Source organism: Marinobacter sp. MMG032, from assembly GCF_040112695.1.
GTDB lineage: Bacteria > Pseudomonadota > Gammaproteobacteria > Pseudomonadales > Oleiphilaceae > Marinobacter > Marinobacter salsuginis.
The window spans coordinates 1,776,580-1,890,965 of the sequence record NZ_CP157802.1 but is presented as its reverse complement, the minus strand read 5'-3'; the positions used below and the strand labels follow the sequence as shown (position 1 = coordinate 1,890,965).

General features: G+C 58.1%; 105 protein-coding genes, 1 tRNA gene and 1 pseudogene (2 of these 107 only partly in view). 54 read left to right on the top strand and 53 right to left on the bottom strand.

Annotated features, from left to right (window positions below; genetic code table 11):
- Positions 1-764, top strand: the 3' portion of a protein-coding gene (locus ABNF92_RS08745) for a hypothetical protein (RefSeq protein ID WP_349343918.1). 541 nt of this gene lie to the left of the window's left edge; the window shows 764 of its 1,305 coding nt (coding positions 542-1,305); its start codon lies off the left edge, out of view; the stop codon is at positions 762-764.
- 436 nt (positions 765-1,200) lie between these two features.
- The gene (locus tag ABNF92_RS08740) at positions 1,201-1,815 is read left to right on the top strand and encodes a tyrosine-type recombinase/integrase (RefSeq protein WP_239036323.1); all 615 of its coding nucleotides are present in this window, start codon (positions 1,201-1,203) and stop codon (positions 1,813-1,815) included.
- 344 nt (positions 1,816-2,159) lie between these two features.
- On the opposite strand, the gene ABNF92_RS08735 is transcribed toward ABNF92_RS08740, so the two are convergent.
- Both ABNF92_RS08735 and ABNF92_RS08730 read right to left on the bottom strand, forming a co-directional pair.
- A complete protein-coding gene (locus ABNF92_RS08735) occupies positions 2,160-3,008 on the bottom strand; it encodes an isocitrate lyase/phosphoenolpyruvate mutase family protein (protein ID WP_239036324.1) in 849 nt (282 codons plus the stop codon).
- 137 nt (positions 3,009-3,145) lie between these two features.
- A pseudogene (locus ABNF92_RS08730) lies at positions 3,146-4,561 on the bottom strand (TRAP transporter fused permease subunit); the annotation flags it as partial.
- 89 nt (positions 4,562-4,650) lie between these two features.
- Here ABNF92_RS08730 and ABNF92_RS08725 point away from each other — a divergent pair.
- A protein-coding gene (locus ABNF92_RS08725) for an IS3-like element ISMaq2 family transposase (protein WP_349342663.1) occupies positions 4,651-5,858 on the top strand; the annotation gives its coding sequence in 2 pieces (ribosomal slippage) (positions 4,651-4,978 and positions 4,978-5,858; 1,209 coding nt in all).
- On the opposite strand, the gene ABNF92_RS08720 is transcribed toward ABNF92_RS08725, so the two are convergent.
- From ABNF92_RS08720 to ttdA, 4 genes are all read right to left on the bottom strand, one after another.
- Complete coding sequence (locus ABNF92_RS08720; RefSeq protein ID WP_349343917.1) at positions 5,847-6,701, bottom strand: hypothetical protein; 855 nt, start codon at positions 6,699-6,701, stop codon at positions 5,847-5,849. The two genes, ABNF92_RS08725 and ABNF92_RS08720, sit on opposite strands and share 12 nt — an antisense overlap.
- 86 nt (positions 6,702-6,787) lie before the next feature.
- Entirely contained in the window at positions 6,788-7,765 is a 978-nt protein-coding gene (locus ABNF92_RS08715) for a TAXI family TRAP transporter solute-binding subunit (RefSeq protein WP_247845607.1), read from the bottom strand.
- A gap of 82 nt (positions 7,766-7,847) precedes the next feature.
- Positions 7,848-8,456, bottom strand: coding sequence for a L(+)-tartrate dehydratase subunit beta (ttdB, locus tag ABNF92_RS08710; protein ID WP_349343916.1), 609 nt, complete (start codon positions 8,454-8,456; stop codon positions 7,848-7,850).
- The gene (gene ttdA, locus ABNF92_RS08705) at positions 8,453-9,352 is read right to left on the bottom strand and encodes a L(+)-tartrate dehydratase subunit alpha (protein WP_036211507.1); all 900 of its coding nucleotides are present in this window, start codon (positions 9,350-9,352) and stop codon (positions 8,453-8,455) included. Before ttdA ends, ttdB begins: the two co-directional genes overlap by 4 nt.
- Positions 9,353-9,485: 133 nt before the next feature.
- Here ttdA and ABNF92_RS08700 point away from each other — a divergent pair, with 133 nt between their 5' ends.
- On the top strand, positions 9,486-10,397 hold the full coding sequence (locus ABNF92_RS08700) for a LysR family transcriptional regulator (protein WP_349343915.1): 912 nt from the start codon (positions 9,486-9,488) through the stop codon (positions 10,395-10,397).
- A 453-nt stretch (positions 10,398-10,850) separates the two neighbouring features.
- Here the strand turns inward: ABNF92_RS08700 and ABNF92_RS08695 are convergent.
- A tRNA-Arg gene (locus ABNF92_RS08695) sits at positions 10,851-10,927 on the bottom strand.
- Positions 10,928-11,121: 194 nt separating this feature from the next.
- A complete protein-coding gene (locus tag ABNF92_RS08690; protein WP_349343914.1) occupies positions 11,122-11,667 on the bottom strand; it encodes a YaeQ family protein in 546 nt (181 codons plus the stop codon).
- A gap of 75 nt (positions 11,668-11,742) precedes the next feature.
- On the opposite strand from ABNF92_RS08690, the gene ABNF92_RS08685 reads away from it, so the two are divergent.
- The 12 genes from ABNF92_RS08685 to ABNF92_RS08630 all read left to right on the top strand — a co-directional run bounded on the left by ABNF92_RS08685 (position 11,743) and on the right by ABNF92_RS08630 (position 23,120).
- Entirely contained in the window at positions 11,743-12,102 is a 360-nt protein-coding gene (locus tag ABNF92_RS08685; protein WP_349343913.1) for a CidA/LrgA family protein, read from the top strand.
- Positions 12,092-12,817, top strand: a complete 726-nt coding sequence (locus ABNF92_RS08680) for an LrgB family protein (RefSeq protein WP_291905821.1) — start codon at positions 12,092-12,094, stop codon at positions 12,815-12,817. The genes ABNF92_RS08685 and ABNF92_RS08680 overlap by 11 nt, the downstream gene beginning before the upstream one ends.
- 156 nt (positions 12,818-12,973) lie before the next feature.
- Entirely contained in the window at positions 12,974-14,536 is a 1,563-nt protein-coding gene (locus ABNF92_RS08675; RefSeq protein ID WP_291905666.1) for an ABC transporter substrate-binding protein, read from the top strand.
- 77 nt (positions 14,537-14,613) lie between these two features.
- Complete coding sequence (locus ABNF92_RS08670; RefSeq protein ID WP_153634830.1) at positions 14,614-15,663, top strand: ABC transporter permease; 1,050 nt, start codon at positions 14,614-14,616, stop codon at positions 15,661-15,663.
- On the top strand, positions 15,660-16,592 hold the full coding sequence (locus tag ABNF92_RS08665; RefSeq protein WP_349343912.1) for an ABC transporter permease: 933 nt from the start codon (positions 15,660-15,662) through the stop codon (positions 16,590-16,592). The genes ABNF92_RS08670 and ABNF92_RS08665 overlap by 4 nt, the downstream gene beginning before the upstream one ends.
- Positions 16,593-16,596: 4 nt before the next feature.
- Entirely contained in the window at positions 16,597-17,595 is a 999-nt protein-coding gene (locus ABNF92_RS08660; RefSeq protein WP_349343911.1) for an ABC transporter ATP-binding protein, read from the top strand.
- Positions 17,592-18,602, top strand: coding sequence for an oligopeptide/dipeptide ABC transporter ATP-binding protein (locus tag ABNF92_RS08655; RefSeq protein WP_209399077.1), 1,011 nt, complete (start codon positions 17,592-17,594; stop codon positions 18,600-18,602). Before ABNF92_RS08660 ends, ABNF92_RS08655 begins: the two co-directional genes overlap by 4 nt.
- 75 nt (positions 18,603-18,677) lie before the next feature.
- Entirely contained in the window at positions 18,678-19,592 is a 915-nt protein-coding gene (locus ABNF92_RS08650; RefSeq protein ID WP_069184701.1) for a LysR family transcriptional regulator, read from the top strand.
- Positions 19,585-20,871, top strand: coding sequence for a Xaa-Pro dipeptidase (pepQ, locus tag ABNF92_RS08645; RefSeq protein WP_349344071.1), 1,287 nt, complete (start codon positions 19,585-19,587; stop codon positions 20,869-20,871). The genes ABNF92_RS08650 and pepQ overlap by 8 nt, the downstream gene beginning before the upstream one ends.
- Positions 20,872-20,979: 108 nt before the next feature.
- Positions 20,980-21,186 (top strand): bacterioferritin-associated ferredoxin, encoded by a 207-nt coding sequence (locus ABNF92_RS08640; RefSeq protein ID WP_012139146.1) that lies wholly within the window; start codon positions 20,980-20,982, stop codon positions 21,184-21,186.
- 89 nt (positions 21,187-21,275) lie between these two features.
- Complete coding sequence (gene bfr, locus ABNF92_RS08635; RefSeq protein WP_136630861.1) at positions 21,276-21,752, top strand: bacterioferritin; 477 nt, start codon at positions 21,276-21,278, stop codon at positions 21,750-21,752.
- Between the two features lie 9 nt (positions 21,753-21,761).
- Positions 21,762-23,120, top strand: coding sequence for a phosphomannomutase (locus ABNF92_RS08630; RefSeq protein ID WP_136630860.1), 1,359 nt, complete (start codon positions 21,762-21,764; stop codon positions 23,118-23,120).
- Between the two features lie 38 nt (positions 23,121-23,158).
- On the opposite strand, the gene ABNF92_RS08625 is transcribed toward ABNF92_RS08630, so the two are convergent.
- Both ABNF92_RS08625 and ABNF92_RS08620 read right to left on the bottom strand, forming a co-directional pair.
- A complete protein-coding gene (locus ABNF92_RS08625; RefSeq protein ID WP_153634834.1) occupies positions 23,159-24,283 on the bottom strand; it encodes a phospholipase A in 1,125 nt (374 codons plus the stop codon).
- Positions 24,284-24,294: 11 nt separating this feature from the next.
- Positions 24,295-24,633, bottom strand: a complete 339-nt coding sequence (locus tag ABNF92_RS08620) for a hypothetical protein (RefSeq protein WP_069184705.1) — start codon at positions 24,631-24,633, stop codon at positions 24,295-24,297.
- Between the two features lie 202 nt (positions 24,634-24,835).
- Here ABNF92_RS08620 and ABNF92_RS08615 point away from each other — a divergent pair, with 202 nt between their 5' ends.
- A complete protein-coding gene (locus tag ABNF92_RS08615) occupies positions 24,836-25,249 on the top strand; it encodes a c-type cytochrome (RefSeq protein WP_069184706.1) in 414 nt (137 codons plus the stop codon).
- Between the two features lie 78 nt (positions 25,250-25,327).
- On the opposite strand, the gene rep is transcribed toward ABNF92_RS08615, so the two are convergent.
- A complete protein-coding gene (gene rep / locus ABNF92_RS08610; protein WP_349343910.1) occupies positions 25,328-27,346 on the bottom strand; it encodes a DNA helicase Rep in 2,019 nt (672 codons plus the stop codon).
- Between the two features lie 143 nt (positions 27,347-27,489).
- On the opposite strand from rep, the gene ABNF92_RS08605 reads away from it, so the two are divergent.
- The 4 genes from ABNF92_RS08605 to ABNF92_RS08590 all read left to right on the top strand — a co-directional run bounded on the left by ABNF92_RS08605 (position 27,490) and on the right by ABNF92_RS08590 (position 33,572).
- Positions 27,490-29,226 carry an EAL domain-containing protein gene (locus tag ABNF92_RS08605; protein ID WP_349343909.1) on the top strand — a complete coding sequence of 579 codons (1,737 nt, stop codon included), beginning with the start codon at positions 27,490-27,492 and terminating at the stop codon, positions 29,224-29,226.
- 49 nt (positions 29,227-29,275) lie between these two features.
- The gene (locus tag ABNF92_RS08600) at positions 29,276-31,615 is read left to right on the top strand and encodes a Tex family protein (protein WP_349343908.1); all 2,340 of its coding nucleotides are present in this window, start codon (positions 29,276-29,278) and stop codon (positions 31,613-31,615) included.
- Between the two features lie 66 nt (positions 31,616-31,681).
- Positions 31,682-33,235 carry a glutamate--cysteine ligase gene (gene gshA / locus ABNF92_RS08595; protein WP_349343907.1) on the top strand — a complete coding sequence of 518 codons (1,554 nt, stop codon included), beginning with the start codon at positions 31,682-31,684 and terminating at the stop codon, positions 33,233-33,235.
- 121 nt (positions 33,236-33,356) lie between these two features.
- On the top strand, positions 33,357-33,572 hold the full coding sequence (locus tag ABNF92_RS08590) for a ribosome modulation factor (protein WP_349343906.1): 216 nt from the start codon (positions 33,357-33,359) through the stop codon (positions 33,570-33,572).
- 20 nt (positions 33,573-33,592) lie between these two features.
- On the opposite strand, the gene ABNF92_RS08585 is transcribed toward ABNF92_RS08590, so the two are convergent.
- Positions 33,593-34,042 carry a flagellar basal body-associated FliL family protein gene (locus tag ABNF92_RS08585; RefSeq protein WP_069184712.1) on the bottom strand — a complete coding sequence of 150 codons (450 nt, stop codon included), beginning with the start codon at positions 34,040-34,042 and terminating at the stop codon, positions 33,593-33,595.
- 93 nt (positions 34,043-34,135) lie between these two features.
- Between ABNF92_RS08585 and ABNF92_RS08580 the strand changes: the two genes are divergently transcribed.
- Positions 34,136-34,642, top strand: a complete 507-nt coding sequence (locus tag ABNF92_RS08580) for a disulfide bond formation protein B (protein WP_194839004.1) — start codon at positions 34,136-34,138, stop codon at positions 34,640-34,642.
- A gap of 100 nt (positions 34,643-34,742) precedes the next feature.
- Positions 34,743-35,222 (top strand): sigma D regulator, encoded by a 480-nt coding sequence (gene rsd / locus ABNF92_RS08575; protein WP_222466024.1) that lies wholly within the window; start codon positions 34,743-34,745, stop codon positions 35,220-35,222.
- A 92-nt stretch (positions 35,223-35,314) separates the two neighbouring features.
- Here rsd and ABNF92_RS08570 read toward each other — a convergent pair whose 3' ends face one another.
- The 3 genes from ABNF92_RS08570 to ABNF92_RS08560 all read right to left on the bottom strand — a co-directional run bounded on the left by ABNF92_RS08570 (position 35,315) and on the right by ABNF92_RS08560 (position 37,096).
- Complete coding sequence (locus ABNF92_RS08570) at positions 35,315-36,031, bottom strand: FKBP-type peptidyl-prolyl cis-trans isomerase (RefSeq protein WP_069184715.1); 717 nt, start codon at positions 36,029-36,031, stop codon at positions 35,315-35,317.
- Between the two features lie 124 nt (positions 36,032-36,155).
- Positions 36,156-36,542 (bottom strand): DUF4124 domain-containing protein, encoded by a 387-nt coding sequence (locus ABNF92_RS08565; protein WP_069184716.1) that lies wholly within the window; start codon positions 36,540-36,542, stop codon positions 36,156-36,158.
- Complete coding sequence (locus ABNF92_RS08560) at positions 36,539-37,096, bottom strand: TIGR02444 family protein (RefSeq protein WP_291905706.1); 558 nt, start codon at positions 37,094-37,096, stop codon at positions 36,539-36,541. Before ABNF92_RS08560 ends, ABNF92_RS08565 begins: the two co-directional genes overlap by 4 nt.
- Before the next feature lie 46 nt (positions 37,097-37,142).
- Here ABNF92_RS08560 and ABNF92_RS08555 point away from each other — a divergent pair, with 46 nt between their 5' ends.
- Positions 37,143-39,095: an ATP-binding cassette domain-containing protein gene (locus ABNF92_RS08555; RefSeq protein WP_349343905.1), complete on the top strand. Its 1,953-nt coding sequence runs from the start codon at positions 37,143-37,145 to the stop codon at positions 39,093-39,095.
- A gap of 6 nt (positions 39,096-39,101) precedes the next feature.
- Here the strand turns inward: ABNF92_RS08555 and ppx are convergent, their stop codons facing one another.
- A complete protein-coding gene (gene ppx / locus ABNF92_RS08550) occupies positions 39,102-40,628 on the bottom strand; it encodes an exopolyphosphatase (RefSeq protein ID WP_305965686.1) in 1,527 nt (508 codons plus the stop codon).
- 291 nt (positions 40,629-40,919) lie between these two features.
- Here ppx and trxA point away from each other — a divergent pair, with 291 nt between their 5' ends.
- Positions 40,920-41,246: a thioredoxin TrxA gene (gene trxA / locus ABNF92_RS08545; protein WP_008169901.1), complete on the top strand. Its 327-nt coding sequence runs from the start codon at positions 40,920-40,922 to the stop codon at positions 41,244-41,246.
- 64 nt (positions 41,247-41,310) lie between these two features.
- On the opposite strand, the gene ABNF92_RS08540 is transcribed toward trxA, so the two are convergent.
- Genes ABNF92_RS08540 through moaB form a run of 4 tightly spaced genes read right to left on the bottom strand, consistent with a single transcriptional unit; the run spans position 41,311 to position 43,843 of the window.
- Complete coding sequence (locus tag ABNF92_RS08540) at positions 41,311-41,757, bottom strand: molybdenum cofactor biosynthesis protein MoaE (protein ID WP_069184720.1); 447 nt, start codon at positions 41,755-41,757, stop codon at positions 41,311-41,313.
- Between the two features lies 1 nt (position 41,758).
- Positions 41,759-42,019 (bottom strand): MoaD/ThiS family protein, encoded by a 261-nt coding sequence (locus tag ABNF92_RS08535; RefSeq protein ID WP_153634846.1) that lies wholly within the window; start codon positions 42,017-42,019, stop codon positions 41,759-41,761.
- A 2-nt stretch (positions 42,020-42,021) separates the two neighbouring features.
- On the bottom strand, positions 42,022-43,236 hold the full coding sequence (glp, locus tag ABNF92_RS08530) for a gephyrin-like molybdotransferase Glp (RefSeq protein ID WP_349343904.1): 1,215 nt from the start codon (positions 43,234-43,236) through the stop codon (positions 42,022-42,024).
- A 34-nt stretch (positions 43,237-43,270) separates the two neighbouring features.
- Positions 43,271-43,843: a molybdenum cofactor biosynthesis protein B gene (gene moaB, locus ABNF92_RS08525; RefSeq protein ID WP_069184723.1), complete on the bottom strand. Its 573-nt coding sequence runs from the start codon at positions 43,841-43,843 to the stop codon at positions 43,271-43,273.
- 363 nt (positions 43,844-44,206) lie between these two features.
- Between moaB and rho the strand changes: the two genes are divergently transcribed.
- The 3 genes from rho (at position 44,207) to ABNF92_RS08510 (ending at position 48,187) form a co-directional block, all read left to right on the top strand.
- The gene (rho, locus tag ABNF92_RS08520) at positions 44,207-45,469 is read left to right on the top strand and encodes a transcription termination factor Rho (RefSeq protein ID WP_069184724.1); all 1,263 of its coding nucleotides are present in this window, start codon (positions 44,207-44,209) and stop codon (positions 45,467-45,469) included.
- 224 nt (positions 45,470-45,693) lie between these two features.
- On the top strand, positions 45,694-47,181 hold the full coding sequence (gene ubiD / locus ABNF92_RS08515) for a 4-hydroxy-3-polyprenylbenzoate decarboxylase (RefSeq protein WP_291905725.1): 1,488 nt from the start codon (positions 45,694-45,696) through the stop codon (positions 47,179-47,181).
- Between the two features lies 1 nt (position 47,182).
- Positions 47,183-48,187 (top strand): 2Fe-2S iron-sulfur cluster-binding protein, encoded by a 1,005-nt coding sequence (locus ABNF92_RS08510; RefSeq protein ID WP_349343903.1) that lies wholly within the window; start codon positions 47,183-47,185, stop codon positions 48,185-48,187.
- Position 48,188: 1 nt separating this feature from the next.
- On the opposite strand, the gene ABNF92_RS08505 is transcribed toward ABNF92_RS08510, so the two are convergent.
- From ABNF92_RS08505 to ABNF92_RS08480, 6 genes are all read right to left on the bottom strand, one after another.
- Positions 48,189-49,430, bottom strand: a complete 1,242-nt coding sequence (locus ABNF92_RS08505) for a heme biosynthesis HemY N-terminal domain-containing protein (protein ID WP_069184727.1) — start codon at positions 49,428-49,430, stop codon at positions 48,189-48,191.
- Positions 49,427-50,551, bottom strand: a complete 1,125-nt coding sequence (locus ABNF92_RS08500) for a uroporphyrinogen-III C-methyltransferase (protein WP_349343902.1) — start codon at positions 50,549-50,551, stop codon at positions 49,427-49,429. Before ABNF92_RS08500 ends, ABNF92_RS08505 begins: the two co-directional genes overlap by 4 nt.
- An 8-nt stretch (positions 50,552-50,559) precedes the next feature.
- Entirely contained in the window at positions 50,560-51,369 is an 810-nt protein-coding gene (locus ABNF92_RS08495) for a uroporphyrinogen-III synthase (RefSeq protein ID WP_349343901.1), read from the bottom strand.
- Positions 51,350-52,291 (bottom strand): hydroxymethylbilane synthase, encoded by a 942-nt coding sequence (gene hemC / locus ABNF92_RS08490; protein WP_153637291.1) that lies wholly within the window; start codon positions 52,289-52,291, stop codon positions 51,350-51,352. Before hemC ends, ABNF92_RS08495 begins: the two co-directional genes overlap by 20 nt.
- 95 nt (positions 52,292-52,386) lie before the next feature.
- Positions 52,387-53,136, bottom strand: coding sequence for a LytTR family DNA-binding domain-containing protein (locus ABNF92_RS08485; RefSeq protein ID WP_069184730.1), 750 nt, complete (start codon positions 53,134-53,136; stop codon positions 52,387-52,389).
- Between the two features lie 29 nt (positions 53,137-53,165).
- The gene (locus ABNF92_RS08480) at positions 53,166-54,206 is read right to left on the bottom strand and encodes a sensor histidine kinase (RefSeq protein WP_349343900.1); all 1,041 of its coding nucleotides are present in this window, start codon (positions 54,204-54,206) and stop codon (positions 53,166-53,168) included.
- Between the two features lie 119 nt (positions 54,207-54,325).
- On the opposite strand from ABNF92_RS08480, the gene argH reads away from it, so the two are divergent.
- On the top strand, positions 54,326-55,735 hold the full coding sequence (argH, locus tag ABNF92_RS08475; RefSeq protein WP_153634857.1) for an argininosuccinate lyase: 1,410 nt from the start codon (positions 54,326-54,328) through the stop codon (positions 55,733-55,735).
- Between the two features lie 23 nt (positions 55,736-55,758).
- Here the strand turns inward: argH and ABNF92_RS08470 are convergent, their stop codons facing one another.
- Entirely contained in the window at positions 55,759-58,203 is a 2,445-nt protein-coding gene (locus ABNF92_RS08470) for an EAL domain-containing protein (RefSeq protein ID WP_349343899.1), read from the bottom strand.
- 109 nt (positions 58,204-58,312) lie between these two features.
- On the opposite strand from ABNF92_RS08470, the gene ABNF92_RS08465 reads away from it, so the two are divergent.
- The 7 genes from ABNF92_RS08465 (at position 58,313) to ABNF92_RS08435 (ending at position 66,900) form a co-directional block, all read left to right on the top strand.
- Positions 58,313-61,171: a class I adenylate cyclase gene (locus tag ABNF92_RS08465; protein ID WP_349343898.1), complete on the top strand. Its 2,859-nt coding sequence runs from the start codon at positions 58,313-58,315 to the stop codon at positions 61,169-61,171.
- Between the two features lie 66 nt (positions 61,172-61,237).
- Positions 61,238-61,399, top strand: coding sequence for a lipoprotein (locus tag ABNF92_RS08460; protein ID WP_228744417.1), 162 nt, complete (start codon positions 61,238-61,240; stop codon positions 61,397-61,399).
- 41 nt (positions 61,400-61,440) lie between these two features.
- Complete coding sequence (lysA, locus tag ABNF92_RS08455; protein ID WP_222466036.1) at positions 61,441-62,691, top strand: diaminopimelate decarboxylase; 1,251 nt, start codon at positions 61,441-61,443, stop codon at positions 62,689-62,691.
- A 14-nt stretch (positions 62,692-62,705) separates the two neighbouring features.
- Positions 62,706-63,620 (top strand): diaminopimelate epimerase, encoded by a 915-nt coding sequence (gene dapF / locus ABNF92_RS08450; RefSeq protein ID WP_209399054.1) that lies wholly within the window; start codon positions 62,706-62,708, stop codon positions 63,618-63,620.
- Between the two features lie 16 nt (positions 63,621-63,636).
- A complete protein-coding gene (locus ABNF92_RS08445; RefSeq protein WP_069184736.1) occupies positions 63,637-64,383 on the top strand; it encodes a DUF484 family protein in 747 nt (248 codons plus the stop codon).
- A gap of 28 nt (positions 64,384-64,411) precedes the next feature.
- Positions 64,412-65,344 (top strand): tyrosine recombinase XerC, encoded by a 933-nt coding sequence (xerC, locus tag ABNF92_RS08440; protein ID WP_069184829.1) that lies wholly within the window; start codon positions 64,412-64,414, stop codon positions 65,342-65,344.
- A gap of 68 nt (positions 65,345-65,412) precedes the next feature.
- Positions 65,413-66,900 (top strand): diguanylate cyclase, encoded by a 1,488-nt coding sequence (locus ABNF92_RS08435; RefSeq protein WP_349343897.1) that lies wholly within the window; start codon positions 65,413-65,415, stop codon positions 66,898-66,900.
- Here ABNF92_RS08435 and ABNF92_RS08430 read toward each other — a convergent pair.
- On the bottom strand, positions 66,894-67,127 hold the full coding sequence (locus ABNF92_RS08430) for a DUF2789 domain-containing protein (RefSeq protein ID WP_069184830.1): 234 nt from the start codon (positions 67,125-67,127) through the stop codon (positions 66,894-66,896). The two genes, ABNF92_RS08435 and ABNF92_RS08430, sit on opposite strands and share 7 nt — an antisense overlap.
- 96 nt (positions 67,128-67,223) lie before the next feature.
- On the opposite strand from ABNF92_RS08430, the gene ABNF92_RS08425 reads away from it, so the two are divergent.
- Positions 67,224-70,025 carry a transporter substrate-binding domain-containing protein gene (locus ABNF92_RS08425; protein WP_349343896.1) on the top strand — a complete coding sequence of 934 codons (2,802 nt, stop codon included), beginning with the start codon at positions 67,224-67,226 and terminating at the stop codon, positions 70,023-70,025.
- Between the two features lie 13 nt (positions 70,026-70,038).
- Here ABNF92_RS08425 and ABNF92_RS08420 read toward each other — a convergent pair whose 3' ends face one another.
- Positions 70,039-70,404: a hypothetical protein gene (locus tag ABNF92_RS08420; protein WP_349343895.1), complete on the bottom strand. Its 366-nt coding sequence runs from the start codon at positions 70,402-70,404 to the stop codon at positions 70,039-70,041.
- 218 nt (positions 70,405-70,622) lie between these two features.
- Here ABNF92_RS08420 and ABNF92_RS08415 point away from each other — a divergent pair, with 218 nt between their 5' ends.
- Complete coding sequence (locus tag ABNF92_RS08415) at positions 70,623-71,228, top strand: hypothetical protein (RefSeq protein ID WP_349343894.1); 606 nt, start codon at positions 70,623-70,625, stop codon at positions 71,226-71,228.
- Positions 71,229-71,235: 7 nt separating this feature from the next.
- A complete protein-coding gene (locus ABNF92_RS08410; protein ID WP_349343893.1) occupies positions 71,236-73,452 on the top strand; it encodes a patatin-like phospholipase family protein in 2,217 nt (738 codons plus the stop codon).
- A gap of 6 nt (positions 73,453-73,458) precedes the next feature.
- On the opposite strand, the gene ABNF92_RS08405 is transcribed toward ABNF92_RS08410, so the two are convergent.
- The 3 genes from ABNF92_RS08405 to ABNF92_RS08395 all read right to left on the bottom strand — a co-directional run bounded on the left by ABNF92_RS08405 (position 73,459) and on the right by ABNF92_RS08395 (position 76,732).
- A complete protein-coding gene (locus ABNF92_RS08405; protein WP_069184741.1) occupies positions 73,459-74,136 on the bottom strand; it encodes a GntR family transcriptional regulator in 678 nt (225 codons plus the stop codon).
- A gap of 83 nt (positions 74,137-74,219) precedes the next feature.
- Entirely contained in the window at positions 74,220-75,650 is a 1,431-nt protein-coding gene (gene cls / locus ABNF92_RS08400; protein ID WP_349343892.1) for a cardiolipin synthase, read from the bottom strand.
- A complete protein-coding gene (locus ABNF92_RS08395) occupies positions 75,650-76,732 on the bottom strand; it encodes an AraC family transcriptional regulator (RefSeq protein ID WP_291905748.1) in 1,083 nt (360 codons plus the stop codon). The genes cls and ABNF92_RS08395 overlap by 1 nt, the downstream gene beginning before the upstream one ends.
- A gap of 398 nt (positions 76,733-77,130) precedes the next feature.
- Between ABNF92_RS08395 and ABNF92_RS08390 the strand changes: the two genes are divergently transcribed.
- The 4 genes from ABNF92_RS08390 to ABNF92_RS08375 all read left to right on the top strand — a co-directional run bounded on the left by ABNF92_RS08390 (position 77,131) and on the right by ABNF92_RS08375 (position 80,637).
- Complete coding sequence (locus tag ABNF92_RS08390) at positions 77,131-77,928, top strand: alpha/beta fold hydrolase (protein ID WP_349343891.1); 798 nt, start codon at positions 77,131-77,133, stop codon at positions 77,926-77,928.
- A gap of 100 nt (positions 77,929-78,028) precedes the next feature.
- Positions 78,029-79,111, top strand: coding sequence for an SMP-30/gluconolactonase/LRE family protein (locus ABNF92_RS08385; protein ID WP_349343890.1), 1,083 nt, complete (start codon positions 78,029-78,031; stop codon positions 79,109-79,111).
- Positions 79,111-79,572: a thioesterase family protein gene (locus ABNF92_RS08380; RefSeq protein ID WP_069184746.1), complete on the top strand. Its 462-nt coding sequence runs from the start codon at positions 79,111-79,113 to the stop codon at positions 79,570-79,572. The genes ABNF92_RS08385 and ABNF92_RS08380 overlap by 1 nt, the downstream gene beginning before the upstream one ends.
- Before the next feature lie 81 nt (positions 79,573-79,653).
- Complete coding sequence (locus tag ABNF92_RS08375; RefSeq protein WP_069184747.1) at positions 79,654-80,637, top strand: NADP-dependent oxidoreductase; 984 nt, start codon at positions 79,654-79,656, stop codon at positions 80,635-80,637.
- Here the strand turns inward: ABNF92_RS08375 and ABNF92_RS08370 are convergent.
- The 3 genes from ABNF92_RS08370 to ABNF92_RS08360 form a co-directional block, all read right to left on the bottom strand.
- Positions 80,623-82,500 (bottom strand): sodium:proton antiporter, encoded by a 1,878-nt coding sequence (locus tag ABNF92_RS08370; RefSeq protein ID WP_069184748.1) that lies wholly within the window; start codon positions 82,498-82,500, stop codon positions 80,623-80,625. The genes ABNF92_RS08375 and ABNF92_RS08370 overlap by 15 nt on opposite strands.
- A 21-nt stretch (positions 82,501-82,521) precedes the next feature.
- The gene (gene tcdA / locus ABNF92_RS08365) at positions 82,522-83,313 is read right to left on the bottom strand and encodes a tRNA cyclic N6-threonylcarbamoyladenosine(37) synthase TcdA (RefSeq protein WP_069184749.1); all 792 of its coding nucleotides are present in this window, start codon (positions 83,311-83,313) and stop codon (positions 82,522-82,524) included.
- Positions 83,314-83,586: 273 nt separating this feature from the next.
- A complete protein-coding gene (locus tag ABNF92_RS08360) occupies positions 83,587-85,362 on the bottom strand; it encodes an acyl-CoA dehydrogenase C-terminal domain-containing protein (protein WP_349343889.1) in 1,776 nt (591 codons plus the stop codon).
- A gap of 167 nt (positions 85,363-85,529) precedes the next feature.
- On the opposite strand from ABNF92_RS08360, the gene ABNF92_RS08355 reads away from it, so the two are divergent.
- Entirely contained in the window at positions 85,530-86,273 is a 744-nt protein-coding gene (locus tag ABNF92_RS08355; protein ID WP_349343888.1) for an SDR family oxidoreductase, read from the top strand.
- Positions 86,274-86,358: 85 nt separating this feature from the next.
- On the opposite strand, the gene ABNF92_RS08350 is transcribed toward ABNF92_RS08355, so the two are convergent.
- Both ABNF92_RS08350 and ABNF92_RS08345 read right to left on the bottom strand, forming a co-directional pair.
- On the bottom strand, positions 86,359-86,997 hold the full coding sequence (locus ABNF92_RS08350; RefSeq protein WP_349343887.1) for a ChrR family anti-sigma-E factor: 639 nt from the start codon (positions 86,995-86,997) through the stop codon (positions 86,359-86,361).
- Positions 86,994-87,593 carry a sigma-70 family RNA polymerase sigma factor gene (locus tag ABNF92_RS08345; RefSeq protein WP_064228420.1) on the bottom strand — a complete coding sequence of 200 codons (600 nt, stop codon included), beginning with the start codon at positions 87,591-87,593 and terminating at the stop codon, positions 86,994-86,996. The genes ABNF92_RS08350 and ABNF92_RS08345 overlap by 4 nt, the downstream gene beginning before the upstream one ends.
- A gap of 235 nt (positions 87,594-87,828) precedes the next feature.
- On the opposite strand from ABNF92_RS08345, the gene ABNF92_RS08340 reads away from it, so the two are divergent.
- Entirely contained in the window at positions 87,829-88,866 is a 1,038-nt protein-coding gene (locus tag ABNF92_RS08340) for an AraC family transcriptional regulator (protein ID WP_349343886.1), read from the top strand.
- Between the two features lie 6 nt (positions 88,867-88,872).
- On the opposite strand, the gene speA is transcribed toward ABNF92_RS08340, so the two are convergent.
- Positions 88,873-90,783: a biosynthetic arginine decarboxylase gene (gene speA / locus ABNF92_RS08335; RefSeq protein ID WP_349343885.1), complete on the bottom strand. Its 1,911-nt coding sequence runs from the start codon at positions 90,781-90,783 to the stop codon at positions 88,873-88,875.
- 178 nt (positions 90,784-90,961) lie between these two features.
- On the opposite strand from speA, the gene speE reads away from it, so the two are divergent.
- Positions 90,962-91,843 (top strand): polyamine aminopropyltransferase, encoded by an 882-nt coding sequence (gene speE / locus ABNF92_RS08330; RefSeq protein ID WP_349343884.1) that lies wholly within the window; start codon positions 90,962-90,964, stop codon positions 91,841-91,843.
- 66 nt (positions 91,844-91,909) lie between these two features.
- Here the strand turns inward: speE and ABNF92_RS08325 are convergent, their stop codons facing one another.
- Together ABNF92_RS08325 and glnK are read right to left on the bottom strand one after the other, a co-directional pair.
- The gene (locus ABNF92_RS08325) at positions 91,910-93,193 is read right to left on the bottom strand and encodes an ammonium transporter (protein ID WP_349343883.1); all 1,284 of its coding nucleotides are present in this window, start codon (positions 93,191-93,193) and stop codon (positions 91,910-91,912) included.
- Positions 93,194-93,267: 74 nt separating this feature from the next.
- Entirely contained in the window at positions 93,268-93,606 is a 339-nt protein-coding gene (gene glnK, locus ABNF92_RS08320; protein ID WP_008173268.1) for a P-II family nitrogen regulator, read from the bottom strand.
- Between the two features lie 381 nt (positions 93,607-93,987).
- On the opposite strand from glnK, the gene ABNF92_RS08315 reads away from it, so the two are divergent.
- The 3 genes from ABNF92_RS08315 to trmB all read left to right on the top strand — a co-directional run bounded on the left by ABNF92_RS08315 (position 93,988) and on the right by trmB (position 96,641).
- The gene (locus tag ABNF92_RS08315) at positions 93,988-94,242 is read left to right on the top strand and encodes an accessory factor UbiK family protein (RefSeq protein ID WP_069184757.1); all 255 of its coding nucleotides are present in this window, start codon (positions 93,988-93,990) and stop codon (positions 94,240-94,242) included.
- Between the two features lie 63 nt (positions 94,243-94,305).
- Positions 94,306-95,838 (top strand): YifB family Mg chelatase-like AAA ATPase, encoded by a 1,533-nt coding sequence (locus ABNF92_RS08310; protein ID WP_349343882.1) that lies wholly within the window; start codon positions 94,306-94,308, stop codon positions 95,836-95,838.
- 71 nt (positions 95,839-95,909) lie between these two features.
- Positions 95,910-96,641, top strand: coding sequence for a tRNA (guanosine(46)-N7)-methyltransferase TrmB (gene trmB / locus ABNF92_RS08305; protein WP_153634878.1), 732 nt, complete (start codon positions 95,910-95,912; stop codon positions 96,639-96,641).
- Positions 96,642-96,658: 17 nt separating this feature from the next.
- Here trmB and ABNF92_RS08300 read toward each other — a convergent pair whose 3' ends face one another.
- The 10 genes from ABNF92_RS08300 to ABNF92_RS08255 form a co-directional block, all read right to left on the bottom strand.
- Positions 96,659-97,192 (bottom strand): hypothetical protein, encoded by a 534-nt coding sequence (locus tag ABNF92_RS08300; protein ID WP_349343881.1) that lies wholly within the window; start codon positions 97,190-97,192, stop codon positions 96,659-96,661.
- The gene (hemW, locus tag ABNF92_RS08295; protein WP_349343880.1) at positions 97,192-98,358 is read right to left on the bottom strand and encodes a radical SAM family heme chaperone HemW; all 1,167 of its coding nucleotides are present in this window, start codon (positions 98,356-98,358) and stop codon (positions 97,192-97,194) included. The genes ABNF92_RS08300 and hemW overlap by 1 nt, the downstream gene beginning before the upstream one ends.
- A gap of 5 nt (positions 98,359-98,363) precedes the next feature.
- Positions 98,364-98,963 carry an RdgB/HAM1 family non-canonical purine NTP pyrophosphatase gene (rdgB, locus tag ABNF92_RS08290; protein ID WP_291910114.1) on the bottom strand — a complete coding sequence of 200 codons (600 nt, stop codon included), beginning with the start codon at positions 98,961-98,963 and terminating at the stop codon, positions 98,364-98,366.
- 6 nt (positions 98,964-98,969) lie between these two features.
- The gene (locus ABNF92_RS08285; RefSeq protein ID WP_349343879.1) at positions 98,970-99,425 is read right to left on the bottom strand and encodes a DUF4426 domain-containing protein; all 456 of its coding nucleotides are present in this window, start codon (positions 99,423-99,425) and stop codon (positions 98,970-98,972) included.
- A gap of 2 nt (positions 99,426-99,427) precedes the next feature.
- Positions 99,428-100,027, bottom strand: coding sequence for a methionine biosynthesis protein MetW (gene metW / locus ABNF92_RS08280; RefSeq protein ID WP_069184764.1), 600 nt, complete (start codon positions 100,025-100,027; stop codon positions 99,428-99,430).
- Positions 100,024-101,172, bottom strand: coding sequence for a homoserine O-acetyltransferase (locus ABNF92_RS08275; protein WP_069184765.1), 1,149 nt, complete (start codon positions 101,170-101,172; stop codon positions 100,024-100,026). The genes metW and ABNF92_RS08275 overlap by 4 nt, the downstream gene beginning before the upstream one ends.
- A 127-nt stretch (positions 101,173-101,299) precedes the next feature.
- Positions 101,300-103,264 (bottom strand): dynamin family protein, encoded by a 1,965-nt coding sequence (locus ABNF92_RS08270; RefSeq protein WP_136630823.1) that lies wholly within the window; start codon positions 103,262-103,264, stop codon positions 101,300-101,302.
- A 243-nt stretch (positions 103,265-103,507) separates the two neighbouring features.
- Positions 103,508-104,092 (bottom strand): YggT family protein, encoded by a 585-nt coding sequence (locus ABNF92_RS08265; protein ID WP_064228405.1) that lies wholly within the window; start codon positions 104,090-104,092, stop codon positions 103,508-103,510.
- Between the two features lie 22 nt (positions 104,093-104,114).
- Positions 104,115-104,948 (bottom strand): pyrroline-5-carboxylate reductase, encoded by an 834-nt coding sequence (gene proC / locus ABNF92_RS08260; RefSeq protein WP_069184767.1) that lies wholly within the window; start codon positions 104,946-104,948, stop codon positions 104,115-104,117.
- Between the two features lie 61 nt (positions 104,949-105,009).
- A complete protein-coding gene (locus ABNF92_RS08255; protein ID WP_153634884.1) occupies positions 105,010-105,714 on the bottom strand; it encodes a YggS family pyridoxal phosphate-dependent enzyme in 705 nt (234 codons plus the stop codon).
- A gap of 140 nt (positions 105,715-105,854) precedes the next feature.
- Here ABNF92_RS08255 and ABNF92_RS08250 point away from each other — a divergent pair, with 140 nt between their 5' ends.
- The 3 genes from ABNF92_RS08250 to ABNF92_RS08240 all read left to right on the top strand — a co-directional run bounded on the left by ABNF92_RS08250 (position 105,855) and on the right by ABNF92_RS08240 (position 109,815).
- Entirely contained in the window at positions 105,855-106,889 is a 1,035-nt protein-coding gene (locus ABNF92_RS08250) for a type IV pilus twitching motility protein PilT (RefSeq protein WP_058091364.1), read from the top strand.
- A gap of 216 nt (positions 106,890-107,105) precedes the next feature.
- Positions 107,106-108,227, top strand: coding sequence for a PilT/PilU family type 4a pilus ATPase (locus ABNF92_RS08245; RefSeq protein ID WP_069184769.1), 1,122 nt, complete (start codon positions 107,106-107,108; stop codon positions 108,225-108,227).
- Between the two features lie 121 nt (positions 108,228-108,348).
- A complete protein-coding gene (locus ABNF92_RS08240) occupies positions 108,349-109,815 on the top strand; it encodes an outer membrane protein transport protein (protein WP_349343878.1) in 1,467 nt (488 codons plus the stop codon).
- A 36-nt stretch (positions 109,816-109,851) separates the two neighbouring features.
- On the opposite strand, the gene ABNF92_RS08235 is transcribed toward ABNF92_RS08240, so the two are convergent.
- Both ABNF92_RS08235 and polA read right to left on the bottom strand, forming a co-directional pair.
- Entirely contained in the window at positions 109,852-110,226 is a 375-nt protein-coding gene (locus ABNF92_RS08235; protein ID WP_069184770.1) for a hypothetical protein, read from the bottom strand.
- A gap of 232 nt (positions 110,227-110,458) precedes the next feature.
- Positions 110,459-113,191 carry a DNA polymerase I gene (gene polA, locus ABNF92_RS08230; RefSeq protein WP_349343877.1) on the bottom strand — a complete coding sequence of 911 codons (2,733 nt, stop codon included), beginning with the start codon at positions 113,189-113,191 and terminating at the stop codon, positions 110,459-110,461.
- 87 nt (positions 113,192-113,278) lie between these two features.
- Here polA and ABNF92_RS08225 point away from each other — a divergent pair, with 87 nt between their 5' ends.
- Positions 113,279-113,617: a DUF2782 domain-containing protein gene (locus ABNF92_RS08225; protein WP_069184772.1), complete on the top strand. Its 339-nt coding sequence runs from the start codon at positions 113,279-113,281 to the stop codon at positions 113,615-113,617.
- Positions 113,618-113,624: 7 nt separating this feature from the next.
- Here the strand turns inward: ABNF92_RS08225 and ABNF92_RS08220 are convergent, their stop codons facing one another.
- A complete protein-coding gene (locus ABNF92_RS08220) occupies positions 113,625-113,834 on the bottom strand; it encodes a fibronectin type III domain-containing protein (protein WP_228290016.1) in 210 nt (69 codons plus the stop codon).
- Between the two features lie 455 nt (positions 113,835-114,289).
- On the opposite strand from ABNF92_RS08220, the gene ABNF92_RS08215 reads away from it, so the two are divergent.
- A protein-coding gene (locus tag ABNF92_RS08215; RefSeq protein ID WP_349343876.1) for a hypothetical protein crosses the window boundary here: on the top strand, positions 114,290-114,386 show its 5' end (the start). The gene runs 326 nt beyond the window's last position; only the first 97 of its 423 coding nucleotides appear in the window; it begins with the start codon at positions 114,290-114,292; its stop codon lies off the right edge, out of view.

The following is a 114,386-nucleotide window of genomic DNA, read 5'->3' as shown; positions in this document are numbered from 1 at the left end:
GCGCGCAAATTTCAGCGTATGAACAGTCAGCGATTCGACCAACGATCAACGTTGTCGACCGGTCTGGCTTTTACCAATCCAATGCTATCCCTTTTGAGGGCCTGATTCAGGTTACCTCACCCAAACCAAGAAAACCGAGTGAGCTGTTCCCGGTCGCACAAATTGATCAAAACACAGCCCAGTTAATCGACGATCTCGCAGACTCAAAACTCCGCCCGGTATGGCGGCACTTACTGGCGTCCACCAGGTTTTCGATGAAGTGCGGGGCATCCTATATGCACAATTTTCACTTCAAGATGGAATGCCCGAACCAGATAACCGTGAACGGGGGGGAGGCGCCTAAGGTTTCGGTCAACGTCACCATTGAGTCCAGAGATTTTAGCAATCTTCTGCCGGCGCGCTTCTCAAAGAACGACGATAACTTGTCTATCTTTATTGCCGATAAAACCCTTCATATTGAAAATTTGTCGGAAAAGTTCTTACGCTTGGACTCTTTATCTATTTATTACAGTGGGAAAATTATTACGCGCCCATCGGAACAGAGAAACTTGCCACCAAAGTCCGTGCACAAAATTTCGCTAAGGCGTTTTTTCGGTGAGCTCCCCAGTTCATCCAGAAAGCGTTACACGGCTGACAAGGCAAAGAATGAGGTAATTGACTTCGGGTTTGCAGCAAAGTATCGAGTTTCTAACCTTGGTCAAGAAATCACGCTTTTTAAACACGACAATTTCAGAGGCTATGAACTGATTAAAAAACGGATTTAACTTCATGGCTGGTCGGGGTGAGTGAGCTGGTCCTGCCGAGCTCATCCACCCTGAATCAACAATCGAAAAGCGGCACCGGTAATTACCGCGAGCAACCCTGCTGTCTTGTTTTTTCAACTTGCCCATTAACCTCTGACGCGGGCCCCGGGTGCCAGTGCCGGCTGCGGCGTAAAATGTTGCGCTTCTCTTAAATAGCCCGACATTCAAGGCGGGAATAAAATGGTGGCGTTTGCCAGCTTTGGCGCTGTGCATGGTTTATTCCGCCCTAGACCCGATCAAAGCTTCTGTCCGCCGGGACTTCTCCTAGGAAGCTCGACGCTTCCGAGCTTCAAACAGACTGCCATTTTGAATGTTCGCTTTGCGACCAGGTTGGCCAGCAGGAAACAGTCTTCTGAACCATACTTAAAGGCCCTTACCCTCCGAAGAGGGCCGTGTCATGACATTTGCTATCAGCAAAGCTCCCTGGAACAAGGGAAAGCTCGTTGGCCAGAAGCTACCGCTCAAACTCGAACAAATATGGGCAATCCGCATTCGATTAGAGATTGCAAAGAACATCCGCGAGCTGGCGATGTTCAACATGGCAATTGACTGCAAACTCCGATCCTGCGATCTGGTAAAGCTTTTGGTTCGAGATATTTCCAGAAACGGTGAGGTTCTGGATCGGGCGCAAGTCATTCAGCAGAAGACCAGTCAGCCTGTTCAGTTTGAGATAACCAAAAAGACGCGCGAATCGGTCGAAGCATGGATCGAGTTGCGCGGACTCTCGGGTATGGATTATTTGTGGCCGAGCAGGATGCGAAAGTTTGACCATATCACTACTCATCAATACGCCCGTCTTGTCAAAAAGTGGATTACCAGCATTGGACTTGATCCTTCGGTCTATGCAACCCATTCAATGAGACGCAGCAAAGCAACATTGATCTACAAGAAGACCAAGAATCTTCGAGCTGTACAGTTGCTATTGGGACACACAAATATGTCGAGCACCGTGCGGTACCTTGGCGTCGAAGTCGAGGATGCTCTGGAGATAGCTGAGAGTATCGAGATCTAAATGCGTAACTAGGCTCCTTAGTTCCTGGATGCCGCAGACGCTGACAGCCCCGGTCGATGATCACCCTCGGGTTTCGAACAGGCTCCTCCAGTCGCATAACAAAAGCGAACATTTGTTATGCGACTGGGCTGAGCTAAAAAAAGAACTGAATTTACACCAATCAACTATAAAATCCTGGCCTTTTTACTCATGTGCAGTTTATAGTTCAGCGAAGTTGTCAGCGCTAATTGAATAAATAAAAATTATATTTTAACTATTCAATCCCGTGATTTAGTTCATATTTGTGATTTGGAGCAACGTTTCTGAACCAGGAAATATAGGGCTTCTCCATATTATACTTAATTCTATCCGAATATCCGCAAGTACCGTTCCAGTGAACTATCAAACCATCTTTCTTCTGTGTACCGTCCAATTAATGATTTATAATGAAGCTCATTATCTGAAGGCGTACGGCCAGACAACTCCGACAACGCGTGATAGGTGGCAACAATTGACGACTCAAAAGGTGAATGGCCATTTAGGAGTAGCTTGATATTGAAGCTAGAGTACATCTCTTCCGTGAGTGTATTTTTTCTACCGTAGGTAATTAGCATCTTTGGCTTGCTGCTGGCTGTTGAGATCAACTCCAACTGCTCAGGATCATTCACGCCAGCTAAACATATACCATCTACACCAATCTCAGAATACTGAAAGACTCTTTCTGCCACCGCCTCAATGTCTTCACCAGAAACGATCTGAGTTCTCGCGATTATTCCGAAACTATCAGAACGTCTTGCATCGAGCGCAGCGGACAGTTTATCAATTTGCTCCTGCTGAGAGATTAGTTGGGTCTTTGGTTGTTTGTACGCGATCGGTAAATTCGTATCCTCGATTGTGACAGCAGTTGCTCCCGCCATTTCCAGCTCCACGACGGTACGCATCGTATTGAGGGCGTTTCCATAGCCCGCATCTCCGTCCACTATGATTTTCAAGTTCGACGACTGGCTCGTGCGTTTTACCAGGTCGCAGAGCTCTGTGGAGGTGAGCAACATAAGGTCAGGTGTTCCCAGCATGCTCAAAGAAGCTACGGATCCCCCTACCATTCCATATTTGAAGCCGAGGTCAACCGCCATCCGGGCAGCGATTGGGCAATGGACTGAAGCTAAGATTTCGTAGCTCTGTGTTTCATTAAGAAGATTGGAAAATGCTGTCATTGAATACCTTCTAAGGAATAGTGACCCTACCAACCTTTTGAGTGGAAGCACATGTGGCTGATCTGTGCCGGAAATGTCTATTAAAACAGACATTCCTGCACAGATTAGCTCAACTAGACGGTTAGGGGTGCTGTTAGTCAGGCACGAGCGACCATAGATTCTCGGTTAACAATCTTCTGAAGTATGAACACTGCACCTGCAACTCCAAGGCCCACCAAATCTGTAATCAATCCACCCGAAATCATTAGGAAAGCTGCGGCTGCCAAAGTCAGGCGAACAATGAAACTTGCGCAATTTCCTACAAACCACCCCTGAACAGCGCATGCGAGCAAGAAAATACCGAATACAGCGGTGAAGCCTGAACGAAGTACATGTAACCATTCACCTTCCATTAGCAGTGTCGAGTTGTAGAAAAACATGAACGGTACAACAAAGGCCGCGATGCCAATCTTAAATGATGCCAGGGACGTTTTTAGAGGGTTGGCTCCCGAAATCCCGGCAGCAGCGAAAGATGCCAGAGCCACCGGGGGTGTTATGGCTGATACGACCGCAAAATAGAAAACGAAGAAGTGCGCAGTCAGCAATGGAATGCCTAAATCGACCAATCCCGGGGCTACAACTGATGCGGCGACGGCGTAAGCTGCTGTAGTTGGCATCCCCATACCCAAAAGAATCGCGATACACATGGCAAAGAAAAGTGCCAGCAATTGTGACGTATCAGCCAAGCTCAGGAGTAGATTGGAGAAACGAGCGCCGACCCCTGTGAGCGAAATCACGCCAACTATAATGCCTGCGCATGCACAGACAGCAATAATTTGAATCGACATGTGCCCCGCGATTTCAAACGCACCATAGACTCTTCTCAAATTCATTTTGTAAGGAGTAAACCAACTAACGACAGCTGCCGATATTGTAGCCAGGGTGCCCGCACGGATAACCGAATATCCCATAAAAAGCGCCACAATCAAGATCAAGATTGGAACAAACAGGTACACTTGGCGCACCATATTGGAAACGCGGGGTAACTCTTCTTTTCGCATTCCCTTCATGCCTAATTTGGCTGCTTCAAAGTCAACCATGAAGAAAATCGACACAAAGTAGAGAATGGCCGGAATGATCGCTGCGATGGCAATATCCGAATACGGAATTCCCGTCACTTCAGCCATAATGAATGCTCCGGCACCCATAATTGGCGGCATAATTTGACCACCAGTCGATGCAGCTGCTTCGATCGCACCTGCTGTATTCTTCTCGTACCCGACCTTTTTCATCAACGGAATCGTTAATGAGCCGGTCGCAACAACATTGCCGGCAGACGTACCATTGATCATGCCCATGAGGCCCGATGCAAAAATGGCGACCTTCGCTGGCCCCCCTCGGGCTTTACCTGCTATTGCGAAGGCAAAGTTCACGAAATAATCGCCAACTTTGGATGCTTGCAAGAATGCCGCAAAAATTATGAATAGAATGATGTAGGTTGAAGATACAGCAGTGGTTGGGCCCAGTACGCCAGCGTCAGTGTATACCTGGCTGAAAAAGCGCTCCCAAGTAATAGCGGGTGATGTAGTAGCCCCCAATTAAACCGGACACCTTGGTAGAAGCAAAGGCCTAGGCATAGACCTAGTGCAAAGGAGTGTCCAAGGTGGAGAGAATCGAAGTCATAACCGGAGTGCAGCGCCGTCGCCGGTATTCCGCGCAGGAGAAAGCATTCATGGTTGCAGAGTGTGAGCAGCCAGGCATGTCGGTATCGCTTGTAGCCCGGCGTCATGGTATATCAGCAAGTCTGTTGTTCCGTTGGAAGAAGCTGATGAAAGACGGTGGCATGTCCGCGATTGAATCCGGTGATGAGGTTGTAAGCGCATCCGAGGTCAAAGCCCTGAAAAAGAAGGTTCGGGAGCTGGAGCGGATGTTGGGCCGCAAGACGATGGAAGCTGAAATACTCCGGGAAGCCCTGGAGGTGGCTCAGTCAAAAAAGTTGATCTCGCGCATGCCGTTGCTGCCACCGGACGATACCCTCTGAAGCGGGTTGCGGAAGTGCTGAAGGTATCGCGCTCCAATCTTCTGGATCGCCTTCATGGTCGCCAGAAAGGCCGAAGCCCGAGATACAGCAAACAAGACGATGACCGGCATTTGCCGTTTATCCGTGAGCTGTGCGAGGCCCGTGCTGCCAATGGCTATCGAAGGATCACGGCTCGACTGAATCGGTTGCTCGCAGCCAACGATGAGCGAGTAAACCACAAGCGCGTGTACCGACTGATGAAGCAGGATGGGCTGCTGTTACCCCGGTATACAGGGCGACCTCAAGAGCGCTGCCACAATGGCCAGGTTATTACGTTGAAGCCGGACCTTCGTTGGTGCTCAGATGGCTTTGAGATCCGCTGCTGGAACAAGGAGGTTGTCCGCGTAGCCTTCAGCCTGGACTGCTGTGATCGCGAGCTGATGCGCTATGTAGCGACTACTGGTGGCATCACCGGTGAGATGGTTCAAGACCTGCTGCTGGAAAGCTTGGAATACCGGTTCGGCCAGTCAGAGCGAGTGCCTCATCCGCTGGAATGGCTGACGGACAATGGCAGTTGCTACATTGCCAAAGAAACGCGAGCCTTCGCGTCCTCTCTGGGCTTTGTCGTGTGTACCACACCGGTGAGAAGCCCTCAGAGCAACGGCATGGCTGAGGCCTTCGTGAAGACGTTTAAGCGCGACTATGTGTACTTGAACGATCTCCCTGATGCCGCCACGGTGATGGCCAGGTTGCCGGAATGGGTCGAAGACTATAACCGCAGCCACCCGCACAAGGGGCTGAAAATGAAATCGCCCTGGGAGTACCGGGCGGAACTGGCATCAAACGAATGAGGTGGTGTCCGGTTTAGCGGGGGCAACTACAGGTGAGTTAAGGAAGCTGGGTAGAAACTCACCGATAAACACGTAAACCAAGAACACGGTGGCGATCACAACCAAGGCCATACCTGCCACGCGTCGAGTGAGTTCCATGATCAGGGCGGTTCCAGCAACGGCCGCCATAGAGATACCAACTGGAGCAAAGGCTGTTCCAGTTGAATTTCTCATCTGTGTTCCATAAATCGTAATTAAATAGACTGCAACGGCAAGTGTAGATACTACGAGGACAAAATCGTGTGGAGCGAACCTGCCACGGCTTTGTTTATCAAACCATGAGAGTATGATAGAGCCCCCTGTTGCTACCCATAATGGGGCGCCATAAAGCCATATCTCATTGAATCTGATGTCTTTGTTTATCCCATTCCAGTTAGATCCAGAAGCGATCTCCCATGCAAAATAAAAAGCCATGCCGAGTGAGAATAGCCCGCAAATCAGCAATGGATAGGCTACGACCCGAATTGCTCTCGAACCGGGCTTCTGACCATCAGGGAATCCTGTAGCCGAGAACATTAAGAAGCCAAGTATCAATGCGCCTGCGACGTGTGCAATACGGAAGTTCCAGGTTTCAATGGGGAAGTCGGGTAGAAAGGGAATGTCGACCAAGCCGCCCGTCATTACCTTAATGCCTACGCCGTTTAAGGCGAGCATATGAAATGCTGCATACACCACCGCAATGAGCGTTACGATTTGATAGGAGCGCCCTTTAAAGAGTCGTAGGTTTGACTCCACTGGTTCATCATCCACCCCTTGGGCGATAAGGTGGTCTGGCTTTTTAGCCAAATTCTTGTCGTTATTCATGACTAGACCTTCGCTTGGTATAGCGCCACATTAGTGTGAAAAACGCGTGGCACCCAAAAAAGCCAGGAGGCCACGCAAAAACCTGATTAGTTATGAATTAATTTCGGAGGAATATTGCCCCCATTTTCGTTAAACCAGCGCGCAGCTCCGGGATGCCATGGCAGGAAGGTATTCTTATCCCAGTGCTTTGCCAGTGTGGTGCGCGCTCCTTTGTGAGCTTGAACCATGCGCTCATTGTCACCCATCACTGCTTTTACGGCTTCGTATACAAACGACTCTGGAAGGTCGCAATTTGCGATTGCAAAGTTCCACATGGCGACAGAGCGGGCTGGAGTTTCAAGGCTGTTGTATACGCTGGCTGGGATTTCGTAGTCACTGACAGGAAGGGCGTTAATGATTTTCGCTTGTTCGTCTTCAGTAAATTCAATAATGTTAATGTCAGTTTGTACCTCGAGCTGACTGACCGCTGGAACTGGCACACCAGCTGCAAATGCCACCACGTCAAGCAGCCCATCCTGAAGTTGCCCGCCAAGATCTGACCATCCACCATTTCGGCGCTCAAATTTCAGGCCCAGGGTTTCCAACATAAGTGGGAAATAGGTATCAGAGGTAGATCCCGCCGGACCAAACCCAATGACGGCGCCATCGGGAATGTCTGCGATGGATGTAATGCCAGATGACGTCAGTGCTGTGATAGAGAACGGCGTCTGGTACATGGGAAACATTGCACAGGCATTGTCCAGCGGTATTCCTGGCGCTATGGCATTATTTCCCTCCAGCGATTCTCTTGCAGGGCCCATGGTTGTCATGCCGAAATGGTTATCGCCTGTATGAACCAAGGCCATGTTTTGCATGGGGCCTCCGGTTACTTCCGCACCACCCGTTACTCCTGTTTGCTCAGATACGATGTTTGCCCAAGCGGTGCCGTACCCAAAATATGCGCCGCCTTGTGACCCAGTGCCTACGGTAAAGCTCTCCGGCCACGCAGACTTGTCTTCCGCAAACAGGGAAGGTGATGCGGCTACCAGAGCCACAGAAAAAACAAGGGTTTTAATTGTTTTCATGACAATCTCCAATATTTATTTGTTTTTAGATTTTTCTGCGTTAGAAATTAACCTTGATATCTCGGTCGATTAACGAGGTAGCTTATTTTATGAACTTAACCTGCTCGCTAATTCGTTCTAATACCGAGGACTTTCGCTCGTTGTAGGTTTTTTTATTTGTTTCGAATAGGTTGTTGCCGTGGGTATCAATGGAAATAATCAGAGGGCCGAAGCCTTTTACACGGTTTATCCAGAGTGTCTCTGGCATACCTAGGTCCTTCCACTCAGCACCTTCTATCGCTTCTACTTTCGTTGCGGCGACAACTGCACAGCCGCCTGGAAAAACCGCGTGAACAGCCTTGTTTTCTGCGCATCCAGCGGCTGTTTCCGGACCCATCCCCCCCTTACCGATAATTAGCCTGACGCCAGTCTTTTTAATGAATTCGCGCTCAAACTTTTCCATTCGCATACTGGTAGTTGGTCCAATTGAGACCATTTCGTAGCTACCGTCATCTTTTTCTCGAACGATTGGGCCTGCGTGAAAAATTGCGCCACCGGCAAGATCAACCGGGAGTTCCTGTCCATATTCAATTAGACGCCGGTGAGCCACATCCCTGCAGGTGACAAGGGTTCCATCGAGGTAAACAATGTCACCTACCTTCAGCGCTTCTAGGTCTTCGATGGAAATAGGGGTTTTTAATACCTTTTTCATAGCTTGACGTCCTGATGAGAGATGATTTCGTAGGAAAGGTCTGCGTTGATCTTGATTTGGCCGCGGCGGTGAGCCCAGCAACCAGTTGAAACGGCAACGCCAATTGTTGAGGGGTGACGAGCAGACCACTCAATATTTACTCCCATCACGGTGTTGTCGCCGGTTAGACCTTGCGGACCAATGCCCAAATCATTGATGCCCTCTGCCAGAAGCTCCTCAAGGAGCGCTGCCTGTTCGTTTGTATTGCGAGCGGTAACTGGTTTGAGAATCGCCTTTTTGGACAATCGAGCAGCCGTCTCAGCGGATGTCGACACACCAACGCCAACTAGGAGAGGGGGGCAAGCGTTCAAGCCTCGGGAGGTCATTACATCAAGAACGAACTCGGCCACACCTTCGTAGCCTTGACCTGGCATCAATACCGTCGATGCTCCGGGTAGCGTGCATCCACCGCCGGCCATGTAAACATCAATAATCACATGGTCTTTTCCCGGAAGAATTTCCCAATCGAGCCATGGAATTTTCGAACCTGTATTTGTACCCGTGTTTTTCTCAACAAATGCCTCGACCGCGTTGTGGCGAAGAGGACCAATTTCAGTTGCACCTATGGTTGCTCCTTCCAGAATGGATTCGAGCTCACCAAGCAAAGGGAAAGACGATCCGGCCTGGATAAAATACTGAATTACACCAGTGTCCTGGCAGCTTGGCCGATCAAGCTTGTCTGCGGCATCTTGGTTTTCGGCCATCACGTCGAAAATCTCAATTGCCATGGGATTGGTTTCTTTGGCGCGCAACTCGGCCTGTTTATCTTTCACGTCGGTTGGCAGACGTTTTCCGATGTAGGCCGTGAATTTCGCAAGAATGTCGGTTAAAGACTGAACTTCAGCTTCTTTCTCCACGCTTCTATCCTCTTCTTACATTTTTCCGATTTCGCCTTATGGAGTAACCGGATGGGTTGTAGGGTGATCATAGAATGTGGAAACTGGCTTAAGGTTCACAAAAAGTAAAAACACTTATTCCTAAAGGTTAATGATGACGGCTGACGATTCGATGCGGTTTTTTGTAAGCCTTGCACAGAAACGCTCCATCTCCGGGGCGGCCCAGGAGATGGATCTATCTCCTCCAGCAGCTACCAAACGCTTGGCTCAGATAGAAGATCAGATGGGAGTGAAGCTGGTTAATCGGACAACCAGGCGCATTTCATTGACGCCAGAAGGTGAGATTTATCTTGAATATGCCCAAAGCATCCTTTCCAAGATAGAGGAAATGCAGGATGTCATACGAAACCAGTCAGGAGCACCGGCCGGCCAGTTAAATATTCATGCACCGCTTGGTTTTGGTAGAAAATACATCGCCCCACTTGTATCTGAGTTTGTCACCACATATCCGAATCTAGCAGTTCGACTGACTTTGAGTGACAAGCATGTATCACCACCTGACGACGCAACTGATATAGCAATTCGCTTCGGCGACGTTCCAGACTCGCGGTTAATTGCTCGGAAGATCGCTCCCAATAGACGCTTTATCAGTGCAAGTCCAAGATATCTCGATAGAGTTGGGCGTCCAGTCGTGCCTCAGGATCTGAATAACCACCAAGCGATTGCACTTCGTCAAAATGATGAAACGGCCAGCCTCTGGCGGCTAACGAAAGATGATCAAACTCAAGCGATTCGAGTGCCGGTGAAGTTAAGCACAAATGACGGGCATGTCGCTCTTCAATGGGCAATTGAGGGACATGGCTTGTTGATGCGAGCCCAGTGGGACCTTGCTAAGCATTTGAGAAGCGGTGAGCTGGAATTGGTGCTTCCAGAGTATGAAACGCCTGCTGCCGACATTTACGCTGTCTACCTACAGAAAGCACGGCTTGCAACACGAATCTCATTGTTTCTTGATTATCTTGAGGAGTCTTTTCTCACTAAAACATCGACGAGTGACTATTGGTGAATGCCAGCGCTCGATTCGAAAAGCTCATGAAATTGGACGCACACGGGGCCACCCCGTTTCCATGGAATTTCTAAAACGGTGGCGGACTTACCCCGCAACTACTGACTTCCCATAACCCTAAGCAGAGGCCATTCCATTGCGTTACGTGAATATTCGCTTTGCGACCAAAGCTGAAAATGTCTGCTTGAATGGCGCAGCGCGGCTGTGCCATGAAGAGAGTCAGGTGAAGATAGTGCAAGGGTCACGTCGGTAGGTTGCGATGCATTCACCTAAATTAACTGGGCACTGCCAGGGCACCATTTGGGCACAGGCGCAATAATCGAGAAAAATTCCCGCTTTTAATCTTTTCGTGCAAAGGTCACTGATTGAATCGGAGGTGTTCGGACTGGTCAGGCGTGAGCGATACAGGTGAGGGTGTTGCCTTGGTGATAACTTATTGATTTGCCATGTTAATGGCCCGCCCGTCAGGATTCGAACCTGAGACCTTCGCCTCCGGAGGGCGACGCTCTATCCAGCTGAGCTACGGGCGGATTTCAACAAGTTTGGCATGTTTGACCGTTGCCTTCGGTTCCGGATTTTTTCTCTGACCCTTGCCTCCGGAGGGCAACGCTCTATCCAGCTGAGCTACGGGCGCTTCGAGATCGACGATGGCTCGCCGATTTCGAGTGCGCAATCTTACGTGCGTAGCGGGTGTCTGTCCAGCCCCCGACGGCAAGTCCTGCCCTCAGTTATGGGGTAGTCGCTGCTCAGGGGTAATCGATACCAGATTGTTATCATTGCTGAAGGTGACTTCGCCGTCCTGAATGGTTACCTGGAAGCTCATGGAGCGGTTGGCGAGCTTGTCCAGGGCTTCGGTGCTGTCGCCGGGCTGGTGAAAGATGGTGAGGTTGTCGAAACGTTCCAGCTTGCCATGGTGCTTGTCCCACCAGACGGGGAAAGCCCGATCGCCATAGGTGTACAGGATCACTTTACCGGCGCGGTTACAGGCTTTCCTCAGTCGATCCTCTTCCGGCAGGCCCAATTCAATCCACACTTCAATCTCGCCGGTCAGGTCTTTCTGCCAAAGCTCGGGTTCGTCATCGGTGCTCAGCCCCTTGGTGAATTCCAGGGTCTCGCTGGCGTTCAGGGCAAAGGCGAGCAGCCGGATCATCATTCGCTGGTCGGTTTCTGACGGATGTTGGGCCACAGTCAGGTGATGATCCGCGTAGTAGTGACGGTCCATGTCGGCAATGTTGAGCGTCGCCTTGTGGATGGTTGCTTTGAGCGCCATGGGCTTCCTGCATTGGTATCTATGTGGTGGTTTGGGCTAGTGTAATGCAATTCTTTCCCGGGTGAGTGTAAGCGCATGCCGATGTTGCGTGGTTTTCTGGTTCTGGTGCTGTTTTTTATTCTTGGCGAGTCTGTGCGCCTGCTTCTGGCGTTGCCGGTGAGTGGCGGCGTGCTGGGTATGGTGGTTATTACGTTTACCCTGATGGTTAAAGGCAGTGTCAGTGATGATCTGGCCCGGGCCAGCCAGGGCCTGATTTCGGTACTTGTACTCCTGATCATGCCGGGGGTTGTGGGGGTGTTCTTCACGGCGGACCAGTTCTCGGGTCAGTGGCTGTCGGTTGCGGCGGCGCTATTGGCGGGCACCTTCCTGAGCGTTCTGACGACTTTGCTGTTAATGAAAGCCGTGACGGCCAGGGGAGTGAGCGATCGTGAGTGACTTTCTCGCCCGCTTCCAGGCGTTGCCGGAGATGCTTGCGGCCACGCCCATCCTTGCGATCGGTTTGACGCTTGGTGCCTTCTTCGCCGGCAACTGGCTGTTCTCCCGCATTGGCCGCCCTCTGTGGCTTCCGCCGGTGGTCCTCTCTGCGTGCCTGTTGTCCGGTGTTATCGCAGCGTTGGCGGTGGATTACCAGGATTACCAGCAAGGCGCGCGCTGGCTGACGGTATTGCTGGGACCGGCAACCGTCGCCCTCGGGATTCCCTTGTACCAACAGATGCACCATATCCGTGCCATGTGGCGCCCGATTGTGGTCACCCTGCCGATTGCCGCCACCATGGCCGCCGTGTATGCGGTTGTGATTGGCTGGGCGCTGGGTGCCACGCCGGAGGTGCTGGCGTCCCTGGCGCCCAAGTCGGTAACAGCACCCATCGCCATTGGAATAACGGAGCAATTGGGCGGTTCCGTGCCCCTCATGATGGGCGGGCTTCTGATTACCGGCGTGGTGGCAACCCTCTTCGTTGACCTGCTTGCGCGGCTTTTGCCGGTTAAAGACGAGCGTATCCTCGGTTTTGCCCTGGGTTTGAATGGTCATGCGATTGGCACGGCGCGGGCGTTTGAAATCAGTCACGCCGCCGGTGCCTTTGCCTCGCTCGGGATGGGGCTCACTGGCGTGTTTACGGCCCTGATTTTACCTCTGGTTTTCCGGCTGTAAGTCTGCGCCAAATCAGGTCATTCACCTGGCGTATAGCCCCTTGTCGTAATTTCGATTGCCCTAAGTGTTTTCCGAGACTAGCTTGTTGGCCAGGCATTCGGCGCCGTTCTGCGCCGATGTTCCGTGAAAATTCCTAAAACAGCGACGGAAAACGCGATGAAAAAACTGATTGCAGCATTTGTCGGTTCCATGGCCCTGGCATCGGCACCGGTAGCCCTCTCTGCCGAGGCGACCAAGGAACTGAAAATGGCGTACGACGCCGACCCCGTGACCCTCGATATTCATGAGCAGCTGTCTGGCGGCATCCTTCAACTGTCCCATATGACCTTCGATCCGCTGCTGCGCTGGACCAAGGATCTTGGCTTTGAGCCGCGACTGGCAGAGAGCTGGGAGCGGATTGACGAAAACACCATGCGCTTCAAACTGCGTGAGGGCGTTAAGTTCCATTCCGGCAACGAGCTGACGACCGCCGATGTGAAGTTCACCTTCGATCGCCTGAAGCAGAGCCAGGATTTCAAGGCCATCTTCAAGCCTTTCAGCAGCATTAACATCATCGATGATTACACCTTCGAGCTGGTGACCAGCGAGCCGTATCCGCTGCTGCTGAATACCGCCACCTATATTTTCCCGTTCGACAGCGAGTTCTACACCGGCCAGACCGAAGACGGCAAGGACAAGAGTGCCATCCTCAAGCACGGCAACTCCTTCGCGTCCGAGAATCTGTCGGGTACCGGTCCGTATACCGTGACTGAGCGCAAGCAGGGTGTGCGCGTCGAGTTCGAACGCTTTGACGACTACTGGGATACCGAGTCTCCGGGTAACGTCGGCAAGATCGTGCTGACTCCGATCAAGGAGAACAACACCCGCGTTTCTGCCCTGCTGTCTGGTGGCGTCGACTTCATCGCGCCGGTTCCGCCCAATGATCTGGAGCGTATCCGCAACGACAAGAACGCCAGCCTGGTCACCATGAGCGGTACCCGCATCATCCTGTTCCACATGAACCAGGAGCGTGTGGAAGCCTTCAAGAACCCGAAGGTTCGCCAGGCAATCGCCTATGCGGTCAATCAGGAAGGCATTGCAGCCAAGATCATGAAGGGTTTCGCAACCCCGGCCGCCCAGATGTCCCCAGAAGGCTACCAGGGTTATAACGAGTCTCTGAAACCGCGCTTCGATGTGGCCAAGGCCCAGCAACTGATGAAGGAAGCCGGTTATGAGGATGGCTTCACCATCACCATGATGGCGCCGAACAACCGCTACGTGAACGACGACAAGATCGCTCAGGCAGTGGCCGCCATGCTGGCGCGCATCAACATCAAGGTGGATCTGAAAACCCTGCCGAAGGCCCAGTACTGGCCGGAGTACGACAACCGTGCGGCGGACATGATGATGATCGGCTGGCATGCGGATACCGAGGACTCCGCCAACTTCTACGAGTTCCTGACCTTCTGCCCGGATGCCGACAGCGGCGCTGGCCAGTACAACGCCGGCAACTACTGCAACCCGGAAATCGACGCCCTGGTACAGAAGGCCAACGTCGAGACTGACCTGGACAAGCGCGCGGCCATGTTGCAGGAAGTGGAGCAGCGTCTGTATGACGACGCCGCCTTTGTTCCGCTGCACTGGCAGGACCTGGCCTGGGCTTCGAAGAAGAATGTGAAGATTGAGCCGGTGCTCAACGTCATGAACTTCCCGTACCTGGGTGACCTGGTTATCGAGTAATCGCCTTTAACGGCAGGCCGGTGCTGGAGTGATCCAGTGCCGGCCTTTTGTTTGCAAGCCTTATCCGGAAGCTTTCCATGTTAGCGTTTTTGGTTCAGCGGATTTCCCAGGCGTTTCTGGTCATGTTTGTGATCAGTGTGATTGCCTTTGCCATTCAGGATGGCCTCGGGGACCCGCTTCAGGAAATGGTGGGGATGTCCGTCTCCGAGGAGGAGCGGGAAGCCATTCGAGACGAGCTTGGCCTAAATGACCCGATGGTGGTGCAGTACCTGCGTTTTGCGGGCAATGCGCTGCAGGGTGACCTGGGCAACTCCTACTTCTACAGCAAACCGACCTTGGAAGTGATTGCCGAGCACCTGCCGGCAACACTGGAACTGGTCATCGGTGCCAGCCTGATTATTGTGTTTCTATCTGTGCCGATCGGTGTCTATGCCGCGATCCGGCCCCAGGCGTGGTTATCCAAATTCTTTATGGGCGTCAGTACCGTGGGTATTTCCATCCCGGTGTTCCTGACGGCCATTGTGCTGATTCAGCTGTTCTCCATTGGTGTGACGGTGAGCTGGTTTCCGTCGGACACCGGCTGGGGGCAGTGGCTGAACGAGTTCTTTTCCACCGAGGGCGGGTTGCCCTCCTATGGTCGCGGTGATGAGCTGACGCACCTGTTCGGCACCTGGGAATCCGGCTTTTTCTCAAGCGGTGGCCTGATGCACCTGATCCTGCCATCGGTGTCGCTGGCCTCGATCATGCTGCCGCTGTTCATCCGGCTGATCCGGGCCGAGATGATGGAAGTGTTGCAGAGCGACTACGTCCGCTACGCTCGTGCCAAAGGCCTCAGTGCCGGCCGCATCAACTTCCTGCATGCGCTCAAGAACACCATGCTGCCGGTGATCACCGTCGGCGGTGTGCAGATCGGCATCATGGTGGCTTACACCATCCTCACGGAAACCGTGTTCCAGTGGCCGGGCGTGGGCCTGATGTTCCTGGAAGCCATTACCCGCAGCGACATCCCGCTGATCGTGGCTTACCTGATGGTGGTGGGCCTGATCTTCGTGATTACCAATACCCTGGTGGATCTGATCTACGGACTGGTGAACCCCACCGTCAAACTGACAGGAAAGAAAGCATGACAACGGCAACGGTTTCCCGCTGGGACCGCTTCCGCGAGTCCTTCTTCTGGTACAGCTTCAAGCGCGACAAGGTGGCCATTGTCAGCTTCGCCGTGTTGCTGCTGATGGTGCTGGCGGCGGTGTTTGCGCCCCTGCTGGCACCCGCCGATCCCTACGACCTGGCGCAGATCAATATCATGAATTCCGAGCTGCCCCCGGTGGGCATGAGCGGTGCCGATCCGGCCTTTCCGCTGGGTACCGATGCCCAGGGTCGGGATCTGCTGTCCACTATTCTGTTCGGAACCCGGGTGTCCCTGATGATCGGCTTCGGCGCAGTGGTTCTGCAGGCGTTTCTGGGCATTCTCTTTGGCCTGCTGGCGGGCTACCTGGGCGGCAAGGTGGATGCGGTGCTGATGCGCATTGCCGATGTTCAGCTGTCGTTCTCCACCCTGATGGTGGCCATTATCGTAGGCGCCGTGTTCAAGGCGAGCTTCGGCAACCTGATGTTCGGTGAGATCGCCATCTATATGCTGATCTTCATCATCGGTGTCGCCGAGTGGCCGCAGATTGCGCGGACCGTTCGCGCCTCGGTGCTGGCGGAGAAGAAAAAAGAGTATGTGGATGCGGCCAAGGTGATGGGCTTCGGGACACGTCGGATCATGTTCCGGCATATCCTGCCCAACACCCTGTCACCGATCTTCGTTATTGCCACGGTCCAGATTGCCAACGCGATCATTTCCGAGGCGGCGCTGTCGTTCCTGGGCCTTGGTATGCCGGAGACCCAGCCGTCCCTGGGGTCGCTGATCAAGTCCGGGTTTGACTACATCCAGAGCGGTTCCTGGTGGATCACACTGATCCCGGGCCTGGTGCTGGTGGTGCTCGTTCTGGTCATCAACCTGTTGGGTGACTGGTTGCGGGATGTGATGAACCCACGGCTGTACAAGGGGTAACACCATGGCACTGTTGGAAGTTAAAGATCTGGATGTGCGCTTTGCTGTCCGTGGTGGTGATCTGACCGCGCTGCGGGGAATCAGTTTTACCCTCGACAAGGGTGAGCGCTTGGGCCTGGTTGGTGAATCCGGTGCCGGTAAGTCGGTGGCGGCGTTCTCGATTCTCAACCTGATTGCCAAGCCGGGCTACATCGCCGGCGGGCAGATCCTGTTCGAGGGCAAGGATCTGGCGGCCATGAGCGAGCGGGAACTGCGGAAAATCCGTGGTAATCGCATTGCCATGATATTCCAGGACCCGATGATGACCCTGAACCCGGTGCTCACCATTGGCACCCAGATGGTCGAGGCTATCCTGGCCCACCGTAAGATCAGTAAAAAAGAAGCCCGCGCCATTGCGCTGGACCGGTTGCAAAAAGTGCAGATTCCGTCGCCGGAGAAGCGTCTGGATCAGTACCCCCATGAATTGTCCGGAGGTATGCGCCAGCGGGTGATCATTGCCATCGCTCTGCTGCTGGACCCGGAAATCATCATCGCCGATGAGCCGACAACGGCTCTGGATGTCACCATCCAGGCGGAAATCATGGACCTGCTACTGAACCTGTGCGAGCAGGAGAGTGTGGCGCTGATGCTGATTACCCACGATCTGGGCGTGGTCTCACAGGTCACCCAGCGAATGCTGGTCATGTATTCCGGCCGGATCATCGAGCAGGGCCCGACCCGGGAAATTATTAACGATGCCCAGCACCCCTACACCCAGGGGCTGATCAACGCGTTGCCCCAGATGGGCGAGCCCGGCGAGCGTCTGTTCCAGATTCCCGGGTCAATGCCGTCTCTGAAGAATGTGCCCTCGGGCTGCCCGTTCCATCCCCGCTGCAAGTTCGCCACCGAACAGTGCAAGCAGGCGATGCCCGAGTATGTCCGCTCTGGCAATGTGAATGTGGCCTGTTACGAAGTCGCCAACCTGATTGAGCAGGAGAAACGCATGCAGGAGGCCGAATCATGACCTCCCCGTTGGTAAGTATCCGCGGTCTTGAGAAACGCTTTGACCTCTCCGGCAGCCTGCTGGAGCAGATCACCTTCGAGGGTGGCCGTTTCCGCCGCAAACAGGAAGCGGTCCATGCCATCAACGGCGTCGATCTGGAAGTGCAAAAGGGCGAAGCCCTGTGCGTGGTGGGCGAATCCGGTTGTGGCAAATCCACCGTGGCCCGTACCGTCATGGGCTTGCTCTCGCCCAGCGCCGGCGAGATCCACTACGACGGCCAGCGCATCGACAACCTGGAGCGCAAGGATTCTCTGCCCTACCGTCGCAAGATGCAGATGATCTTCCAGAACCCCTACGCTTCACTCAACCCGCGTATGACCATCCAGCAGACCCTGGAGGAGCCGATCCGGTTTCACCATCCGGACTGGTCGCCGGTGCAGGTGCGGGACAAGATCCACGAGGTGATGCATTCGGTGGGCATTGATCCGGACTGGGGTAGCCGCTTCGGCCATGAGTTCTCCGGTGGCCAGCGCCAGCGGATCGCCATTGCTCGCGCCCTGGCAGTGGATCCCGAATTCATTGTGGCGGACGAGCCAATTTCGGCCCTGGACGTGTCTATTCAGGCTCAGGTGCTGAATCTGCTCATGGACGCCCAGGAAAGCCGCGGGCTGACCTATCTGTTCATTACCCACGATCTGGCGGTGGTGGAGCATTTCGGCACCCGGGTGGCGGTGATGTACCTGGGAAGAGTCTGTGAGCTGGCGGATACAAAAACGCTGTTCTCCGCCCCCCGGCATCCATACACTCAGGCGCTGCTTTCTGCGATTCCGAAACTGGAGGACGACCGCCCCAACCACATCCGCCTCAAGGGGGAAGTGCCCACACCGGTGAACCTGCCATCCGGCTGCGTATTCCATGGTCGGTGCCCCTATGCCAACGAGCGATGCCGGCAGGAAATTCCGCAGCTGATCACCACGGATGGCGGTACCCAGGTTGCCTGCCACGCGGTGGAAGAGGGCCGGTTGTAACGGCGCCGCTGCGATAGGCTATGATGCCAGCAGCAGAACTCGCATCGATACAACGACATACCCTTAGGGGACTCCATGGAAGTACGCTGGTTGGAAGATTTTCTGGCGCTGGCCCGAACGCGCCATTTCTCACGTGCTGCTGAATTGCAGCACGTGAGCCAACCTACGTTCAGCCGACGGATCAAACTTTTGGAAGAGGCTATGGGAAGCACGCTGATCAATCGTCAGACGCTGCCCCTCTCATTGACGCCTGCCGGCGAGATCTTCCGGGAACTGTGCGAGCGGATTACCCGGGATGTTCGGGATACCCGTGATCGCATTACCGATCTTGAAGCCGAGGTGTCTGCCAGGATCAGTGTGGGGTCCACCCAGGGGCTGTTTTCGCACTTCTACCAGAGCTGGGCCCGGGACGCCGGCATCGCTGAACGTCTGCAGCTAAACCTGAACGCTACCAGCTGGGTGGGGGAGCAGTTCCTGGAAGCGCTGGACAGTGGCGAGTGTGACCTGGTGCTGTGTTACTGGCATCCGGATCTACCCTGGGGCGGCAGGCTGACCGCCGACAGTTACGATTGGCTGGTGCTGGCTCGTGAACACCTGGTCCCGGTCAGCGTTTCTGACGATCAGGGGCATCCCCGGTTTGCCTTGCCGGGCAGTGCTGAACAACCGGTACCGCTGATTGCCTACCACAGTCGTGGTTTCCTGCAATCGGCGATTGAAGGCCATCTTGTTCGCAGCAGGCTAAGCGCCAACCTGTTGCCACTCAATGAGAATACCCAGTCGGCCAGTATCAAGGCGCTGGTCAAACAGGGTTTCGGCATGGGGTGGCTGCCCCGGCGCATGACCGAAAAAAGCGAACAATTTGGCAGTCTGGTGCGTGCTGGTGATGAGAGCTGGGACGTGCCCCTGGAAATCCGCCTGATCCGTCTCCGGGATACCCGCTCGGAAGATCTGTTAACCCTCTGGAAAACACTGGAAGATGGCTATGCCTGATGATGCCCTGTTGCACCTGCAGATCGATCACCTGAAAGAACTGCAGGCCCGATACGAATCGGCGCTGTCGGAGCATGGTTACGACAGCCTGCTCATCTCATCTGGCGCCGCGCCATACCGCTATGGTGATGACCAGGCGTGGCATTTTCAGGGTTACGGTCCGTTCCTTCAGTGGACCGGGCTGGCCGGTCGCGAACACTGCTGGCTCTGGATTCGGGCGGGGCACAAGCCCGTGCTGTGGCTGTATGAGCCGGTGGATTTCTGGCACGCCAATTCGCCTTTGGCGGAAGAACCCTGGCAGCAGTTTATCGAGGTTCGCAGCAGCGATTCACCCGAGGCGCCGTTGTTGGATGATCCCGACAGCCTGGCGGTGATCGGCGACCCCGCACTGATCAGTAATGTTCCCGGAGACACAAACCCGGGCGATCTGCTCCGGGAACTGGACGAAACCCGGGTGCGCAAGACTCAATATGAAATCGAGTGTCTGGCGCAGGCCAACAGTCTGGCTCTGGAAGGCCATGCCGCCGCCAGGGAGGCGTTCCTGGCCGGTGAAAGCGAATTCGGCATCAACCTGGCCTACCAGCAGGCGACCCGTCAGCGGGAAGCTGAGGCGCCGTATCACAGCATCATCGGCCTGAACGAGCACGCCGGTACACTGCACTACCAGTATTACGATACGCAGCCCCCGGGGCAGCCCCGCAGCCTGTTGATCGATGCTGGCGTCCGTTTCCGGGGCTACTGCTCCGACATCACCCGCACCACGGCAGGCCCGCAGGAGTCACACTTTGCGGCGCTGATCCATGGTCTCGACCGACTCCAGGTCAGGCTCTGTGACATGGTCGCGCCGGGGGTGGACTACATCGACATCCATCGCAAGGCGCATCAGGGACTTGCCGCCCTGCTGTCGGCCACCGGTCTGGTGTATGGCCTGGACGATGATGCCATCGTCGAAAAGGGCATCACCCGTGTGTTCTTCCCCCATGGCATCGGTCATTTCCTGGGCGTACAGGTTCACGATGTGGCTGGTAAACCAACGCCGCCTCCGGAAGACGCGCCGTTTCTCCGCCTCACCCGCAGGCTGGAACCCGGTATGGTGGTCACCATCGAACCGGGTCTCTATTTTATTCCTTCCCTGATGGATCCCTTGTTGGAAGGGGAGTTGGGGCAGTACCTGAACCGCGAGTTGATTAGCCGGTTGAGGGGCTGCGGGGGCATTCGTATCGAGGACAACGTGGTGGTCACCGAAAACGGCTCGCGGAATCTGACCCGAGGCTCATGAGCCTCGCAACACAAAAAGTTGCACAAAATTAAGCCAGAAGGCTTGCATTTCGAGATGCCAATGACAATAATTATCACTAACTTTTATTGTCATTGGTGATTCACTGCTATGTACGTTTGCCTTTGCCACGGCGTAACCGACCGGGAAATTCGCGAAGCTGCCGATAACGGCGTGTCATCCATGCGCCAGCTTGGCAAAGAGCTGGGTGTTGGCACCCAGTGTGGACGCTGTGCCTGCACCGCCCGCGAAATCTTGCGCGAGAGCCGCACGCCCGACTACCTGGCCATGGCCAATATGCTCGCCCAGCCTGCCTGACCGGTACGATTGTCCGGTTCTATTTTTCTCTTGTCCGATAAGGGGCTATCCTAAGAGGCTGACACATTCGGCCATCAGGGAGCCCTATCATGAAAGGCGATAAAAAGGTCATCCAGCATTTGAACAAGGTCCTCGGCAACGAGCTGACCGCGATCAACCAGTACTTTCTCCATTCCCGCATGTACAAGGATTGGGGCATTACCAAGCTGGCCGCCAAGGAATACGAAGAATCCATCGACGAAATGAAGCATGCGGACCTGCTCATTGAGCGGATCCTGTTTCTCGAAGGCCTGCCCAATCTCCAGGATCTCAACAAGCTGTTGATCGGCGAGAACGTCGAGGAAATGATCTCCTGCGATCTGAAGCTGGAAGAAATTGCTCACAGCGATCTGAAAGAAGCGATCCTCTATTGCGAGGAAGTTCAGGACTTTACCAGCCGTGAGCTGTTCCGGAGCATTCTCGATAGCGAAGAAGAACACATTGACTGGCTGGAAACCCAGCTGGAAATGATTTCCCAGATGGGCGTCCAGAACTACATCCAGCTTCAATCATCCGCCGCGGAGTAACGCCAGACAATGGACTTGTCATGTTTCAAGGCCTACGACCTGCGAGGCCGGGTGCCGGATCAACTGAACCCGATCCTGGCTGAGAAAATTGGCCGCGCCTACGTTGAGATAACCGGCGCGAAGAAAGTGATCGTCGGCTACGACATTCGTCTCTCAAGCCCGGACATTGCCGAAGCGCTCAGCTCCGGCTTGATGGCCGCGGGCGCGGATGTGTTCGATATCGGTCTGTGCGGCACCGAACAGGTGTATTTCGCCACCAGTCACTACAAGATGGATGGCGGTATCATGGTCACCGCCAGTCACAACCCGAAAGATCACAACGGTATGAAGATGGTCGGCCCCGAATCCCGGCCCATCAGTTCCGATAATGGGCTGAATGAGATCCGAGATCGGGTGCTGGAACCTTTTGCTGATGCTGCAGAGCAGGGGCGGTACGAGCCCCTGGAAGTGATGAGCGCCTACGTCGATCACCTTCTGGGGTACATCGATGCCGGTTCTCTCAGCCCGCTGACGATTGTTTGCAACGCCGGTAATGGCGGTGCCGGCCTGGTTATCGACGAACTCGAACAGCACCTGCCTTTTGAATTCGTCAAAGTGCACCATCAGCCAGACGGCCATTTCCCGAACGGCGTACCTAACCCGATCCTCCCGGAAAACAGGGCGGCCACGGCCGACGCCGTTATCGCAGAAGGTGCCGCCATGGGCATCGCCTGGGACGGCGACTACGACCGCTGCTTCTTCTTCGACGAAAACGGCCGCTTTATCGAGGGCTACTACATCGTCGGACTGCTGGCCGACCAGTTCCTGCACAAAACCGGCGGCGGCAAAGTCATACACGACCCCCGCCTGACCTGGAACACCCTGGATCTGGTGAAAGCCGCCGGCGGCGAAGCCATCGAAAGCAAGACGGGCCACGCCTTCATCAAGCAGAGAATGCGTGACGAGGACGCGGTCTACGGCGGCGAAATGAGCGCCCACCACTACTTCCGCGACTTCGCTTACTGCGACAGCGGCATGATCCCCTGGTTGCTGGTTGCCGAACGCCTCTGCCAGTCCGGCCAGACATTGTCGTCGCTGATTGATGCCCGAATCGAAGCCTACCCGGCCAGCGGCGAAATCAACCGCACCATCGCCGATCCCCCCAAGGTTATCGCTGCGATTGAAGCCAAATACAGCGTCGGCGCCAATAGCGTCAGCCACGTGGACGGCGTCAGCATCGAATTCGACGACTGGCGTTTTAACCTCCGGATGTCCAACACCGAGCCGGTTGTCCGTCTGAATGTGGAATCGCGGGCGAATATCCCCTTGATGGAAGAGAAAACCGAAGAATTGCTGGCCGAGATGGATCGGCTGAACAAAGAAGGCTAACTCAGCGGCTGGCTCTGTCCCTCACTACACCGAAACGGTCAGAGCCAGTCGTTCAGCATAATCCCGATACCAAACCGCTGAATTCGATGGTTATAGTCAATCAGGCTCTCACCATACCCGTTGTAGTACTGGAAAAACCCTTTAATCGTATCCCCCATCGGAAAGCTGTACCCGAACTCCACCGACGTCTTGTTATTCTCCGATCTCAGGTTATTCATCAGCCGTAACGAAAACGTGCGATCTTCGGTCAGCTTGTATACCGCGTAGTAATTCGCATGCCCCAGATAACGTTCGATATCGGCATTGTCGTCTTCACTGTTCTCCGGAATCCGGTACCAGGGCTGAACCATAAACAGCCATCGATCATAGCTGTAGGCGGCAGACCCCATAATGCGGTTCCAGCTCCGGGAGCGCGGCTCTGACTGGCCGTTTGACTGGTGGTTGAATCCCAGGGTCACGCCATTGAGCCGGCCCGGTCCGATATCCCAGTCAGTCTGGTATCGGGCGAATATCTCTGGCTCGTAATTGGTCTCCCGGAATGGCGCCGAATCATCCTGGTTATATACCTGCCAGAACGAGGTCTGGGTATAGCCGAACCAGAGCGTTGTACGGTCATCCAGAATGCCCGTCAGCAGCGGCACCTTGAAGCTGATCTGGTACTTGGCTTCTTCCCGTTCCAGATCATAGTCATAGCCGATGGACCCCAGCCTGGGGCTGGAAGGGGATTCGTTCGGATCTTTCACCCAGCTTACGGGCAGGATATAGGTGGGACGGTGGCCCACAAAACTGCCAGAGAACGAAAATACGGCCTTTTCAGCCGCCACATATCGGTCCACCAGTGCCGCCATGACGCCCGCATCGGAATCGCCCTCCAGCCCATTGCCGGCTACGGCATCGAGATCTTCGCCATTCGGCGCCAGTTGCTCCGCACTTTTCTCGGCCTGTTCTTTGGCGCTTTCGGGGGCCTGGGCCTGACGCTCCCTAGGCTTGTAGAGGCTGTCAAAGCAGGCCAGGCGCTTGATCCCGTCGTCGATCAGCGCGCATTGCTCCGGTGAGTCAATCGAGGGACTCTCTTCAGTCTGCGCCTGAACGATAATGGGCGCTGACAGCAATGCGAGAGCAATGAAAGCCGACGATCGCGTCAACAGGTAGGCGGGTGTCATGGGGCGGTCTCCTAGCTGGCAGTCAGGCTGAACCAGGTGTTGGCAATGCCGTAGATCCAGACGCCGATCAGCGTGACGGCCAGAAGCGAGAAAACGAGCTTGTGCCTGAACCGGTTGCCACTGTCTGCCGAGGCAACCCAACGAAGGTACATCAGACCGATAAAGCTTATGAAAACCCCCAGGCTGGCGAAGGCCGGGATGAGCAGCCAGGCGGCGCTGATTGTCTGGCCGCTACTGGTCTGGCTGGAAAACCACCCCATGGATCCAAGTAAAACCGCCAGCGCCGTGAATTCGGCGATCAGCAGTGGTTTGCGCAAGGGGTGGGGCGAAGTCGGTTCCGTATTGGTCATGAAAACAGGTCCTGGATGGTAGAACGTCGGCGAACACCATGGTAACCGGATTGCTCGCGAAACACCCCCAGACTTACGAAATCGCAATTAAAATGGTTGAAATCAATTTATGATTTTGCTGTTTGGTTTTTTTGCCAGGTTTCAGTCGCTATAATGCGGCGACCGAAGATTATAACGCTCAAATGCGAGGTGCATTGTGAAGATGAAGAGAGTCCTGGCTGCTGTATTGGTCGTTGCAGGCCTGACAGCTAGCGCCGTAATGGCAAGCGTCGAAGATGAAATCCGCGCACGTATCAGCCCGGTCGGTGAAGTATGTCTGCAGGGTGAAGAATGTGGCGAGGCTGCGGCGGCCACCGAAACTGCCAGCTCTGGCCCTCGCTCCGGCAGCGAAGTGTATGATGCTGTGTGCATGGCCTGTCACACTACCGGCGCCGCTGGTGCACCTGTGATCGGTGATGCCGATGCCTGGGCTCCCCGTATCGACAAGGGTCTGGAAACCCTGGTGAGTCACGCGATCAACGGTTTTAATGCCATGCCGGCGAAAGGCGGCTGTGCCAGCTGCCCAGACGAAGAAATTCAGGCAGCCGTTGAACACCTTGTCGAGCAAAGCCAGTAAGCACCGCGGTTTTGTTTGTTGAAAAAGCCCCGTAAAGGGGCTTTTTTGCATCTGGGTATCCGGGCATCTGGACAGAAACTAGAGGCCCAGGTCACCCAACAGGGCGCTGAGGGTCGCCTTGCCTTTTTTCTGGTTCGCCTCCGCATCCAGGTCACCCATACCTTCCCACTTCAGGTCCTCCTCGGGCAGTTCATCCAGGAATCGGCTCGGGATGGTTTCCAGCTTTTCGCCGTACTGTTTCCGGGTGGCGGCATAGGTCAGCGTCAATGTCTCCCGGGCGCGGGTAATGCCCACGTACATCAGTCGCCGCTCCTCCTCGATGTTGCCTTCCTCGATGCTGCTGCGGTGCGGCAGGATTTCTTCTTCAAGCCCCATGATGAACACGTGCGGGAACTCCAGGCCCTTGGAGGCGTGCAGGGTGAGCAGCTGGACCTTGTCGCTGTCGTCCTCTTCCTCCCGCTGCTCCATCATGTCCCTCAGGATCAGTTTGGTGATGGCATCTTCGATACCCAGTTCGTCGGCGGTTCCCTTACCGTCATCAAGCATGCGCTGGATGGATTCCACCAGATACCAGATGTTTTCCATCCGGCGCTCGGCCTGCTTGGGTGTCCCGGAATGCTGATGCAGCCACTCTTCGTATTCGATGTCCGTGAACAACTGCTTGATGACGGGAACCGGGTTCTCGCTGTGCAGTCGCTCGCAGGTGGCATCCACCCAGTGGGCAAAGCGCCGGAGCCGATCCAGCCCCTTTTCCGTCACATGGGTTTCTGCCCCCATGTCGCCCAGAGCCTTGAACAGGCTCACGTTGCGTGAGCGGGCGTAGTGGCTGAGCTGTTCCAGGGTGCGCGGACCGATTTCCCTTCGCGGCACGTTGACCACTCGCAGGAACGCCGCATCGTCATCCGGGTTGATCAGCAGACGCAGGTAAGACATGGCATCCTTGATCTCGTTCTTCGAGAAAAACGACTGGCCGCCTGAGATCCGATAGGGAATCTGGTAAGCCTGCAATTTCATTTCCAGCAGTCGCGCCTGGTGGTTGCCGCGGTACAGCACAGCGAAGTCCCGGAAATCGAGGCCTTTCTTGAGCTTCTGGTCGAGAATTTCCGTGGCGACCCGGTCGGTTTCCGCGTCCTCGTTGCGGCACCGGACAATTCGGATTTCTTCGCCGATGGTGTGATCACTCCACAGTGCTTTCTCGAACACGTGGGGGTTGTTGGCGATCACCGTGTTGGCACTGCGAAGGATTCGTGCGGTGGACCGGTAATTCTGCTCCAATTTGACGATTTTGAGGCTTGGAAAGTCTTCTTTGAGCTGGGCCAGGTTTTCCGGTCGGGCACCACGCCACGCGTAGATTGACTGGTCGTCGTCGCCCACCACGGTAAACGCGGCCCGCTCGGCTACGAGGAGTTTGACCAGTTCGTACTGGCAGACGTTCGTGTCCTGGTATTCATCCACCAACATGTAGCGGATTTTCCGGCGCCACTTGGCCAGCACGTCCGGGTGTGAGCGGAACAGCATTACCGGCAGCAGGATAAGGTCGTCGAAGTCCACTGCGTTGTAGGCTTTCAGGTATTCGTTGTATTTCTTGTAGATTATGGCGATACGCTGTTCCCGCTCATCGGCAGCCTTGCTAAGGGCCTCTGCCGGGCCGCGCATGGCATTCTTCCAGGATGAGATGGTCATCTGGATGTCGTTGAGCTCGTCGCCGGCCTCGGCACTGGCCTCCCGGAGCATCAGATCCTGTAACAGGGCCTTGGCATCTTCGGCGTCGAAGATGGAAAAGCCGGGGTGGTAGCCGAGGTGCGTGTGCTCCTCCCGGATCATGTTGAGGCCAAGATTGTGAAAAGTGGATACAATCAGACCCCGGGTCAGCTTTCGGTCAACGATCCGGCCAACCCGCTCCCTCATTTCCCGGGCGGCCTTGTTGGTGAAGGTCACTGCGGCAATATGACGCCCCGGAATTCCGAGCTGCTCGATCAGGTAGGCGATCTTGCGGGTGATCACACTGGTCTTGCCGCTGCCTGCGCCGGCCAGCACCAGCATGGGGCCGTCGGCATAGCGCACTGCTTCGCTTTGTCTCGGGTTGAGCTTGTTCACAAATACATGGCCAGAATGGAACGAAATGGGGATAAAGGACGTGGCCTTATTCTACACCAGTCAGAGTTCCTGTACCTTGGGGATCTATAGACTATGATTAATAGAATGGACTCGGTTGTTCACGCATAAATGGATCCTGCTTGATGACATTGCCACTGGAAACCATGAGGCCCGGACAGTTGCGCCTGTTGGTTCTGACACCAGATTATTCTGATTTTCTCTGGCTGAATGCTCTTCTGGCGGGCGACGTCGAAATTAGTGCGGACGCAACCTGGTGCCCGGATCTGGTGGATTGCGATGATCTGATCCGCAACGCCAGTTTTGATGTTATCGTCTGGGATTGCGTGTTCCACAGCGGGTCTGAGGCCTCCTTCCTGCAGTACCTGGCTGCCGCCAGCAATGAAAAGCCCGTGCTGGCTTTGAGTGCCGAGCCTCCCGGGGAGCGGGCGCCCGAATTGCTTGCTGCCGGCGCCGCTGATTACCTTTGCCGCCAGAATCTGGACCACTGGAGTTTCCGTCGGGCCCTGAAGTGCCTCTGGTACCGCGACCAGTTATCCGAATCCGCCCACGGACAACTGGGCCGTGAGGTGGCCACCGGTTTCATCAATCGGGATCTGTTCTTCGATCGCCTTCAGCAGGCCTTGCTGCGGGCCGAGCGGGCAGGCCATCGGCTGGCTTTGCTGCACCTCAACATTGATGACTTCCGCAGCATCAACGAATCGTTTGGCTATCAAAAAAGTGACCAGTTGATGATGAAGCTGGCAGAACGGCTTCGTCATTCGCTGCGGCGCGTGGATTCGCTGATGCGAATCGGCGGCGACGAGCTCGCAATCATTGTCGAGAAGGTTGAGGACTCCCTGGATATCACCCAGATCATCCGCAAGGTGGTGAACGCCCTTGATGAGCCGGTTACCATAGACGGCCAGACGGTGGTGGTCAGTGCCAGCCTTGGCGTAGCAACCTACCCGGAAGCCGGCGACACCGCCGAGAACCTGTTGCGTCGGGCCAACCGTGCCATGTTCGAAGCCAAGCGCGACCCGGGCACCAGCTACCGCTTCTACGACCGCCAATTGCACATTTCCGCCGGTTACCAGCTCCGCCTGGAAGCAGATCTTCGCAATGCTTTACGAGGCAAGGAGCTGGAGCTGTACTACCAGCCGAGGATCGACCTGGCCACAGAGGAAGTCCGGGGTGTGGAATGCCTGCTGCGCTGGAATCATCCGGAGCGGGGGCTGGTAGGGCCGGACGAATTCATTCCGGTGGCCGAGCGCAGCGGGCTGATCGTGCCCATCGGTTACTGGGTGATCGAACAGGCCTGCAAGCGTCTTCAGGAGTCGGCCGAGATGGGCTTCCCGGGCCTGGTGTTCGCCGTCAATCTGTCGTTCCGGCAGTTCCACGACCGCAAGATGACCGAGACCATTTTCCGCATCATCTTCAATGCCAACGTGGATACCAGCCTGCTGGAACTGGAGCTGACGGAGAGCGCCATGATGCACGATCCGGAGTACGCCCAGCGCTGCCTGCGGGAGTTGAATCAGCTGGGTATCAGTTTTGCCCTTGACGACTTTGGAACCGGTTTTTCCTCCCTGAGCAATCTTCAGCACTTGCCGATTTCCCTGGTGAAAATCGACAAGTCGTTTGTGCAGGAGCTGGGTAACTCGGCAGACGCTGAACACATCATCCGGGCCATCATCAGTCTGGCCCACAGTCTGCAGATCAGCGTGGTGGCCGAGGGTGTGGAAACCGAAGGCCAGTTGGAGTTCCTGCGTCAGCAGCATTGCGATGAAATCCAGGGCTATTACTACGCCCGGCCCATGCCCTGGGCCGATCTTGTGCAATTCCTGAACAAGCGGGGCCAGGCCGCTTGCCTGCAGCAGTAAGCCGCTGTACCTTTGCTGGTTTATTGGCAAAGCATCAGACAGAGGTTGCATGAACAGTATCTCCAGGCGCATCGCCGAGGAACTCGGTGTCCGCGAGCAGCAGGTTAATGCCACCGTCGAACTGCTCGACGAGGGCGCGACCGTTCCGTTTATCGCCCGCTACCGGAAAGAGATCACAGGCTCACTGGATGACAGCCAGTTGAGGAACCTGGAAGAACGTCTGCGCTATCTGCGGGAACTGGAAGACCGTCGTGCCACCATCCTCAAGAGCATTGAGGAGCAGGGCAAGCTCACCGACGAACTCAAGGCCACCATCCAGGACGCCGACACCAAGAACCGTCTGGAAGATCTTTACCTGCCCTACAAGCCCAAGCGCCGGACCAAGGCCCAAATTGCCCGCGAGGCTGGCCTCGAGCCCCTTGCCGATTCCCTCTACGACGATCCAACGCTGGATCCTGAAACCACCGCTCAGGGTTATCTGAACAAAGAAGCTGGCGTGGAAGACACCAAGGCTGCCCTGGATGGAGCCCGCTACATTCTGATGGAGCGTTTTGCCGAAGATGCCGAGCTGTTGGGCAGCCTGCGGGACTTCATCTGGCAGGAAGGCCAGCTGAAAGTGACCGTGGTGGAAGGCAAGGAGAATGAGGGCGCCAAGTTCCGGGATTACTTCGATCATGTTGAGCCCCTGAAAAAGGTTCCGTCCCACCGCGCTCTGGCCATCCTTCGGGGCCGGAACGAAGGCGTTCTCGGCTACACCATCGTGGTCGGCGATTCCGATGACGACCGCCGCGCACCCCATCCGGCCGAGCAGCGTATTGCCGCCCGCTGGAACATTCGTGACAACGGTCGCGCCGCCGATAAATGGCTTTCAGAAGTCGTTCGCTGGACCTGGCGGGTGAAGCTTTCAACCCAGATTGAAACCGATCTCATGGCGCAGGTGCGAGAGGCCGCCGAAACCGAAGCCATCAACGTCTTTGCCGCTAACCTCAAGGATCTTCTGCTGCTGGCGCCGGCTGGCCCGCGCCCGACCCTGGGCCTGGACCCCGGGTTGCGTACCGGGGTGAAGGTGGCTGTTATTGATGGCACCGGCCAGGTGGCCGGCCACGGCGCCATTTTCCCCCACGCGCCACAGAACCAGTGGGACCGTTCCATCGAGCAACTGGCGGCCTGGTGTCGGGAGTACAAGATCGAGCTGGTGGCCATTGGCAATGGCACCGCGTCCCGGGAGACTGAGAAGCTGGTCGCCGATCTCAGCAAGCGTTATCCCGAATTGAAGCTGGCACGGATTGTGGTCAGTGAGTCCGGCGCGTCGGTTTACTCGGCGTCCGAGTTCGCCTCTAAAGAACTGCCTGATCTGGATGTCACCATCCGTGGCGCGGTATCCATTGCCCGCCGGTTGCAGGATCCACTGGCAGAGCTGGTAAAAATTGAGCCGAAATCCATCGGGGTGGGGCAGTACCAGCACGATGTCTCCCAGGTGCAACTATCCCGCAGCCTTGATGCGGTGGTGGAAGACTGTGTAAACGGCGTGGGCGTGGACCTGAATACCGCCTCAGCGCCATTGCTGGCACGGGTCTCGGGCCTGAACCAGACCATCGCCCAGAACATCATCGAGTTCCGCAATCAGAACGGCATGTTCCGTAACCGGAAACAGCTGCTGAAGGTTACCCGGCTGGGTGACCGCACGTTCGAGCAGGCGGCGGGCTTTCTGCGTATTGCCGGCGGCGAGAATCCCCTGGACCGGTCGTCGGTTCATCCCGAAGCCTATGGCGTGGTCGAGGCCATCGCGAAGAAGAATGGCCGCAAGGTGGACGATATTATCGGCGATTCTGCCTTCCTGCGTGGTCTGAATCCCCAGGATTACGTAACAGAACAGTTCGGTTTGCCGACTATCAAGGACATTATCTCGGAACTGGAGAAGCCGGGGCGGGATCCTCGCCCTGAATTTCGCTTTGCCAGCTTTGAGGAAGGGGTTGAGACCCTGAGTGATCTCAAGCCGGGCATGGTGTTGGAAGGCTCGGTGACCAACGTTACCAATTTTGGCGCGTTCGTGGACATTGGCGTGCACCAGGACGGACTCGTGCACATTTCCGCGCTGTCACACACGTTTGTCAAAGATCCGCGCGAAGTGGTCAAGGCCGGGGATATCGTCAAGGTCAAGGTGATGGATGTGGATATCCCGCGCAAACGAATTGCCCTGACCATGCGCATGGATGACAAGCCCGGCGAGAAGAACGAGGGCAAGCCGATGGCCTCCAATCGCTCTGGGGCCAGCCGTAAAGGCGGTAATCGGAACACCAGCAGCGGTGGTTCCGGTCAGAAATCCCCGCAGGGCGCCATGGCTGGCGCGCTGGCCCAGGCGCTTGCCTCGGCGCGCAAGGACAGCTGACGGGTTTACAATCTTTTCATCGGCCGGTTGTTCAGAAGAGCAAGCCGGCCGCAGTAGGAGTCGACCATGGCTGAATCCCGCCATTCCGTATTTCGTCAGTTCGCTGCCAGCGACTGGGATGGTTTTCTCAAGGGTGTCGAAAAAGAAGGGCTGCGGGTGGATCGCAATGGCTTCATCGCCCAGACCCCGCATCCCGAAGCCCTGGGGTCGGCGCTCACCCACCCGAGAATTACCACCGATTATTCCGAGGCTTTGCTGGAGCTGATCACGCCTGTGTTCAACAGCACCGGGGGGATGCTGAAGTCGCTGCGTGACATCCACACCTTCGTGCAGCAGAACCTCGGTGATGAGGTCTTCTGGGCAGCGAGCATGCCCTGTGAACTGGATGGCGATCCGAGCATCCCCATCGCTGAATACGGCAGTTCCAACATTGGCCAGCTCAAGCACGTTTACCGGCAGGGGCTGGCGGTAAGGTATGGGCGGATGATGCAGAGCATCGCCGGCGCACACTACAACCTGTCGTTACCCGACAGTTTCTGGCAGAAGTGGCAGGAATTGCTGGGCAACGAACAAAGCCTGAAAGACTTCAAGTCAGACCAGTATTTCTGGCTCATCCGCAACTTCCGCCGTCGTAGCTGGCTGCTGATGTTGCTGTTCGGTGCCTCGCCAGCCCTGGATGCCAGCTTTGTTGCCGGCGTAAACCATGATCTCTCGCGATTTGACCAACGCACCTGGTACGGTGAGCACGCTACCTCCCTGCGGATGGGCGATCTGGGCTACCACAACAATGCCCAGGCCTCACTGAATATCTGTTTCAATGAACTGAGCACGTATACCCAGACTCTGGACCGTGCTATCCACACCACCTGGCCGGCCTATGACGCCATCGGCACCCGCCGGGGCGATCAGTTCATCCAGATCAACACCAGTGTCCTGCAGATCGAAAACGAGTATTACAGCGCCGTGCGCCCCAAACGCACCACGCAGCGGGAAGAAAAACCCATCCAGGCCCTGGAAGCCCGGGGTGTGGAATACATCGAGGTACGGTGTCTGGACCTCGATCCTTTCTCACCGGTGGGCGTGAACGAGGCCCAGATCGATTTCCTCGATCTGTTCCTCCTTGATTGCCTGCTGTCAGACTCGCCCCGTATCGGCGATGAAGAGTGCGAGCGTCTTGATGACAATTACAAGGATGTGGTGGCCAGCGGACGTTACCGGGAATTGAAGCTTTGCCGTGGTGGATCACGTACCCCGGTGGCAGAGGCTGCTACCGACATTCTGGCACAACTGGAACCACTGGCCGAGTTGCTGGATAGCTGGCGGGGAGATGATACCTACCGTCGCGCTCTGGCTGCCCAGCGCGAGACCTTGAGCGGTGGATGGACGGTACCCTCTGCCCGGGTGCTGGACGCCATGCGATCCTCAGGCCTGGGCCACCGGGAGTGGGGCATGGAAATGGCCCAGCAGCATCAGCAAACCCTCAGGCAGGAAGGCCTGGATGCCAGTGTGCGCCAGGCCTTTGAGGCCATGACGGCGGAGTCCCTGGCCGAGCAGGCGCAGATGGAGCGTGCCGATACCCTGCCGTTCAGCGAGTTTCTGGAACAATACCTGCGTTCCTGAGCAGTGAGCTGGTGCGCCGTCTCACAAGTCTGCGGACCTGACGCACAGAAACCGAACAAAGATTTGTCTCCTCCCGATCCGGCTGTTAATTTTTGTAACATCAGGATCGGGGGAAGCAGCTATGGCAAGGGATATCAAACTCGGCTGGGATGTGGAAGCGCTCAACAAGGCTTACCGTCAGGGCTACATGGCTGCGACCATGGGCATGGATAAAGCCCGCTGCCCCTATCGGGGTGAGGTTGTCATCGCCGCCTGGGAAGCCGGCTGGGACGACGCCGATCAGGTGGCCCGGGATGACCGGGACCAGACAGACGATCTGTTTTCACGGATCGCCTGATTCACTGGCCGGGCCAGGCCTTACTTCTGCACCACGAATTCTGTAAACAGCACACCGGCTATGCTCTCGCCGGTTTGTTGTTCCTCCAATACCGCATTGATCCTCTGTTTGGCTTCTTCGCGCAACGCTTCCTGCCCTTCCATAGATGTAAGACGATCCGTATCGGTTTGTTCACCAAACAGCATGACCAGTTCGTGTCTCAACCGTGGCATATGCGCTTCCAGGGCGGGTCGTGCGCTGGTACTCCGGGCCCTTAGTGTCACGGCAGCTTTCAGGTAGGTTGGCTTGCTACCGGGAGTGCCAACGTGGGTCACGAACGGTGGATCCATGCTGATGTAATCGGTAACGCCGCTTTCCTCTTCAGCCACTTCCTCCTCGGTATTCTCCTCATCCTGGGAAACGGCGGGTAAGGGCATCATGGCAAACAACAGAAACAGAAGTGTCAGAACGGATTTTGGCTGGCGTGTCATAGGCTTGAAGTTGGTCGTGGTTTAGGGTTAAGTGACGAGAATAGCAGGCCCCGTGGCCGCTTGCAGTTTCAATTCACGATTCGAGGTGTTCTTTTGACCAGCAGATGGGTGTTCGGGCTTGTTTTCCTTGTTTGTGCCGCGCTTCTGGGTGTGGCGTTCTATATGGAGCATGTGATGGGCCTGGAGCCCTGCCCGCTATGCTGGCTGCAGCGCTTTGGCTTCATGGGTGCCGGTTTGGTTAGTTTCCTGGCCTTCCTCCAGGGGCCCACCGGGTTCGGTGTTCGCATTTACGGCTTTCTTCTGGTGCTGACTTCCGGAGCCGGGCTGGGTATCGCAGGGCGGCAATTGTGGCTGCAGAGTCTCCCGGCGGACCAGGTGCCTGCCTGTGGCCCTTCCGTTGACTACATGCTTGATGTCCTGCCCTGGTTTGAAGTCCTGTCTACCGCTCTCCGGGGTACCGGGGACTGTGCCGAGGTGGTATGGCGCTTCCTGGGGTTGAGTATCCCCGGCTGGACGGCTGTGTTTTTCTCACTGCTGGTCATCACTGGTCTGGTGTTGATGTTTCGCCGGCAAAAAGCCCGGGAATGGATTCGGGGCTGAAACGGTTGCGGGCGACCGCAGCCATGGGGTAACTTGATCCAAACCTAATAAAAATCAAAACCGACACAGAAGTACCGAAGACAAGCGGAGAACAGGCGTCATGTTGGAAAATTGCCGAAATGCCAGGGAGCGCTGGGGTGGCGTCAGCGAACTGATTGATCGCTGGCTCAAGGAGCGTCAGGAGCTGTTGGTGCATTACTGCGACCTGTCCGGGGAAAATGACTTCTCTCAGACAGAAGCGCTGAAAGAAAAGTTCGTGCGCCTGTGTGAAGTGTTGGTGGATTATGTCTCCACCGGCCACTTCGAAATTTATGAGCAGCTGGTCCGTGAAGCCCGGGAATTCAACGATGGTGGCCTTGAACTGGCTGCCAAAGTTTACCCCCGGATTGAGCAGACCACCGAGGTGGCCCTTAACTTCAACGACCGTCTGGATGGCCGGGACTTGTCGGAAGAAGATGTCAAAGAGTTGTTTGACGAGCTGTCGAAGCTGGGTGAAACCCTGGAGACCCGGTTCGAGATGGAGGATTTCCTGATCGAGCACCTTCACAATGCCCATGCCGGCAAAGTGGCCTCTGCCTGAGAAATCTCGGAATCTAAAAAAGCCCCAGCCGGTCATGCCGGTCTGGGGCTTTTTTGTGGCAGGGCCAGAACTGACCGCTGCCTGTCCGGAACTTAGTCTCCTGAGCCCGGGTTGACCTCCAGCAGCTCGACATCGAACACCAGGGTTTCGTTGGGACCGATCGCCCGGTTGCCGCCCGGACCGTAAGCCAGATCTGATGGAATGTAGAGCTTGTAGCGGGCACCCTCGTTCATCAGCTGAAGACCCTCGGTCCAGCCGGGAATGACCTGGTTCAGGGCGAAGGTAACTGGCTCACCACGCTCGCGGGAGCTGTCAAACACTTCGCCAGACAATAGTTCGCCGGTGTAGTGCACCTGAACCGTATCGGTCGCTGCGGGCTTTTCGCCGTCACCCTGTTCAAGGATCTCGTACTGGAGGCCGGACTCGGTGGTTTCCACGCCTTCACGCTCGGCATTTTCTGCCAGGAAGGCCTCACCCGCTTCAAGATTCTTCTGGGCCAGTTCTTCCATCTGCTTGCCCTGTTCTTCCTGCAGCTGCTGCTGATAGGTCATCAGAGCCTGCTGGATTTCCTCGCGGCTCATACGCTTGGCTTCCTCGTCGCCGGCGTGGCCATGCTGGATGCCCTGAAGGAACTGGTCCATCTGCAGGTTCGGCAGGTCGTTGCCCATGCGCTCACCCAGAACCAGGCCCATGCCATAGCTGACCTTCTGGTCCGTTGAATCCAGTTTCGGTTGTTCCGGGGCTTCGGGCGGTGTGGAACAGCCGGCAACAAGGCCGGTCACTGCCAGTGCAAGGAGTGTTTTCTTCATTGCATTATCCTTTAACGTCGGTGCTCGGGGTGTGGCCCCGCGATGTGTTTATCAGAACGCAGAAGGTAACGGGTTCCGGCGCCAGATGCCACTGAACATGTGTTAAGAAACCGTACGCGTCAGCTCAGCTGCCGTTGGTTCCGGCGGCGGATGGTCCCAGAGAGAAAGGGGCGCTATAGGGGGATCGCCAGTCTGTTTCCGGCTCCGGGGATTGGAGGCGCGGGAAAGCCTTGTCGCGCCGCTCGATGGCGAGGGTGTTCCAGCGGCCCTGCTCCGGCGGCTGGTCAGCATAGTGCCAGTTGCCATCGGTGTCCTGCCATTTGAACACGATCTCGGGGCCCTCGGTGGGAATCGGTGAGGGTACCAGACCCTCGAAAGCAGGAATTTCCGGTTGTTCCTCTTCGGCCACTGGTTCGGAGACCTGCTCCGGATCGTTCAGGCCGAAGAAAATCAGCAATAACAGTAATCCGAGAGCCGGAAACGAGAGCCGTATTAGCCATTTCATGATCATGGCTGGTGGTCTCCCTTGGGAAAGTGGGCCAGGGTGTCGGCCAGTGTATTCAGCAGGAGCCTGGCACTGTCATCAACCGGTGATGTCGGTGCCGCCGCAACGAGATTGGATATGATCAGCGTGTCGCGTCCCTGCATGTCATTGTGTTCCGGGTTGTTGGTCATTAGCGTTCGCCAGCTCAAGGCCAGTTCGATCTGTTCGGCTTCAAGCTCCAGGCTGGCGATGCCGCTTCGGAGCTTCTGACAATTGTCGGCGTTTCGGGGCAGTGACTTCCTCGCCCTGCGCAGCGCACCGGTTACACGGTCGCGCCACTCTGTTACCGTAGCGTCCTCGACCCCGGTGAAGGCCCTTTCAGAGAGAGCCAGCCAGGCCGCACTGAGAATGCGCGTTACGCTCCAGCCCTTATCCTGAAGCGCCAGGCAGCTGGTCTGAACGTCCGGGTATTTCCAGAACGCCAATGCAAAACGCCAGAGCGGGTTCTCCGGTTCCAGGTCTTCCGGCAACTCAAGCGGCGATGTCGAAAAATCCGGGATGGTAGCCGAGCCGACCGACATAGGCGCTGTGCCTTCCCTGAACACTATACGTTGATAAAATGAAAACATGTTAACGATAACCGATCTCAGTTTACAACGGGGTGGCGTCTGGTTGCTAGAATCCGTCGACCTCACCGTGCAGCCCGGACAGCGTGTCGCGATCGTCGGTGCCAATGGTGCCGGCAAGTCCAGTCTTTTCCAGCTCTTTCTGGGCCAGTTGGCCCCGGAGCAGGGAACAGTCTCACTGCCCGGTGGTTGCCGCATTGCCCACATGGCACAGGAAGTCGAGGCAACCGACCGGAGTGCCCGGGATTTTGTCCTGGATGGCGATCTGGATCTGCGCCGCCTGGAAGCCGAGCTTGCCAGGGCGGAAACGGCCGGGGATGACCATGCCATTGCCCGCATACACGGAGAGCTCGATGTGCACGAGGCCTGGTCTGCAGCACGCCGGGCGGAGGCGTTGCTGCGTGGGTTGGGCTTCTCTGACGAGGACGCCGACCGACCGGTGTCGGCATTTTCCGGTGGCTGGCGGATCCGGTTGAATCTGGCGCAGGCCCTGATGAGACCGTCCGATCTGTTGCTTCTGGATGAGCCTACCAACCACCTGGATCTTGATGCCTGCCTTTGGCTGGAGAACTGGCTGCGTCGCTACCCCGGCACCTTGCTGTTCATCTCTCACGACCGTGATTTCATGGATCGGGTTGCCACCCATGTGGTGCATTTCGATCGGCGCAAGCTGGAGTTGTATACGGGTAATTACTCAGCCTTTGAAGGCCAGCGCAGTGAACGTCTTGCCCAGCAGCAGGCCGGTTTCGAACGCCAACAGGCCAGAATTGCCGAAATCCAGCGTTTCATAGACCGGTTCAAGGCCAAGGCCACCAAGGCCCGCCAGGCTCAGAGCCGGGTCAAGGCGCTGGAGCGGATGGAGCGCATCGCCCCAGCTCATATTGATTCGCCCTTCAGCTTCGAGTTTCCAGTGGCGGAAAAGGTCTCCAACCCGCTGTTGTCGATACGCAATGGCAAGGCCGGCCACGGTAATACCCCGGTACTCGATGGTATCAATCTGACCTTGTTGCCCGGCAGCCGGATTGGCCTGCTGGGTCCCAATGGCGCCGGCAAATCCACGTTGATGGATGCGCTTCGGGGTGAGGGTACCTTGTTATCCGGGGATCGCACCTGTGGCGAACATCTGGCCATTGGTTACTTTGCCCAGCATCAGCTGGAGTCGCTGGATCTTGATGCCAGCCCTTTCCTGCACCTGCAGCGGCTGTCGCCAAAGGCGTCAGAGCAGAGTATCCGGAACTTTCTTGGCGGTTTCGATTTCCATGGCGATGAGGCCCTGAGTGCCATCCGCTCGTTCTCCGGCGGTGAAAAGGCCAGGGTGGCGCTGGCTGTGATTGCCTGGCAGAAACCGAACCTCCTCCTGCTTGACGAACCGACCAACCACCTGGATCTGGAAATGCGCCAGGCGCTGACCATGGCGCTGCAGAACTTTGAAGGCGCCATTGTGGTGGTTTCACACGATCGCCATCTGCTGAGAAACACGGTGGACGAGTTCTGGCTGGTCAATGATGGCCGGGTGACCGAATACCAGGGCGATCTGGAGGACTATGAGCGCTGGCTGGCGGACCGCCGGAAAGACGACACCGAAGCACCGAAACGAATACCTGCCGGTCAGCAGACTGCCGAGGAGGCCTCCGAGGCAGTGGGGGCAGTGGGAGAGAGCGCCGAGGATCGAAAGGCCCGCAAGCGGGCAGAGGCGGCCCTGCGCCAGAAACTGAGTCCCTATCGCAAGAAGCAGGGTGCCCTGGAAAAGGAAATGGAGCAGCTTCAGCAAACGCTGTCGGCTCTGGAGGAGCAACTGTCCGATCCGGCTCTGTATGACGACGGCGGCAAGGCGCGCCTGAAAGAGCTGCTGGGCGAGCAGGCCAATGCAACCGCACGCCTGGAAGAAGTGGAGGCCCAGTGGCTTGAAGTCAGTGAAGAGGTGGAATCCCTGGAGGCGGAGCTGGCTGGCTGAATGCCGTCAGCCGCCGTTCAGCTCCAGGACAAAATCCTGTTTGGCAAGGTAGTCTCGCTCGTTCTCCAGGTCGGCCAGGGTCAGTGGCCTGTCGTCGAGCCAGCCCTCCGGAAACTCCAGCACCAGCTTGTCCTTGTGAGCGGTCAGGGTAAAGGCCGGAGGTAGTTCCATATTGCGCGGGTGTTGGATCAGAACGGCCAGACGGACCAATACGCACAGGTAGCGCAGCCTTGCGATGTCTTCCGGGTCCAGGCCTTCGAAGATAGCCGAAGCGAACTTGCGTCGGTGGCCACGCACCAGGGTGGCCAGATCCCGCTGGAACTGTTGGGTGAAACCGGGCAGGTCCGAGTAGCGCAACAGGTAGGCGCCGTGCTTGTGATACTGGCTGTGGGAGATGGTCAACCCGATTTCATGCAGGCGGCAGGCCCAGCGCAGGACCTCTTCATCGGCCGCCGTGTTCAGCCCCCAGGCGTCGGCCACCTGCTGCCAGGCGGCGACGGCGGTTTCCTCAACGGCGGCACCGTGTTCCTGGTCCACATGGTAACGCTCCTGTAGCGCGGATATGGTCCGCTCCCGGACGTCCTCATGCTGGATGCGCCCGACAATGTCGTAGAGCAGGCCTTCCCGCAGTGCGCCGTCGGCGAAGGCCATATCCCGGATGCCAAGAGACTGGAATGCCCCCATCAGTATGGCGAATCCCGCCGGGAAAATGCTCTGGCGGTCCGAGCGTACACCCAGGTCTCCCAGTTTTTCCGTCTTACCCATATCCACCAGCCGCTTGCGAAGCTCCTGCATGGCCGCGAGCGTAATGGTGCCGTCAGTGATTTTCAGGGTCGCCAGGACGCTGGCAATGGCCTTGATCGAACCGGACGAGCCCACCGCGCTCTGCCAGCCCACCGAACGGTAGTGCTGTCGGATGTTGAGCAGTTCCTGCTCGGCATGGGTCACGGCCTTGTCCATCTGCCGTTTGGTGATCTTTCCGTCCGGGAAGTACCGGTTGCGGAATGACACGCAGCCCATGTGCAGGCTTTCAAGCTCCTGGGGTTCGAACCGCTGCCCGATGATGAATTCGGTGCTGCCACCGCCAATGTCGATCACCAGTCGGCGGCCGATATCGTCAGACAGTGTGTGGGAAACGCCAAGGTAAATCAGGCGTGCTTCTTCGCGACCGGCAATGATCTCCACCGGATAACCCAGGACCTCTTCGGCCCGGGTCATGAACTGATGGGCGTTTCGGGCGACGCGAAGCGCGTTGGTACCCACAATCTGTACCGCCTCCGGTGGCATGCCCTTGAGCCGCTGTGCGAAGCGTCCGAGGCACGCCAGGGCTCGCTCCTGAGCCTCTTCCGTGAGCCGATTGTACTGATCCAGTCCGGCCCCGAGCTGAACCTTTTCACCCATCTTTTCGAGGGTCCGGATTTCCCCATGCACTAGTCGGGCAACCACCATGTGGAAGCTGTTCGAGCCCATGTCGATGGCTGCCAGTACCTCGGGTGAGGCGGCAGCGTTTTCGGCGGTGGATGCGGCCGTCACGTGGTCGGAATCCTTTTAAGATGAACGTGCGAGGTACTATAAGCGAAATCCCTCAGGGCTGTCAGTAACCGGAAAACCGCGTATTTGACCAGGGTCAGGCGCGGATCGTTTCTTACCGCTTCACATCCGGCTGATCAATCGCGTAAAGTATGTCTTACCGTGATTTGGGTGAAAGGCTGCTTGCAACACCGGGCGGCCTTCAACGACAGTCAACAGCACCTGTGCCCCGGTATGGTTATCCCGGAAGAAAATACCGTTGTGCAGCAGTAGTGCATGAATCAGGAAAAGGTAATGAGCGGAAATATCGTAAATGTAACCGACGCTTCTTTTGAGCAGGATGTACTGCAGTCAGACGTTCCCGTACTGGTGGACTACTGGGCTGAGTGGTGCGGTCCCTGCAAGATGATTGCGCCGGTGCTTGAAGAGATTGCCGACGAATACGACGGCAAACTGAAAGTCTGCAAGCTCAACATTGACGAAAACGAGCAGACCCCGCCGAAGTTCAACATCCGCGGTATCCCTACTCTGATGCTGTTCAAGAACGGCAATGTGGACGCCACCAAAGTCGGCGCCCTTTCCAAGTCCCAGCTGGCGGCCTTCCTGGACAGCAATCTCTGATTGCCGTCGGGTCACCAGAAAACCGCCCCTGAGCCAAGGCTCACGGGCGGTTTTTTTATGGCACTTACTCCCAGTCCCGGGATCGCGCCAAATCCGAGTCTTTCTGTTCCACCCAGTGTTCTCCGCCTGAAGTAATCTCTTTTTTCCAGAACGGCGCTGATGTTTTCAGGGCGTCCATGATGAACTGGCAGGCTGCGAACGCGTCCCCGCGGTGAGCGCTGCACACGCCGACAAAGACAATCTGGTCGCACAACGCCAGTCGCCCCACCCGGTGGATCACGCGGGCCTTGCGCACGTCCCAGCGTTTCGAGGCGTCATCGATAAGCCCCTGAATGACCTGTTCGGTCATGCCGGGGTAGTGCTCAAGATAGAGCCCCGTGACGCCCTGCAGGTCACCGCTGTCGCGAACCAGGCCGGTAAAGGTGGCAATGGCACCGGTGCCGGCACCGCTGTCACGGAGCGCGGCGTATTCGGCGGCTACATCAAAATCCTCAGACTGGACCGAAATCATCTCAACCTCCGGTTACCGGCGGGAAGAAGGCCAGTTCATCACCGGGTTTGACCTCAGAGCCCGGCTTCGCCATGGCCTGGTTGATCGCAATCATCACCGGCTGGTCGCCCTGTAACTGGCTCCAGGCCCCGCCCTGATTCGCCAGCTCTGCCAGCACATCGCCGGCTGTCAGGCCCGGCCTGGCTTCGATGGCCAACTGTTCAGTTTTCAGTTCCTCGCGCAGGCGGGCAAAAAAACGCACCGTAATCGTGTTATCACTCATGCTCAGCTCAACAGTTCCGCAAACGAATAGTAGGTTAGCAGGTCGCCGGGGTTCACCGTGGTGTTTTCGGGCACTACGGCCAGACCATCTGCCCAGCAGGTAGAGCTCAGGATACCGGAGCTCTGATTGGGGAAGGCGGCGACCACAGGCTCCGATCCCCGGATTTCCTTTCGGGCCCGGACAAACTCCCGGCGCACCGATGGCGACGAGACGGAGAAGTCTGCCGGTATCCGCTCGCCCGAGAGAGGTTTGGGGCTGCGGCCCTGGCGTTTCCGTATGTAGGGCATGCCCACCATCAGGAAAGTGACCAGCACAGATCCGGGATTGCCGGGCAACCCAAGTACGGGCGTGCCGCCGATCGCACCAAAAGCCACGGGTTTGCCGGGCTTGATCGCCATCTTCCAGAGTGACAGGCCGCCGGATTCCTCCAGCACCGCGCGCACATGGTCTTCTTCACCAACGGACACGCCCCCACTGGTGATGATCAGATCGGCCGACTCCGCCGCACGCAGCAGCGTTTCCCGGGTCGCCTCGCGTTTGTCTTTCAGGGTCTCGCACAACACCACCTCGCAGCTGGCCTCGGCAAGAAGTCCCATCAGGGTGAAGCGGTTACTGTTGTAGATCTGTCCCGGCCCGAGGGGCGTTCCGGGGTCTACAAGCTCGTCACCGGTGGACAGAATGGCGACTCTCAGCCGCGCCAGAACATCGATCCGGGCAACGCCCATGGAGGCCAGCAGACCCATCTCATTGGGGCGCACCTTTGTACCTTTTGCCAGCGCAAGGTCCCCCCGTGCCAGATCCTGGCCCCGGCGACGTATATTCTGGCCCTCTTCCACCTCCGCCTGCACAACGATGCCAGCATCGGTCACCTCGACCCGTTCCTGCATCACCACCGAGTCTGCCCCTTCGGGAATCTCCGAACCGGTGAAAATTCGCGCGGCGGTGCCGGGTGCAAGGGCGGTTGGCGCTGCACCAGCCGGAATCCGTGCCGACACGGGTACGGGTTGGTCGCCACTCAGGTCCTGCTTGCGCAAGGCGTAGCCGTCCACGGCACTGTTGTCCGCCGGCGGAACGTCCGCTGGAACATAGTGGTTTTCTGCAAGTACCCGGCCCAGGGCATCGGCCAGGGCGACGGTTTCAGTTTGCGCAACCACCGGCGTTTTCGACAACAGGTGTTCCAGGGCATCTTCCAGGGGCGTGAGGTTTGGGTTGGCCATCAAATCTGAGCTCCGGTCGGTATGTCTTCTCACCTCAGCGCTTGGCGCGCTGTCCAATCACTTCGTTGAGTCGCTCCATGGGCTTCTCGGGTTTGCGCAACACGAGCCCGGAAAAATTGCACGGTGTGTGACGGCTGTCCAGTTGACTGAGAAGAATGCCTTCCCAGCCGGTGCGGCAGGCACCGGTCGAGCCGGGCAGGCAGAAAATAACCGTATGATTAGCCATTCCCGCCATCGCCCGCGATTGCACGGTAGAAGATCCGATCTCGGCGGCAGAGAGACGACGGAATTCCTCGCCAAAGCCTTCGACGGTTTTGTCCAGCAATGGCCTGACGGCCTCCGGCGTACTGTCCCGTTCAAGCAGGCCGGTGCCACCGGTAATGATCACCACATGCACCTGGGAATCGGCGATCCAGTTCGATATCAATGCCCGCACCAGATACACATCGTCAGGCAGGATCCGGCGCGCCACCAGGTTGTGGCCGGTCTCGACCACGCTGTCCTCCAGAAACTGCCCGGAGGTGTCCTGTTCAGGCCCACGAGTATCGGACACGGTCAGCAGGGCAATGTTAAGGGGTTTCATCTCGGTGCTGGGTACACTGCTCATGGAAGGGCTCCAGATTCATTGAAAAGTGGTTATACGCCAGTATCGCCATCACAGCCTTTCAATGGAAGGGAGTAACCCATCAGGGGGAGGCGCCAAAGGCCTGTTGTGGCCGGTTTGGCGTGAAATTGCCGTTAATTTGTGCAGTGCACTTGACATTCGCCAGTCAGGTGGCCGATGATCGCTCTTGCCCGGCGAACGGTTGTTCCCACTCTCTGGCTAAAGTACCTTATTCCGGACTCCATCTACACCGGTTGCTCCAACTGGCCAGCACCAAGTTCAGCGTTTTACTACGATCAATACGTTCAGGGGCACCCCTGTCATTCCAATATTCGTTTAATTCCATTCCTGAAAATCCAACAAACTATGAATCTTACTGAACTCAAGCAGAAATCCGTGCCCGAATTGCTCGATATTGCGCAAGAGATGGGCCTCGATAACCTGGCTCGTTCGCGCAAACAGGATGTGATCTTCACCATTCTGAAGAAGCACGCAAAAAGCGGCGAAGACATCTACGGCGACGGCGTACTGGAAATTCTGCAGGACGGCTTCGGCTTCCTCCGTTCCGCCGATGCCTCCTACCTGGCAGGACCTGACGACATCTACGTGTCTCCCAGCCAGATCCGCCGTTTCAACCTGCGCACAGGCGATACGGTTGCCGGCAAGATTCGCCCGCCCAAAGACGGCGAGCGCTATTTTGCCTTGCTGAAGGTCAGCGAGATCAATTTCGACAAGCCGGACAACGCCCGCAGCAAGATTCTCTTCGAGAACCTCACGCCGCTGTTTCCGGACGAGCGCCTGAAGCTCGAGGCCGGTAATGGCAGCACCGAGGACCTCTCCTCCCGAGTACTGGATCTGGTGGCGCCGATCGGTAAAGGCCAGCGCGGCCTGATCGTGTCTCCGCCCAAGGCCGGTAAGACGCTGCTGATGCAGAGCATCGCCCAGTCCATCACACGCAACAATCCCGAGTGCCACGTGATGGTGCTGCTGATTGATGAGCGGCCCGAGGAAGTGACCGAGATGCAGCGCACCGTGCGCGGCGAAGTCATCGCCTCCACCTTCGACGAGCCGCCGGCCCGTCACGTTCAGGTGGCCGAAATGGTGATTGAAAAAGCCAAGCGTCTGGTCGAGCACAAGAAAGACGTGGTCATCCTGCTGGATTCCATCACCCGCCTGGCTCGTGCCTACAACACGGTAATCCCGTCATCTGGCAAGGTCCTGACCGGTGGTGTTGACGCCCACGCCCTGGAAAAGCCCAAGCGCTTCTTCGGTGCGGCCCGTAACGTAGAGGAAGGCGGAAGTCTGACTATTCTCGCCACGGCGCTGGTCAACACCGGTTCCAAGATGGACGAGGTGATCTACGAGGAGTTCAAGGGCACCGGCAACATGGAGATCCACCTGGATCGCAAGATTGCCGAGAAGCGGACTTATCCGGCTATCAACATCCGCAGCTCCGGCACCCGCCGCGAGGATTTGCTTATGAGCGAGGCGGATATCCAGCGGGTCTGGATCCTGCGCAAGCTCCTGCACTCCATGGACGATGACACCGCGGCTATCGAGTTCCTGCTGGACAAGCTCAAGGATACCAAGACCAACGACGAGTTCTTCCAGTCCATGAAGCGTCGTTGATGTCTCCCCTGTCAGAGCGCCTTGCGAATTACTGGTGATCTGCTGAACGAGGTGGGGACCTGCTTTCCCAGACTGTGTCTTGCCATGGATGGCAAGACCAAGCCCCCAGGGATGGGTTCAAGGCGTGTCTGGGAAAGCAGGTCCCCACCTTGTTCTAACTCCGAAAAAAGCAGTCCAGCGAACAAAGACCTCCGTAGTACTGGCATATCTGAACGGAGTACTTGATGAAATACAACGACCTGCGAGATTTCATTGACCAGTTGGAGAAGCTGGGCGAGCTGAAACGGATCAGCGTTGAGGTCGATCCCCACCTGGAAATGACCGAAATCTGCGACCGCACCCTGCGGGCAGGTGGTCCTGCGTTGTTGTTTGAGAATCCCAAGGGCTATGACATGCCGGTGCTGGCCAACCTGTTCGGAACACCGAAACGGGTGGCGCTGGGCATGGGGCAGGATAACGTCACAGCACTTCGGGATATCGGTAAGCTGCTGGCGTTTCTCAAGGAACCGGATCCTCCCAAGGGTTTCCGCGATGCCATCGAAAAATTGCCGCTGTTCCGGCAGGTGATGCGCATGAGTCCGAAGGTGCTGCGGTCTGCGCCCTGTCAGGACGTGGTGATCGAGAAAGACCAGGTGGACCTGTACCAGATTCCGGTTCAGCACTGCTGGCCCGGCGATGCCGGCCCCCTGGTGACCTGGCCACTGGTGATTACCCGTGGGCCCCATAAAGAACGCCAGAATCTGGGCATCTATCGGCAGCAGGTCATCGGCCGCAACCGTCTGATCATGCGCTGGCTGAGCCATCGCGGCGGCGCCCTGGATTTCCAGGAATTCCAGAAGGCCAATCCGGGGCAGCCCTATCCGGTTGCCGTGGCCCTCGGGGCCGACCCGGCGACCATTCTGGGCGCGGTAACTCCGGTGCCCGATACTCTGTCAGAGTATGCGTTTGCCGGGCTGCTTCGCGGCAGCCGGACTGAACTGGTGAAGGCAGGACTGAGCGATCTGCAGGTGCCAGCCAGCGCGGAGATTGTGCTGGAAGGTTTCATCTATCCGGACGACATGGCGCCGGAAGGGCCGTTTGGCGATCACACCGGTTATTACAACGAGGTGGACCACTTCCCGGTATTCACCGTAGAACGGGTCACCCATCGCAGGGATCCGATCTATCACAGCACCTATACCGGTCGCCCGCCGGATGAGCCGGCAATTCTCGGGGTGGCTCTGAACGAGGTGTTTATTCCGATTCTGCAGAAGCAGTTCCCGGAAATCGTGGATTTTTACCTGCCACCGGAAGGCTGTTCCTATCGCCTTGCAGTGGTGACCATGAAGAAACAGTACCCCGGCCATGCCAAACGGGTGATGATGGGCGTATGGTCGTTCCTGCGGCAGTTCATGTACACCAAGTTTGTGATTGTCACAGATGACGATGTGGATGCCCGTAACTGGGAAGACGTGATATGGGCGATTACCACCCGGATGGATCCCACCCGTGATACCACCCTGGTGGACAACACGCCCATCGATTATCTGGATTTTGCCTCGCCGGTCTCCGGCCTGGGTTCCAAGATGGGGATGGATGCCACCAACAAGTGGCCCGGTGAGACAACCCGTGAATGGGGTGAGCCCATCACCATGACGGATGACGTCAAAAAGCGCGTCGATGAGTTGTGGGATACCCTGGGCATTGAAAGTCCGGCATCCCGCCCCGACTGATATGGGCAGTGAACACAGGGCAGTGCGGATTTTGCCCTCTGGTATCGCTTTCACAGCAGCACCGGAGGCAGATTTGCTCAGCGCTGCCGCGCAGGCTGGCATTGCAGTGCCGGCGGCCTGCCGCAATGGGGTATGTGAAATCTGCGAGGCCCGATTGCTGGCCGGCAGCGTACTGAATACCCGAAACCAACAGATTATAGAGGTCGGCGAGCGCTTGATGATGTGCCGAAGCGTCGCGCTCACGGACCTGGAACTGGAGATATCCGCCGTTATGGCAGCTGGAAACAATCAGCCTGGCAAGTTTCAGGCAAAGGTCGTGGACGTACGTTCCATCAGTCACGATGTCTATCGCGTTGAGCTGCAGCTCCCGCGGCGTCGGGAACTGTCGTTTCACGCCGGGCAGTATCTATCGGTCAATCTACCGGATGCCGACCCCTGCTACTTTTCCATCGCCAGCAGCCCATCGGCACAGAACATCGAATTGCACATTCAGGCGACCCCGGAGTGGGTGTCGGCACAGAAAGTCATTGATGCCCTGACGTCGGGCGGTGAAGTGACGGTGGAACTCCCCCACGGCAAGGCATGCCTGGCTTCGGCGCCAACGAAACCTTTGCTGCTGGTGGCCGCGGGTACCGGTTTTGCCCAGATGAAAAGCCTGGTGGATTACCTGCGGGAGACTTCCTACGATCAGCCGGTCAAGCTCTACTGGGGAGTGCGCCGGCACGAGGATATGTACCTTCGCGCCCTGGCACAGCAGTGGCAGGAGGAGTGGCCCCGTTTCACGTTCCTGCCGGTGGTAGGGGACGATGAAGACAACGATTGGGCAGGCCATCACGACCAGCTGGTTCGGGCTGTTCTGGCTTCCGGAATGGACTGGAACAATGTCGAAGTCCATGCCAGCGGTTCGCCCACCATGGTGTACACCCTGATGGATGCGCTGGTGGATGCGGGTCTGCCTGAAGAGGCGTTCTTCTCTGACGTGCTGGAATACGCGCCAAGGACCTGAATCAGGCCCTTGGCATCGGCAGTTCCGGCAATCCGTTATCCTTGGCCAGTCCCTGCATAAGCAGTTTGACGCTGGCCTCTTCCTCGCCCATGTGGGCATTCAGGCGGCTCAGCTCAGCCAGAGCCTCCCGGCTGCGCTTCAGCCGCAGGCTGGTTTCGAAATATTCCCGGGCCTTGCCCCAGAGTTCGTTGCGCAGGCTCAGTCGGCCCAGCGCCAGCAGAAGCTCGGGGTTGTTCGGCCGGTCTTTCAGCCACTGTTCTGCCAGCAATAACTGTTCATCCGGCTTCTGGCCTTTTACCCGCCCATAGAGGTTGATCAGCTCGTCACTCCAGTGGTTGCGCAGCACCTTGCGCAACAGCGTTTCGGTCTGAACCTCGTCGCCAAGGCCGGCCAGCAGGCGGGCATAATCCCGAATAGTGTATTCGTCGCGGCGCAGGAAGCCCGGTAGTTCGTCCCAGAGGCGGGTTAGCGGTTCCAGCGACGCATCGGGGTCCTGTTGCTGCTGGCGCCGACAATCCTCGGCGGCACGCTCCAGCAGGTTGTGCCATACCTGACGCTCGAGATCATTGAGTTCGGCTTCCGACAGCACGCTGCGTTTGCGCAGCTCGGGCAGTAGCCGGGACAGTTCGCGCCAGTCCTCCAGGCGCAAATAGGTGTTTTTCAGCAGCTTGAGCACAAAGGGGTGATGGGGTGACTGTTTGCGCAGGCGAACCAGCGTGGCCAGGGCCTGCTCCAGCCGGTTGCCGGCCAGCTGCAGTTGGGCCTGGGTAATGCCAACCGCCATGTCGGAGCCGGGGGTGCTGTCGAAGGCTTTGCGCAATAATTCATCCACCGCCTCGTGATCACCGGATTCGAACGATGCCTGGGCCGCGGCCAGATAATTGATCAGGGGCGTATCGGCATGGCTGGCGGAGGATGTCAGCAGTTTCCGGGCTCTGGGCCAGTTGCCTTCGGCCAATGCCAGAAGCCCCTGGGTGGTCCGCCGCCGGGCGCGGCGTTCGTTGCCTCGGGCAATCCAGCCAGCTACCAGACCGGTACTGGTTCTGAGTCGGCGGATAAGGTTGATGGTCAGCACGGTCAGCACGATGAGGGCCACGATCAGGCCCAGCCCAACCCAGAAGTTGGTCTCAATCAGGTAATGGCCCAGGCTGATTCGGATGTAGCCCAGATCGTATTGCAACCCGAGGGACAGGCCGGTGCCTATCAGCAGCGCCAGCAGGATGATGAGTAACAGGCGAATCATGAATCGTCGCCTCCATTGCCACCGCCGGTATTATCCTCGCCATCTCCGTTGTTGGCGTTCAGGCGTCCGGCCAGCCGTTCCTTGAGGAGGTCCAGGGACTGACTGATGTCGGGCAGCTCGGGGTCCACGTTTTTCTGCGCCAGCTCGGCCAGGGTGTCACTCAGGGCTGCTACCCTGGGATTGCTGGCGTTGTACCAGTCATCAATGGTGGTCCGGGCTTTGGTCAGCGCCCGCTCATACAGGGGCTGATTGCCCCGCAGGACCGCCATCTCGGCCTCTTCCAGCATCAGCTGCAGGTTGAGGCGGGCATAGGCGCTCTGGTCCGGCGACAACAGGGGTTTTACCGGCTCATCCATGCGACGCACAACCACCACTTGCATCAGGGTGGCTTTCACCTTGTTCCAGGCCTGGAGAAGGGCACCCGGCTCGCCGCCGGCGTCAGCTTCCTGTTCCGCGCCGGCGTTAACAATAAAGCCGGGGGCGTTTTCGCTGATCAGAGCCTGGTCAGTGAGCTGGTGAATGCTGTCGATGGCGGCTTCCAGTTTCAGGTAAAGACCGGTCCGATCCACGCCGGTAAGGCCCTTGAGCGCCAGGATTTCACGGGCGAGCTGCTGGCGCACCGGATAAACACCAATGTCGTCGGATTCAGCCAGTACTTCATCGGCCGCTTCCAGGGCCGACATGGCGCCGCGAATGTCTTTTTCGATCATCAGTCGCTGATTGGCAATGCGCAGCAGGTATTCCGCCTCTGCCAGTAGCCAGTCTGTGCGTGTGCGGTTGCCGGCTTCCAGCAGTTCACGGGCGTTGTGGTCGATCTGGCGCTGCTGGGTGGCAATCAGCTCCCGCTGGCTTGCCAGTTTCTCTTCCAGGGACTGCAGACGCTGGCTCTGCTGGCTGCCGCGGTCGCCATATCGGTCTTCAAGCTGGGCGGTGTCCTGTTGCAGGCTCTGAAGTTTCTGCATCACGGCCTGGTGATTGTTCCACTGCTGCCAGCTCCAGAGGGTCAGGGCGACAGCGATAATCAGCGCAATAATGGCGACGAGCCCTATTGGCCAAAGTTTCTGGCGGGCGGGTGGTTCCTTGGAAACGGTTGCGGGCAGTTGATTCGTAGTGTCTGTCACGGGCGTCCTTACTTGGCTTTTCCGGAGCCACCGTCCCGGCCGGCAAGTTGCGCTGCAACCGTGGCCACGATGTCGTTATCGGCAAGGCTTCCTGGTATACACGGATTTGTGAATCCCGCGGCCCGGGCCTGTTCGGCAACCCGATCTGCGGGAACAATCAATAACCTATCGTATAGATTATGGCTGCTATTCGCACATAGTGCGATGAGATTGTTCAAGGTTTCTCCGGACAGGACGACGATGGCCTCCGGAGCAAAGGTGCCGAGAGTGGCCCGGATCTGCTCCGGCGAGTGGTCCGGGCGAAAGCGGCGATACAGAGGCAGGAGGGTGACCCTGGCGCCCCGGGATTCGAGTGTTTCCCGGATCAGTTCCCGGCCGGTTTCACCGCGGGCGAGCAAAACCCGTTCGCCTTCGAGGTTTTGCAGTGACGGAAGTGCCAGGAGCGCCTCGCTGGTCCAGCCCTCTGGCGGTCTGCGCGGACTGAGGCCGTGCTCGGCAAGCACCGATGCGGTGCCAGCGCCAACGCCATACCAGCGGATGCCCATGGGCAGCTGGGGCCACCAGGTGTCAACCTCCTCAAGCAGAAGGCGGGCGGCAAACGGGCTCACGGCGATCACATGGGAGAATTCATCCAGACTCAGGATAAGCGTCCGCCGCTCGGGTGTTTCCGGCAGAGGTTCCCGGTCAATCAGGGGCAGAATCTGTACGTCGGCCCCGGCGGAACGAAATCGGCTGGCCAGGCGCGAGGCCTCGGGTTCAGGCCGGCAGATCAGTATCCGCCGGCCGATCAGGTCAGGCTCAGGTTGGTGTGTGGCCATAGATTTCAGCCAGCACCTTGTCCGCTCCGAGAGCCAGGAGGTCCTCGGCCAGTTCCCGGCCCAGGCGCTCGCCTTCGGCCCTTGGTGCGCGGCCCTCGACCCGGAAGATCTGGGTGCCATCAACGGCGCCCACCAGGCCCCGCAGCCAGATCGTGTCATCATCCTCAAGCAGCGCATAGGCGGCGATTGGAACCTGGCAGCCGCCCTCAAGGCGACGGTTCAGGGCCCGCTCGGCAGTGACACGATCCCAGGTGTCTTTGTGCTTCAGGGGTTCAAGCATGGCCAGGAGTTCCTGATCATCCACCCGGCATTCGATCCCGAGCGCCCCCTGGCCGACCGCCGGCAGCGAGACGGTGTCCGGCAGGCAATACCGGATGCGCTCGTGAAAGCCCAGACGCTTCAGACCTGAGCTGGCCAGCACAATGGCTTCGTATTCGCCGGCATCAAGCTTGGCCAGCCGGGTGTTGACGTTGCCGCGCAACACGCGGATTTTCAGATCCGGGCGATAGGCCCTGAGTTGGGCCTCACGACGCAGGCTCGCCGTACCGACCACGGCACCCTCGGGCAGGGCGTCAACGTTGTCGTAGTGGTTGCTGACGAAAGCGTCGGTCGGGTCTTCGCGCTCACAGATCGCCACCAGTCCCAGGCCTTCCGGAAACTCCATGGGCACGTCTTTCATGGAGTGCACAGCCAGATCGGCGCGGCCGTCGAGCATGGCTTCTTCCAGTTCCTTGACGAACAGGCCCTTGCCGCCGATTTTGGCCAGTGGCACGTCCAGTATCTTGTCACCCTGGGTCTTGATCTTGACCAGTTCCACGGTGATGTTGTCGTGCAGCCTTTCCAGCTCGGCCTTGATGAATTCCGCCTGCCACAGCGCCAGTGCGCTGCTGCGGGTTGCAATGCGAAGGGTACGTTTGGACATGACACTCACTGTCGGTTCGAAAAAAATGTTCGCCAAGGTTACCTTGTGGCGGCAGAAAAGTCCCGTGGCGACTAACTCTGGGGAGCGCTACGGATTCAACCTGGCTGGTGTTCCTGAAGCCATTGGCGCACGTTGCTTGTATGGCGGCGGCTCACCGGCAGCTCGCCCTGACCATCCCTGAGCACGACCAGGTTGTGGCCATCCGGTGTCCGTTTCAGTGCCTGGATAAACCGGACACCCACCAGCGTGTTCCGATGGATTCGCAGCAGGGTGCTCGGGTAACTGTTTTCCAGCTCCTTCAGGGTATAGTCGCATACGGTTTCACCCCGAGTGTGGTGGATGGTGACGTACTTCTGATCCGCCTCGCAGTAGAGGATTTCCGACAGATCGATCAGCTCGGTGCCCCGGTGGGTGCGCACCGCCAGCTGCTCCTGGTTCTGTGCCGCCTGTCCGTTCAGGGCCTGCAGCTGTACCCGGTTGACCCTGCCGGCCCGGGCCAGGGCATCTGCCAAGGCCTCCTTGCGAACCGGTTTGAGCAGGTAGGCGATGGCCTGCACGTCAAACGCCTGGATGGCGTAATGGTCGTAGGCCGTGCAGAAAATCAGGGCAGGCGGATTGGCCAACTGGCTCAGGCGGCTGGCAGCCTCCATACCGTCCATGCCGGGCATTCGGATGTCCAGCAACAGTATATCCGGCTCAAGTTCCGCCACCTGTTTCAGAGAACTGTCACCGTCGGCAGCTTCGCCACAGACCCGATAACCCGGGAGCGCCTCCACCAACCGGCGGATGCGCTCGCGGGCCAGGGGTTCGTCATCGGCGATCAGGACACTGCGGGTATCAGGCATGACTGGTCTCAATTTCCTAGTTCATGAACTCATGTTTTTGGGGCTTTTTGTTCGCCGGCCTTTTGCCGGGGCAATCTCAGGGTAACGGTATACACGTCGTTCTGGTGGCTGTGTTTTAACACCGCCGGTTCGCCAAACAGCGCCCGGAGCCGGGACTGTATGTTGGCCAGCGCCATTCGGTTGCCCTCGTGTTGCCGGTTATTCTGGTCCGGCTTTGGATTCTGTACCAGCAGGTAGACAAACTCGCCTTTGGCCTGGGCTTCAATTCGCACGGTGCCACCTTCCGGCCGGGGCTGGATGCCGTGGTAGATGGCGTTTTCCACCAGCGGCTGCAGCGTGAGCGGGGGAATGGCCTGTTGCTCCAGACCCTCTTCAATCTGCCATTCCAGTTTCAGGCGGTCGCCCAGGCGCAGCGCCTCGATGGCCAGGTAGCGTTGGCACAGTGCCAGTTCCCTGGACAGCGGGATCAGCTGGTCGCCGGTGCGAAGGCTGGCGCGAAACAGTTCCGACAGATCCAGGACCGCCTCTTCCGCCCGTTCCGGGTTGGTGGCAATCAGGCTCGCAATGGTATTCATGCTGTTGAACAGGAAGTGGGGCTGAATGCGGGCCTGAAGCGATGCCAGATGCGCCTGCATTTCCGCTTCACGCTGCTGTTGCCACTGGTGCTGCAGGTAAAAATAACGCAGCACCATGAGCACGATCAGCAGTGCCAGCAGCATTTTTTTGGCCACTCCCTGCCACACGGCCACGCCATCCTGAGGGTGCAGTACGCTGTCGGCAAACAGGCTGAACGCCAGCACATCCAGCAAAACAATGGCAACAATGGTGGTTGTCGCCCCAGAGACGGACATTCGCGCCAGCCGTGCGCGCAGGAGGCAGATCAGGGCAGCACTGGTGAGGGTGGTCCACTGCACGAACAGCGACAACAGCCCGAAGTAATTCCAGTCAATCCAGCCCCGCTCCGCCTGCACTATGGCGAGCACCAGAACCAGCAGTTCACTGGTGACCAGCAACAGAAACACGGCCCTCACCCGGCACAGGTCCGGAACGAAGAACTCGCTCGCAGTCATGTCTTTGTCCCCGTTACGGGGTGTCTCCTTTACCCGGGTCAGAATGGTATACTCCCGCCACGTTCAATGTACCCAGTTCCCGCCAGATGATGCCGGGCTGTCAGCAGGAAAGATAGACCATGACGGATCAGAAAAAGTCTGACCAGACCACAAGCTCTGAAAAACCCTGGGGCGGACGCTTCAGTGAACCCACCGATGCTTTCGTTGAAAAATTTACCGCATCCGTGGGATTTGACCAGCGCCTGTACCATCACGACATCACCGGCTCCATTGCCCATGCCACCATGCTGGCCGAGGTTGGCGTGCTCACCAATGAGGAGCGGGACCAGATCATCGAGGGCCTGAACGGGGTCAAGGCAGATATCGAGGCCGGCAATTTCCAGTGGTCCGTGAGTCTGGAAGACGTGCACATGAACATCGAGGCACGCCTGACCGACCGTATTGGCATCACCGGCAAGAAACTCCACACCGGTCGCAGCCGTAACGACCAGGTGGCCACCGACATCCGTCTGTACCTGCGGGACGAAATCGATGTCATCGCCGAGGAACTGAAGCGCTTGCAAGCAGGCCTGCTGGACCTGGCCGAGCGCGAGGCGGATACCATCATGCCCGGCTTCACCCATCTGCAGACTGCCCAGCCGGTGACCTTCGGGCATCACCTGCTGGCCTGGTACGAGATGCTGGTGCGGGATGCCGAGCGCTTGCAGGACTGTCGCAAGCGGGTGAACGTAATGCCCCTGGGCGCGGCTGCGCTGGCTGGCACCACCTATCCCATTGATCGGGCAATGACTGCCCGGCTGCTTGGCTTTGACCGGCCCACCGAGAACAGCCTGGACTCCGTCAGCGACCGGGATTTCGCCATCGAGTTCTGTAGCTTTGCGGCGCTGCTGATGACGCATCTGTCACGGTTCAGCGAGGAATTGGTGCTTTGGACCTCTGCCCAGTTTGACTTCATTGACCTGCCGGACCGGTTCTGCACCGGCTCGTCCATCATGCCCCAGAAAAAGAACCCGGATGTGCCGGAACTGGTCCGGGGCAAGACCGGTCGGGTCAACGGCCATCTGATCAGTCTGTTGACGCTGATGAAGAGCCAGCCGCTTGCCTACAACAAGGACAATCAGGAAGACAAGGAACCGCTGTTCGACACCGTGGATACCGTGAAGGGCTGCCTGAAGGCCTATGCCGACATGATTCCGGCGATTCGCTCCAAGGCGGATAACATGCGGGTAGCGGCCAAGCGAGGCTTCTCCACCGCCACTGATCTGGCGGATTACCTGGTGAAGAAAGGCGTACCCTTCCGGGATGCCCATGAAATCGTGGGCAAGTCCGTGGCGTTCGGGGTGGCTGAAGGTCGCGACCTGTCCGATATGACCCTGGAAGAGCTGCAGCAGTTCTCCGATCATATTGGCGCTGATGTCTTTGATGTGCTCACCCTGGAAGGCTCGGTCCAGGCCCGTGACCATCTGGGTGGTACTGCCCCGGACCAGGTGCGCGCGGCGGTCGGCCGGGCCCGTGCTCAACTGGGCTGAAGCATTTCCCCGGGGCGGAACGGCTAGCCGCCGATTCGCCCCGTTGTCAGGTCCACTGCCGCGGGTGTGAGTTCGTCAAGCGGTTGTGGGCGGAACAGCCGGTACCCCTGACCGTAATGTATGCCCAGGGTCCGGACCTTGCGCAGGGCGTCGTCGCTCTCGATAAAAGTGGCCACGGTGATCTTGCCGGCGGCCTCGGCAATCCGGTGCAGGGCTTCAAGCATCACCTGTTGCACCGGGTCCTCCTCCAGCTGCTGAACCATTCTCCGATCCAGTTTGATGATATCCACCGGCAATCTGGCGGCCAGGCTGTAGCTCTCGACGGAAGCCCCTGCGCCGTCCAGGGCGACACGGAAACCGGCCCGATGCAATGCGTCGCACAGGACGGCCACGTCATCGGGGTACTGGGTGGCGTGGGCTTCCCTGATTTCCAGGCAGAAACAGCCGGGGTCGAACGCTGAATCACTGAGCACATCGGCCATAAAATCCGCGAAGGTATCGTCCAGAACGCTGGCCAGGGACAGGTTGAAGCCGCAGTACTTCAATCGTGGTTCGAGCAACGGCTGGTTGCCCAGCCAATCCAGGGTTTGTCGGATCACCTGGCGATCCAGTCGTTTGGCCAGGTCAAAACGTTCCGCGATCGGCAGGAAGTCGTCGGGCTTCAGTGCTGCTTCATTGTCTGCGGTCGTCGGAATCCGGCAAAGGATCTCAATATGGTCGCCCCAGGTGGGGCTGGCCACCGGTCGCATTGCCTGATATTCGAGAATCAGGTTGTGATTATCCAGCGCGTCGCGGATCTGCTCGACCCGTTTGCTAGCAGTGGATTCGTCGGTCTGGTGGACAATGGCCCTGGCGGCGTGCACCCGGTTTCGCCCGGATGTCTTGGCGGTATGGCACAGATCGGCTGCCTGGCTCAGAAGCTGCTCGGGGTCTCCGGGGAGGTCGCCGTCCAGAATCAGAAGACCGCCTGAAGCGGTGGTCTGGAGCTTGTGTCCCTGCCAGTCGAAAACAAAGTCGCCGATCAGATTGAGGGTTTCCTGGGCGATCTTGCGGGCCCGGGCTTCCGGACAGTTCTCGATCAGAAGTGCGAAGGTGTCGCCGGCAAGTCGAGCCAGGGCATCGCGCTGGCGCACCCGTACGCCCAGGTTTCCGGCCAGTTCCCGGAGATAGCGGTCACAGGTTCCGCTGCCGGCCAGATCGTTGAAACGCTCGAATTCGTCAAGATCCAGGTAGAGCAGACTGTCGCAGGATTCCCGATGGGTCTTCTGCTCCAGGGTTCTCAGCAATCGGGCGATGAATGCCTTGCGGTTCATCAGGCCGGTAACCGGATCGTGGCGTATCCGGTATTCCTCGCTGGAGGCATGATTCAGCTTGGGCTCTATGCGACGGGCCACGTGCACGGCGCCGGTGACGTCGCCCTGGTCGTTGGTCAGGCGCTGGTAGTGGAATTCATGCACCGGCAACTCACGGGATTGCTGGGCCATGGGCATCTCAACCACAAAGCTGTCGCGTTCGAAGGCCCGGTGCCAGAGCCGCTCCATCAGCCTTCGTTCGTTCGGGAACTCGTTCAGAAGGTCGCTCAGATTATCGCCCACTTCGGGGTGCCGGCCGAAGGTCTCGTAAAACTGTCTGGCCCAGGGGGTATTGAAATGGAGCAGGTTGAACGAAGCATCGACGGCGACAACCAGATCCGGGGTGGCGCTGGTGGTGGCAGCAAGCATGGTGTTCGCATGCTGGCGGGCTTTGTCGAGTTGCATGTCGGCGGTCCGGTCCACCAGGGTGCCGCCGAGCCGTGGAATCCTGCCACCCTGCTTCAGTGCCCGACAACTGAGCGTCACCCGCCGCTGGTTCTGCCGCGAGGTGACGATATCAAGATCGAGGGAAAACGCCTCTCCCGTGCGGAGGCAGCGACGGAACATGGCTCGCACCCGGGGCTGTCCGGTCTGGCAGTAGAACAGCGCCTGCTCGGGCGTGATCTCGGCGCCAGGTCTCAGTTCGAGAAGCTGGAACATACCCTCGGTCCAGGTCATTTCATTGCTTCGAGTGTCCAGTTCCCAGATCCCGAAACCGGCACTGCTCTCGGCGGCCCGCAACAGCCGGGAATCCCTGTTGGAGCTGTCGCACAGGGTTATCGTGGCGCTGGCTGCCTTGTCGGAGTCTCGCATGTCCAGCCGCAGGGTTAGACTGGCGGTATAGAAAAAGCCCTCCTTGTGCCGGAAGGTCACCAGGACATTCTGGCCTCTCTCGATTCGATGGCGGTTGGCGGGTGCGAAGGGATCGTCCTGGCGTGACGCCAGTATGCGGTGCACCGGCTGCCCCTCCAGTTCGCTGGCGTCATAGCCGAGCACCGCCTCGGCCTGATGGTCGGCGAACAGCACTTTGCCTTCATCGTCGATACGTAAAACAGTCTGGCGCTCAGACGCCGGGGACTGTTCCGATCGGTAGCGGCGGATGATGAATTCTTTCACAGCGGATGAGCCTCGCGCGTTCTCCAGCTTTTATTTTTCTAAAGGTTTTGCCACGATGCCGACATCATACTCATACTGATGCTGAAAAGAACCTCTCTGCGGAGCCGCCTTGACCGCCCACGTTGCCCCGATTTCCCTCGACTTTGAGGAGGGAATAGATCGCAAGACCCTCCGTCGTCTGAGGGACCGGTTTCTACTGGTCAATCAGCAGCGCTGGAATCGCGCCCATTCGGCGTTGTCCTATCGCCAGCAGATGGTGCTGGAAATTCTGCCTCTGGCGTTTCATCTCAACCATCCCGCGTTGCCCGGTTATCTGGACAGCGATTGCCCTTATGGTTTCAGTAATTACAAACCTTCGCCGGCCACGATCAATGCGGCGCGGCGGCTGGCCCGAACCTTTTCGCTGAAGGATGAGGGCAAGCGCAAGCCGGATCTGGACGCCGTATTCCTGATGGGCAGCCCGGGAACCCTGGGTCACTCCGTGGCCAGTGACCTCGATGTCTGGCTCTGCCACCGCAGCGATTTGCCGGAGCGGGGCATTCGCTGTCTTGAACGCAAGGCCACCAAGCTGACCCGCTGGGCGGAATCGTTTGGTGTGGAGCTTCATGTTTTCGTTTTCTGTGCCTCGGACTGGCGGGCCGGCCGACAGCGGGCGGAAGTAACCGGCGAAAACTGTGGCAGTGCCCAGCATTTCCTGCTTCTGGATGAGTTCTACCGGACCAGCATCCATCTGGCCGGCGCGTGGCCCATGTGGTGGCTGATTCCCCCGGAACAGGAGCACAACTACGACGACTGCATGCGCAAGCTGGTCGATTTCCGGTTTGTGCGCGCCGAGGATTACATCGATTTTGGCCCGGTACCGGGGATCCCCGAGGCAGAATTTCTTGGTGCCGGTGTCTGGCAGCTGTACAAGGGAATTGACGCGCCCTGGAAGTCGATCCTCAAGCTGCTTCTGATCGAATGCTATGCGCGCACCACCGGCGAGGTCTTGTTGTCCGCCGAGTTCAAGCGGGCCGTGTTCCGGGGAGAGACCGATGCCGACAGCCTCGACCCTTACGTCATGCTTTACAGCCGCCTTGAAGGCTGGCTTGCCGGGCCAGAAGTGGCCTCGAGACTGGACCTGATCCGTCGGAGCCTGTACCTGAAAGCCGGTTTGCCGCTGACCCGGTCGGAGGCTTCAGGGGAGCAGTGGCGCGCTCGCCTGTTGCGCCAGCTAGTGACAGATTGGGGCTGGTCCGAGAGTACGCTTTCAGAGCTGGACGAGCGTCAGCGCTGGCGGGCGGAGGATGTCACCACCTTGCGCCGAACCATTGTCAACGAATTGACTCATAGTTACCGGTTGCTGTCGAAAATGGCCAGGGAACATGGCCAGCGGGCTGCTATCAGTGCCAACGATATCAACCTCTTGGGCCGCAAACTCTATGCGGCATTTCAGCGCAAAGCCGGCAAAATTGAGCAGATCAACCCCGGACTGGCTCCTTCACTGGCCGAGGAAAACCTGGCGTTCCATCATCAATCGGAGCAGGGTGGCGATTCCAATGGCTGGCTCCTGTATCGGGATCTGGAAGATCCGGCCGATGCGTTCTGGCAACCCGTCATTCGTCGCTCGGGTAATCTGGCGGAACTGATGGTCTGGTGCTACTGCAATGGTCTGCTGACAAGATCGACACGACTGAATGTACGTTCGGGAACCAGCATTGCCTCGGTCAGCGAATTGCGGGAAATGCTGGACGCGCTGTCCGCGTTCCTGCCCTTTCCGGTTCCGCCGGCCGAGCGGGAGGCGCTGTCCCGGGGTGTTCGCCCCCTTAGAAACCTGCTGCTGGTCAACGTGGGTGTCGATCCCCAGGCGCACCTCACGGAAAAGGGGCTCCACAAGCTCAGCTCGCGACATGATTCTCTTGGTTTCAGTGGCGGTCGGGAGAATCTGGTGATCAGCATCGACCAGATCACCTTCAACAGCTGGCACGAGGTGAGTCTGCAACACTACGCGGCCGGCGACACCCTGATCCAGTGCCTGAAGAATATTCTTGCCTCGGTGGCAGCAAATCCGGCTGAACTGCCAGGCGTTCAGGTGCACTGCCACAACCGGGGCCACGGTTCCGCGATTGCCCGCCGGGTTCAGGAACTGTTTGCCGATGTGCTCAGACCCTTCTTCGCCGGCGGTGCCGGCCCGCATCCGCTGCGCTATGTGATCGAGATGGATCGACGCTACTTCCTGCTCCAGTTCAATGGCCTGGAGCCGGGATTCGTGGCCCTGGAGAGTTTTGAAGCGTTGATGGAGCATCTGGCAATGCCCCAGGAACGTTACCTGCCGGTGGTGTTTGATCGTTATGCGCTGCAGGAGGAGCCGGCCCTGCGGGCGGTTTGCCTGGCCAGCGAACCGGATAATATCCAGGTGTTCTACCGGATTCTGGGTGACCGGGCGCGGCTCTGGGTGGTTGATGAGCTGGGTTCGGTGTTCAGCTGGGAGCAGGCGGTGACCAGCCGCCGGCACCTCCTGGTACCGGTTCTGCGGTTTCTGGATAACCTGATTGAGCGGAGGCTGCTGCGCCACACCGAATCGGCCGGAGTAGTTGCAGGCGTTCAGTGTTACGAAATCATCCGGCGTGACGGGACCTGGCGCGCCGAATACCGTCCCGAATCGGATTCGGGCGTACCCCTGCCCGGGTTTGAGGTTCAGGCCGTGGGTATCCATGAGGGGGACAGTCGGCTGCGATTCGACATCTTTTGCGGTGACCAGGAATTCAGCGTACAGGAGTATGGTGACCAACTGATTCCGGCGGTGGCCCACTACATCCGGTCCCTGCGCCAGAGTGACGAGGGTTACCCGGTGTACCTGACCGACGTCCATCTGCCCCACGACCTCGACCCGCGTGTCTATCAGCAGGACATCCAGACCAGTCAGTACCTCTATTACCGGTCTGTACTGGAGGACTCTTTGAACCGGCACCTTGCAAACGCGCGCTGACCTCGCGGCCCGGGGCGGGTGTCAGGTATACTGCGTCCATAGTGAACTCAGGGGTAGGTAGCCGATATGCGAGCGTGGACTCTGCCGATCATGGTGCTGATACTGGCTCTGACTGTGAGCGGTTGCGGCCAGAAAGGTCCGTTGTACCGTGACAGTCAGGCCGCATCTGCGAATTCCGCGGCGGATTCCGCCCAGGAGCCGTCAGACAGGGAAGAAAACCGCGAGTAGCGCGCCGGCCTCCCGACCCCGTACAACGAATCAGGAAACTCATGGATCATTTCAACTACCGCGACGGCGAGCTCTACGCCGAGGATGTCCCTGTCTCTGCCATTGCCGATCGTTTTGGCACTCCGGCCTATGTTTACTCCCGCGCGACGCTCGAGCGGCACTATCGGGCCTACGACGATGCCCTTCGGGATCATCCGCATCTGGTGTGCTACGCGGTAAAAGCCAACAGCAATCTGGCCGTGCTGAATGTTCTAGCCCGGCTCGGTGCCGGCTTCGATATTGTTTCGGCCGGTGAGCTGGAGCGGGTGTTGAAAGCCGGTGGCGACCCATCACGGGTGGTCTTCTCCGGCGTCGGCAAGCAGGAGTGGGAAATGAAGCGGGCGCTCGAGGTGGGCGTACGCTGTTTCAATGTCGAATCCGACACCGAACTGGACCGGCTCAATGCCGTGGCGGGCGAGCTCGGCGTGAAGGCACCGGTTTCTCTGAGGGTGAACCCGGATGTTGATGCCGGTACCCATCCCTACATTTCCACGGGCCTGAAAGAGAACAAGTTCGGCATCGACATTGCCGAAGCCCCACAGGTGTATGCCCGTGCCGCCGGTATGCCGAATCTCGAAGTGAAGGGTGTTGACTGCCACATTGGTTCCCAGTTGACCAGTGTGTCACCGTTCCTGGACGCCCTTGACCGTGTGCTGGCCCTGATTGATTCCCTGGCGGAGCAGGGCATTCACATCCATCATCTGGATATGGGCGGTGGCCTGGGTGTTACCTATAATCAGGAGCAGCCGCCGCAGCCATCGGACTATGTGAAAGCGCTGGCCGAGCGCATGGGTGACCGGAAGCTGGAGCTGATTCTCGAGCCGGGCCGTTCCATTGCCGCCAATGCCGGCATTCTGTTGACCAGGGTCGAGTTCCTGAAGTGCACCGAGCATCGGAACTTTGCCATCATTGATGCCGCGATGAATGATCTGATTCGTCCGGCCCTGTACAGCGCCTGGCAGGCGATCATTCCGGTCAGGCCGCATCAGGAAGGCGAGGAAAAGGCCTGGGATCTGGTCGGCCCGGTGTGTGAAACCGGCGACTTCCTGGGCAAGGATCGTCATCTGCGCCTCCAGGCGGGGGATCTGCTGGCAGTTCGCTCTGCCGGTGCCTACGGGTTCGTCATGAGTTCCAATTACAACACGCGGAACCGGCCGCCGGAACTGATGGTCGATGGCGACCAGGTGCATGTGGTTCGTCGCCGTGAAACTCTCGAAGACCAGCTCGCACCCGAGAGCTGCCTTCCTGAATGAGCGGGGGCGAGGAGATGACACAGCAACGCCGGAATCAGGGCCCCACGCTTCGGTTCACCAAGATGCATGGGCTGGGCAACGATTTTATGGTGGTGGATGCCATCAGCCAGCCGTTCCGTCTGCGGCCGGAGATGATCCGGGAACTGGCCAACCGGAATTTCGGGATTGGCTTCGACCAGCTGCTGGTGGTGGAGCCGCCCGGTCTGCCGGATGTCGATTTCCGTTATAGAATTTTCAATGCGGACGGATCCGAGGTGGAGCAGTGCGGCAACGGGGCCCGGTGTTTCGCGCGATTCGTTCGCGACCAGCGCCTGACCAATAAAAAAGTCATCCGGGTTCAGACCGCGAAAGGCGTGATTGAGCTTCGCGTGGGGCGCGAAGGCATGGTCATGGTTAACATGGGTGTGCCCGAGTTCAATCCGCCGGCGATTCCGTTTGCCGCCGACCGCCGCAAGGACGTCTACACCGTGGATGTCGATGGCCAGACAGTGGAACTGAGCGCCCTGTCCATGGGTAATCCCCATGGCGTATTGCTGGTTGAGGATGTGGAACAGGCGCCGGTGGAAACGCTGGGGCCCAAGCTCGAGCGCCATCCCCGATTCCCGGCCAGGGCCAATATCGGGTTCTTGCAGATCCTCGACCGCACTCATGTTCGCCTCCGGGTATTTGAGCGCGGTTCCGGCGAGACCCTGGCCTGTGGCAGCGGCGCCTGTGCCGCGGTTGTTGCCGGCTGCTTGCGTGGTCTGTTGGACTCCCGCGTGGAGGTGGAGTTGAGGGGTGGCAAACTGGTCATCGAATGGCAGGGTGAGGGGTCCCCTGTTATGATGGAAGGGCCTGCAACCAGTGTATTTGAGGGGCAGTTGAGGCTGCCGGGTGAATCTGGTGGTCGCCGCCGCAGGAGCGGTCGCCCCCATAAACAAAGATCCTGACAGCCAGGAGTACTCCATGACAGAACAAACGGCCCGACAGAAGGCCGGTGAGCTCACGCGGGAAGAGGTGGCGGACTACCTGCGAGCCAACCCCGATTTCTTTATCGATCAGGACGAACTGCTGCGCAGTCTTACCCTGCCACACGACAGTGGTCGGGCGATTTCCCTTGTGGAGCGCCAGGTGCATCTGTTTCGGGAGCAACGGGACACTCTGCGCAGGGAGCTGGTGGAGCTGGTGTCCATCGCCCGCCACAATGACCGGTTGTTCGAGAAGAGCAAGCGCTTACTGATGCAGGTGATTGAGGCCCGGACCCTCAACGACATGGCCTCGGCCATTGACGACAGCATCCGCGGCGATTTCGGCCTCGACGCTGCCTCCGTACTGTTGTTCACCGATGTCGAACTGCCCGAGGCCTCCCAGGGTGCATTGCATGTGGTGAGTCCCTCCGTGGCCCGTGAGCGACTGGGTAGCCTGCTGGAAGGCGAGAGGGCCGTATGCGGCCAGTTCCGTGAGAGCGAGCGGGAGTTTCTGTTCCCGGACCGGGAAGAACCGATTGCCTCCGTGGCGCTGGTACCGCTCAGACATGATGAGCTGGTAGGTGTGTTTGCGGTCGGCAGTTGCCAGCCGGGCTATTTTGACCAGAGCATGGGATCGCTGTTTCTGAGTTACATCAGTGATACCCTCAGCCGCCTCCTGCCCCCCATGGTGCAGCGGCACACCATGGCTGCGCCGGTCACCGATATGGCGACGGAGTCCCGCTAGGGTGTCAGCGGTTCCGGAGCGTCCTTCGGTGCCCCAGGAGCTTGTCGGGCCGCTGACGGAATTTATCCGGCATCTGGCTTCTGAAAAACGTCATTCCCCCAGAACCTGCGAAAGCTACCAGCGCGATCTGCAACGTCTGGCAAGCTGGCTGAGCCAGAGCGGGTTAACCGCCTGGCACCGGGTCACCAATCACGATCTGCGCCGCTATGTGGCAACGCTCAGCCGGGAGGGTCTGTCAGGCCGGAGCATTGCCCGGCACCTTTCCGCGACCCGACGTTTTTACCAGTTCCTGCTCAGGGAGAAACTGGTCTCGGATAATCCGGCGCTGGATATCCGTGCCCCCAAGAGTGGTCGGCGCTTGCCTCGAGTGGCAGACGTGGATCAACTGAATCATCTGCTGGACTGTCAGCCGGACGACCCCCTGGAGGTCCGCGACCTGTGCATGTTCGAGCTAATGTACTCCTCTGGCCTGCGGCTGGCGGAGCTGGCAAGCCTGGATCTCGATACCGTCGATCTGCGCGGTGGAGAAGTCCGTGTGCTGGGTAAGGGCGGCAAGGAGCGGCTGCTGCCCGTGGGGCGCAAGGCAATTGCCGCCATTCAGGCCTGGCTGCAGCACAGAGCCGCGCTGGCCAGTGACGGTGAAGCCGCGTTGTTTGTCAGCCAGCGGGGCGAGAGGCTCAGCCACCGCAGTATCCAGGCCCGCCTGAGCCGCTGGGGTATCAGCCGCGGTGCCGACCAGAAACTCCATCCCCACATGCTGCGACACTCCTTTGCCAGCCACATGCTTGAATCCAGTGGTGACCTGCGGGCCGTACAAGAGTTACTGGGGCACGCCGACATTGCCACAACCCAGGTCTATACTCATCTTGATTTTCAACATTTGGCACGGGTTTATGACCAGAGTCACCCCAGGGCGCGTCGCGATAAGTATCATGGCAAGACCAGTGACGAGAGTTCCTGAAACCGGCAACAGGCAGTTCAGGCGTTTTCAAACATCAACAGTACAGCAAGGATAGGCGGGAGCGCTTCATGGCATCGGATCAGTCCTGGAAGGATAAATACCTTCGGGAACTCGAGTCTGCAGAAAACCGGGAAAAGCAGTGGAAGGCCGAGCGTAATACCCTTGAGCGCATGTTGGTTCGAACCAGTCTGGCATCGGAAGGCCAAACGCCGGAACTGGACCGCCTGTTGGTGCGAATTCGCAAGGACCTGCGGAAGAACCGGGTGGATGTGGAAGCCTGGAAGGAATTGCAGGATCAGATTGACCGTCAGGTCGCCCTGCTCGACGAGCGTCAGCCTGCCAACGACAGGAAGCCTTCCTTTTTCACCCGCAAGGCCCGGGAGCCAGAGCCACAGCAGCAGCAACAACAGACGGTCCCCGAATCTCAGCCCGAGAGCCCTGAACAGGCTGAGGCAGTGCCGGGCAATGCCCGGGATATCGAGGACAATGCCCAGCGATTGCGCATTGCCCGCCGGGTAGGCCAGCTGTTGGGACAGATGCTGACCCAGGTCTCTCTGGAGCCTGCAGCCGAGTCACGGGCTCGCGCTCTGCAGCAGTCTCTGCTGGCCAGTAATGATTGGGATGAGCTGCGGGAAGGGCTGAACCAGGTGGCAGAGCTGGTGATAGCTGCCGTCACCCGGAGCAAACGCGAATTCGAGGCCTTTCTTAAACGACTGGACGAGCGCCTGGAGGTGCTTCGGGAGCATTTTGCTGTCCAGTCCTCGGCCCAGTCCGGCCGTCTGGATGCCTCAGAACACCTGGATCGGGAAATCCGTGAGGAAATCGAGCGGGTAGGTCAGCGCTTGCAGGAAAGTGATGATCTGCAGGACCTCAAACAGTCGGTCAGCCGTCACCTAGAATCCATTGGCCAGGCGGTCGGTCGCTTTCGAACCCAGGAGTCGGAGCGCGAGCGTGCGCTTTCCGAGCAGCTTGAGGCAATGCAAGAGAAAGTAGCCGCCATGGAAGCTCATTCCGAGCAGATGCAGGAGCAGGTCCGCAAGGAGCGATTGCGTGCAATGACCGATCTGCTTACCGAGTTGCCTAATCGTGAAGCCTGGCAGGAACGCCTCTCATTCGAATACAACCGCTGGCAACGTTACAGCCATCCTTTGACCGTGGGTGTGCTGGATATTGATCTGTTCAAGCGGATCAACGATTCCTATGGCCACAAGGCGGGGGACCGGGTACTGCAACTGGTTGCAAGGGAGTTCAGAGAGCGCCTGCGCACCACTGATTTTGTGGCCCGTTTTGGCGGCGAGGAATTCGTGGTGCTGTTTCCAGAGACCGAGCCGGCAGACGCCAGCGTAGTCGTCGATAAATTGCGGGAGCATGTCCGCAAGCTGCCGTTCCATTTCCGGGGCGAGCCGGTGAGTGTGACCTTCTCGGCGGGTCTGGCAGGGTTTATTGCCGGCGACACCGAAGAGTCAGTGTTTGACCGCGCTGACCGCGCCCTCTATCAGGCCAAGGACGCGGGCCGCGATCAGGTCATGATCGGCGATAGCACCGCCGGTCAGTGACGCATCATCGCGTCCAGTTCGTCGATCACCTCTGCCCAGTCGCTGTCCTCCTCGAGGCCTTCTTCCAGGAAGTGGGACTGGCTTTCGGACCAGATGGGCGCGTCCTGGATGGCAACTTCGCTGGGCAGGGGCGAGTATTTTGCAACGAAATCCTCGATGCTTTTGGCGTCAGACGCCAGGCCAAGTTGTTCGAACAGGGTGCTGAGGGTGTGTTTGCTGGTATCCATGGACATTCGTCTCCCGATGACCGTTTGGCTGAATGAAATCAATGGCGTTTGCAGGTATTGTTCCCTGAAATGTAGCGGAACCCCTAAGGATATCCAGTGAAGGTTACCCTTGCCTTTTTACTATGCTGCCTGCTGGCGCTGTTTCAATCCCCGGTACGGGCGGAACCGCCACAAGCATCACCGGCCCCCGTGCTCGGCAAGCAGGAGCTGACCTGGCTGGAAGACCAGGAGCGTTTTCGCATTGGCCTGCGGAGTGACCAGGTGCCGCTGGTTTTCGATACCGGTAACGGTGTCCTGGCCGGGACCTACATTGATTACCTCGCCCGCCTGTCGGATAAGCTTGGCGTCACCATGGAGCCGGTTGTCCTGGAATCAGGGCGGGAAACCGGCCCTGTTCAGAGTGAGTTGGCAACCGATGCGGTTCTGACCACCCGGATGCCCGGAATGCCGGTGGTCCCCGGCCAACGCTTTACCGACCCGCTGATGTCCCTCACTTACGGCCTGTTCGTCAGCGCTGGCGATGCTGCCATTCGCACTCTGGCCGATCTGGAAGGCAGCCGGATTGCCGTGATCGCCGGTGATCCGAACCAATACCCCATTCTCGATCCGGTTGAAGAGTTCACGCCGGTTCCGGTTGGCAATGTCAGCGAAGCCGTCGGGCAGATTCTTTCCGGGCAGGCCGATGCTTTTCTCGCCCCAGTGCCTTTGGTTTCCGATTACCTGCAGTCGGCCATGGTGAACGGCATTGGTCTGTCGGTTCTGCTCGACAACAATACGGTGGATGTGGTGTTGCAGGTGGATACTGATCGGGATCGACTTTATCAGGTGCTGAACAGGGCCATTGCTGCGATCAGTCACCATGAACACCGCACCATCCGCCAGTCCTGGCTTCAGGCCGATCAGCCGGCGATGGAGCGAAGCGGGCTCGAGCTCTCTGAATCGGACATCGACTGGCTCAAGCGCCATCCTGATCTGAAGGTCGCTTTCCGCTCGGACTGGCCCCCGTTCGAATATACCCAGGATGGCAGGCCTACCGGCCTGGTTCCGGACTTGCTGACACGGCTCGAAACCGAGCTGAATGTCCGGTTTGCCCGTGCAGTGGCGGGGAGCCGCATGGAGGCTGAAGAACAGCTCCGATCGGGGAAGGTGGATATACTTCCGGGGTTGTCCCGCACACCGCGAACCGAAGACGCTTTTCTGTTTACGAGGGCCTATCTGACCGTGCCCATTGCCCTTGCTATCCGGGATGATGGTCGTTTTATCGGCGATCTTCGCGAACTCCGTAGCGAACGGGTGGGTGTGGTGAACCGGCATGCAGCCCATGACTATCTGCTGATTAACCATCCAAACCTGGACCTGTATCCGATGGATAGTGTGGAGGAAGGTCTTCTGGCGCTGTCCAATGGCGATCTGGACGTCATGGTTACTCACATTCCGGCGGTCAGTTACACCGTTGCAAGGCTGGGGTTGTCGAATCTCAGAATCACGAGTATCACGCCCTACCAGTACGATTTGAGGCTGGCCGTGCGCAAGGACAGTCCGGAACTCCACCGGGTGCTGAACAAGGCGCTGGGCAGTCTCGAGGCCAGCGAAACAGAGTCCATCTACAATCGCTGGATCCACCTGGATATCGAGCAGGAAACGGATTACACCGTGGTTCGGCGGGTGGTGCTGATTGCCATTCTGGTGGTGCTGATTTTCCTGTATTGGAACCGGAAACTTTCACGGGAGGTGGATGAGCGTATCCGTTCCGAGAATGCTCTGCGCCGGAGCGAGGACGAACTGCGCGCCGCCAAACTGGAAGCCGAACGACTGGCCCGGGAAGCGGAGGCGGCCAGCCTGGCAAAGAGTGAGTTCCTGGCCAACATGTCCCACGAAATCCGCACGCCGATGAACGCGGTGATTGGCTACAGCGATCTGCTCAGCAACAGTGTTACCGACCCGCAGCAACGGAACTACCTGGATGCTATCCGGGCGGGAAGCCGGAGCCTGCTGATGCTGATCAATGACATTCTGGACCTGTCCCGGATCGAAGCAGGAAAGATGAGGCTCGACTATTCCGCGGTGTCGGTGCGTCGTCTCCTGGACGATGTTCGCCATATCTTCGATCTGCGGGCCCGCGAGCAGGGCATCACTCTGGAAGTGAGTGTCGACTCACGTATGCCCGCTGCCATGATGCTGGACGAGACCCGTCTTCGGCAGGTCCTGTTCAACCTGGTCGGCAATGCCATCAAGTTTACCCATGATGGTGGTGTGACGGTTCGAGCCACCGCGAAGCCGCTCAAAAAACGATCCGACAGCGTGGAACATAGCACAGAGGCCCCGGAACGCCAGTTCTACAAACTGGTGGTTACGGTCAGCGATACCGGTATTGGCATTCCACCGGACCAGGTTGACCGGATCTTTGATGCCTTTGAGCAGCAGGAGGGGCAGAATACCCGGCGCTATGGTGGTACCGGTCTCGGATTGGCCATCAGCCGGAAACTGGCCCGGATGATGGGCGGGGAGCTGGAGGTGGAGAGTGAACCGGGCACAGGGTCGGTCTTTACGGTAACGCTGCCACGGGTAGAAGCGACGGTGGAGCAGGCGGAAGACGAGGGAGCGCCGAAGGAATCCGAACGACTGCTGGCCCAGACCCTCAGCATGCAGGAACGGGGTTGGCTCAGGGAACAGCTGGCGGCTGACTTCGGTGATGAGTGGGAGTCCGTCAGGGAAAGTGGCGATCCGGAACAGATGAAAGACTTTGCGCGACGGGTACTGGCCTGGGGCCAGCGGTTCCGCTCAAGGTCGGTGACGCGCTACGGGGAAAAGCTGCTGGCGGACGTTGAAGCGTTCAACCTGGATGCGGTCAACAGCGCCCTGGAAGCCTTCCCGAAACTGCTCGGCCGGGAAGAATGAGCTACAGGGCGCCTCAGAGGCAGTCGAACTGCGAACGACGGTCGAAAGCGACAGAGACCATGTCGTAGCCTGAATCGGACAGCTGTCGGATCAACTCGCGGTCCTTGAGCAGTGTCATGCAGACCTTGTGTACACTGGCCTGAAGTTGTTCCGATTCCATGTCATTCGACGCCAGTCGGAAATCGACAATCAGGTACTTCCGGTCAACCGCCGCGCTGGCAGGGATATCCTGTCGTTCAACGCTCTCGTAACCGATATAAGTCGCCTGGGCTTCCGGGAACACCCGGCTCATGAGCACGTCGAGGTTTTCACCATGAGCGAGAGGCGCCGACAGCAACAGGGCTGCGACGACGAGGCGAAGCGAATGTTTTATAGTCATTGGAGGCCACTCCCTGGTGACAATCCGGTCAGTCTGTAACCAAGTGTAAAGTTTGGTTACTGATGATTATTGCAGAGTCTGTCGCATTTTGCGCGATATGTGACATAAATTTTTCAATTGTTTGCACTCTCGATACAGTGATGGAGGGGGTCTCGGGCTCCCTGTGCGCGACACGATCAACTATGATGTAAAAAAGAAGGACGTTAAGAGGAAAACGCATGTTTCAGCTTGTCTTTAAAGGGGAATGCGTTCCCGGAACGGATCTGGAAACCGCGCGCAATAACGCCCGCACGCTGTTCAAGGCCTCGCTTGAGCAGGTCGACCGTATGTTCAGTGGTCAGCCGGTGGTTATTCGTAACAAGCTGGAAGAGGTTCAGGCCGAAAAGTACCGTGCGGTTCTGAGGAAGCACGGCATGGTCGCTTACGTCCAGCCGATGGCTGACGCCCGTCCTGCCTCCAATGCTGCACCCAAGCCCAGGCCTGCGGCGCCGGCAGACCAGCCCAATCAGCAGCAGGAGTCTGTAGCTCCTCCGGCGGAAGCAAAGCGCGGTGGAGTCCCCGAAACCGAACCCGGCGATCGCCTGCCGGTGGCGGGCGAAAAGGTGGATACCATTCTCTCCGGCTCCGGTCTGAGCCTGGATCCGGTCGGAGTCACCCTGGCAGAGAGTACCGAAGTGGAACCTCCCATGTTCCAGCATCTGGACGAGTGGAGTCTGGCGCCGCCCGGCAGTGACCTGGGCGTGGAGCGCGACCTGCCCCCGCCGGTGGTACCCGATGTGTCCCATCTCTCGCTGGCGGACGACGATTCCCCCGAGCGGAAATGAGCCAGCTGTGAATCGGCGCAACCGTTGGGCAACGATTGCGCCCTGGCTACTGACCGCGATCCTGCTTCTTCTGGCACCATTGGCGCCGGCTGAGGAACGCCTCCGGGTGGGGCTGGTGCTCAGCGGCGGTGGCGCCAAGGGGATGGCCCATGTGGGCGTGCTCAGGGTGCTGGAGGAAATGCGGATTCCCGTTGACCTTGTGGTAGGCACCAGTGCCGGTTCTGCGGTGGGCGCCCTTTATGCCAGTGGTATGCCGGTCAGTGACATCGAGCAGCGCTTTATCGAGATGGACTGGCTTTCCAGCTTTCGAGACGACCCTGGTCGAGTCTACAAACCGGTTCGGCGAAAGCAGGATGACTGGCGGTTTCCGGTGGTACCGGGAATTGGTGTTCGCGCCGATGGCCTGCATGTCGGTGGTGGGCTGATCGCCGGCCAGAACCTTGGGTTCATCCTCAACGAGTTGACGCGCAACGCTGCCCTGGTTGAGGATTTTGACCGGCTTCCCATTCCATTCCGGGCCGTTGCCACGGACCTGGAAACCGGCGAGCAGGTGGTTATCGGTGAGGGCAACCTGTCCGAGGCCATTCGGGCCAGCATGAGCATTCCAGGCGTTTATGCGCCAGTGGAGCGTAATGGCCAGCTGCTGGTGGACGGTGGCGTAGCCAATAACCTGCCAGTCAGCGTTGCACGGGAAATGGGCGCTGACGTCATCATCGCCATAGATATTACCGACAGCCTGATGCAGACCGACGAACTGCGGGGCGCCTTTTCCGTGGTCGGTCAGCTCACAACCATCATGACCCGACGAAACACCGATCAGCAGCTGGATTTGCTGGCTGAAGGTGATGTTCTGATACGACCGGACCTGGAAGGTTACACCTCTGCCGATTTCTACGATGCGCCGGTACTGTTTGAGCTGGGTGCCAGCACCGCCAGGGAGCATGGGGTCGAATTGCGGCCATTATCCGTCTCCCGCAAGGCGTGGGCAGCCTGGCGAGATAGCATAGCGGCGCAGGACGCCGGCGTAGAGATTATTTCACGCATCGACATCGAAGACAGTCGTCGGCTGGCCCGCGACTTTCTCAAAGAGCGAATCCGACAGAGAACCGGCGAGCCCCTGAATACCGCGCAGCTGGAGGCCGATCTCAAACGAATCTATGGCCTCGGTTACTACGAAATCGTGTCGTACTCCACGTCCTCGTCGCCCGACGGTACGGTTCTGACCATCCGTGTCCAGGAGAAGAGCTGGGGGCCAAACTACCTGTCTTTCGGACTCAACTATGAGGACAACTTTGACGGGGAGACCCGTTTCAATCTGGCCTCGTCGCTTCGCATGACCGAGTTGAACGCGCTGGGTGGGGAGTGGCAGACCGGTGTTCAGCTCGGCACCGAACCCTGGCTGCGCACCCAGTGGTATCAGCCCCTGGATTACGGCTATGAACGATTCCTGGTGCTCGGTGGCGAATATTCCCGGGATACCTTCAGCCAGTTCGACGCCTCGGGCACGCGAATAGCGGAGGTGGACGTGACCTTCCGAAAAGCGGATCTGGCTCTGGGTATGGAAATCGGCGGCAATGCCGAGATCCGGCTGATTTATGCCCGGGGCTATGCCACGGTGGATGAGCAGATCGGCCAGCCGGTGGCCCCTGAGGGGTCCGTGCATCAGGGTGGAATGGCCCTGCAACTGGTTCATGATTCGCTGGACGATACCTTTTTCCCGCGGGCTGGTGGCTTCGCCGGCCTTCGGGGGCGTTTTGAGCGAGAAGGTCTGGGATCCGACAGGGAATTCGATTCGGTAACCGGTCTGGCGTTGGGTACCGAGAGTTGGAAGGGGCTGACGTTGACCGGGCTGGTGTATGCCCATGCGGTAACCAAGGGTACGCCAGGCATTGAAAACGCGGTTCGCCTGGGAGGTTTTCGCCGCTTGTCGGCGTACGCGCCCGGCGAAATTACCGGAGACAATGCCCTGATGGTCTCCGCCTATGCCAGCCAGACGTTTGGTGGGCCACTTCTGCCCTGGTTCGTGGGTGCCGGATTCGAGGCGGGCAATGCCTGGTCTTCGCTGGATGCTGCCAGCTGGGACAGCTCGGTTAAATCCTCCAGTGTGTTTGCCGGTGTGGATACCTTTCTAGGCCCGGTACAACTGGCCGCCGCCTACAACAACGAGGACAATTGGACGGCCTACCTCAATATCGGTTTCTCGTTCACCCAGCTGTTTTACTGAGGCCCATCACGCGGTCTTGTTGCCGGTCTTTTCGATGGCGGTGAGAACCTGCTGACACTGTTGCAGAGCGAAGCGGTGCAGTATTTCCGCCAGGCGGTCTTCATCCCGGTCCTTGATCGCGCTGATGGATTGCTCCATGTGCGACAGGTTGTCTTCAAGCACCTGGTTGCCTCCCTGTTGGAAGGCGACGAAGGCACAGCGCTTGGCCGACGGCCAGAGGTCATCAATGGCGGAGACAATAAAGTAGTTGTCGGCATAGGCCAGCGATGCCTTGGTGTATTCAATGCCCAGTTCCAGGAAGGCCATCAGATCGTTTTTATCGTAGCAGGCCTTCATCTGGTCATAGAGACTTTCCAGCCTGGCCATATCATCAGCCTGCCAGTTGCGAACCAGCTTGCGGCCGGTGTGGGTGAGATACAGTTCCAGGGTTTCGTAGAGGCTGCGAACGAAAAACTCGTCCAGGGGTGTCACGAACGCACCCTTGCGCGGAACGTTGCGGACCAGGTGCCGCTTCTCCAGCAGCAACAGCCCTTCCCGGATGGATCCGTGGCTGACATCCATCTGCTTGGCCATGGCGCCCTCGTAGATCCGTTCTCCGGATCGGAGCTGGCCAAAGGCAATCAGATTCTCGATGTGGCGGGCGACCTGTTCGGTCAGTGTTTCTCTTGGTTTGAAGGCATTCATGGTGATCTGTCGCTACTGCGTACTGGCTGAATCGTGTAGGCATAGTCGCACATCGGCCATTCCGGAGCCAGTGATCGGAAAGTCTAGAGCAACGGTGCCAGCAGGCGGACTGCACGGCAAGCCAGGCGAAACAGTATGGAGCGGTCCTTGTAATCGCTTTCGGTCATCAGCCGGGAGCTGTCCAGATCCTGTTCCAGCATGGATTCTACGCTGCGAATGAAATGTGGTGCTGTGGTAATGGCGGAGATCTCGAAATTCAGTCGCATGGAGCGGTTATCCATATTGGCCGTTCCCACAGCCGCATAGCGATCATCCACCAGGATCACTTTCTGGTGCATGAAGCCCGGCTGGTAGCGATAGATGCCGATTCCGGTCTTGCAGGCCTGGACCAGGTAGGAGTAGGCGGCCAGACCGATCAGCCGGCTGTCTGATTTCTCCGGAATCAGGATCCTCACGTCAATGCCCCGAAGTGCCGCCAGTTGCAGCGCATTCATGATCTGGAAGTCCGGCACGAAGTAGGGCGAGGCGATCCAGAGCCGGGATCGGGCGTTGTTGATACAGTTCAGGAAGAACAGGGTACAGGTTTCCCAGGTGTCGGCCGGGCCTGTTGGTAGCATCAGCACCTCGTCATTCCCGGGCTGATTGGCGGCCGGCTCCCAGTCAAGGCTGGGAAAATCGTTGCTGGCCCAGTTCCAGTCCTCCAACCACGCCAGCTGCAAGCCGGTAACGGCCGGACCTTCAATCCGGCAATGGGTGTCGCGCCAGGGCTCCTGATCCATGGCGGTGCCAAGGTACTCGTCTCCCAGGTTGATGCCGCCCACAAAGCCGACCTTACCGTCGCAGACCAGCAGCTTGCGGTGGTTCCGGAAATTGATCTGAAACCGCCGCCTGCGGATGTTACCGTCCCCGAACGAGGCAACCCGGGCGCCGGCGGCGGCGAGCTGCTTCAAATAGTTCCTCGGTAGCCAGACGCTGCCAATGTCGTCATACAGAAACCAGACTTCCACCCCCTGGGCCAGTTTGCGTTCAAGAATCGATTTGATTCGACGGCCAACCCGGTCTGACCGCACGATGTAGAATTCCAGCAGGATGTAGTGCTCGGCGTCTTCCATGGCTTCGAACAGGGCGTCGAAGGTGGCTTCGCCGTCCCGCAACAGCGTGCATCGATTGCCGTCGGTAAACGGTTGGCGTCCCAGCCGGCAGAGCACCTGGAGTTCGTCTGTGAAACGGTCGCTGGTAGGGACCGGGATGGAGGTGGTCTGTTGCTCGAACCGGTTCAGCAGGTTGGTCAGTGACCGGTCTCCGAGACGACGAGCCTTCACGTAGCCACCGAAACGATTACGTCCGAACAGGACGAACATGGGGACCGCAACGTAAGGGACTGCGATCAGGCCAATGATCCAGGCGATGGCACCCTGGGTAGTGCGATAGGTCAGCAGAATGCGGTAGACGCAGGCGAATGCGCCCAGGTAAAGAATGCCAACGGCAATCGCAACCAGAGACAGGTCGTCCACTATCGCTCTCCTTTGCTGGTGTCCGGCTCCTGGTGTTCAGCCTCTGGGCTTGCCAGGTGTCTCGCACGGTACTCGGCCGGCGAGGTGCCGGTCCAGCGTTTGAACGCACGGCTGAAGGCGCTGAGTTCAGAGAAACCGAGCAGGAAGGCAATCTCGCCGAGGGCATACTGATCCCCCGCCACATACCTGAGCGCCTTGTCTTGCCGGACCTGTTCCACCAGGCCCTGAAAGCTCAGACCCTCCTTTTTGAGTTTTCGGTACAGAGTCTGTCGGCTCATGTGGCACTGCCGGGCCAGCGTGTCGGCATCAATCTTTTCGGTTGCCATCTGCTTTGATATCAGCCGGTGAATCTTGCGGCCAAAGGAGCGACGGCTCTGCAGCCTGGCCAGCAGGGAATTGACCTGTTTCAGCACGGCTGAATAGACATACGGGTTACGGCGGGGAATCGGATGCCCCAGGTGCCGGCTGTTGAAGGCGAGTCTGGTGATGCCGCAGTCAAACCGGACTGGCCCGCCGAGAAGCTTTTCGTATTCGTGCGCGTACACGGGCGCCGGGTGGGCAATTTCCACCCATTCGGCCTGAATGCCCGGGTGGATGAAATGACGGGTGCGGGTGATAGACGCGGCGAGGGTGCGGTCCATATCCTGCCGGCAGTAATGTTCGGCCCTGTCTGGCTGCCAGCATAGGATGGCCTGGTCAGCGGTCTGCTCGAAGCTCAGGAATACCGACTCATTAATCAGCCGATGCAGGCGGACATATTGGGTAACAGCCTCACCCAGTGTGTCGCAGTTGAAGAATACATGCCCCACCAGTCCCATCCGTTCCGGATCCACAACCTTGCCGGCATGCAGTCCAACGCCAGGGTCGCCCGTAACATACTCTGCGTGCTCCCAGAGCCGGTAGTGGGCATCCGCGGGGACTCGACGGTCCGGGTCGGTAAGTTCCGACATCGTCAGCCCGGTCAGTTGTTCAACGTGTGGGGCATTGAACACGCCCTGTCGCTCAAGGTAATGAACCAGTGCCAGCGTGCTTGAGGCAGCGACCAGGGGAGTGCTGGTGGAATCCGGTTGGGCAGATGTCACGGTATACGGCCTGATAGTTAACGAGCTGTCATGAGGACTGATACAAAATGTCAAGTGTATGCAACCGCCTGTCAACGGTCACCCGTGGCTTGAACGATAACATCAGGGTATCAGGTTGAAGCAATGGAAAGGCAATCAGGAGGTGTTTTATGGAACAGGAAATCTTTGTACCCCATACCGAGCTTGAGCGGAAAAACGTCATCGAGCTTGCAGAGTACCTGAACAGCATCTTCTATTGCTGATTTCTCAGGCTTAACGTCTATGACCTTCATGCCGGGCTTTGCCCGGCTTTTTTTCGTCTTCGGAAAATGATCGTCAATACCGGTACTTGCTCGCAAGGCTGGCAGTGGTAATGTATCCGGTTTGAGAACGCAGACCAATCCGGAGACTGACTGCCCATGACTGTTGAGCTGAATCACCGTATTACCGGCGAAGGCCCGCCCCTGGTCCTGTTGCATGGGCTGTTCGGATCCCTCGACAATCTTGGTGGCATCGCCCGCCGTCTCGAAGATCAGTGGCAGATCCACGCGTTGGACGAGCGGAACCACGGCAGCTCACCGCACACCGACACCATGGATTATCCTGCCATGGCGGCAGATGTACTTGCCTATATGGATGCACAGGGGCTGGATAAGGTCAGTCTGCTGGGTCACTCCATGGGCGGCAAGGTGGCTATGCAGGTCGCCTTGCAGGCTCCTGAGCGTGTGGACAGGCTGATCGTGGCGGACATTGCCCCGGTTAACTACAAGCCACGGCATGATGCCATTCTGGAAGGGTTGACCAGCATGGATCTGGCCGGTGTGCGTTCCCGACAGGATGCCGACAGACTGATGGCCGACTTCGTTGAAGAGCCGGGTGTGCGTCAGTTTCTCCTGAAGAACCTCGAGCGGATTCCCCGGGAAGAGCAGCAGGAGGGTGGGCCGGTGTTTCGCTGGCGGCTGAACCTGCCGGTTATTGATGCGTGCTACGGGAATCTGGCCAGAGCGCCCGAGGGCGCTGGCCCCTTCGAGGGCCCTGTGCTGTTTCTCAAGGGAGCCGACTCCGCCTACATCCAGGAAAAACACAGGGATGATATTCAGCGACTGTTTCCGCGGGCGCAGTTGCGTATTATCCAGGGTACCGGCCACTGGCTTCACGCAGAAAAGGCCGACTCGTTTGCTGCCCTGTGCCGCCGTTTCCTCAGTGCCGAAGACTGACAGCGCTCGTGTCAGGTATTTTCCTGCCCACCGGCCGGTCTGCTAAGGTAACTCAAACGCTGACACACGGAATTGATAGAACAACAGGCGGGCAGAGTGTATGAAATGGATGGTGGGGTTGCTGGTTGTTTTCCTGCTATTGGGCAGCTTCCTGCTGACACCTTCGCCTGTTGACAGTAAAGCGTGGAGTCCGCCCTCACCGCCGCCCCTCACCGGACCCATTGCGCCGAACGAGAGATTGAGGTTGGCGGACCTGCTGGCCCGCGGCCAGGTGTACGGTCCCGAGGATACGGCCGTCAGTGAGGATGGTGTGCTCTACACCGGCACCCAGGATGGTTACATCGTGCGGGTGTTCCCGGATGGTCGGGTTGAAAACTGGTTGTCCACCGATGGCCGGCCGTTGGGCATGGTGTTTGATAAGCAGGGTAACCTGATTGTGGCGGATTCCTGGCGGGGGCTGCTTTCGATCACTCCTGAAGGAGAGATTACCGTATTGGCCCGGGAAGCAGAGGGTACGCTGTTCCGGTTTACCGATGATGTCGATATTGCCGATGACGGACGAATTTACTTCACCGACGCCAGCTCGAAATTCCGTCAGCCGGAATACCTGCTGGATCTGCTGGAAATGCGCCCCCACGGCCGTTTGCTGCGCTACTCCCCGAAAACCGGCAAGGCCGAAGTCCTCCTGGCCAACCTGCATTTTGCCAATGGCGTTGCGGTGTCTCCTGCAGGTGACTACGTGCTGGTTAACGAAACCTGGAAATATCGCATCCTGAGGTACTGGATTCACGGACCCAAAGCCGGGCAGGCAGAGGTGTTTGCCGACAATCTGCCCGGTTTTCCCGATAACCTGGCGGTGGATGAGCAGGGCCGCTACTGGGTCGCATTTCCTACCCTGCGCAATCATAAAGTGGATGCCATGCACCCACGGCCCTGGCTCAAGGATCTGGTGGCAAAGCTGCCTGACAGCCTGAAGCCCACCCCGCAGGAATATGGTCTGGTGATCGCCTTCGACCGGGACGGCAAGGTTATTACCAGCCTCCATGACACCCGGGGAACCCATTTGCAGGAGATTACTTCGGTGAACCCCCACGATGGCAAGCTGTACTTTGGTTCACTTCACAATGATCGTATTGGCCGGCTACCGTTGCAGGCCATTCCCGGTCTCGGAGAAAGCAACTGATGCAGCAGCACGACATTGCCTGGGATCTGCCCGCGCCTTTCACCATTGATATTACGGTGCGCGCTGAGGATACCGACAGGCTCGGACATGCCAATAACGTTGTCTATGTGCGCTGGCTTGAAGACGTCAGTTGGGCCCACATAGAGAGTCTGGGAATGACCTGGGCCCTGCATGAGAAAACCGGCAAGGCGATGGCCATCACCCGCACGGAGATCGATTACCTGGCCTCGGCCAATACCGGGGACCAACTGGTGTTGGGAACCTGGCTGACCGACTACGACGGTCGTTTCCGGTCTGCCCGGCAGTTCCAGCTGGTGCGTCCGTCGGATGGCAAAACCCTGGTCAGGGCGGTGTCCACTCACGCCTGTGTTGATATGAAAAGCCAGCGGCCCGCCCGCGCGCCGAAAGAATTTGCCGAGATCCTCGGCTCTGCTGTTGTGGCCGGAGGCAAGGGGCTCTAGGTCCCCCGAGCACTTTTGTGCTTTACTTCAGCTAGTCTTGTTCAAAGCCAATCCCGTTTAACCTGTTGTCCGGAGATCCCCATGGAAAATACTGCTGATCAGAATGCTGAAGCCACAATGCGCCATGTGATCTACGATCGATTTGGGGAGCGTGATGTCCTGCAGGTGGTAGAGGCTGACGTACCCGTTCCCGGAGACGAACAGGTGCTGGTCCGGGTGCACGGAGCCGGTCTCAATCCCATTGACTGGAAAACCCGGAAGGGGTTGGGGTTTGCGGCCAGGCAGATCGAGAATTCGTTGCCCTGGACACCAGGATACGACGTGGCCGGTGAGGTTGTCGGGGTTGGTGCCAACGTGACCACCCTTGCGCCCGGCGATCGGGTCATGGGGATGGTGGGATTTCCGGCCGGCGGTGGCGGTTATGCGCAGTACGCCCTGGCGGCGGCTGATGAGTTGGCTATCGTGCCGGAAGAGTTGGACCTGGTGTCTGCCGGTGCCTTGCCCCTCGCGGCGCTGACGGCTTGGCAGGCGCTGTTTGAAATGGCGAAACTGGAGTCTGGCCAAAAGATTCTGATCCACGCCGGCGCCGGTGGCGTTGGGCATTTTGCGGTTCAGTTTGCACTGGAGCGCGGTGCCCATGTCATCGCCACCGCTTCGGCCGGCAACCGGGATTTCCTGGCGGAACTCGGGGTGCACGAAGTGATTGACTACCGCACCACGGATATCGGCGAGGAATGCTATGGCCTGGACGTGGTGCTGGATCTGGTGGGCGGCGATACGGGTAAGCGCTCACTACACACCCTGGGTGAGCACGGAGTCCTTGTTACCATCCCCACCGTTACCGCCGATGACATCATCAGTGCGGCGGAGGAAATGGGATTACGCGCTCACGGAATGACGGTGCGTCCCGACATTTTTCACCTGGATGAGATTGCCGAGCTGATCGAGGACGGTGACGTCAAGGTGCACATCGAGAAGGCCTTTTCGCTTGAGGATGTTGCGCAGGCCCACGAACTGCTTGAAGGTGGGCACGTGCGCGGCAAACTGGTGCTAGATTGTCGATGAAGGATTTTCCCCGGCCGGTGCATCCTCGCCGGCTGATGGCTGTTCGGCTTCTTTCTCCTTGCGTTCCTTTCTGGCCTGGGGTGGTACCAGGCTGATCAGGATCCAGTCGTTTTCCGGCTTCAGGTCTTTCATGCTGCAAACCGGAGCGACGTGTTCCTTGCTGTCGAAGGTGAACAGTACCAGGGCCTGGTTCTGGTATTTGTTCAGGAACTCCTCGTAACCAAACTCTTCACTCAGTTGCGTGGTCTTCACCGTGAAGCCCTGACTCACCAGACTGGCCAGCTTGGCGTAGCTGACGCCGTCAAACAGGCCTCTGGTCATCTGGATCTTTTCAGCCGTCTGGTGGCGCGCCTTCTGGTCCTGATCACCCTCTGCCAGACTGAACACACACTTGTTTCCGAACCAGTCCAGGAAGTGGTAGGTGGCCAGGGAATTCATGTGCTTGTAGGGGGAGATGACCAGCAGCTTGCCGATGCCGGTGAGATCCAGGTGGGTCGACGCGTGCTCAGACACGGGGTTGCCGAAGTAAACCTGCAGGTTTTCCATGCGGGCCTGGCGTACGTTCTCCCAGTTGGTATCGGCCAGGGTCACCGGCACCTCATACTTTTTCAGGGCCGTGCCAATCATCCGGGCCACCGGGTTTGCACCCAGAATCAGGAAGCCGTATTCCGCCGGTTCCGCGACTCTCAGCAGGCGGGCTATCGGCCGGGCTGTCAGGCTTTGCAGGGTGACGGTGGCGATGATCAGCATGAAGACCAGGGGTACCAGAGCACCGGCGCTTTCATAGCCAAGCTTTTGCAACTGGAATGCGAACAGCGCCGACACCGCCGCGGCAACAATGCCCCGGGGGGCAATCCAGCTAAGGAAGAGCTTTTCGCGCCAGTTCAGGCTTGTACCGATGGCAGACAGGAAAATGCTCAGCGGACGGGCTACCAGCATCAGCAGGGCCAGCACGGCCACCAGGCCCCAGCCCAGCTCGGCAATGGCGGCAAACTCAACCCGTGCTGCCAGGATGATGAACAGGGCGGATATCAGCAGAACGCTCAGGGATTCCTTGAACTCCAGAATGCTCTCGATGGGCACCTGCTTCATGTTTGCCATCCAGATGCCCATTACAGTGACCGTCAACAGGCCTGACTCATGGGCCAATTCGTTGGAGATGGCGTAAACGCCGAGCATAAAGGTGAGGGTGCCGGCGTTATGCAGATACTGGGGAATCCAGTGCTTGCGCAACACGATGCCATTGAGATACCCGGCAATGGCACCAATCAGGAAACCCACCGCCAGGGTCTTGCCGAAGATATAGAGCGAGTGGCCAAACACGTTGCCCTGTCCCCAGGAGACAATCCCTTCGAACACCAGAACCGCCAGCAGAGCCCCGACGGGGTCAATGATGATCCCTTCCCAGCGAAGGATGTTGGCCAGTTTCGAATCCGGCCGAACCGAGCGCAGCAGCGGTGCGATTACGGTGGGCCCGGTAACGATGGAAATGGCGCCAAATAGCAGGGCAACAGCCCAGGAAACGTCCAGAAGCCAGCGTGCAGCCAGGGTGCCGATGATGCAGGTGACAATCGAGCCCACAGGAATCAGGTTGCGGACCATCTTGCCGTGGCCGCGTATTTCTTCGTAACGCAGGGTCAGGCTGCCCTCGAACAGGATGATGGCAACCGCCAGGGAAATAACCGGGAACAGCAGGTCGCCAAAAACCACTTCCGGGGCCAAAAAGCCCAGGACAGGCCCGGCGGCAATGCCACCTGCCAGCAGGAACAGGATCGCCGGCATGCGGACGCGCCAGGCAAGCCACTGGCAGAAAAGTGAGAGAACGCCAATGCTGGCAAGAAGCAGGACAGTACTGACTGGCATATTGGTTTCAGTTCCGTTGATCTATTGGTTGGCGCGTCTGGCGATCCGATTCAGAAGTCGGGAGGCCGCAAAAAAACCGAAGCTGGCGGTTACCGGACTGGCGGCGCCAAAGCCTGAGGCGCAATCCAGTCTTACCGGGCCGTCGGTGGCCGGTTTCTGAAGGCAGACTTCGCCGTCACCGGCAGGATACGTCAGCTGCTCAAGGGAGTATACGGCCTCAATACCAAAGCGACGCTTCGGGTTCCGGGAAAAACCGTATTCCCGGCGCAGCAGGTTGCGTACTTTGGCCAAAAGTGGGTCTTGGGTGGTTTTGCTCAGATCCGCCACCTGAATCTGGGTTGGGTCGATCTGCCCACCAGCGCCGCCGGCACAGACCAGTGGAATCTTCCGGCGCTGGCAGTGGGCAATCAGGGCAGCCTTGGCCTTGACGCTGTCGATGGCGTCGACCACCCCGGTCATGTCCCCGGTGATCAGCTCGCTGACATTCTTGGTGGTCAGGAAGCCGAAATGCACCTGAATGTTTGCCGCCGGGTTGATCGCCCGCAACCGGTCTGCCATGGCATCGGTCTTGGTGCGCCCGTATTGGCCTTCAAGGGCATGGAGCTGGCGGTTGGTGTTGGATACACAGACATCGTCCATGTCGATCAGCGTGATTGTGCCAATGCCGCTTCTGGCCAGGGCTTCCGCGGCCCACGACCCGACACCACCAAGCCCGACCACGGTCACATGGCTGCTACGAAAGGCTTCCAGGGCACGGCGTCCATAGAGTCGTTCGATACCGCCAAAGCGGAAAGCGTAATCGTCGGCGTTCATGGTGTCCCCGTGTTGGTCCGTTCAAAAGCCGGACAAAATCAAAGAGCGCAATTGTAACCCAGTGACCGCACAGACAAAAAAGTGGCCATAAAAAAAGCCACGCAGGGCGTGGCTTTCAAAATACCCAGTCCGACGGGGAGCTGGGCAGGACTAGTTCAGAGACACTAATCAACGTGATCATTATCAAGTCTCGGAGTGTCGCGCTGAAGGTCACAAGCTGTCATTGATCGGTCATTTCCGGCCAGAGTGTCTGGTCTCTGGCCGGAATAGGGATCACGCGGCCCAGTGATCGTCCGAGAACGCCATCAGGCTGTCCTTGCCACTCTGGATATCACCCAGCAGCCAGTCCACTTCCGGCAGCAGCTTTTCAAAGTAGAAGCGTGCAGACACTACCTTGCTTTCCAGCAGCGGCTTGTTGCCCTCGCCCGCGGCAAGCTGTTCGTTGGCCACGTTGGCCATCCGGGACCAGAGGTAGCCGATCACGGTCAGTGCCATAAGGCGCAGATACGGCGTGGCGGCAGCGCCCGCCTGCTCCGGATCCTTCGGTGCATTGGTGGCCAGCCACATGGTGGCGGTTTCCAGCGCTTTCATGGCGTTTTTCAGTTCTTCCCGGTGCGGCGCCTCCGGATTGTCCTTGAGGTATCCGCTCAGGGTTCCGAACAGGGTGCGCACCAGTTGGCCGCCTTTCAGGCTCAGCTTGCGGCCCACGAGGTCCATGGCCTGAATGCCGTTGGTGCCCTCGTAAATCCTGGCAATCCGGCCATCCCGTACCAGTTGTTCCAGTGGCCAGTCAGTGGTGAAGCCGGAACCACCCAGTACCTGTAGCCCGGTGTTGGCGTTGTTGAAGCCCTCGTCCGTAAGGAAGGATTTCACGACCGGTGTAAGCAACTGAACCAGGTCATCGGCGGACTCCCGGACGGTTTCGTCCGGATGGGCAACCGACAGATCCAGCTGGTGTCCTGCGAACAGGGCCAGGGCGCGCATGCCCTCGTTAAGAACTTTCTGCCGCATCAGCATCCGGCGCACATCCGGGTGTACGATGATCGGGTCAGCGGGGCCGTCGGGGTTCTTCGGGCCACTCAATGAACGGCTCTGCAAACGCTCACGGGCAAAGCCGAGACTTTCCTGGTAAGCCATTTCCGCCAGGCCGAGACCCTGCATGCCCACCATCAGGCGCGCTTCGTTCATCATGGTGAACATGGCACGCATTCCGTCGTTCGGCTCGCCGACAAGCCAGCCCTTGGCGCCTTCAAAGTTCATGACGCAGGTGGCGGAGCCCTTGATACCCATCTTGTGCTCAAGGCCGCCGCAGAACGCCGGGTTGCGCTCACCGGATTCGGGCAGGAACTTGGGCACCACAAACAGCGAAATGCCTTTGGTGGTATCAGGTGCCCCAGGTAGTTTGGCCAGCACCAGATGCACGATGTTGTCCACCAGGTCGTGCTCGCCACCGGTAATCCAGATCTTGGTACCTTTTATGGCGTAGCTGCCGTCATCGTTCGGCGTCGCGCGGGTGCGAATCAGACCCAGATCAGTGCCGCACTGGGGTTCGGTCAGGCACATGGTGCCGGTCCACTCGCCGGAGATCAGTTTTTCCAGGTAGACCTTTTTCAGTTCGTCGGAGCCGTGCGCATGCAGGGCACTGATGGCGCCGTGGGTCAGGCCGGGGTACATGCCCAGCGAAAGATTGGTGGAACAGACCATCTCGTCCACCACAAACTTCAGGGTGTGGGGCAGGCCCTGGCCGCCGTATTCAAGTGGCGCGTCCAGCGCGGTCCAGCCGCCCTCAACGAATTTTTTGTAGGCGTCCTTGAAGCAGTCCGGAGTTGTCACTGAGCGGGTTTCCGGGTCGTAGGTGCAGCCCTCCCGGTCGCCTGCCTGGTTGGTGGGCTGGATGACTTCCGCAGCGAGTTTGCCGGCCTCGTCAATAACCGCAGAAATCAGATCCGGAGTGGCATCGGCGTATTTTTCCAGCTCATGCAGCCGGTCTGCGCCCAATACATCAAACAACAGAAAGCGAAGGTCATTCGCCGGAGCCTGGTATTGCATGGATACTCTCCTACGTGCGCTTTTTAATGGGGTTCTGCGCGGAATGGCAGGACCCCGAAGATGATTTGAACACTGGTTTCATACGGTTGTTTTAATTTGCTGGTTCACCGTTTTGCAGTCTGGATGACAGAATTTTCGTATGTCCTCCGGAACGCAGGAGGTTTTTCATGAAACGAGTAGTGATAGCCGGGGTTTCCGGCGCCATTGGGGGCGCTCTGGCCGCGCAATTGATCGAACGGGATTCGCAGATCCGTGTGATCGGCTTGTGTCGTGAGCCGGAGAAGGCGCCGGAGGTTTTGCGGGCCCATGAGCGAAGTACAGTGTTGCCATGGGATGCGCAGGATGCGGAATCGCCAGCGGCTGTTGCAAAGGCACTGGACTCGTTGCTGGACCGAAAGGAAGGTATTGATGGTTTCATCTATGCCGCCGGCTTGCTCCACGGGCCGGAGATGTTCCCGGAGAAGCGGCTTGAGGATCTGGACGCCGGGAGCATGGCGCGAGCGTTTGCCGTGAACGCAACCGGGTTCGGGTTACTCTCTCAGGCACTGTTGCCGTGGCTCCGTCACCGGGAGTTCAAGCGGGTGGCGGCGATTTCCGCAAAAGTCGGATCGATTACCGATAACGGATTCGGAGGCTGGTACGCCTATCGCAGTTCCAAGGCGGCACTGAACATGCTGGTGCGAAACCTGTCCATCGAGTTGCCCCGACGGTGCAAACCGCTCGCCTGCGTGTCCCTGCATCCGGGCACCACCGAATCGGCGTTAAGCGAACCGTTCAGTCAATCCCTTGCAAAGCTGAAAGTGCATACTCCTGACGAAACGGCCGCCAACCTGCTGGCGGTACTCGACAGCGTTGAGGAGCACGATAACGGGCGGTTTCTTAGTTGGGATGGTTCGGAATTGCCCTGGTAATCGGGGGTACTGCTGGTTCAGCCAAGAAAAAAGGGGCGATGATCAATCGCCCCTTTTTTTACGTTCTGTAAAAGTCGGTGCAGCATCACCGGATGAACGGGTTGAGCATCCGCGTAAACGTGCCGGTGAGCTTGACCGGGGCACTGAGCACAGACAGGGTAATACAGTCTTCACAACCAACCGCAACCGGCTTGTGCTCGTCTTGGTCGGTCAATACCACGAAGTCCCACTGATTGAACACACCTTTCTGGTCAGCAAATGCGCCCTGCAGAACGATGGTTGTTTCCTCGCCACGATGGGTGTGTGCCGGAGCTTTCCCGCCTGCAGCGAGTTTTTGGAGAACAACCTGCTTTTTCTGCCCGGGGAACCGGTCCGTAATGTCCAGCACACTCACATCCCCAAGCTGACGTTTCCACGGCAAACTGTTGAGGTCTTCGCCAAGAAGCTTCTGAAGCGCGCTTACCCTTGGGACGGCAGGTGCTGCAGGCTCAACTGACGGCTCACTGTCGATCTTTGAAAGGATGTTGTCGAACATGCTCTCAGAGACAGTGACCTTCGGTTGCTGTTCCATCATCACAGCACCCAGACTGTCCAGCGTGTCCACACGGCTGCGGCAGTGAGAACACTTGTCCAGGTGGAGCTTGATGCACAGAGCATGGGGCTCGCTCAGGTTACCTGCGCTGTACTCCATCAGGCTCAGGCTGTCGGGGTGGTGCCGTGTCATACGTTCTGGTCCTGCAGTATCACTTTCAGTTTGTTCAATGCCAGCCGCACCCGGCTTTTGACGGTGCCGAGCGGGATGTCCAGCTCGTCCGCCACCATCTGATGCGACTTGTTTTCCATATACACCTTGGCGATCACCGTGATCTGTTCTTCCGGCAGGTGACTCAGGGATTCCCTGATGCGCCTCTCCGACATAAGACGGTGCAATGACGTGACCGGCTCGTTCTCGTTTTCACCAGGAATCTGCCAAAGGTCTTCTGTCTCAACCGGCATTTCGGCGCTGGTGCGCTGCATCTTTCTCAACATGTCGATGCGCTGGTTACGAGCGATGGTGAAAATCCAGGTGGAAGCAGCGGCCTTGCGCCAATCGTAGAGGCAAGAACGCCTCCAGATGGATACAAATACCTCTTGCACGAGCTCTTCCGCGTGGCTTGCCAGGCCGTTGGCCATTGCGTAGTACTTGATTTGCGGGCCAAAATGCTCGAACAGCGCGTGATATGCTTCGCGATCCTGGTTCTTACCCACTTTCTGCAGCATCTGGCTCCAGGGGTCTTTTCGGCCCTCAGAGCTGGCTGGCTTTTGATCCAGTGTGGTCACCGGACGCTCCTTGACAGTCGCATGATTTGAGCTTGTTCTGGTCATCATTCTATGCACTCGTCCCGGGTTTGTCAGTGTCAATGTTTACGGATCGGTTTGCCCGGTGGATCAGCCAGTTTGAAAAAAATCAGAAATCTGGCGCCAGCGACGGTCACCGGTCGTCTCGTCGGTGATTGCCGGAACCCGTAGGGCGGTCTAGTCTGGACAAGACACCGATACCGGAAGACCATCTCCCATGAATGCACCCGGCATTACCGGAAACCTGCCCGTTATCCGGGCTCACTATGCGGACATTCTCTGCCAGTTGGCGGAGGACCGTGGGCTGCAACGGTCCCGGTTATTGGCGGCCTCCGGAATCCGGCCTTCCATGCTTGGTCACCCGGAGAATTTCATTACCGTTGATCAGTTCAGCGCCCTGTGTCGTGAAAGTCTGGTCCAAAGCCGCGATCCGGCCCTCGGGCTTGAATACGGCAAACGACTGAAATTCACCACCCACGGCTCCCTTGCCCAGGCCGCCATCAGTTGCGACACCCTCGAGCAGGCGCTGACGGTGTTGATCAAATATTTCCAGATCCGTTTTGTTTACATGAAGCTGTCTTTCTTCGTGGAGGGCCGCGAGGCGGTGATACAGCTGGATCTTGCCCACAGCATCGAAGACCTGTACCGGTTCAATGTTGATGTGGTGATGGCGTCGTTGATGGACGTAAATCTTTTGCTGTTCGGACACCGGCTTCTGGATGGCGGGCGCTGCCTTCTGGATTTCCCGGAGCCTGAAAATGCAGCCGTCTATCGCCAACTGTTCGGTAGTCAGATCTCCTTCGCCAGCGGCGTGAATCAGCTTCGGTTCAAGCGGGTTTTTCTTGATTCGCCCATGTCTCTTTCGAACCCGGTGACCCGTCGGATTGCCGAGGCCCAGTGTGAAGAGGAAATGCGGTTCATAGAGGGCGCTACGTCGGTCTCGGACCGGGTAATACGCCTTCTCGAAACCGGGCGGAGCCAGCGTTTACCGGCGCTGGAGGAAGTGGCCGAGCACCTGAAGATGTCCACAAGGACGCTGCGCCGGCAGCTGGCAGCCGAAGGGGTTCGGTTCCAACAGCTGCAGGACTCGCTCCGACATCGCCGTGCCCTGGACCTGCTGCGGCGTAATGAGTTGACGATCGACGAGATTGCCGAGGCTCTCGGCTACAGTGATCCCTCCAACTTTGGCCGGGCCTTTCGCAAGTGGGAGGGCGTTGCCCCGAGCGCCTGGCGTCGGGGACGCCAGAAACTCTGACTCTGGTTATTCTTCCAGATAGGTGTAGCCATCCAGACCGGCGGCGAGCTCTGTCATCAGTGCTGACTGGGTCTCTGGTGCCATGCCAGAGGTGGCGAACTTGCTTCGATAGGCATCCATCAACGTATCCGGCTCGAAGTTCACATAGCGCAATACCTTGGCCACGGTATCGCCGTCGATGGGATCGCTGATCTGGTAGCCACTATCTGCCGTCAGGCGCACATCCACAGAATGGGTGTCGCCAAACAGGTTGTGCATGTCGCCTAGAATCTCCTGATAGGCGCCGGTCATGAAAAAGCCCATAAGCAGCGGCTCACCGGCCTTTTCCTCGGGCAGGGGCAGGGTGGTCTCGGTGCCCTGGCCATCCACGTATCGGTCGATGCGTCCGTCAGAATCGCAGGTGATGTCCTGGATGACTGCCCGTCGGTTCAGGGGGCGGTCGAGGCCATTGATCGGCATAACCGGGAAGATCTGGTCGATGCCCCAGACGTCGGGCAGTGACTGGAACAGGGAGAAGTTCACGAACAGCTTCTCCGCCAGTTTCTCGTTGAGCTCGTCGATGATTTCCCGGTGGGCGCGATTGCTGCTGTCCAGTTGATCCCGCAGCAGTCGGCAACAGCGGGTGTATAGCGTTTCGGCATCGGCCCGTTCCTGCAGCGAGAGCACCCCGTGGGCAAACTGGGCATGAACATCGGCCATGGCGTGCAGCACGTCATGGTAGATCTCTGCCAGCGAGCGCGGGGTGTTGGCATCCTGCAGGCTTTCAAGGTCGCGCCAGAGGTCGTGCAATGGTGCCGACGCCGCATCGTCCGGCTGCTCCGGCGACCGGTTTTCCGGCGCTTCGCGGTCAATCACGTTGGTCACCAGCACCGAATGGTGGGCGGTCAGGGCGCGCCCGGATTCGCTGATCAGGTCCGGATGGGGAATGCCATGGCGATCGCATTCGGCCTGGAGTACGTGCACGACATTGTAGGCGTACTCGTACACGCTGTAGTTCATGGAGCAGCTGCTGCGGGAGCGAGTGCCCTCGTAGTCTACGCCCAGGCCACCGCCGATATCCACGGTGTCCACGGGGGCGCCCATCTGACGCAACTCGCTGTAAAAGCGGGCGCATTCCCTGAGCCCGGTCTGGATATCCCGGATATTGGCGATCTGGGAGCCAAGGTGGAAATGCAGCAACTGCAGGGTATGGAGCGCTCCTGCGTCACGCAGTGTGTTGACGACATCCAGCACCTGGCTGGCAGACAGGCCGAATTTGGACTTCTCACCACCCGTGTTCTGCCAGTTGCCTTTGCCGATGGTCGCAAGTCGCGCGCGCACCCCGATCAGCGGCGATACGCCGAGGCGCTCCGCTTCCTCCAGGATCAGTGGCAGTTCCGACTTTTTCTCAACGACGATGAACACCCGGTGGCCCAGGGTCTGGCCAATCAGGGCCAGGCGAATATACTCCCGATCCTTGTAGCCGTTGCAGACGATCACCGATCCTGGTTGCTGTGACATCGCCAGCACCGCCATCAGCTCCGGTTTGCTGCCCGCTTCGAGGCCGATCTGGCCTTTCGTGGCGGCCGGCTCGGTGGCCAGCAGTTCCTCGACCACGCGTCGCTGCTGGTTAACCTTGATCGGATAAACCGCCGTGTAGCGTCCCTGGTAGGCGTGCTCTCCTGCGACCTTGTTAAAGGCATTGCACAGTTTGTTGACCCGGTCGTGCAGGATATCAACGAAGCGAACCAGCACCGGCAGTTGAACGCCGGAGTCGGTGAGAGCCCGGGTCAACTCCGGCAGGTTGATTCGGGCGTCGCTGTGGCCGCGATCCGGGCGGATCAATACCTCGCCCTGATCATTGACACCGATGTAGCCATCGCTCCAGTGGGCAATGTTGTAGACCTTGTGGGCCGGGGTGGCGCTGGCTTCGTTCATGCTTGCTATCCTGTCAGGAAACACTGGCCGCCATTGTATGGATTCCCACTCCGGGCTAAAAGCACCCGGTGCGGAAAAAACCTGGCCATTCACCGCGATTATCGCTTTAGCTCACGAGGGGGCACCCCTACAATACACCCTTTCAATTCAGCCCATGGCCCACAGCGGGAGGCAAGACATGACAGCACTCAACGACGGCTGGTTTACCGAGGTATTCCAGGACCAGGGGACGGCGTTTTCCCTGCAGGTGAAAAGGAAGCTGCATGAGGAGCAGACACCGTTCCAGAAACTGGAAATCTACGAGACCGAGACCTTCGGTAACCTGATGGTTCTGGATGGCTGCGTGATGCTGACCACCCGCGATAATTTCCTGTATCACGAGATGATGACCCATCCGGCCCTGTTCACTCATCGGGATCCCAGAAAGGTGGTCATTGTCGGCGGCGGTGACTGCGGCACCCTGAAAGAGGTGCTCAAACATCCGGGCGTCGAAGAAGCCTGGCAGGTGGAAATCGACGAGCGCGTCACCCGTATGTCAGAGAAGTATTTCCCGGAGCTGTGCGAAGCGAACAGTGATCCGCGCGCCAATTTCTTCTTCGGGGATGGCATCCAGTGGATGCGGGACATTGAGCCGAACAGTGTCGACCTGATCATCATCGACAGCACCGACCCGGTCGGTCCCGCCGAAGGCCTGTTTGCCCTGGATTTCTACCGCGATGCCATGCTGGCGCTGCGTGAAGGTGGCATCATTGTCCAGCAGAGTGAATCACCGCTGCTGCACACCCACAGCATCATCAAAGGCATTCACGAGGACATGCGAAAAGCGGGATTCGAGCACGTGCAGACCTTGCCATTCCCGCAGCCGGTCTATCCGACCGGCTGGTGGAGTTGCACCATGGCCAGCAAGGAGAACCCGGTCAAATACTTCCGTGAGGAAGATGCCAACAATCGGCCATTCGTCACCCGCTATTACAATGCCGGCGTGCATCGGGGTGCGTTGGCAATGCCTCAGTTCATGGTGGACGCACTGGAAGATGAGGTTCGACCGCAAGAAGCCTGAGTAAGGTCTGCAAACAAAAAAAGGGGCGCCAGATGGCGCCCCTTTTTTCGTGCTTCGTGTCAGGGTTTACTGCTTGCCGCTGACAAACTCCGGATAGGCTTCCATGCCGCACTCGGACAGATCCACACCTTCGTACTCGTCTTCTTCGCTGACCCGAATGCCCATGACGGCTTTCAGGATGCTCCAGACGATCAGGCTGGTAACGAATACCCAGACGAAGATGGTGAGCATGCCGACCAGCTGACCCATGAAGGTAGCGTCTGCGTCGGACAGGAGAACCGCGAAGATACCCCAGATACCAACCACGCCGTGCACAGAGATGGCACCGACCGGATCGTCAATGCGCAGCTTGTCCATGGTCACGATGGAGAACACAACCAGGGTGCCGCCGATGGCGCCAATGATGGTGGCGAGCAGGGGAGACGGGTCCGCCGGCTCGGCAGTGACGGCAACCAGGCCAGCCAGGGCGCCGTTCAGAGCCATGGTCAGATCGGCCTTGCCGAACATCAGGCGAGCTACGATCAGGGCAGCAATCAGGCCACCGGCTGCAGCCGCGTTGGTGTTCAGGAACACGTTGGCCACTTCATTGGCAACACCGATGCCACCCAGCTTCAGGGTAGAGCCGCCGTTAAAGCCGAACCAGCCCATCCACAGGATGAAGGTACCAAGCGTTGCCAGGGGCAGGTTGGCACCCGGGAAGGCGCGGATTTCGCCTTTGGCGCCGTACTTGCCTTTACGGGCACCCAGGAGGAGTACGCCAGCGAGGGCTGCTGCTGCACCGGCCATGTGAACGATACCGGAACCGGCGTAGTCACTGTAGCTCAGCTCGTACATGCCGAATACTGCGTCGCCGTTCCAGGTCCAGGAACCCTGCATCGGGTAGATGAAACCACACATAACGACGGCAAAAGCCAGGAAGGCCCAGAGCTTCATGCGCTCGGCCACGGCACCGGAAACGATGGACATGGCAGTCGCAACGAAGACAACCTGGAAGAAGAAGTCGGAAGCGCCGCTGTACTCACCCATGTCGCTGAAACCAGCTTCGGTAGAGGCTGCAATGACACCGGCAATGGCTGCGTCGTCCATCTCGGCCACAGTTGTGACGCCGCTCAGGAAGATACCACCGTCGTACATGATGTCGTAACCAACGATCAGGTACATGGTACAGGCGACCGCAAACAGGGCCACGTTCTTGGTCAGGATTTCGGTGGTGTTCTTGGCACGCACCAGGCCGGCTTCCAGCATGGCAAAGCCAGCGGCCATCCACATGACCAGAGCACCGCAAATCAGGAAGTAAAAGGTATCCAGCGCATACTGGAGTTCAAAAATGTGATTTAGATTGCTTTCCATATGAAGCCCTCCGCACGAGGCTTTTCAGGTTATAAAAATTTTTTGCGTTGGCTGTTCGAATTTTCAGAGCTGGTTCAGACCGCTTCTTCGCCGGTTTCGCCAGTCCGGATCCGGATGGCTTGAGCCAGTTCAGTCACAAAGATCTTGCCGTCGCCGATCTTGCCGGTGTTGGCTGCCTTGGTGATGGACTCGATGACCTGGTCCAGCAGGTTGTCGCCAATGGCAACTTCCACCTTCACTTTGGGCAGGAAGTCCACTACATATTCCGCGCCACGATAGAGTTCTGTGTGGCCTTTTTGCCGACCGAAGCCTTTGACTTCAGTGACGGTTACGCCTTGTACGCCAATCTCGGATAGTGCCTCACGGACATCATCCAACTTGAAAGGCTTGATGATCGCTGTCACAAGTTTCATTGCTTTCTCCTTGGTAAAGCCGTCCCAACAGTGAGGGCCCGTCGGCCGATTGTTGAGTTCGGGATGCTGCCACCTCGCACACCAATTGTGCGGATTGCGTACGAGAGCTTTAGCATCGGGTATGCCAACGCAAAAAATTACAATAAAAACAATTATATATGATATCCGCGTACCAGAATGGCGCAAACTTGTGCACCAAAATAGAGCGGGCAGCTGACCAGTGAGCCAAATTGGAGCGGGCTCTCTGGCCGGGCAGCCCCCATTATAGGGTCCGCAACCTACAGTATGGCAGGGGCTGCGATGTGATACACTCCCGCAGACCGGCAACAGGCCCTGTCTTTTAGTCGAAGCCGGACATTTCAGTGATTCGTGAGGTGATGTGTGAAAGGTCCACAGGATATTTTTGCTCAGCTGCAGGGCCAGTTTGGCCAGTTCGTACCCGACATGGCCCGCGCTGCACGGGAAGATTTTGAAACCCAGGCCCGGGCGACTGTGATGGCCGTACTGTCCCGCCTTGAGCTGGTGACACGAGAGGAATTCGATGCCCAGCAGGCCGTCTTGCTGAAGACCCGTGAAAAGGTGGACGCGCTCGAGAAGCGGGTGGCCGAACTGGAAAATTCCCTGCCAAAACAGTAAACCACGGACACGCCCGGCAGGACGCCGGGCCAGCAGTTCCGCTCATTACCATGGAAGGTTGTCATGCTTGCTATCGTTCATTCCCGCGCCTCAATTGGCGTGTCAGCGCCGGCCGTTACCGTCGAGGTCCATCTTTCCGGCGGTCTGCCGGCGCTCTCGATCGTGGGCCTGCCGGAAACCGGTGTCCGAGAAAGCAAGGAGCGCGTTCGGAGCGCTCTCCTGAACGCCGGCTTCGAGTTTCCTGCCCGCAGAATCACCATTAATCTTGCGCCTGCCGATCTTCCCAAGGAGGGAGGTCGGTTCGATTTGCCCATCGCTCTGGGCATTCTGGCAGCCTCGGGACAGATCCCGGTGGAGAGTCTTTCCGATTGTGAATTTCTGGGCGAATTGTCCCTTGATGGTGCATTGAGGCCGCTCAAGGGTGTATTGCCGGCTGTGCTGGCGGCCCGGCAAGATCAGCGGAGTTTGCTGGTTCCGCATGGCAATGCCGAGGAGGCGGCCCTGGCCAGCCAGGGTGACGTTCTGGCGGCCGGCCACCTGCTGGCGGTGTGCGAGCATTTGAGTGGCCGCGCCCGCCTGGTGCCAGTGCCGCGATCCTCGCTGGAACAGGCGCCGGCCACTCAGGGTGAGGTGCCGGATCTGTCGGATGTGCGTGGCCAGCGGGTACCCCGAAGGGCTCTGGAGGTCGCTGCGGCTGGCAACCACAATCTTCTGTTCTTCGGTCCACCGGGAACCGGCAAGAGTATGCTCGCCAGTCGGTTGCCCGGCATTCTTCCGGGGCTGGAGGATGCAGCGGCCATGGAAGTGGCCAGCGTCCATTCGGTGGCCGGGCTTCCGATTCGTTCCGGGGGCTGGCGGGAGCCGCCGTTCCGATCACCTCACCACACCGCATCGGCCGTCGCTCTGGTGGGCGGTGGAAGCAGCCCCAGGCCTGGTGAAATCTCCCTCGCGCATCGGGGCGTACTGTTTCTCGACGAGTTGCCAGAATTCGAGCGTCGGGTGCTCGAGGTGTTGCGGGAACCGATGGAAACCGGCGAGATTTCGATCAGTCGCGCGGCGCGGCAGGTGAATTTTCCGGCCCGTTTTCAGGTGGTGGGTGCAATGAATCCTTGTCCCTGTGGCTATAGCGGTCATCCCACCATTGAGTGTCAGTGTACGCCACAACAGGTCGCGCGGTACCGGTCGAAAATCTCCGGGCCGCTCCTGGACAGGTTCGATCTCCACGTTGAAGTGCCTGTGCAGGGTGGGGACATACTGATGCGGCAGGGTGGCGATGGCGAAACCAGCGTCACCGTCCGGGAGCGTGTGTTGGCTGCGAGGGCCCGGCAAGCAGAGCGGGGTTGCCTGAATGCCGCACTGTCCGGGCGTGATCTGCAGTCCGCATGCCGACTCGATGGCACCGGTGAACGACTGCTCACCGGTGCGATGGAAAAGCTGGGCCTCTCTGCCCGGGCGTTGCACCGCATATTGCGGGTTGCCAGAACGCTTGCGGATCTGGAGGGCTGTGAAGAGCTAGGCCAGAGTCATCTGGTTGAAGCGCTGGGTTACCGGCAGCTGGACCGACAGCAGGGTCGCAACTCGGTGATATCCGCCTGAGCGACGACACTCTGGTAAACTGTTGGCAAATACCGTTAAACAGACCCGCTGCCTGCGGTTAAGGATTGTAGATGACAGACCAGAAAGAACCGCAAGATCCCAAAGATTCCGCCGATTCCCCGGTCACAACCCGTCGCGGTGTGCGTAGCTTCGTTTTGCGCCAGGGCCGCATGACGGAAGGCCAGAAAAAGGCGTTTGAGCGGAGCTGGCCGAAGTACGGCCTGACCCGTGAGAACGGAATGATCGACCCTCGTGAGGTTTTTGGCCGGGACAACATGCTTAACCTGGAAATCGGTTTTGGCATGGGTCGGTCCCTGGCAGAGATGGCCGAAGCGGCCCCCGAGCAGGATTTTATCGGGGTTGAAGTTCATCAGCCCGGTGTCGGCGCACTGCTCAAGGAGATCGAGGATCGGGGCCTTGAAAATGTCCGGATATACAGTATCGATGCCAACGATGTCATTGATCTTTGCCTGCCGGACGCCTGTCTTGATCGCGTGATGGTGTTCTTCCCGGACCCCTGGCACAAGAAAAAGCATCACAAGCGTCGACTGATCCAGCACGAGTTCGTCCAGCGGGTCCGTCACAAGCTAAGGGTCGGTGGCATCCTGCACCTGGCGACTGATTGGGAAAACTACGCCGAGCACATGCTTGAGGTAATGAATGAGTCCGAGGGCTTTGCCAATACTCAGGAGTCCGGCGGCTATTCGCCTCGCCCCGACGACCGTCCCATTACCAAGTTTGAAAAGCGGGGTGAAACCCTGGGCCACGGTGTCTGGGACTTGCTGTTCTACCGGACGAACTGATTGCCGGCGAACAGGGATCAGTGATGCGCCAGTGGATGGCGCCGGGCCGCCCGGATAATGACCAGACCGGCAATGCCGAGCGTCAACGCTGTAAACTTGATCAACGCGCACAGGGTTGCGGACAGGCTCAGTTCGTCAGTGGGTGGATTGAAGTTGTTCAGCAACAGAATGTTTTCTGTGCCATCGCTGAGGCCGGCGGTAACGAACAGGGCTCTTATCCATCTTGCAACCATCCGCTCCCTGACTCCCGGACGATCTCGAGTGAAATGCCGGGTAAGATGGATCAGGGCCAGCATGTAGGCGGGGATAAACACGAAGTCCAGCCACAGTGAAACTTTCGCCCAGGCAACCCCTTCGCCTCCCCAGCTGCGAAAAATCGCGTGGGCCTGATCAGCGGTGCCGGCGAGCTGGTAGCTGACGATGCCCTGGGGCGCCGAGGCAGTCTGAAGTGGCTGGTTGACCATAAGCAAGGCAAAAAGCAGCACCGCGGCCACAAGCAGGCTGGCTTTCAGGCTTTTGGGATAGGCGGCCACTCCGTGTGCAGGCTCCATCAGAGAAAACGCTCCAGCAGGCTGTTCAGATATCGCTGGCCCAGGTCCGTAGCCTGCAGCCGATCGCTTACCAGCAGCTTTTCATTTCGCAGTTGTTCAAGTTTTACCCCAACTATGCTCAGCGGTAAACCCGTTCGCCCGGAAAAAAGGCTTTCATCCACTCCTTCTTTCAGCCTCAGGGCATTCATCATGAATTCCAGAGGCAGATCTTCCCTGGCGATGAGATCGGTGCCGGCAGTGCGGCTGCCGATCCGGTTCAGATAGGCGTCCGGCTGGCGTGTCTTCCAGTATCGCCGGATACTGCCGTCGGCGAGGCTTATCTTGCCATGGGCGCCGGCCCCCAGGGCCAGATAGTCCCCGAAGGTCCAGTAATTCAGATTATGGCGAGAGGCTCTTCCGCGAAGGCTCCAGGCCGAGACTTCGTAATCCTGGTATCCCCGTTTGTGCAGCAGCTCAGCCCCCTGGCGATAGATGTCCCACAGGTGGTCGTCGTCTGGCAGGTCCGGAGGCCGGCTGTAAAACTCGGTATTGGGTTCCAGGGTCAACTGGTACCAGGACAGGTGGGGTGGTTCATACTGCAGAGCAGTCTGGATATCGTCCAGGGCCTGCTCCGGGGTCTGTCCCGGCAGACCATGCATCAGGTCGATGTTGAAATTGTCGAAGCCGGCCCGGCGTGCCGCGTCTATCGCCCGATGGGCGGCATCGGTGTCGTGAATGCGCCCGAGGTTTCTGAGATGGTCGGGGTTGAAGCTCTGGACTCCGATGGAGAGACGGTTTATCCCCGCTTCTCGAAAAGCTTCGAAGCGGCCGGCTTCAAGCGTGCCCGGGTTGGCTTCCAGGGTGATTTCGGCATCCGCCTTGAAGGTAAGTCTTGCCCGTAGTTCCCGGAACAGGCGGTCGTAGAATTCGCCGCTCATCAGGGACGGGGTGCCACCGCCAATGAACACGGTTTCTATCGGTCGCTCGGCTGCAAAAGCCAGATCCTGGTCGAGATCTTCGAGCAGGGCCTCCAGATAGGCAGACTCGGGTATGGTCCCGGTAAAGGCATGGGAATTGAAATCGCAGTAGGGGCACTTTCGCACGCACCACGGCACGTGGATATAAAGGCTCAGGGGCGGCCTGACCGCAGTTGGCTGCTGATCTTCCCCAGGGTTGGTATTGCTCAACTGTCTCAGGCCTCGGCCTTGAGCTGATCCAGCAGAATCGTCAGGGCTCGTCCGCGGTGGCTGATGCTGCTTTTCTCGGATCGGGACAGTTCGGCTGCACTGCAGCCGTGCTCCGGTGCGAGGAACACCGGGTCATAACCAAAGCCGCCGCTGCCTCGGGGTGATCTGAGGATCGAGCCCGGCCAGCGGCCATGGCAGATGATGGGCGTGGGGTCATCGGCGTGACGCAGGTATACCAGTACGCAATGAAACTGGGCGTTCCTCTGGTCGTCTGGCACGTCGGCCATGGCGTCCAGCAGGGCGTTTACGTTGTCCTGATCGGTCGCATCCGCGCCGGCAAAGCGGGCGGAACGCACCCCGGGACGGCCTCCCAGAGCATCCACAGCCAAGCCGCTGTCGTCTGCCAGGGCCGGAAGGCCGGTTTCCCGAGCGGCGTGGCGGGCCTTGAGGATGGCGTTTTCAACAAAGGTAACCGCCGGCTCCTCGGTTTCGTCGACACCCAGGTCGCCCTGGGCAACTGGCGTCATGCCCAGAGGCGACAGCAGCTCCGTCAATTCGGCGATTTTCCCTTTGTTATTGCTGGCGATGACAAGTCTGTTGGTCATATAGCATTAATCGCTGAACAGTGTGTGAGCAAACCGCACCGCCAGGTCCTGCTGGTTTCCAGTCGGACGGGCCGTGACATTGAAGGTCATCAGCTCACCGGAGGAGTACTGGTACTCGGCGATAAAGTACACAGAGTCGCCTTCCTGGATGCGGCGGAACGCCAGGAAACGAACCTGCTGGACATCATTGGTGACCTTGCCTTCCACCTGGCCACTGACCGGGGACATGGATCCGTCCTCGTTTTCCTCCATGATAGAAATATTGACGATTCCGATGCCCTTGCTGCGTTGGAGATTGTTCGCCTTGGCAACTTCAGGGGCGAGGAACGTGCTGGGAAGAACACTCCAGAGCACCGTGTACTCCCCGAAATCTTTCGAGCCAGCCTGTGCCTGCAGGCTGAACAGGCCAATCAGAGCAATTCCCAGAAGGTTACGGAACGTGGAGAAGGTTTTCGCAATCATCGCTATGTCTCCCGTGTGATTCGGTAAATGGCGATTTCACCCAACAAATTCGGCCACAGCCGCGCCAGCCAGCTGTTCTGGTGCTGGCCGTCGACCACCCTCCGGCTTTTGATTCTGATGCCTTTCTGCCGGCACAGGGCCTCAAAATCCTTGAAAGTGCACAGCCTTATGTTGGGCGTGTTGTACCATTTATACGGCAGTGCTTCGGATTCGGGCATACGTCCGCTCAAAGTCAGTCCCCAACGCAGCCGCCAGTGGGCAAAGTTCGGGAAGGTAACGATGCCTTCTTTGCCAACCCGGAGCATCTCATCCAGCACCTTGTCGGGGCGCCGCACCGCCTGGAGCGCCTGGGTCATCAGAACAACATCGAAACTGCCATCGTCAAAGTTGCCCAGCCCCTGAGTGTCCAGATTCTGTTCGATGACCGCCACTCCCCGGCCCATACAGGTGGTGATGTGGTCCGGGTTGATTTCCAGGCCGAAGCCACTGGCCCCGCGCTCCCTCTGGAGGAAGTCGAGGAGGGTGCCGTCGCCGCAGCCCAGGTCCAGGACGTGATGACCCGGCTGAACCCATTGCTGGATGATTTCGAGATCCGGTCTCATGCGCCGACCTCCCGTGCAACCCGGTCCATGTAGGCGTTGAATATGTCAGTGTACCTCGGGGTCGGAATCAGGAACGCGTCATGGCCCCAGGGAGCATCCACCTCGGCGTAGCTGACCTTCCGGCGGGCGGCTATCATGGCGTTGACCATTTCCTCGGAGCGGGCGGGTGTGAAACGCCAGTCGGTGCTGAACGACAACACCAGGTATTCACAACTGGCTGCCGACAGTGCTTTCGAAAGATCACCGCCAAACTCGTAGGCCGGGTCAAAATAATCCAGCGCCCGGGTCATCAGCAGATAGGTATTGGCATCGAAAGACTCTGAAAACCGCTCGCCCTGGTAACGAAGGTAGCTTTCTACCTGAAATTCCGCGTCGTAACCAAACTTGTAGGCCTGGTCACGTAGTTCGCGGCCAAATTTTTCGCCCATGGAGGCATCTGACAGGTAGGTGATGTGCCCCACCATTCGAGCCAGCATCAGGCCACGCCTTGGAACAGTCTCAAAGTCGTAGTAGCGACCGTCGTGAAACTCCCGGTCGGTGGTGATGGCCTGGCGTGCCACCTCATTGAACGCAATATTCTGCGCCGTGAGTCTGGGCGTGGAGGCAATCACCACGGCGTGCCTCAGCCGGTCGGGATAATCCAGGCTCCACTGCAGGGCCTGCATGCCGCCGAGGGAGCCGCCAACAACCGCCGCCCAGCATTGAATACCAAGCCGGTCGGCCAGCAATGCCTGGCTCTTGACCCAGTCGCCCACGGTGATGACCGGAAACTCCGGGCCGAAGGGTTTTCCGGTTTCCGGGTTGATACTGTTTGGCCCTGTGCTGCCGTGACAGCCGCCCAGATTGTTCAGGCTGACAACGAAAAAACGGTCGGTATCGATCGGTTTGCCTGGGCCAATGCAACTGTCCCACCAGCCCGGTTTCCGGTCGTCAGCGGAATGATAGCCGGCGGCATGATGGTGGCCACTCAAGGCATGGCAGATAAGAACGGCGTTGCTGGCATCGGCATTCAGGGTGCCGTAGGTTTCCACGACCAGGTCGTAGTTTTCCAGGGTCTGACCACAGGCCAGATCGATGGGAGCGTCGAAATGATAGGTCTGCGGGGTGACAATCCCGACAGAATCCGCAGGCAGGGTATCAGGCATCGGCGCGATTGGTTCCTGGTTCGATCCGTAAGTGTCTGGAAACGCAATGGCAAAGCCATCGCCAGCCCAGCAGTTTAAAGCTGGGGCGTGATGGCTGCAACCGCCTGAATAGTTGCTATCGCGGGGCTCAGACGGCCCCGGAGATATTCACCACTTTTTGCTGGATCAGGGTAGGGGCCGGTTTGCGGATCTGGCGCTGCATGGCATCGGCCAGTTCCAGCTGTTTGCGCAGATCAGCAATGGTGTTGGTGAGGCGCTGGCGCTCGGTTCGGCTGTCCCGGTCATTGCGCACCATGTCGCGAAGGCGCCGGATCTGGTGCTCCAGCAGCTGTTTCTGCTCCATGGAGTACTGCATGATCGGCAAGAGTGCCTCTGACGGCCAGCGTTCAACGTCGTGGCGAACGCGAGCGTGCAGGGTGCGGGCTTCCCCCACCATGACGTTGAAGAAACGGCGAACCAGAACCGACTGTTCGGTCAGAAGGTTCTTCGGGCTGATACGGAAGCGTCGGGCCTTCTTGCGCAATTCACGAATGGCGATGACGTGGCGCCCTGCGCGGAGCGGGATGGGCTCGAGATGACGGGCCCGGTTGTCCTCGTTGTAGCGACGGTAAATGGCGCCAACCATCTTCTCGGCCAGGTGCCCTTCGCTCAACAGGTTTGTCAGGTCGCTTTCAAGCAATTCGAAGAACTGGTCCATGGCGCGGTTCATGCCGGCGGTGGTCCAGCTTTTCGACATACTGGTGCGGACACGTTCAGCATGTTCTTCGAAACGGTCTTCGCTGACCAGTTTCTTCAGCAAGTCACCCTGGGAGTCCATCAGGCGCCGGCTGGAGCGCAGTGTAATCAGCTTCTTGTAATAAAAGTCGTAGTCTTTCTGGGCGCGCTCTGCCAGCCGGCCCAGCGCTGCCTTGTCCATGGTAACGCCTGCGCACGCCTGGAGTTCTTCCTCCAGGGATTCCAGCCGGTACTGCATCGCTGCCTGGCTGTTCTGGAGCATGCCCAGGAGGTCGTTGATCAGGCTCTGGGTGATCAACTGTTCCTTGTGCATCAGGATGCGCTGGATAATCAGTTGCTCAAGCTGGCCGATATTGGATCGGTCAAACAGGTCGCTGTCTTTCCTGACCCTGGCCACCAGACCCTGTTTGGCGGAAACGGGGATAACATCATGCTGCCGCATGCCGAGGTGATCGGCGGTGTAGCCACGCACCCGCTCGATTGCCTCGTTGGTGTGGCGTTCACCCTGCAGGTCGTCCCAGAGCACATCGATCTTGTTCAGGACGGCAAAACGACCGGCGCGGTGATCGGCGTGTTGAGTGTCGATATGCTCCTTCCAGATGGTCATATCGCTGGCGGTCACACCGGTGTCGGCGCTGAGCACAAAGATGACCGCATGGGCCCGGGGCAGCATGCTGATGGTCAGTTCCGGCTCTGAACCCAGGGCATTCAGGCCCGGAGTGTCGAGGATGCGCAAACCGCGTTCGAACAGAGGGTGACGGATACTGATCTGGGCATTACGCCAGGCCGGCACGAGGACGTTGCCGGGGTTGTTGCGGTCGTGCTCCAGCATATCCTCGTCGAAGCCCAGTTTCCGGGCTTCATCCGGTGATACGCTTTTCACCCGGGCAACTTCGGCCAGCACTTCCCGCATGATTTCCGGGTCACGCTCATCAAGCTCATGCTTTACCCACCGTTCCGGCTGTTTGCGTAGTTGCTGCAGGGACAGGTCTCCGTTTCGGGTTTCAATGGGCAGCAGGAGCAGGTAGTTCTCGTTGGCGCTGCGATCAAAAAACAGCTCGGTGGGGCACATGGTCGTACGCCCTGCCTGCGAAGGCAGCATGCGCTGGCCATATTCCGAGAAGAACAGGGCGTTGATCAGCTCGGTTTTCCCGCGGGAGTACTCGCCGACAAAGGCAATGGTAAGCTCATCCTCAATCAGCAGTTCCAGTCCATGGCGAATGCGGGTGCTGACATCGTCGGAAAACAGATTGTTATCCTGCAGCCACAACCGGTATCGGCCGATCTGTCGGATCAGCTCTTTTTTCCAGTTGTGATAAGCCTCTACCTGCTGCGACAGAGTTCCCTGTTGGTTCATCGGATTTTCCTTCTGCGCGACTTCCGGGTATCCCGGTTCAAACGGGGTGCTCACGGGTGACGGATTAATTACCGTTAATACTATCCTGTTCTATCTATGTTTGCGGCAGAGCGGCACGGAGAGGATCGGAGGAGGTCGGAGATTTTTGAAAAAAAAGACTGCAAAATCAATGAGTTGATTTTGCAGTCCGGAGATTATGGATTTCGTGGCTAAGTGTTACAAAGTGTATATTTGAGACGGGGTTTACATACCCAGCCCGATAGAGCCAAGGCCTGCGGCCATTTTCATATGCTCAATCACCACCGAAATTACGTTCAGAATCAGGAACACAATAATGGGTGACAGGTCCAGACCGCCCATAGAGGGCATGATATTGCGCACTGGGCGCATCACCGGTTCCGTGATCTGGGCAACCAGCTGAATCGCGGGGTGGCCGCTGCCGGGAGCTATCCAGCTGACGACCACCACCGCAATCACTGACCAGAAGTAGATCTTTACGATCAGGTCAAGAACGTTCAGCACGGCCCATACGAGCAGAGTGATCGGATTCACGGCGGGGATGCCGCCATTCAGGGCAACCAGTATCAGGAAGAAAGTGATGCCCTGGATGATGACCGCAAGCACCAGCGAAGCGCCATCCACGCCGCCCCAGCCGGGAATGAAGCGGCGCAGCGGACGCAGCGGCGGATTGGTGGCCTTGACCACGAACTGGGAGATCGGGTTATAGAAGTCTGCCCGGGCCAGTTGCAGCAGGAACCGGAGCAGCACAATGGTCATGTAGAAGGTGGATGCGATCAGCAGGATGGTAATCAGAATGTCTGCCAGCATGAAGCCGTGTCTCCGTTATCGGTTACTGTTTGCCTGCCAGTTCTTTGGCCATTTCTTCCGAGCGTTTGAACGCCGCTTTGTAGGCTTTGGATACCAGCTCGCGCATCCCACCTTCCTCAAAGGTATTGATGGCCTGCTCGGTCGTTCCGCCAGGAGACATCACGTTGCGCTTGAGCTGGCCCGGGTCGTGCTCGCTTCTCGCGGCCATTTCGGCGGCTCCTGCCATGGTCTGGATGGCCAGTTCTCGCGCGGTTCCGGCAGCAATGCCTGCTTCGGTGGCAGTCTCTTCAAGCGCCTCGAGCATCAGGAAAAAATAGGCCGGGCCGCTGCCGGAGAGGGCGGTAACCGCATGGAGCAGGTTCTCGTCCTCAACCCAGAGCGCTGAACCGATGCTTTCGAACACCGATTCCACCATTTTCTTCTGTTTGTCTTTCACCTCTGCGTTGGCGAACAGGCCCGCGGCCCCTTTGCCAACGAGGGAGGGTGTGTTGGGCATGACACGGACCAACGGCAGCCCGCCTCCCAGCCAGCCGTCCAGTGTGTCAGCTGTCAGTCCGGCGGCAATGGATACCATGAGGGGGCGGGTATTCTGAACGACCGGCGCGATATCGCGACAGACATCCGCCATTACCTGAGGTTTTACCGCGAGAACCACCATGTCAGCCTGCTGGGCGCAGTAGCGGTTGTCTGTCGTTACGCTCACGCCGAAGCGCTTGCGGATTGTTTGAAGGTGCGCGTCATCCGGCGCGCTCACCCAGATATTGCCGGCCTGATAGCCGTTATCCAGCATACCGCCAATGATGGCGCTGGCCATGTTGCCGGCACCAATAAAAGAAATGGTTGGTGATGTGCTCAAGGTTAACTCCCCGGTTGATCGTTTTAACGTCCGGCCCTGATCATAGCAGGAACCGGCAGATTCAGCGCTTTACTGGGCGTTGGCCGAAAAGTGCGGTGCCGACCCGTACCCAGGTGGCGCCCTCCGCAATAGCAACTTCCAGGTCGCCGGACATTCCCATGGACAGCGTGTCAAGCGGCCCGGCGTCGGGATGATCTGCCCTCAGTTGCTTCAGGGTATTGGCCAGCTTCCGAAAGCTGGCTCTCAACCCGGATTCGGGCTGATCCGGATCCGGAATGGCCATCAACCCTCTCAATGTAAGGTTTGGCAGTTCGCCGATCTCAGCCACCAGGTCCGGCAACTCCCCAAGCGTGCACCCGGATTTGCTGTCCTCTTCATTAATATTGACCTGAAGGCAGATATTCAATGGTGGCAGTGCAGGGTCACGCTGTTCGCTGAGGCGACGGGCAATCTTGAGGCGGTCGACGCTGTGCACCCAACTGAAGGCAGAAGCCATCTGCCGGGTTTTGTTGGACTGGATCGGGCCGATGAAATGCCACTCCAGGCCATTAAGGTCAGACAGCGCCTCGATCTTTTCCAGGGCTTCCTGCAGGTAGTTCTCCCCAAAGGCATGCTGACCGGCCGCGAAGGCTTCCCGCAGATCTTCCGGCGGTCGGGTTTTACTTACGGCGAGCAAATGCACAGCCCCCGGCTCGCGCCCAGCCTGCAATGTTGCTTTTTGTATGCGTCGGGTTACGCTCCCGATGTTGTCTGCTATGCTGCTCATAGTGTGAGATTGCCACGCTCGGTCTGTCACTTGTACGGTGACACGTTACCCGCAGGTCACTGAAATGCCAAGTGAACCGCGCCGGGGCCCCGCCGGGCGGAAGCTACCAGGATAAAAGAAAAAGCCTTCCGAGGATTCCTATGGATATTACTGAACTGCTTGCCTTTTCGGCGAAACAGGGCGCGTCTGACTTGCACCTCTCTGCCGGCCTCCCCCCTATGATTCGTGTTGATGGTGATGTGCGTCGCATCAATCTGCCGCCCATGGAGCACAAAGAGGTCCACGGGCTGATCTACGACATCATGAACGACAAGCAGCGCAAGGACTACGAGGAATTCCTGGAAACCGACTTTTCCTTCGAAGTGCCCGGTGTTGCCCGTTTCCGTGTTAACGCCTTTAACCAGAATCGTGGCGCCGGTGCCGTGTTCCGGACCATCCCTTCCAAGGTGTTGACCATGGAAGACCTGGGTATGGGGCAGGTGTTCAAGGATATTTCGTCGGTGCCTCGCGGCCTGGTTCTGGTAACCGGCCCTACGGGTTCCGGTAAGTCCACCACCCTTGCGGCGATGATGGACTACATCAACGACACCCGGTACGAGCACATCCTCACCATCGAGGACCCCATCGAATTCGTGCACGACTCCAAGAAGTGCCTGGTCAACCAGCGGGAAGTTCACAGGGATACCCTCGGCTTCAACGAAGCACTGCGTTCAGCCCTGCGGGAAGACCCCGACATCATTCTGGTTGGTGAGCTTCGGGATCTGGAAACCATCCGCCTGGCACTGACGGCCGCGGAAACCGGCCACCTCGTATTCGGCACCCTGCACACCACCTCCGCTGCCAAGACCATCGACCGTGTGGTCGACGTGTTCCCGGCGGAGGAAAAGTCCATGGTTCGGTCGATGCTGTCCGAATCCCTGCAGGCGGTTATCTCCCAGACCCTGATGAAGAAAATGGGCGGCGGTCGGATTGCAGCTCACGAGATCATGATTGGCACCTCGGCGATCCGGAACCTGATCCGGGAAGACAAGATCGCCCAGATGTATTCGTCGATCCAGACCGGCGGTTCTCTGGGTATGCAGACCCTCGACCAGTGCCTGGAGCGGCTGCTGCAGAAGGGCCTTATTTCCCGTGAAGCAGCGCGGGCCAAGGCGAAGATGCCTGATAACTTTTAATTGGATTGCTCCCGGCCGTGTCGTTGGTGCCAGGAGCAGACGGGGAATTCATGAGACTCCCCGAATACAGTTTGACGGGTGGGGCGGGTTCCGCTTCCCGGGATTGTCTGCAGCATGGATGCTGCAGTCAAGCGTACATGGACGTATTCACAGCGTGTCCCGGGAAGCGGAACCCGCCCCACCCAAGCACCAAACGATGAAGATTGGGTACAAAAAATGGAATTCGAAAAACTGTTACGGCTGATGGTGGAAAAGGGCGGCTCGGACCTGTTTATTACGGCGGGCGTTCCCCCAAGCATGAAGGTGAACGGGAAAGTGCTCCCGGTCACCAAGAACGCGCTGACGCCGGAGCAGACGAGGGAGTTTGTCTACGGCGCCATGAACGACAAGCAGCGCGCCGAGTTTGAGGAAACCCACGAGTGCAACTTTGCCATCAGTGCCCGGGGCATTGGCCGGTTCCGGGTGTCTGCGTTCTTCCAGCGCAACCTCTGTGGCATGGTGCTGCGTCGGATCGAGGTGAAGATTCCGCAGATTGACGACCTGTCGCTGCCGGAGGTTATCAAGGAACTCGCCATGACCAAGCGTGGCCTGATCATGTTCGTGGGCGCCACCGGTACCGGTAAGTCCACGTCCCTGGCGGCCATGCTGGGGCACCGGAATCGCAACAGCCGGGGCCACATCATTTCCATCGAAGACCCGATCGAATTCGTGCACCAGCACCAGGGCTGTATCGTCACCCAGCGTGAGGTGGGTATCGATACCGAGAGCTTCGAGGTGGCCCTGAAGAACACGCTGCGTCAGGCGCCCGACGTTATCCTGATCGGCGAGGTGCGGACCCGGCAGACCATGGAGTATTCCGTGCAGTTCGCCGAGACCGGTCACCTGTGTCTGGCCACCCTGCACGCCAACAACGCCAACCAGGCGCTGGACCGGATTATCCAGTTCTTCCCTCCGGAACAGCACAACCAGATCTGGATGGACCTGTCCCTGAACCTCAAGGCCATTGTGGCCCAGCAACTGGTGCCAACACCGGATGGCAAGGGACGTAAAGCGGTTATCGAAGTGCTGATCAATACCCCGCTGGTGGCGGATCTGATTCGGAAGGGCGAGGTGCATCGTCTGAAGGAGCTGATGTCGAAATCCAACGAGTCTGGCATGCAGACCTTTGACCAGGCCCTGTATCAGTTGTACGCAGAGGGCTCCATTACCTACGAAGATGCCCTGGCCCATGCCGACTCTGCCAACGACCTGCGCCTGATGATCAAACTGGGTGCCGACGCTCAGGGGGCGGACAAGCTGTCTTCCTCTGTGGACAAGCTCTCAATACAGGACGACTGATACGGTCAAACTCTTTTTAGACTTTAGTTGTAGAAAGGTAGGCTCCTGAACCGTTAGGGATGGCATTTGAGGCCAGTAAGGGGTGGTGCGTATACTCCGCGCGATTCAATAAGGAGATACCATGCACCACAGATCTTCAATGCTTGCACGAGCCGTACGTTTTGCCACCCTTGCGGCGCTCGCCGCACCCGCCAGCACTCTCGCAGGCGGTTTTTCCCTCAATGAACAGAGCGCCAGCGCGATGGGCACCGCCAATGCCGGTGCCGCTGCCAATCCCGAGAACGCGACCACGGTTTTGTTCAATCCCGCCGGGATGAGCCAACTGTCCGGCACCAATATTTCTTTTGGTGCGGCGGTTCTGGATATTGATGCCGAGGCCAAGGAAGCTGAAGCGCGCCGCAATCTGCCGGGTCAGAGTCCGATTATGGCCGATGGCTCGCTGGGCGGTGATATTGCTGGTCCAGCCGTTTTGCCGAATTTTTACATGACTCACGAAGTCAATGAATCCATAGACGTGGGGTTTGGCATCCATGCGCCGTATGGCCTGGCTGCGGACTACGACGATGACTTTGTCGGACGTTTTTTTGCTGACGAAACCGAATTGACAGCCATTGCCTTCACCCCGTCAATCTCGGTAAATAATGGGAATGGCCTTTCAATGGGTGCGGGCATCAACCTTATTTATGCAGAGGGGCGCCTGACCCGTTATCAGGACTTGGCGGCCCAGGTTTACCCAAATGCTTTTGCTGCAGCCATTGGCCAAGGCGCAAGTCCCGCACAGGCTGATCGGGCAGCACGACAAGCAGTGAGTGGATATCAGGATCCTTACGCCGACATTGAGGGTGATGATATCGGAGCGACGTTCAGAGTTGGTTTCCTGTATGAGCTCTCGGATAAGACCCAAATTGGGTTGAGTGCCCAGACTGGAACCGAACTTGATTTGAAAGGCAATGCGACGATTTCCGACTTCCCAGTTCCCGGAGTGCCTGGTCAGACCACGACACTGTCGGAAAAAGTCAGGGTTCCGCTAGCTATTCCAGAGAGTGCAACCTTTGGCATTCGGCATAATCTTTCCAATCAAGTAACGCTTCTTGCAGGTGCGACTTACGCTAAATGGAGTCGTTTCGAGGAATTAGACATTGTCAGTAGAGAAGCGAATGGTCAGATTACAGCGGCACCACAGGAGGGCGCCATTCTCAGTCATGTGACTGAAAAGTGGCAAAATACCTGGCAATTCAATCTTGGTGGGATTTGGCAGGCAACGCCGGAATGGGCTCTAAAAGCAGGCTATGCCTGGGACGAGTCGCCTGTCGACGAGTATCTTACCGCACGTATCCCGTCCAGCGATCGGCATTGGCTGACATTAGGTGCTCAGTGGAAGGATGCCCAGAGTGGCTGGACGCTTGACGCGGCAGTAGGAACACTGCTTTTTACGGATGATCCAGCGTTTACAGAACGCAACTACCAGCACAGTAATCCGGATGAGGTAGCCGATCTGGCGCCGGGTGTCGAAGACCCGAGCTATTTCAAAGGTAAATATGAGCTTAGTGCCTGGAGTGCGTCCATTGAGGTAAGCAAGTCCTTCTGATCTCTCGTGAATCTGGTTGGCCAGCCCAAGGGCTGGTCAGCCAATAACCTGTCCCCGGTAAATCACCTTCTTCTTCCGTGGCGGGTCCAGCTTCCCTTCCTCCTGGTCGTCCGCCGATGCCGATGGGGCATCCGCTATCACCTGACCCCGATAGTTACGTTTGAAGCCGTCATCTTCCTCCTCGGGTTCGATGTTCAGCTGTGGAACCTGTTCCTTGAGAGTTTCCCAGGTACGGGTCAGCTGGCTTGAGCGGGTTTTTCGCGCGTAATCGGCCAGTTGTTGTTCCAGGTGCTCTTCCGTGAGGTGCAGTTTCACGCCGAATTCCGTGTGAATCAGGCGGCGGCACTGGTGAACCAGTTTCAGCACGCTGGGGTCCAGCAGCCAGCTACGTTCAGATGCCAGAGAAGTCATGGTTTGAGCCTCGGAGATGGATGTCACAACATGGCGCTGCCCGGATAATGTGGTGGGGCAGGGCGCCGACTCTACTCAAGTAGCGAATTTCGTGCCGTGACGGTGTCGATTCCGAAGAGAAGGCGTGTCCACGGCCTGCCGTGGAGTCCGGAGACTCACAGGCAGATTCGGGGGGTGGTACTGCGGTTGATTTCGGTGCGTTTTTGGCTTCCATGCCCTGTTCTGGGGCGAATCAGTGTGCTTCGTCCCAGTTGTCACCGGCGCCGGCTTCCACCAGCAGGGGAACGTCCAGTTCGGCTGCTGCCGACATGCGCTTCTCGAGTCCCGAACGGATTTTGTCGAGGGCTGACTCCTTCACTTCCAGAATCAATTCATCGTGAACCTGCATGGTCATGCGGGCCTCATCCGCGTGATCCTTGAGTAGCCAGTTCTCCACATCCACCATGGCCCGTTTGATGATGTCCGCGGCTGTGCCCTGCATGGGCGCGTTGATCGCCGTTCGCTCGGCTGCCTGCTGTAGCTGTTTGTTGCGGGCGTTGATTTCAGGCAGGTACAGGCGCCGGCCAAAGAGCGTCTCGACGAAACCGTCGTCATGAGCCTGCTTGCGGATGTTGTCCATGTATTTCAGGACGCCGGGGTAGCGCTCGAAATAGCGGTCGATGTACTGCTGGGCGACCTTGCGCTCAACGTCCAGTTGCCGGGACAGCCCAAAGGCCGACATGCCATAGATCAGGCCGAAGTTGATGGCCTTCGCACTGCGCCGCTGATCTGAGGATACTTCCTCCAGGCTGACGCCGAAGACTTCCGAGGCTGTCGCCTTGTGGATGTCTTCCCCTTTTTCAAAGGCCTTCAGCAGCCCCTTGTCGCCGGAGAGGTGGGCCATGATCCGCAGCTCGATCTGGGAATAATCGGCCGCCACCAGTTTGTAACCCTCAGGCGCGATAAAGGCCTGCCGTATTCGGCGTCCCTGCTCGCTGCGAATGGGTATGTTCTGCAGGTTGGGCTCGGAAGACGACAATCGGCCGGTGGCGGTGACAGCCTGATGGTAGGAGGTGTGAACACGGCCGGTGCGGTGGTGAATCAATTCCGGCAGGGTGTCGGTGTAGGTGGACTTCAGCTTGCTCAGGCTGCGGTGCTCAAGAATCAGGCGCGGCAGCTCATGCTCGTGGGCCAGTTCCTGCAGCACCGGTTCCGCCGTTGATGGTGCGCCCTTGGGGGTTTTCTTGATGACCGGGAGTCCCATCTTGTCGTAGAAGATTGCCTGCAACTGTTTGGTGGAGCCCAGATTGAAGGTCTCGCCGGCAACATCGTGAGCCTCTTTTTCCAGTTCCGCCATGCGCTCGGCCAGTTCCTGGCTGTGCTGGCGCAGCGTACTGGCGCTGATCAGGGTGCCTCTCTGCTCCATGCGCGAGAGCACCGGGACCAGTGGCAGATCGATTTCTTCATACACCGAAGCCAGTTTCCCGGTGGCTTTCAGCTGTGGCCTCAGGGTCTGGTGCAGGCGCAGGGTTATGTCTGCATCCTCGGCGGCGTAGGGAGCGGCTTTTTCCAGCTCGATCTGGTTGAACGTGAGCTGTTTGGCGCCTTTGCCAGCGATGGATTCGAAGCTGATGGTCTTCTCGCCGAGGTAGTGCATGGCGAGGCTGTCCATGTCGTGGCGGGTAGCGACAGAGTTCAGAACGTAGGATTCCAGCATAGTGTCCTCGGCAATGCCCTCCAGGGTGATGCCGTGGTTAGCCAGTACGTTCTTGTCGTATTTCAGGTTCTGCCCGACCTTGGCCAGTTGAGGATCCTCCAGCAGCGGCTTGAGCTGGTCGAGAACCTGGTCACGATCCAGCTGTTCGGGGGCGCCCATGTAGTCGTGGCCCAGGGGAACGTAGGCGGCTTCGCCCGGGTTGATCGCGAAGGAGACACCCACAATTTCGGCGTCAATATAGCGAAGACTGGTGGTTTCCGTGTCGAAGGCAAACAGATCGGCCGATTTCAGGCGCTCCAGCCATTGATCCAGCTCCTTCTGGTCGGTGATGACGCTGTAGTCTTTTTTACCGGCCTCTTGTTCGGGTTTGTCTTCTCTGGATTGGGGGTTGCCGGAGGATGAAGTCTCTTCCTGCTCCAGTTCGGCAATCCAGGTGCGGAACTCATATTCCTTGAACAGTTCGAGCAGCTGCTCGTCATCCTGCTCCCGAAGCTTCAGGTCTTCCAGGCCAAAATCCAGTTCCACGTCCGTGCGGATGGTGGCCAGTTCGCGACTCAGGGGTAGTGTTTCCGTGGCCTCGCGCAGGTATTCGCCGATCTTGCCCTTGATCTCGTCCGCGTGCTCGATGACGTTGTCCAGGTTTTCGTAGCTTTGCAGCCATTTGACCGCGGTTTTCGGGCCACACTTGTTCACCCCGGGGATGTTGTCGACCTTGTCGCCGACCAGGGCCAGGTAATCCACGATCTGCTCCGGGGTCACGCCGAATTTTTCCACCACGCCGTCCCGATCCATCCGGGTCTCGGTCATGGTATTGATCAGGGTGACGTGATCACTCACCAGCTGTGCCATGTCCTTGTCACCGGTAGACACCACCACATCAATGCCCTTGCTGGTCGCTTCGTTGGCAAGGGTGCCGATCACATCGTCGGCCTCAACGCCTGTCACTGTCAGCAGCGGCAGTCCCATGGCCTTGACGATCTCGTGAATGGGCTCGATCTGACAGGCGAGATCCTCCGGCATGGGCGGCCGGTTAGCCTTGTACTCTTCATACAGGTCGTGCCGGAAGGTCTTGCCCTTGGCGTCGAAGACCACCACCATTTTTGAGCCGGGGAAATCCTGCTCCAGGCGTCGGATCATACTGATAACGCCCTTGATGGCACCGGTCGGATGGTTCTTGCTTGTGGTCAGTGGCGGAAGTGCATGATAAGCGCGAAAAAGATAGGACGATCCGTCCACAAGAACCACGGGTGGTGTGTTTTTGCTGGTCATGTCAAAACAGGTCCGGAATCTGATTGAAGCGTGGGTTGGCTTGTGCAACTCTGTACTGAAATCGATGGACGAAAGGGTATCACGAAAATGAAACGAATCGCCTGCCCGGCTTTGTTGCTCGCCTGCCTGCCTCTGGCTGCCCTGGCGCAGGAGCAAGGCGCCCTGGATGAGACACCGGTGGCAACCCCCGAGGAGCCGGTGGTGATCTCGGATTACCAGCCGGCGAGCGAGGGCCCGGAGATTGTTATCCGGCCGGGTGAAAAGGAAGTGTTCTACGAATACCGGGTTAATGGCCAACTCATGGAAATCAAGGTCGTGCCGGAGGCCGGCCCGGAGTATTACCTGGTGCCGGCAGACGGTGGCGGCTGGATCCGGGAAACCGAGTCCGACATGCTGGTGCCCAGCTGGGTGATTTTCCGCTGGTAAACCGCAATCAGATCAGGTCGATGGTGACCGGCGATGAACGTCGGCTCTCCAGCCCCTCGATATCCACGGTGGTAATTGCAAACTCGTAAGCGCCCGGAGCCATCTGCGCCAGAGAGAGACTCGTTGTAGCGGGGCTTTCAATGCGGATTACCTTGAAGTTTTCCTGATGCCTCAGGCGGTAGTAAATTCTGAATTCGGCGATTTCTCCGGGTTTCAATGAGGAGCCATCTTCGCGCGTCAGCGGAGCCGTCCACCTTAGCTCTCTCCCCTCGGTCGCCGAGTATCCGGATCCTTGGGAATCTCCTCTGCAGCCAGCAAGAAGGAAAAGCGTGGCCAACAAGGGCAGAAGAATTCGGGCCAATGGCAGATGTCGTGGTCTACTGGTGATCATCGTTACTCACATACGTGCCGGAAATCGGCCTGATTTTGGGAAAAGCGTATGGAGCCAGAATAAAACGGGGAGACGGGCTTCTTTAACAGCCCGGCATTATGCCAGTCCGGTTTTCAGGATCAAGTGAATAATCCGTAAAACCCCTTATCCGTGCACCTCCTGCTTTTAGTATGAACATTCTAATTTTAGGGCGTAACTTTGATTGTGAGATTAAAGAAAGGCCCTCGTTGCACTGGTTTCGACAGGGTCTTGAAACCTTCAGGAAACCAAGGAGATTCATCATGGGTAAACTCAAGTCCTATCAGGAACAGCTTCAGGAAATCGTCGACAAAGGCATCAATGCCGCTGAAGAGCAGCAGAAAAAACTGGCTGCCAAGC

Excerpts from the sequence above, each read along its gene's own strand:
- ABNF92_RS08630 (WP_136630860.1), top strand. The coding sequence starts at position 21,762 with ATGGACTTGTCATGTTTCAAGGCCTACGACCTGCGAGGCCGGGTGCCG.
- metW (WP_069184764.1), bottom strand. The coding sequence starts at position 100,027 with ATGAGACCGGATCTCGAAATCATCCAGCAATGGGTTCAGCCGGGTCAT.
- ABNF92_RS08690 (WP_349343914.1), bottom strand. The coding sequence starts at position 11,667 with ATGGCGCTCAAAGCAACCATCCACAAGGCGACGCTCAACATTGCCGAC.
- ABNF92_RS08555 (WP_349343905.1), top strand. The coding sequence starts at position 37,143 with ATGTTAACGATAACCGATCTCAGTTTACAACGGGGTGGCGTCTGGTTG.
- ABNF92_RS08340 (WP_349343886.1), top strand. The coding sequence starts at position 87,829 with ATGAATGCACCCGGCATTACCGGAAACCTGCCCGTTATCCGGGCTCAC.
- ABNF92_RS08600 (WP_349343908.1), top strand. The coding sequence starts at position 29,276 with ATGAACAGTATCTCCAGGCGCATCGCCGAGGAACTCGGTGTCCGCGAG.
- ABNF92_RS08485 (WP_069184730.1), bottom strand. The coding sequence starts at position 53,136 with ATGCCTGATACCCGCAGTGTCCTGATCGCCGATGACGAACCCCTGGCC.
- ABNF92_RS08560 (WP_291905706.1), bottom strand. The coding sequence starts at position 37,096 with ATGTCGGTCGGCTCGGCTACCATCCCGGATTTTTCGACATCGCCGCTT.
- ABNF92_RS08235 (WP_069184770.1), bottom strand. The coding sequence starts at position 110,226 with ATGACTTCTCTGGCATCTGAACGTAGCTGGCTGCTGGACCCCAGCGTG.
- ABNF92_RS08350 (WP_349343887.1), bottom strand. The coding sequence starts at position 86,997 with ATGACACGGCACCACCCCGACAGCCTGAGCCTGATGGAGTACAGCGCA.
- ABNF92_RS08390 (WP_349343891.1), top strand. The coding sequence starts at position 77,131 with ATGACTGTTGAGCTGAATCACCGTATTACCGGCGAAGGCCCGCCCCTG.
- ABNF92_RS08510 (WP_349343903.1), top strand. The coding sequence starts at position 47,183 with ATGGGCAGTGAACACAGGGCAGTGCGGATTTTGCCCTCTGGTATCGCT.
- gshA (WP_349343907.1), top strand. The coding sequence starts at position 31,682 with ATGGCTGAATCCCGCCATTCCGTATTTCGTCAGTTCGCTGCCAGCGAC.
- argH (WP_153634857.1), top strand. The coding sequence starts at position 54,326 with ATGACGGATCAGAAAAAGTCTGACCAGACCACAAGCTCTGAAAAACCC.
- ABNF92_RS08250 (WP_058091364.1), top strand. The coding sequence starts at position 105,855 with ATGGATATTACTGAACTGCTTGCCTTTTCGGCGAAACAGGGCGCGTCT.
- ABNF92_RS08430 (WP_069184830.1), bottom strand. The coding sequence starts at position 67,127 with ATGGATACCAGCAAACACACCCTCAGCACCCTGTTCGAACAACTTGGC.
- ABNF92_RS08660 (WP_349343911.1), top strand. The coding sequence starts at position 16,597 with ATGGCACTGTTGGAAGTTAAAGATCTGGATGTGCGCTTTGCTGTCCGT.
- ABNF92_RS08650 (WP_069184701.1), top strand. The coding sequence starts at position 18,678 with ATGGAAGTACGCTGGTTGGAAGATTTTCTGGCGCTGGCCCGAACGCGC.
- ABNF92_RS08675 (WP_291905666.1), top strand. The coding sequence starts at position 12,974 with ATGAAAAAACTGATTGCAGCATTTGTCGGTTCCATGGCCCTGGCATCG.
- ABNF92_RS08605 (WP_349343909.1), top strand. The coding sequence starts at position 27,490 with ATGACATTGCCACTGGAAACCATGAGGCCCGGACAGTTGCGCCTGTTG.
- ABNF92_RS08240 (WP_349343878.1), top strand. The coding sequence starts at position 108,349 with ATGCACCACAGATCTTCAATGCTTGCACGAGCCGTACGTTTTGCCACC.
- ABNF92_RS08720 (WP_349343917.1), bottom strand. The coding sequence starts at position 6,701 with ATGAATAACGACAAGAATTTGGCTAAAAAGCCAGACCACCTTATCGCC.
- ABNF92_RS08540 (WP_069184720.1), bottom strand. The coding sequence starts at position 41,757 with ATGATTTCGGTCCAGTCTGAGGATTTTGATGTAGCCGCCGAATACGCC.
- ABNF92_RS08445 (WP_069184736.1), top strand. The coding sequence starts at position 63,637 with ATGACAGAACAAACGGCCCGACAGAAGGCCGGTGAGCTCACGCGGGAA.
- bfr (WP_136630861.1), top strand. The coding sequence starts at position 21,276 with ATGAAAGGCGATAAAAAGGTCATCCAGCATTTGAACAAGGTCCTCGGC.
- ABNF92_RS08495 (WP_349343901.1), bottom strand. The coding sequence starts at position 51,369 with ATGGCCACACACCAACCTGAGCCTGACCTGATCGGCCGGCGGATACTG.
- ABNF92_RS08535 (WP_153634846.1), bottom strand. The coding sequence starts at position 42,019 with ATGAGTGATAACACGATTACGGTGCGTTTTTTTGCCCGCCTGCGCGAG.
- ABNF92_RS08255 (WP_153634884.1), bottom strand. The coding sequence starts at position 105,714 with ATGAGCAGCATAGCAGACAACATCGGGAGCGTAACCCGACGCATACAA.
- ABNF92_RS08370 (WP_069184748.1), bottom strand. The coding sequence starts at position 82,500 with ATGCCAGTCAGTACTGTCCTGCTTCTTGCCAGCATTGGCGTTCTCTCA.
- speE (WP_349343884.1), top strand. The coding sequence starts at position 90,962 with ATGACAGCACTCAACGACGGCTGGTTTACCGAGGTATTCCAGGACCAG.
- rho (WP_069184724.1), top strand. The coding sequence starts at position 44,207 with ATGAATCTTACTGAACTCAAGCAGAAATCCGTGCCCGAATTGCTCGAT.
- ABNF92_RS08685 (WP_349343913.1), top strand. The coding sequence starts at position 11,743 with ATGCCGATGTTGCGTGGTTTTCTGGTTCTGGTGCTGTTTTTTATTCTT.
- ABNF92_RS08700 (WP_349343915.1), top strand. The coding sequence starts at position 9,486 with ATGACGGCTGACGATTCGATGCGGTTTTTTGTAAGCCTTGCACAGAAA.
- ABNF92_RS08420 (WP_349343895.1), bottom strand. The coding sequence starts at position 70,404 with ATGACTATAAAACATTCGCTTCGCCTCGTCGTCGCAGCCCTGTTGCTG.
- ABNF92_RS08715 (WP_247845607.1), bottom strand. The coding sequence starts at position 7,765 with ATGAAAACAATTAAAACCCTTGTTTTTTCTGTGGCTCTGGTAGCCGCA.
- ABNF92_RS08300 (WP_349343881.1), bottom strand. The coding sequence starts at position 97,192 with ATGGAGCCTGCACACGGAGTGGCCGCCTATCCCAAAAGCCTGAAAGCC.
- moaB (WP_069184723.1), bottom strand. The coding sequence starts at position 43,843 with ATGAGCAGTGTACCCAGCACCGAGATGAAACCCCTTAACATTGCCCTG.
- ABNF92_RS08265 (WP_064228405.1), bottom strand. The coding sequence starts at position 104,092 with ATGCTGGCAGACATTCTGATTACCATCCTGCTGATCGCATCCACCTTC.
- ABNF92_RS08385 (WP_349343890.1), top strand. The coding sequence starts at position 78,029 with ATGAAATGGATGGTGGGGTTGCTGGTTGTTTTCCTGCTATTGGGCAGC.
- rsd (WP_222466024.1), top strand. The coding sequence starts at position 34,743 with ATGTTGGAAAATTGCCGAAATGCCAGGGAGCGCTGGGGTGGCGTCAGC.
- ABNF92_RS08620 (WP_069184705.1), bottom strand. The coding sequence starts at position 24,633 with ATGACCAATACGGAACCGACTTCGCCCCACCCCTTGCGCAAACCACTG.
- ubiD (WP_291905725.1), top strand. The coding sequence starts at position 45,694 with ATGAAATACAACGACCTGCGAGATTTCATTGACCAGTTGGAGAAGCTG.
- ABNF92_RS08285 (WP_349343879.1), bottom strand. The coding sequence starts at position 99,425 with ATGATTGCGAAAACCTTCTCCACGTTCCGTAACCTTCTGGGAATTGCT.
- ABNF92_RS08275 (WP_069184765.1), bottom strand. The coding sequence starts at position 101,172 with ATGCCTGATACCCTGCCTGCGGATTCTGTCGGGATTGTCACCCCGCAG.
- dapF (WP_209399054.1), top strand. The coding sequence starts at position 62,706 with ATGACACAGCAACGCCGGAATCAGGGCCCCACGCTTCGGTTCACCAAG.
- ABNF92_RS08735 (WP_239036324.1), bottom strand. The coding sequence starts at position 3,008 with ATGACAGCATTTTCCAATCTTCTTAATGAAACACAGAGCTACGAAATC.
- hemC (WP_153637291.1), bottom strand. The coding sequence starts at position 52,291 with ATGTCCAAACGTACCCTTCGCATTGCAACCCGCAGCAGCGCACTGGCG.
- ABNF92_RS08270 (WP_136630823.1), bottom strand. The coding sequence starts at position 103,264 with ATGAACCAACAGGGAACTCTGTCGCAGCAGGTAGAGGCTTATCACAAC.
- ABNF92_RS08665 (WP_349343912.1), top strand. The coding sequence starts at position 15,660 with ATGACAACGGCAACGGTTTCCCGCTGGGACCGCTTCCGCGAGTCCTTC.
- ABNF92_RS08625 (WP_153634834.1), bottom strand. The coding sequence starts at position 24,283 with ATGACACCCGCCTACCTGTTGACGCGATCGTCGGCTTTCATTGCTCTC.
- ABNF92_RS08360 (WP_349343889.1), bottom strand. The coding sequence starts at position 85,362 with ATGCAATACCAGGCTCCGGCGAATGACCTTCGCTTTCTGTTGTTTGAT.
- ABNF92_RS08355 (WP_349343888.1), top strand. The coding sequence starts at position 85,530 with ATGAAACGAGTAGTGATAGCCGGGGTTTCCGGCGCCATTGGGGGCGCT.
- ABNF92_RS08740 (WP_239036323.1), top strand. The coding sequence starts at position 1,201 with ATGACATTTGCTATCAGCAAAGCTCCCTGGAACAAGGGAAAGCTCGTT.
- ABNF92_RS08460 (WP_228744417.1), top strand. The coding sequence starts at position 61,238 with ATGCGAGCGTGGACTCTGCCGATCATGGTGCTGATACTGGCTCTGACT.
- ABNF92_RS08670 (WP_153634830.1), top strand. The coding sequence starts at position 14,614 with ATGTTAGCGTTTTTGGTTCAGCGGATTTCCCAGGCGTTTCTGGTCATG.
- glp (WP_349343904.1), bottom strand. The coding sequence starts at position 43,236 with ATGGCCAACCCAAACCTCACGCCCCTGGAAGATGCCCTGGAACACCTG.
- ABNF92_RS08405 (WP_069184741.1), bottom strand. The coding sequence starts at position 74,136 with ATGAATGCCTTCAAACCAAGAGAAACACTGACCGAACAGGTCGCCCGC.
- rdgB (WP_291910114.1), bottom strand. The coding sequence starts at position 98,963 with ATGACCAACAGACTTGTCATCGCCAGCAATAACAAAGGGAAAATCGCC.
- ABNF92_RS08375 (WP_069184747.1), top strand. The coding sequence starts at position 79,654 with ATGGAAAATACTGCTGATCAGAATGCTGAAGCCACAATGCGCCATGTG.
- ABNF92_RS08505 (WP_069184727.1), bottom strand. The coding sequence starts at position 49,430 with ATGATTCGCCTGTTACTCATCATCCTGCTGGCGCTGCTGATAGGCACC.
- ABNF92_RS08615 (WP_069184706.1), top strand. The coding sequence starts at position 24,836 with ATGAAGAGAGTCCTGGCTGCTGTATTGGTCGTTGCAGGCCTGACAGCT.
- ABNF92_RS08655 (WP_209399077.1), top strand. The coding sequence starts at position 17,592 with ATGACCTCCCCGTTGGTAAGTATCCGCGGTCTTGAGAAACGCTTTGAC.
- ABNF92_RS08415 (WP_349343894.1), top strand. The coding sequence starts at position 70,623 with ATGTTTCAGCTTGTCTTTAAAGGGGAATGCGTTCCCGGAACGGATCTG.
- ABNF92_RS08590 (WP_349343906.1), top strand. The coding sequence starts at position 33,357 with ATGGCAAGGGATATCAAACTCGGCTGGGATGTGGAAGCGCTCAACAAG.
- speA (WP_349343885.1), bottom strand. The coding sequence starts at position 90,783 with ATGAACGAAGCCAGCGCCACCCCGGCCCACAAGGTCTACAACATTGCC.
- ABNF92_RS08325 (WP_349343883.1), bottom strand. The coding sequence starts at position 93,193 with ATGGAAAGCAATCTAAATCACATTTTTGAACTCCAGTATGCGCTGGAT.
- ABNF92_RS08225 (WP_069184772.1), top strand. The coding sequence starts at position 113,279 with ATGAAACGAATCGCCTGCCCGGCTTTGTTGCTCGCCTGCCTGCCTCTG.
- ABNF92_RS08245 (WP_069184769.1), top strand. The coding sequence starts at position 107,106 with ATGGAATTCGAAAAACTGTTACGGCTGATGGTGGAAAAGGGCGGCTCG.
- ABNF92_RS08570 (WP_069184715.1), bottom strand. The coding sequence starts at position 36,031 with ATGAAGAAAACACTCCTTGCACTGGCAGTGACCGGCCTTGTTGCCGGC.
- ABNF92_RS08585 (WP_069184712.1), bottom strand. The coding sequence starts at position 34,042 with ATGACACGCCAGCCAAAATCCGTTCTGACACTTCTGTTTCTGTTGTTT.
- ABNF92_RS08640 (WP_012139146.1), top strand. The coding sequence starts at position 20,980 with ATGTACGTTTGCCTTTGCCACGGCGTAACCGACCGGGAAATTCGCGAA.
- ABNF92_RS08435 (WP_349343897.1), top strand. The coding sequence starts at position 65,413 with ATGGCATCGGATCAGTCCTGGAAGGATAAATACCTTCGGGAACTCGAG.
- trmB (WP_153634878.1), top strand. The coding sequence starts at position 95,910 with ATGACAGACCAGAAAGAACCGCAAGATCCCAAAGATTCCGCCGATTCC.
- pepQ (WP_349344071.1), top strand. The coding sequence starts at position 19,585 with ATGCCTGATGATGCCCTGTTGCACCTGCAGATCGATCACCTGAAAGAA.
- polA (WP_349343877.1), bottom strand. The coding sequence starts at position 113,191 with ATGACCAGCAAAAACACACCACCCGTGGTTCTTGTGGACGGATCGTCC.
- ttdB (WP_349343916.1), bottom strand. The coding sequence starts at position 8,456 with ATGAAAAAGGTATTAAAAACCCCTATTTCCATCGAAGACCTAGAAGCG.
- tcdA (WP_069184749.1), bottom strand. The coding sequence starts at position 83,313 with ATGAACGCCGACGATTACGCTTTCCGCTTTGGCGGTATCGAACGACTC.
- ABNF92_RS08565 (WP_069184716.1), bottom strand. The coding sequence starts at position 36,542 with ATGATCATGAAATGGCTAATACGGCTCTCGTTTCCGGCTCTCGGATTA.
- ABNF92_RS08310 (WP_349343882.1), top strand. The coding sequence starts at position 94,306 with ATGCTTGCTATCGTTCATTCCCGCGCCTCAATTGGCGTGTCAGCGCCG.
- trxA (WP_008169901.1), top strand. The coding sequence starts at position 40,920 with ATGAGCGGAAATATCGTAAATGTAACCGACGCTTCTTTTGAGCAGGAT.
- ABNF92_RS08380 (WP_069184746.1), top strand. The coding sequence starts at position 79,111 with ATGCAGCAGCACGACATTGCCTGGGATCTGCCCGCGCCTTTCACCATT.
- lysA (WP_222466036.1), top strand. The coding sequence starts at position 61,441 with ATGGATCATTTCAACTACCGCGACGGCGAGCTCTACGCCGAGGATGTC.
- glnK (WP_008173268.1), bottom strand. The coding sequence starts at position 93,606 with ATGAAACTTGTGACAGCGATCATCAAGCCTTTCAAGTTGGATGATGTC.
- ABNF92_RS08480 (WP_349343900.1), bottom strand. The coding sequence starts at position 54,206 with ATGACTGCGAGCGAGTTCTTCGTTCCGGACCTGTGCCGGGTGAGGGCC.